The sequence below is a fragment of the Citrobacter sp. Cpo061 genome, assembly GCF_030332845.1.
Lineage (GTDB): Bacteria > Pseudomonadota > Gammaproteobacteria > Enterobacterales > Enterobacteriaceae > Citrobacter > Citrobacter portucalensis.
Genome location: NZ_JAOWHB010000050.1, coordinates 57,672 through 173,014, shown reverse-complemented (window position 1 = coordinate 173,014; position 115,343 = coordinate 57,672). Strand labels below are relative to the sequence as shown.

At 51.2% G+C, this 115,343-nt stretch carries 99 protein-coding genes (2 of these 99 cut by a window edge); 44 read left to right on the top strand and 55 right to left on the bottom strand.

Annotated features, from left to right (window positions below; translation table 11 throughout):
• A protein-coding gene (gene sbcC / locus OGX97_RS15745) for an exonuclease subunit SbcC (RefSeq protein ID WP_286592599.1) crosses the window boundary here: on the top strand, positions 1 to 405 show its end. The gene continues 2,739 nt to the left of window position 1, outside the view; 405 of the gene's 3,144 nt are visible here — the last part of the coding sequence; the start codon falls outside the window, past its left edge; it ends in the stop codon at positions 403 to 405.
• Positions 406 to 490: 85 nt separating this feature from the next.
• Here the strand turns inward: sbcC and OGX97_RS15740 are convergent, their stop codons facing one another.
• The 4 genes from OGX97_RS15740 to OGX97_RS15725 form a co-directional block, all read right to left on the bottom strand.
• Entirely contained in the window at positions 491 to 1,489 is a 999-nt protein-coding gene (locus OGX97_RS15740; RefSeq protein WP_235125007.1) for a fimbrial protein, read from the bottom strand.
• Positions 1,490 to 1,504: 15 nt separating this feature from the next.
• Positions 1,505 to 4,030, bottom strand: a complete 2,526-nt coding sequence (locus OGX97_RS15735; RefSeq protein WP_279850382.1) for a fimbria/pilus outer membrane usher protein — start codon at positions 4,028 to 4,030, stop codon at positions 1,505 to 1,507.
• Between the two features lie 26 nt (positions 4,031 to 4,056).
• Positions 4,057 to 4,779, bottom strand: coding sequence for a fimbrial biogenesis chaperone (locus tag OGX97_RS15730; RefSeq protein ID WP_231504625.1), 723 nt, complete (start codon positions 4,777 to 4,779; stop codon positions 4,057 to 4,059).
• A gap of 100 nt (positions 4,780 to 4,879) precedes the next feature.
• Positions 4,880 to 5,437 carry a fimbrial protein gene (locus tag OGX97_RS15725; protein WP_057067587.1) on the bottom strand — a complete coding sequence of 186 codons (558 nt, stop codon included), beginning with the start codon at positions 5,435 to 5,437 and terminating at the stop codon, positions 4,880 to 4,882.
• Between the two features lie 549 nt (positions 5,438 to 5,986).
• On the opposite strand from OGX97_RS15725, the gene araJ reads away from it, so the two are divergent.
• Positions 5,987 to 7,159, top strand: a complete 1,173-nt coding sequence (gene araJ, locus OGX97_RS15720) for an MFS transporter AraJ (RefSeq protein WP_235125018.1) — start codon at positions 5,987 to 5,989, stop codon at positions 7,157 to 7,159.
• A gap of 27 nt (positions 7,160 to 7,186) precedes the next feature.
• On the opposite strand, the gene mak is transcribed toward araJ, so the two are convergent.
• On the bottom strand, positions 7,187 to 8,095 hold the full coding sequence (mak, locus tag OGX97_RS15715; RefSeq protein WP_100272848.1) for a fructokinase: 909 nt from the start codon (positions 8,093 to 8,095) through the stop codon (positions 7,187 to 7,189).
• A 91-nt stretch (positions 8,096 to 8,186) separates the two neighbouring features.
• Between mak and rdgC the strand changes: the two genes are divergently transcribed.
• On the top strand, positions 8,187 to 9,098 hold the full coding sequence (rdgC, locus tag OGX97_RS15710) for a recombination-associated protein RdgC (RefSeq protein ID WP_003021479.1): 912 nt from the start codon (positions 8,187 to 8,189) through the stop codon (positions 9,096 to 9,098).
• 50 nt (positions 9,099 to 9,148) lie between these two features.
• On the opposite strand, the gene ppnP is transcribed toward rdgC, so the two are convergent.
• The 5 genes from ppnP to OGX97_RS15685 all read right to left on the bottom strand — a co-directional run bounded on the left by ppnP (position 9,149) and on the right by OGX97_RS15685 (position 11,834).
• A complete protein-coding gene (gene ppnP, locus OGX97_RS15705; RefSeq protein WP_003021477.1) occupies positions 9,149 to 9,433 on the bottom strand; it encodes a pyrimidine/purine nucleoside phosphorylase in 285 nt (94 codons plus the stop codon).
• A gap of 71 nt (positions 9,434 to 9,504) precedes the next feature.
• Positions 9,505 to 10,182, bottom strand: coding sequence for an AroM family protein (locus OGX97_RS15700; protein WP_003830963.1), 678 nt, complete (start codon positions 10,180 to 10,182; stop codon positions 9,505 to 9,507).
• 246 nt (positions 10,183 to 10,428) lie between these two features.
• Positions 10,429 to 10,620 (bottom strand): protein YaiA, encoded by a 192-nt coding sequence (yaiA, locus tag OGX97_RS15695; protein WP_003021472.1) that lies wholly within the window; start codon positions 10,618 to 10,620, stop codon positions 10,429 to 10,431.
• A 26-nt stretch (positions 10,621 to 10,646) separates the two neighbouring features.
• Positions 10,647 to 11,192, bottom strand: a complete 546-nt coding sequence (gene aroL / locus OGX97_RS15690) for a shikimate kinase AroL (RefSeq protein WP_008783910.1) — start codon at positions 11,190 to 11,192, stop codon at positions 10,647 to 10,649.
• Between the two features lie 186 nt (positions 11,193 to 11,378).
• A complete protein-coding gene (locus OGX97_RS15685; protein ID WP_008783909.1) occupies positions 11,379 to 11,834 on the bottom strand; it encodes a YaiI/YqxD family protein in 456 nt (151 codons plus the stop codon).
• A gap of 273 nt (positions 11,835 to 12,107) precedes the next feature.
• Between OGX97_RS15685 and proC the strand changes: the two genes are divergently transcribed.
• Positions 12,108 to 12,917 (top strand): pyrroline-5-carboxylate reductase, encoded by an 810-nt coding sequence (proC, locus tag OGX97_RS15680; RefSeq protein ID WP_003021462.1) that lies wholly within the window; start codon positions 12,108 to 12,110, stop codon positions 12,915 to 12,917.
• A gap of 17 nt (positions 12,918 to 12,934) precedes the next feature.
• Here proC and adrA read toward each other — a convergent pair whose 3' ends face one another.
• The 5 genes from adrA to OGX97_RS15655 all read right to left on the bottom strand — a co-directional run bounded on the left by adrA (position 12,935) and on the right by OGX97_RS15655 (position 17,767).
• Positions 12,935 to 14,050, bottom strand: a complete 1,116-nt coding sequence (gene adrA, locus OGX97_RS15675; RefSeq protein WP_167820347.1) for a diguanylate cyclase AdrA — start codon at positions 14,048 to 14,050, stop codon at positions 12,935 to 12,937.
• A gap of 91 nt (positions 14,051 to 14,141) precedes the next feature.
• Positions 14,142 to 14,462, bottom strand: a complete 321-nt coding sequence (psiF, locus tag OGX97_RS15670) for a phosphate starvation-inducible protein PsiF (protein ID WP_003830956.1) — start codon at positions 14,460 to 14,462, stop codon at positions 14,142 to 14,144.
• A 97-nt stretch (positions 14,463 to 14,559) separates the two neighbouring features.
• A complete protein-coding gene (gene phoA / locus OGX97_RS15665) occupies positions 14,560 to 15,975 on the bottom strand; it encodes an alkaline phosphatase (RefSeq protein ID WP_008783904.1) in 1,416 nt (471 codons plus the stop codon).
• A 104-nt stretch (positions 15,976 to 16,079) separates the two neighbouring features.
• On the bottom strand, positions 16,080 to 16,322 hold the full coding sequence (locus OGX97_RS15660) for a sigma-S stabilization anti-adapter protein IraP (protein WP_057068908.1): 243 nt from the start codon (positions 16,320 to 16,322) through the stop codon (positions 16,080 to 16,082).
• 248 nt (positions 16,323 to 16,570) lie between these two features.
• Positions 16,571 to 17,767, bottom strand: coding sequence for a multidrug efflux MFS transporter (locus tag OGX97_RS15655; RefSeq protein WP_100272851.1), 1,197 nt, complete (start codon positions 17,765 to 17,767; stop codon positions 16,571 to 16,573).
• A 301-nt stretch (positions 17,768 to 18,068) separates the two neighbouring features.
• Here OGX97_RS15655 and ddlA point away from each other — a divergent pair, with 301 nt between their 5' ends.
• Positions 18,069 to 19,163 carry a D-alanine--D-alanine ligase gene (ddlA, locus tag OGX97_RS15650; RefSeq protein WP_100272916.1) on the top strand — a complete coding sequence of 365 codons (1,095 nt, stop codon included), beginning with the start codon at positions 18,069 to 18,071 and terminating at the stop codon, positions 19,161 to 19,163.
• A 23-nt stretch (positions 19,164 to 19,186) separates the two neighbouring features.
• On the opposite strand, the gene OGX97_RS15645 is transcribed toward ddlA, so the two are convergent.
• Entirely contained in the window at positions 19,187 to 19,405 is a 219-nt protein-coding gene (locus tag OGX97_RS15645; protein ID WP_003830949.1) for a DUF2754 domain-containing protein, read from the bottom strand.
• A 264-nt stretch (positions 19,406 to 19,669) separates the two neighbouring features.
• Here OGX97_RS15645 and OGX97_RS15640 point away from each other — a divergent pair, with 264 nt between their 5' ends.
• Positions 19,670 to 19,993 carry a DUF2755 family protein gene (locus OGX97_RS15640; protein ID WP_032942507.1) on the top strand — a complete coding sequence of 108 codons (324 nt, stop codon included), beginning with the start codon at positions 19,670 to 19,672 and terminating at the stop codon, positions 19,991 to 19,993.
• Here the strand turns inward: OGX97_RS15640 and OGX97_RS15635 are convergent.
• A complete protein-coding gene (locus OGX97_RS15635; RefSeq protein ID WP_279850380.1) occupies positions 19,978 to 21,081 on the bottom strand; it encodes a DUF1615 domain-containing protein in 1,104 nt (367 codons plus the stop codon). The two genes, OGX97_RS15640 and OGX97_RS15635, sit on opposite strands and share 16 nt — an antisense overlap.
• Before the next feature lie 15 nt (positions 21,082 to 21,096).
• Entirely contained in the window at positions 21,097 to 22,317 is a 1,221-nt protein-coding gene (gene sbmA / locus OGX97_RS15630; RefSeq protein ID WP_003021430.1) for a peptide antibiotic transporter SbmA, read from the bottom strand.
• A 384-nt stretch (positions 22,318 to 22,701) separates the two neighbouring features.
• Here sbmA and ampH point away from each other — a divergent pair, with 384 nt between their 5' ends.
• Positions 22,702 to 23,859, top strand: coding sequence for a D-alanyl-D-alanine-carboxypeptidase/endopeptidase AmpH (gene ampH, locus OGX97_RS15625; RefSeq protein WP_003830945.1), 1,158 nt, complete (start codon positions 22,702 to 22,704; stop codon positions 23,857 to 23,859).
• A 1-nt stretch (position 23,860) separates the two neighbouring features.
• Here ampH and iprA read toward each other — a convergent pair whose 3' ends face one another.
• Positions 23,861 to 24,484 carry a hydrogen peroxide resistance inhibitor IprA gene (gene iprA / locus OGX97_RS15620; RefSeq protein WP_003830944.1) on the bottom strand — a complete coding sequence of 208 codons (624 nt, stop codon included), beginning with the start codon at positions 24,482 to 24,484 and terminating at the stop codon, positions 23,861 to 23,863.
• An 89-nt stretch (positions 24,485 to 24,573) separates the two neighbouring features.
• Positions 24,574 to 27,567, bottom strand: a complete 2,994-nt coding sequence (gene ehaB / locus OGX97_RS15615; protein WP_279850379.1) for an autotransporter adhesin EhaB — start codon at positions 27,565 to 27,567, stop codon at positions 24,574 to 24,576.
• Between the two features lie 500 nt (positions 27,568 to 28,067).
• Between ehaB and hemB the strand changes: the two genes are divergently transcribed.
• Positions 28,068 to 29,042 carry a porphobilinogen synthase gene (gene hemB / locus OGX97_RS15610; RefSeq protein ID WP_003830941.1) on the top strand — a complete coding sequence of 325 codons (975 nt, stop codon included), beginning with the start codon at positions 28,068 to 28,070 and terminating at the stop codon, positions 29,040 to 29,042.
• A 77-nt stretch (positions 29,043 to 29,119) separates the two neighbouring features.
• Here hemB and tauD read toward each other — a convergent pair whose 3' ends face one another.
• The 4 genes from tauD to tauA are packed head-to-tail and all read right to left on the bottom strand — an operon-like array spanning position 29,120 to position 32,539.
• Positions 29,120 to 29,971, bottom strand: a complete 852-nt coding sequence (tauD, locus tag OGX97_RS15605; protein ID WP_208744630.1) for a taurine dioxygenase — start codon at positions 29,969 to 29,971, stop codon at positions 29,120 to 29,122.
• Entirely contained in the window at positions 29,968 to 30,798 is an 831-nt protein-coding gene (tauC, locus tag OGX97_RS15600; protein ID WP_008783892.1) for a taurine ABC transporter permease TauC, read from the bottom strand. Before tauC ends, tauD begins: the two co-directional genes overlap by 4 nt.
• Positions 30,795 to 31,562 carry a taurine ABC transporter ATP-binding subunit gene (gene tauB, locus OGX97_RS15595; protein WP_048235995.1) on the bottom strand — a complete coding sequence of 256 codons (768 nt, stop codon included), beginning with the start codon at positions 31,560 to 31,562 and terminating at the stop codon, positions 30,795 to 30,797. Before tauB ends, tauC begins: the two co-directional genes overlap by 4 nt.
• Positions 31,563 to 31,576: 14 nt before the next feature.
• Complete coding sequence (gene tauA / locus OGX97_RS15590) at positions 31,577 to 32,539, bottom strand: taurine ABC transporter substrate-binding protein (protein ID WP_111466005.1); 963 nt, start codon at positions 32,537 to 32,539, stop codon at positions 31,577 to 31,579.
• 326 nt (positions 32,540 to 32,865) lie between these two features.
• Here tauA and OGX97_RS15585 point away from each other — a divergent pair, with 326 nt between their 5' ends.
• From OGX97_RS15585 to fbpC, 6 genes are all read left to right on the top strand, one after another.
• The gene (locus tag OGX97_RS15585) at positions 32,866 to 33,495 is read left to right on the top strand and encodes a response regulator transcription factor (protein WP_008783889.1); all 630 of its coding nucleotides are present in this window, start codon (positions 32,866 to 32,868) and stop codon (positions 33,493 to 33,495) included.
• Positions 33,495 to 35,036, top strand: coding sequence for an MASE1 domain-containing sensor histidine kinase (locus OGX97_RS15580; protein ID WP_071444589.1), 1,542 nt, complete (start codon positions 33,495 to 33,497; stop codon positions 35,034 to 35,036). The genes OGX97_RS15585 and OGX97_RS15580 overlap by 1 nt, the downstream gene beginning before the upstream one ends.
• Positions 35,037 to 35,121: 85 nt before the next feature.
• Complete coding sequence (gene uhpC, locus OGX97_RS15575; RefSeq protein ID WP_003830933.1) at positions 35,122 to 36,426, top strand: MFS transporter family glucose-6-phosphate receptor UhpC; 1,305 nt, start codon at positions 35,122 to 35,124, stop codon at positions 36,424 to 36,426.
• Complete coding sequence (locus OGX97_RS15570) at positions 36,423 to 37,454, top strand: ABC transporter substrate-binding protein (RefSeq protein WP_003830932.1); 1,032 nt, start codon at positions 36,423 to 36,425, stop codon at positions 37,452 to 37,454. Before uhpC ends, OGX97_RS15570 begins: the two co-directional genes overlap by 4 nt.
• A 68-nt stretch (positions 37,455 to 37,522) precedes the next feature.
• Complete coding sequence (locus OGX97_RS15565; protein WP_008783887.1) at positions 37,523 to 39,601, top strand: ABC transporter permease; 2,079 nt, start codon at positions 37,523 to 37,525, stop codon at positions 39,599 to 39,601.
• An 11-nt stretch (positions 39,602 to 39,612) separates the two neighbouring features.
• Positions 39,613 to 40,659, top strand: coding sequence for a ferric ABC transporter ATP-binding protein (gene fbpC, locus OGX97_RS15560; protein ID WP_000192349.1), 1,047 nt, complete (start codon positions 39,613 to 39,615; stop codon positions 40,657 to 40,659).
• A gap of 186 nt (positions 40,660 to 40,845) precedes the next feature.
• Here fbpC and mmuM read toward each other — a convergent pair whose 3' ends face one another.
• The 9 genes from mmuM to OGX97_RS15515 form a co-directional block, all read right to left on the bottom strand.
• Positions 40,846 to 41,778, bottom strand: coding sequence for a homocysteine S-methyltransferase (gene mmuM, locus OGX97_RS15555; RefSeq protein WP_204191554.1), 933 nt, complete (start codon positions 41,776 to 41,778; stop codon positions 40,846 to 40,848).
• Entirely contained in the window at positions 41,765 to 43,168 is a 1,404-nt protein-coding gene (mmuP, locus tag OGX97_RS15550) for an S-methylmethionine permease (RefSeq protein WP_001373486.1), read from the bottom strand. Before mmuP ends, mmuM begins: the two co-directional genes overlap by 14 nt.
• Positions 43,169 to 43,442: 274 nt before the next feature.
• Entirely contained in the window at positions 43,443 to 44,654 is a 1,212-nt protein-coding gene (mhpT, locus tag OGX97_RS15545) for a 3-(3-hydroxy-phenyl)propionate transporter MhpT (protein WP_020996588.1), read from the bottom strand.
• A 68-nt stretch (positions 44,655 to 44,722) separates the two neighbouring features.
• A complete protein-coding gene (gene mhpE / locus OGX97_RS15540; protein ID WP_032942491.1) occupies positions 44,723 to 45,736 on the bottom strand; it encodes a 4-hydroxy-2-oxovalerate aldolase in 1,014 nt (337 codons plus the stop codon).
• Positions 45,733 to 46,683, bottom strand: a complete 951-nt coding sequence (mhpF, locus tag OGX97_RS15535; protein ID WP_003830924.1) for an acetaldehyde dehydrogenase — start codon at positions 46,681 to 46,683, stop codon at positions 45,733 to 45,735. The genes mhpE and mhpF overlap by 4 nt, the downstream gene beginning before the upstream one ends.
• Positions 46,680 to 47,489 (bottom strand): 2-keto-4-pentenoate hydratase, encoded by an 810-nt coding sequence (gene mhpD / locus OGX97_RS15530; RefSeq protein WP_000184938.1) that lies wholly within the window; start codon positions 47,487 to 47,489, stop codon positions 46,680 to 46,682. Before mhpD ends, mhpF begins: the two co-directional genes overlap by 4 nt.
• A 9-nt stretch (positions 47,490 to 47,498) precedes the next feature.
• The gene (gene mhpC, locus OGX97_RS15525; protein WP_103015003.1) at positions 47,499 to 48,365 is read right to left on the bottom strand and encodes a 2-hydroxy-6-oxonona-2,4-dienedioate hydrolase; all 867 of its coding nucleotides are present in this window, start codon (positions 48,363 to 48,365) and stop codon (positions 47,499 to 47,501) included.
• 28 nt (positions 48,366 to 48,393) lie between these two features.
• A complete protein-coding gene (gene mhpB / locus OGX97_RS15520) occupies positions 48,394 to 49,338 on the bottom strand; it encodes a 2,3-dihydroxyphenylpropionate/2,3-dihydroxicinnamic acid 1,2-dioxygenase (protein WP_048236000.1) in 945 nt (314 codons plus the stop codon).
• A gap of 1 nt (position 49,339) precedes the next feature.
• Entirely contained in the window at positions 49,340 to 51,004 is a 1,665-nt protein-coding gene (locus OGX97_RS15515) for a bifunctional 3-(3-hydroxy-phenyl)propionate/3-hydroxycinnamic acid hydroxylase (RefSeq protein WP_279850378.1), read from the bottom strand.
• A 191-nt stretch (positions 51,005 to 51,195) separates the two neighbouring features.
• Between OGX97_RS15515 and OGX97_RS15510 the strand changes: the two genes are divergently transcribed.
• Positions 51,196 to 52,008, top strand: coding sequence for a DNA-binding transcriptional regulator (locus OGX97_RS15510; protein ID WP_048226474.1), 813 nt, complete (start codon positions 51,196 to 51,198; stop codon positions 52,006 to 52,008).
• Between the two features lie 428 nt (positions 52,009 to 52,436).
• Here the strand turns inward: OGX97_RS15510 and OGX97_RS15505 are convergent, their stop codons facing one another.
• The 4 genes from OGX97_RS15505 to OGX97_RS15490 all read right to left on the bottom strand — a co-directional run bounded on the left by OGX97_RS15505 (position 52,437) and on the right by OGX97_RS15490 (position 58,545).
• Positions 52,437 to 54,272, bottom strand: a complete 1,836-nt coding sequence (locus tag OGX97_RS15505) for a hypothetical protein (protein WP_279850377.1) — start codon at positions 54,270 to 54,272, stop codon at positions 52,437 to 52,439.
• Positions 54,269 to 56,785, bottom strand: coding sequence for an AAA family ATPase (locus OGX97_RS15500; RefSeq protein WP_279850376.1), 2,517 nt, complete (start codon positions 56,783 to 56,785; stop codon positions 54,269 to 54,271). Before OGX97_RS15500 ends, OGX97_RS15505 begins: the two co-directional genes overlap by 4 nt.
• A gap of 951 nt (positions 56,786 to 57,736) precedes the next feature.
• Positions 57,737 to 58,213 (bottom strand): cold-shock protein, encoded by a 477-nt coding sequence (locus OGX97_RS15495; protein ID WP_003830914.1) that lies wholly within the window; start codon positions 58,211 to 58,213, stop codon positions 57,737 to 57,739.
• An 86-nt stretch (positions 58,214 to 58,299) separates the two neighbouring features.
• Entirely contained in the window at positions 58,300 to 58,545 is a 246-nt protein-coding gene (locus OGX97_RS15490; protein WP_003021350.1) for a YmjA family protein, read from the bottom strand.
• Between the two features lie 377 nt (positions 58,546 to 58,922).
• On the opposite strand from OGX97_RS15490, the gene OGX97_RS15485 reads away from it, so the two are divergent.
• Together OGX97_RS15485 and OGX97_RS15480 are read left to right on the top strand one after the other, a co-directional pair.
• Positions 58,923 to 59,699: an MBL fold metallo-hydrolase gene (locus OGX97_RS15485; RefSeq protein WP_032942484.1), complete on the top strand. Its 777-nt coding sequence runs from the start codon at positions 58,923 to 58,925 to the stop codon at positions 59,697 to 59,699.
• A gap of 18 nt (positions 59,700 to 59,717) precedes the next feature.
• A complete protein-coding gene (locus tag OGX97_RS15480; protein ID WP_137377064.1) occupies positions 59,718 to 60,668 on the top strand; it encodes a GlxA family transcriptional regulator in 951 nt (316 codons plus the stop codon).
• Here OGX97_RS15480 and OGX97_RS15475 read toward each other — a convergent pair.
• Positions 60,665 to 61,273: a class I SAM-dependent DNA methyltransferase gene (locus OGX97_RS15475; RefSeq protein WP_369702198.1), complete on the bottom strand. Its 609-nt coding sequence runs from the start codon at positions 61,271 to 61,273 to the stop codon at positions 60,665 to 60,667. The two genes, OGX97_RS15480 and OGX97_RS15475, sit on opposite strands and share 4 nt — an antisense overlap.
• A 165-nt stretch (positions 61,274 to 61,438) precedes the next feature.
• On the opposite strand from OGX97_RS15475, the gene OGX97_RS15470 reads away from it, so the two are divergent.
• The 3 genes from OGX97_RS15470 to OGX97_RS15460 all read left to right on the top strand — a co-directional run bounded on the left by OGX97_RS15470 (position 61,439) and on the right by OGX97_RS15460 (position 67,031).
• Entirely contained in the window at positions 61,439 to 62,521 is a 1,083-nt protein-coding gene (locus tag OGX97_RS15470) for a LacI family DNA-binding transcriptional regulator (RefSeq protein WP_279850375.1), read from the top strand.
• 121 nt (positions 62,522 to 62,642) lie between these two features.
• On the top strand, positions 62,643 to 65,726 hold the full coding sequence (locus OGX97_RS15465; protein WP_279850374.1) for a beta-galactosidase: 3,084 nt from the start codon (positions 62,643 to 62,645) through the stop codon (positions 65,724 to 65,726).
• 51 nt (positions 65,727 to 65,777) lie between these two features.
• Positions 65,778 to 67,031, top strand: coding sequence for an MFS transporter (locus OGX97_RS15460; protein WP_153686868.1), 1,254 nt, complete (start codon positions 65,778 to 65,780; stop codon positions 67,029 to 67,031).
• Between the two features lie 94 nt (positions 67,032 to 67,125).
• Here OGX97_RS15460 and prpE read toward each other — a convergent pair whose 3' ends face one another.
• The 4 genes from prpE to prpB all read right to left on the bottom strand — a co-directional run bounded on the left by prpE (position 67,126) and on the right by prpB (position 72,675).
• Positions 67,126 to 69,012: a propionate--CoA ligase gene (gene prpE, locus OGX97_RS15455; protein WP_057067078.1), complete on the bottom strand. Its 1,887-nt coding sequence runs from the start codon at positions 69,010 to 69,012 to the stop codon at positions 67,126 to 67,128.
• A 40-nt stretch (positions 69,013 to 69,052) separates the two neighbouring features.
• Positions 69,053 to 70,504 (bottom strand): bifunctional 2-methylcitrate dehydratase/aconitate hydratase, encoded by a 1,452-nt coding sequence (locus OGX97_RS15450; RefSeq protein WP_032942477.1) that lies wholly within the window; start codon positions 70,502 to 70,504, stop codon positions 69,053 to 69,055.
• Positions 70,505 to 70,543: 39 nt separating this feature from the next.
• Positions 70,544 to 71,713, bottom strand: a complete 1,170-nt coding sequence (prpC, locus tag OGX97_RS15445; RefSeq protein ID WP_057067076.1) for a bifunctional 2-methylcitrate synthase/citrate synthase — start codon at positions 71,711 to 71,713, stop codon at positions 70,544 to 70,546.
• A gap of 80 nt (positions 71,714 to 71,793) precedes the next feature.
• Entirely contained in the window at positions 71,794 to 72,675 is an 882-nt protein-coding gene (gene prpB, locus OGX97_RS15440; protein WP_003830903.1) for a methylisocitrate lyase, read from the bottom strand.
• Positions 72,676 to 72,927: 252 nt separating this feature from the next.
• On the opposite strand from prpB, the gene prpR reads away from it, so the two are divergent.
• Positions 72,928 to 74,538, top strand: coding sequence for a propionate catabolism operon regulatory protein PrpR (gene prpR, locus OGX97_RS15435; protein ID WP_235125087.1), 1,611 nt, complete (start codon positions 72,928 to 72,930; stop codon positions 74,536 to 74,538).
• Between the two features lie 32 nt (positions 74,539 to 74,570).
• Here the strand turns inward: prpR and yahO are convergent, their stop codons facing one another.
• Entirely contained in the window at positions 74,571 to 74,846 is a 276-nt protein-coding gene (gene yahO, locus OGX97_RS15430; protein WP_032942474.1) for a DUF1471 family periplasmic protein YahO, read from the bottom strand.
• A gap of 325 nt (positions 74,847 to 75,171) precedes the next feature.
• Here yahO and OGX97_RS15425 point away from each other — a divergent pair, with 325 nt between their 5' ends.
• From OGX97_RS15425 to OGX97_RS15410, 4 genes are all read left to right on the top strand, one after another.
• A complete protein-coding gene (locus tag OGX97_RS15425) occupies positions 75,172 to 75,804 on the top strand; it encodes a LysE family transporter (RefSeq protein WP_008783857.1) in 633 nt (210 codons plus the stop codon).
• Between the two features lie 79 nt (positions 75,805 to 75,883).
• Positions 75,884 to 77,272, top strand: a complete 1,389-nt coding sequence (locus OGX97_RS15420; RefSeq protein ID WP_235125105.1) for a diguanylate cyclase — start codon at positions 75,884 to 75,886, stop codon at positions 77,270 to 77,272.
• 220 nt (positions 77,273 to 77,492) lie between these two features.
• The gene (locus OGX97_RS15415) at positions 77,493 to 78,587 is read left to right on the top strand and encodes a 4Fe-4S binding protein (protein WP_235125107.1); all 1,095 of its coding nucleotides are present in this window, start codon (positions 77,493 to 77,495) and stop codon (positions 78,585 to 78,587) included.
• 183 nt (positions 78,588 to 78,770) lie between these two features.
• Positions 78,771 to 79,280 carry a hypothetical protein gene (locus OGX97_RS15410; RefSeq protein WP_270561952.1) on the top strand — a complete coding sequence of 170 codons (510 nt, stop codon included), beginning with the start codon at positions 78,771 to 78,773 and terminating at the stop codon, positions 79,278 to 79,280.
• Between the two features lie 560 nt (positions 79,281 to 79,840).
• On the opposite strand, the gene foxA is transcribed toward OGX97_RS15410, so the two are convergent.
• The 3 genes from foxA to OGX97_RS15395 form a co-directional block, all read right to left on the bottom strand.
• Positions 79,841 to 81,949 carry a ferrioxamine B receptor FoxA gene (gene foxA / locus OGX97_RS15405; RefSeq protein ID WP_267454854.1) on the bottom strand — a complete coding sequence of 703 codons (2,109 nt, stop codon included), beginning with the start codon at positions 81,947 to 81,949 and terminating at the stop codon, positions 79,841 to 79,843.
• A 121-nt stretch (positions 81,950 to 82,070) separates the two neighbouring features.
• Positions 82,071 to 83,054: a helix-turn-helix transcriptional regulator gene (locus OGX97_RS15400; RefSeq protein ID WP_191215127.1), complete on the bottom strand. Its 984-nt coding sequence runs from the start codon at positions 83,052 to 83,054 to the stop codon at positions 82,071 to 82,073.
• Positions 83,055 to 83,177: 123 nt separating this feature from the next.
• Positions 83,178 to 84,083: a LysR substrate-binding domain-containing protein gene (locus OGX97_RS15395; protein WP_235125115.1), complete on the bottom strand. Its 906-nt coding sequence runs from the start codon at positions 84,081 to 84,083 to the stop codon at positions 83,178 to 83,180.
• Positions 84,084 to 84,192: 109 nt separating this feature from the next.
• Here OGX97_RS15395 and OGX97_RS15390 point away from each other — a divergent pair, with 109 nt between their 5' ends.
• Entirely contained in the window at positions 84,193 to 84,822 is a 630-nt protein-coding gene (locus tag OGX97_RS15390; protein ID WP_008783850.1) for a LysE family translocator, read from the top strand.
• A 101-nt stretch (positions 84,823 to 84,923) separates the two neighbouring features.
• Here OGX97_RS15390 and OGX97_RS15385 read toward each other — a convergent pair whose 3' ends face one another.
• The 4 genes from OGX97_RS15385 to pepT form a co-directional block, all read right to left on the bottom strand.
• Complete coding sequence (locus tag OGX97_RS15385; protein ID WP_020996594.1) at positions 84,924 to 85,160, bottom strand: hypothetical protein; 237 nt, start codon at positions 85,158 to 85,160, stop codon at positions 84,924 to 84,926.
• 98 nt (positions 85,161 to 85,258) lie between these two features.
• Positions 85,259 to 85,888: a DUF2913 family protein gene (locus tag OGX97_RS15380; protein WP_020996595.1), complete on the bottom strand. Its 630-nt coding sequence runs from the start codon at positions 85,886 to 85,888 to the stop codon at positions 85,259 to 85,261.
• Positions 85,889 to 86,210: 322 nt separating this feature from the next.
• On the bottom strand, positions 86,211 to 87,572 hold the full coding sequence (gene dcuC / locus OGX97_RS15375) for a C4-dicarboxylate transporter DcuC (RefSeq protein ID WP_235125124.1): 1,362 nt from the start codon (positions 87,570 to 87,572) through the stop codon (positions 86,211 to 86,213).
• The gene (gene pepT, locus OGX97_RS15370; RefSeq protein ID WP_071444615.1) at positions 87,569 to 88,825 is read right to left on the bottom strand and encodes a peptidase T; all 1,257 of its coding nucleotides are present in this window, start codon (positions 88,823 to 88,825) and stop codon (positions 87,569 to 87,571) included. The genes dcuC and pepT overlap by 4 nt, the downstream gene beginning before the upstream one ends.
• Before the next feature lie 1,322 nt (positions 88,826 to 90,147).
• Between pepT and OGX97_RS15365 the strand changes: the two genes are divergently transcribed.
• Both OGX97_RS15365 and OGX97_RS15360 read left to right on the top strand, forming a co-directional pair.
• Positions 90,148 to 90,405, top strand: a complete 258-nt coding sequence (locus OGX97_RS15365; protein ID WP_008783846.1) for a YjhX family toxin — start codon at positions 90,148 to 90,150, stop codon at positions 90,403 to 90,405.
• 10 nt (positions 90,406 to 90,415) lie between these two features.
• Positions 90,416 to 91,162: an SAM-dependent methyltransferase gene (locus OGX97_RS15360; RefSeq protein WP_008783845.1), complete on the top strand. Its 747-nt coding sequence runs from the start codon at positions 90,416 to 90,418 to the stop codon at positions 91,160 to 91,162.
• 56 nt (positions 91,163 to 91,218) lie between these two features.
• Here the strand turns inward: OGX97_RS15360 and OGX97_RS15355 are convergent, their stop codons facing one another.
• Positions 91,219 to 91,782, bottom strand: coding sequence for a DJ-1/PfpI family protein (locus OGX97_RS15355; RefSeq protein ID WP_003830885.1), 564 nt, complete (start codon positions 91,780 to 91,782; stop codon positions 91,219 to 91,221).
• Between the two features lie 403 nt (positions 91,783 to 92,185).
• Between OGX97_RS15355 and OGX97_RS15350 the strand changes: the two genes are divergently transcribed.
• Positions 92,186 to 93,298: an agmatine deiminase family protein gene (locus tag OGX97_RS15350; RefSeq protein WP_279850373.1), complete on the top strand. Its 1,113-nt coding sequence runs from the start codon at positions 92,186 to 92,188 to the stop codon at positions 93,296 to 93,298.
• A gap of 504 nt (positions 93,299 to 93,802) precedes the next feature.
• Positions 93,803 to 96,025 carry an EAL domain-containing protein gene (locus OGX97_RS15345; RefSeq protein WP_235125129.1) on the top strand — a complete coding sequence of 741 codons (2,223 nt, stop codon included), beginning with the start codon at positions 93,803 to 93,805 and terminating at the stop codon, positions 96,023 to 96,025.
• A 186-nt stretch (positions 96,026 to 96,211) separates the two neighbouring features.
• Here OGX97_RS15345 and OGX97_RS15340 read toward each other — a convergent pair whose 3' ends face one another.
• Entirely contained in the window at positions 96,212 to 97,600 is a 1,389-nt protein-coding gene (locus OGX97_RS15340) for an APC family permease (protein WP_071444618.1), read from the bottom strand.
• A 343-nt stretch (positions 97,601 to 97,943) separates the two neighbouring features.
• Positions 97,944 to 99,362, bottom strand: coding sequence for a glutamine synthetase family protein (locus OGX97_RS15335; protein WP_003830879.1), 1,419 nt, complete (start codon positions 99,360 to 99,362; stop codon positions 97,944 to 97,946).
• A 212-nt stretch (positions 99,363 to 99,574) separates the two neighbouring features.
• On the opposite strand from OGX97_RS15335, the gene puuD reads away from it, so the two are divergent.
• The 13 genes from puuD (at position 99,575) to cbdX (ending at position 112,437) form a co-directional block, all read left to right on the top strand.
• Complete coding sequence (puuD, locus tag OGX97_RS15330; protein ID WP_279850372.1) at positions 99,575 to 100,339, top strand: gamma-glutamyl-gamma-aminobutyrate hydrolase; 765 nt, start codon at positions 99,575 to 99,577, stop codon at positions 100,337 to 100,339.
• Between the two features lie 25 nt (positions 100,340 to 100,364).
• Positions 100,365 to 100,922: an HTH-type transcriptional regulator PuuR gene (gene puuR, locus OGX97_RS15325; protein ID WP_003830877.1), complete on the top strand. Its 558-nt coding sequence runs from the start codon at positions 100,365 to 100,367 to the stop codon at positions 100,920 to 100,922.
• 138 nt (positions 100,923 to 101,060) lie between these two features.
• Entirely contained in the window at positions 101,061 to 102,548 is a 1,488-nt protein-coding gene (puuC, locus tag OGX97_RS15320) for an aldehyde dehydrogenase PuuC (RefSeq protein WP_279850371.1), read from the top strand.
• 2 nt (positions 102,549 to 102,550) lie between these two features.
• Positions 102,551 to 103,831, top strand: a complete 1,281-nt coding sequence (locus OGX97_RS15315) for an NAD(P)/FAD-dependent oxidoreductase (RefSeq protein ID WP_137377054.1) — start codon at positions 102,551 to 102,553, stop codon at positions 103,829 to 103,831.
• Between the two features lie 208 nt (positions 103,832 to 104,039).
• Positions 104,040 to 105,167, top strand: a complete 1,128-nt coding sequence (gene hyaA, locus OGX97_RS15310) for a hydrogenase 1 small subunit (RefSeq protein WP_095533162.1) — start codon at positions 104,040 to 104,042, stop codon at positions 105,165 to 105,167.
• A complete protein-coding gene (gene hyaB / locus OGX97_RS15305) occupies positions 105,164 to 106,957 on the top strand; it encodes a Ni/Fe-hydrogenase large subunit (RefSeq protein WP_279850370.1) in 1,794 nt (597 codons plus the stop codon). The genes hyaA and hyaB overlap by 4 nt, the downstream gene beginning before the upstream one ends.
• Before the next feature lie 18 nt (positions 106,958 to 106,975).
• Complete coding sequence (hyaC, locus tag OGX97_RS15300) at positions 106,976 to 107,710, top strand: Ni/Fe-hydrogenase b-type cytochrome subunit (protein WP_279850369.1); 735 nt, start codon at positions 106,976 to 106,978, stop codon at positions 107,708 to 107,710.
• Entirely contained in the window at positions 107,707 to 108,288 is a 582-nt protein-coding gene (gene hyaD / locus OGX97_RS15295) for a hydrogenase 1 maturation protease (protein WP_048214857.1), read from the top strand. Before hyaC ends, hyaD begins: the two co-directional genes overlap by 4 nt.
• Before the next feature lie 5 nt (positions 108,289 to 108,293).
• On the top strand, positions 108,294 to 108,695 hold the full coding sequence (gene hyaE / locus OGX97_RS15290; protein ID WP_279850368.1) for a hydrogenase-1 operon protein HyaE: 402 nt from the start codon (positions 108,294 to 108,296) through the stop codon (positions 108,693 to 108,695).
• Positions 108,695 to 109,552, top strand: coding sequence for a hydrogenase expression/formation protein (locus OGX97_RS15285; protein WP_279850367.1), 858 nt, complete (start codon positions 108,695 to 108,697; stop codon positions 109,550 to 109,552). Before hyaE ends, OGX97_RS15285 begins: the two co-directional genes overlap by 1 nt.
• A gap of 89 nt (positions 109,553 to 109,641) precedes the next feature.
• On the top strand, positions 109,642 to 111,186 hold the full coding sequence (gene appC / locus OGX97_RS15280) for a cytochrome bd-II oxidase subunit 1 (protein ID WP_267449286.1): 1,545 nt from the start codon (positions 109,642 to 109,644) through the stop codon (positions 111,184 to 111,186).
• A gap of 11 nt (positions 111,187 to 111,197) precedes the next feature.
• Entirely contained in the window at positions 111,198 to 112,334 is a 1,137-nt protein-coding gene (appB, locus tag OGX97_RS15275; protein ID WP_008783832.1) for a cytochrome d ubiquinol oxidase subunit II, read from the top strand.
• Between the two features lie 13 nt (positions 112,335 to 112,347).
• Complete coding sequence (cbdX, locus tag OGX97_RS15270; RefSeq protein WP_003830863.1) at positions 112,348 to 112,437, top strand: cytochrome bd-II oxidase subunit CbdX; 90 nt, start codon at positions 112,348 to 112,350, stop codon at positions 112,435 to 112,437.
• 52 nt (positions 112,438 to 112,489) lie between these two features.
• On the opposite strand, the gene OGX97_RS15265 is transcribed toward cbdX, so the two are convergent.
• Positions 112,490 to 113,203, bottom strand: a complete 714-nt coding sequence (locus OGX97_RS15265; RefSeq protein ID WP_032942443.1) for a GNAT family N-acetyltransferase — start codon at positions 113,201 to 113,203, stop codon at positions 112,490 to 112,492.
• Positions 113,204 to 113,395: 192 nt separating this feature from the next.
• Positions 113,396 to 114,865: a MocR-like pyridoxine biosynthesis transcription factor PdxR gene (gene pdxR / locus OGX97_RS15260; protein ID WP_279850366.1), complete on the bottom strand. Its 1,470-nt coding sequence runs from the start codon at positions 114,863 to 114,865 to the stop codon at positions 113,396 to 113,398.
• Positions 114,866 to 114,989: 124 nt separating this feature from the next.
• Here pdxR and OGX97_RS15255 point away from each other — a divergent pair, with 124 nt between their 5' ends.
• Positions 114,990 to 115,343 carry the 5' portion of a GNAT family N-acetyltransferase gene (locus OGX97_RS15255; RefSeq protein WP_279850365.1) on the top strand. Its footprint extends 96 nt past the window's final position, so 354 of the gene's 450 nt are visible here — the first part of the coding sequence; its start codon is at positions 114,990 to 114,992; its stop codon lies off the right edge, out of view.

Genomic DNA, 115,343 nt, shown 5'->3' with positions numbered 1-115,343 from the left:
TTAACCCGTCTGCACGGTCGCTATTTGTTGCAGCGCAAAGCTAGCGAAGCGCTGGAGCTGGAAGTGGTCGATACCTGGCAAGCCGATGCGGTGCGTGACACGCGTACGCTCTCCGGCGGCGAGAGCTTCCTGGTGAGTCTGGCGCTGGCGCTGGCATTGTCCGATCTGGTCAGCCACAAAACGCGAATTGACTCCCTGTTCCTCGACGAAGGCTTCGGTACGCTGGACAGCGAAACGCTGGATACCGCGCTGGACGCACTGGATGCACTCAACGCTAGCGGTAAAACCATTGGCGTGATCAGCCACGTCGAAGCAATGAAAGAACGCATTCCGGTGCAAATCAAAGTGAAAAAAATCAACGGGCTGGGCTACAGCAAACTCGACAACACTTTCAGAGTGGAATGACGCTGATTTTTCGACGTATTGATATTGCCGACAAGATCGGCAATATCATTCCCTGCATATTATTCTTACGCTTAAAAAATAACCGCTAGCGGTAAATCATATCAAAGGTCGCCGTGGCGTTGATTTCGCCGGCCCGCAAGTTCTCATTTAAACGTATGACGTGAGCTTTAAACGGCAGAGCGATGCTCCCTTCTGCACCATTTTTTATCGTGGACAGGAGCTCGCCAAAATTCACTAACCGATCGTTATATAAAATTTGCACACCGACACCTTGCGCAGACGTCGGAGAATCAAGATCATTTAATGTCAGAATAGTGCTATCGCCTGCTGCCGTTGTACCAGAAAATAATACATTGACATTGGTATCCTGATCGCACGTCAAATCAATTTTAAAATCAACCGCATCACCAGTATCACCCGGGTTATTCAGACTGACAGTTTTAAAGTAACGACCCAAATTAACAGAAATATTCTTACTATTAAGCACACAACTGGCACTGTTAACTACCACATCTGCATCGGTAAAGTTAATATGAAGTTGGGCGGCGGATTCATATATTCGGGAAGCACTAAATCGTGATAATTGCAAGGGAGTATCTGTAATAGGTTGCCCGGTTGAGATTAATCGCACCTCAAACATTGCCGATACATTTGTGTATTCACACCCCTTACATGTTTTATTACCCTCGGCCTTTGCCGGAGAATAAAAAATACGGGCATCACTTGGTGAGTAGCTTTTGCCACTATCAACAGACAACCACCAAATTTTAATCCCAATGCCTGGGTTATTCGTCTGATAAACATATTCTTCAACACCATTTACCAGCGTCAATGATGAGTCATCATATCCGCGATAGATTGGGTGCACCCCATTACAAAATATATCCGATTGATTTGGAGCACTAAGATAACCGCTATCCCATAGGACAGTTCCTGTAGGGACATCGCGCTGAGCGTTAATAGTCGGAACGGTGACCGTATAGGTTGCGGCTGTCGTATCATTTTTATAATAACATGAAGCATAACTTACCACTGACCAGTTTAGTACAAAAAATACAATCACATACCTAATGAAGGATATCATTATCACTTTTCACCTTTATTTACACTCTGCCGCTAATATAGCAACGGCTTTGTTGGTAAGTTCATCGGCAGGAATAGCAATCTGCGCGGTACACTGCTGTGTCGCTTTCTCACCCCACTTCACCATAACGCGATCGCCTGCCGATACACCGGTTAAATAAACCTGTCCATTATCACCCACGATACTGGCATAATTTTTTTCGTTTTCCCCTGCCAATGCCGCAAGCGCGCCGAAAGGAACGTTATTTCCATTATGTTGTAGCGTTAACAAAACACGTATACCGGTGCGTGCAGAAAATGTTGCCAGTGTGACCGCACCACGCGAAGGAATCACCTGTTTGACGGGCTCCTCAATATCAACCTGCGGGTTACTTGCCGTATTCAATATAATGTTATTCGTTCGATAGGGTGAGGCATATGGAATAACAGCGTAGCCATAGGAATCAGTATATACGCCGGTACTGTTTTCTACTTTAATATCAGGCCCATCGTCGGCATCGACTAAGGTCACCGTTTCAGGTAGCGACTGTGCTAAAGTAAACCCGCCAGCATGGCCGATAATCCCACCTTGTAACTTATAATTCACTTGCCGGCTGTTGTTGTCATAATTGTACCCACCAGAAACAGAGCCAAATGAGCCTTGCCAGGTGGCATTCATACTTCCATTCTCCCCCATTCCATTATTCCCCCAGGACTGCTGGAGATTATAATTGAGGTTATCATCCTGCAATGCAGTACCACTGATCCCAATCAGATGTTGCTGACTACGATGACGGTTATCTGTATAAGTATAATTCGCCCAGGCACTGGGTAACCATTTATCTAAGGGAATACTGACAGTAAATGAAACCTGCTCATCTCGATGTGAGGTTGGCGTTTGCGTCAACGAATAGTTGAGCATAAATCGGATCCGTTCCCAGTTCTGGTTATAACCGACAGATACCGTGCGCTCATATCCCGCCAGTCCCCAGTAATCTTGCTGATAACCGGAGATATAGAAAGAACCTAGCTCATTCAAGCTCTGGCTGATATTTACCTGAAAGCGGCTACGACGGTTATTGGTATTGCGATAAGCATAAAAACTGTCGTCATCAATATCGTTAGTTCGGTTATTTAACGTTTCCGTAAACGTATAAAAATTACGGGTAGAGTAACGATAACTCGCAAGCGTAAGATTGGTGTTGGTCGTATCGATATTCTTCGCATACTGGGCACGATAAGACATCCCCTGCCAGACGTTATCAGCCACTTCGCTTCTGGCCGTTGTGGCATCAAACGAAAACGCGCCAAAATCATGAAGATCGATACCAAAACCTAATGCCGCGGAACGATAAAAATCACTGCCCAACACGCCGCTATACACGGTAAAACCATAAGGCAACCCATAGATAAGTTGCGCTTCGACCAGATTAGGATCCTCTGATGTATCATTATTTTGGTAATGCCCGGCGGCAACGCTATATTGCAATGCCCCCTGTCGCTGCATGATAGGTAAAGAAGACGACGTCTGAACGAAGCTACGCTCGCTCCCATCAGCCTCCGTGATTGTTATATCGAAATCACTGCCGGAAGATACCTGCGGTACATCCGTAATTTCAAACGCCCCTGCGCTGACATAGGTTTGATAGAGGGTGTAGCCATTTTGCTTAATGGTCACCTTAGCATCGCTTTTCGCAATCCCCCGGATCACCGGCGCAAACCCTTGTTGGCTATAGGGCAGCATAGCGGTATCTGTTTGCAGACGAATACCACGAATCGGAAGGCTGTCAAAAATATCTCCCGCAGTAGAGCTATCGCCGAGCGTCAGTTGGCTACGCAGGCGCTTTATATCCCGCTGAATATACGTCGAAATGTTTTCCCAACCATCTCCGCTTTGGTAATTTCCATTGTTTCGTATGCGCCACGGCCCTACATTCAGTCCACTGTTTAAACTCAGGTAATTTTGTGTCGACGAGCCCTGAGAGCTGTAGTGTGTTTTAGAGCCGCTATAGTAATAACCCAACAGTGCAGCAGGTATCCCATCATCCCAATTATCAGGGTCGATATACCCCTGCACTTCCTGATTAACAGCAACTTGCGGAACACGAATATCCAGCCGTTGTTGCTGAGTGGAGAAAGTCCAGGAAGCCTCTTCAATGTAACGTCCGATATCATCAACCGTGGCGTCATCAGACATCGTTTTCATCAATGGCATTTTGCTGACATTGACGCCATAGGCGGCCAGTTCTGATTTTTTTAACACGGGAATGAGTGCGGTATGGGCTTCATTAAGCACATACGTCACATTCTTTTTTTCAACAAAATGATTATTAAAATAAACAGAACTGAGGTAGACGCCTGGTGCAAGTGCATTATCGTCTAAAAAAGTACGGATCGCCTCTGCGCTGTCTATTGGGGAATCAAAACGTAGCGCATCAATATTAAACTCATCATCAGCAACTTGTGATTCAGCGATACAAAACGGACTACACAACATCAACGCGGTGGCAATAGCTGATAATTTCAATGAGAGAATTTCATGATTATTATTGATAGGCCGCATATTGTGGATATCCTTATCCGCCAAATTTAAAGTGACTTTTCCTGTTCGGAAGTGGCATTACCGTAGTCGTCAATTGCGCTCCACCGAACAGACTTAGCGTTCCCACCAGGAAGGGAATAGATCATTTTTGAATAGGGTGAAATCATCATAGACACAGCAGAAAGCGTATCTTTCGGCGGCTTTACCTCTTTGCCGTCAACGGTCATATTATGCAAAGAAATATAGTATGCCGTCGGGTTATCCACAGCCAAACGTCCACCTGAAACAGAAAATATCAGACTTTTGTATGCTTCTTGCGCGTCGTTTTTATTTAATCCTTTTGGTCGCCATATCAGCTTAATACGGCTGCGGGTAGCCAATTGTAGCTTACTTTGTTGTACTAACACTTTAGGCGTCGCTTCGATAGACTTGATATTAGCCCAAAAAATTTGTTCACGATCTTTTTTCAGGATGCCATTTTTATCGACTGAGATAAAATGTAGGATATTCGTCTGTCCGCCAATAAGTTTAAATAACGGAGGAGTAATAATAAGAGGAGGCTTACTTTTATCATTCTTATCGAAGTTATCAACCCATGCCTGAACAAGCTGATTTCCATTACCCGTATTTTTTACTGTTGCCTGAACTTCATCCACATCTCCAGGATAAATAATACGCGTATTACTAATTTGCACCCCCGCCGAAGCAGTGTTTTGAAAAAGAATGAATATTGCTGAAAACAGCAAACCAGAAATGTTGAGATTCATCATTCATCCCTTATGGCTAAATCTCGAAAAGAATTACAGGACATACCCTGATTATCCTATGGCATATCCTGTCTGAACTTACGTCACACCCACTCTACGTCCCTTATGGATAGTAAATGGTATAGGTTGTGGTTGCGGCAAACTCGCCGCCTTTGATACTCGCCGGATCAACGGTTGCCACAACTTTTGATGTGAAGTTAAACGTCAGGTCATTTTCTTCGCTTGCCCCGGTCGTTTGAGCAAAAGCAGAGTTCGCTTCGTCGTTAAAAACGACTTTATCATTGCTGGCATCAGCGCCATAAACCACAATGCCAACACCGGTATCAACGCCGCCAGTAAGCGCTTTCAGCTGCGTATTTTCCGTTGCGGTATCACCTGCAAAGGTCAGGTTTACCACAGTATTTTCCGGGCACTTAGTCAGTTTAATTGCAAACGGCTGAACCTGAGACGCTTCTTCGCCAATACCAGCAAAGGCGTTCGTCCCCAGCGGGGTAAAAGGTACCTGAACATCTTCGCTGTCTGTATCAACCTGGCAAGGCGGGTTAATAATGGTACCAGTAAAAGTGACGGTGCCCTGGTCATCAGTTAAGTCTGCCGCATGCGCAACATTGATAGCTGCAACAAGCAACAAAGAGGCAGAAAGGAGTACTTTCTTTTTCATATGAAATTTCCCTATAATAAATTTTATTATCTTTCGAATGCTGCCTCTGAAATTCCCGCCAAAGACTTTTGCATATAAAAATCCCAAACAGTCCTCAGAAGAGGTCCGAAAGATAGAATCTTATGCGTTCTAACCCAATGGATATTGTGGTCGGCATATATAATATAATATGATTTTTATTTCATCAATAGCACAAAGACAAAAAACAATACCATTATAAAACAGTAAGTTAAAATAAATTAATCACACAAAGAAAAACAATATTTAAATAATTTATAGCTATGCGTTTTATATATAAAAAATAAATCACTATCGATTCATATTCGTTATGAATACAACAACCCATTCCCAACCAGAAACCGCCCATCAATAAAACATTATTTTAGTGTATTTTATATATTGAAAAGACTACAATTCCGAGTCCGTATGTTATCGGCATCTAACATGCAAATAATTGCTTTCAAGAATAATTGCAATCGTTCGTTCAGACTTCACAAATATGATAGCATTAGCCCTACTTAGCTGTTGTTGCTGTGTATGACAGGTGGTATGAAAAAAGTCATTTTCTCTTTAGCCCTGGGGACGTTTGGGCTGGGCATGGCCGAGTTTGGCATCATGGGTGTACTCACCGAATTGGCGCGGGACGTGGGAATCTCCATTCCTGCCGCTGGCCATATGATTTCGTTTTACGCCTTTGGCGTGGTGCTTGGCGCGCCCATTATTGCACTCTTTTCCAGCCGCTTTTCGCTCAAGCATATCCTGCTGTTTCTGGTCACGCTGTGTGTGATTGGCAACGCCATTTTCACCCTCTCCTCCTCGTATTTTATGCTGGCGGTAGGCAGGCTGGTTTCAGGCTTCCCGCACGGCGCATTTTTTGGCGTTGGCGCAATTATCCTGTCGAAGCTCGCCCGCCCGGGAAAAGTCACCGCCGCTGTCGCGGGCATGATTTCGGGGATGACCGTTGCCAATCTGGTTGGCATTCCCGTCGGCACCTGGCTGAGTCAGGAATTTAGCTGGCGCTATACGTTCCTGCTGATTGCCGTCTTTAATATCGCCGTGATGGTCTCGGTCGCTTTTTGGGTGCCCAACATCAGCGATGAAGCAAAAGGAAACCTGCGCGAACAATTTCACTTTTTGAAAAGCCCCGCCCCGTGGCTCATTTTCTCCGCCACCATGTTTGGTAACGCCGGGGTTTTCGCCTGGTTCAGCTATGTCAAACCATACATGATGTTCACCTCCGGCTTTTCCGAAGCGCTGATGACCTTCATCATGATGCTGGTAGGATTAGGAATGGTGTTGGGAAATCTGCTGAGCGGTCGGCTGTCTGGTCGCTATACGCCGCTGCGCATTGCGGTGATAACCGACTTCGTGATTGTGCTGGCTCTGCTGTTGCTCTTTGCCTTTGGCGGGATCAAAGCCGCGTCGCTGACCTTCGCCTTTATTTGCTGCGCGGGCCTGTTTGCCCTGTCGGCACCGCTGCAAATTTTGCTGCTGCAAAATGCTAAAGGAGGGGAGCTGCTGGGTGCGGCTGGCGGGCAAATTGCCTTTAACCTCGGCAGCGCGATTGGCGCCTACAGCGGTGGCATGATGCTGACACTGGGCTTTGCCTACAACTACGTGACGCTGCCGGCGGCACTGCTGTCGTTTTCTGCGATGTCGTCACTGTTGCTGTACGGTCGCCTGAAGCGCGCAGTACCCCAGATGACACACGCTGCCGGATAGCATCTGCGCTACCCGGCTACGCGAACCTTACTCCTGCGGCCACAGCCAGGCCGCACCGCGTACACCGCTGGAATCCCCGTGTAGCGCCTTGCGTAGAGGCGTTTCGCATTCGCCGCCAAAGACAAACTGCTTAATCAACGTCGGAACGTTTTGATACAGTCGATCGACATTGCTCATTCCGCCCCCCAGCACAATGACGTCCGGATCGAGAATATTCACCACATGTGCCAGTGATTTCGCCAGACGACGCTCATAGCGGCTCAACGCCTGCTCCGCAAGAGCATCCTGCGCAGTAACAAGGCTGATAATTTCATTGCCTTTGAGCTGCTTACCGCTCAGACGCTGGTAGTCGGTGGCAAAGCCGGTCCCGGAAATGAAGGTTTCAATGCAGCCTTGTTTACCGCAATAACAGGGGACTTCCTGTCGGAAACGCAGCTCATCTTCGTCCATCCATGGCAGCGGATTATGCCCCCACTCGCCCGCGGTACCGTTACCGCCCGTGTGCGCCCGACCATTCAGTGCCACGCCTGCGCCACATCCAGTGCCGATAATCACCGCAAACACGGTTTGCGCCCCGGCCGCCGCACCATCCACCGCTTCTGAAACCGCCAGACAGTTGGCATCATTTGCCAACCGCACTTCACGATTCAGACGCGAACTCAGGTCTTTGTCAAAAGGTTGTCCGTTAAGCCAGGTCGAGTTGGCATTCTTCACCACCCCGGTGTAGGGCGAGATTGAACCTGGAATGCCCATTCCCACGGTTCCCGTCTGACCGGTGGCGTTTTCCGCCATCTCCACCAGCGTGGCAATGGTTTCTATCGTTTGCCGATAATCATCACGCGGCGTGGGCAGGCGATGGCGAAAAAGCTGTTCGCCCGCATCGCCAAGCGCAATAACTTCCGTTTTCGTACCGCCCAAATCGATACCTATACGCACTGTTTGCTCCTCTTCCCGATTAACAATGCAAGCATAGCGACAATTCGCTATCATGCCCGCTGGATTTAACGACAAGGCCGTGGAAATTATCATGCTGTGGTTCAAAAATTTAATGGTTTACCGTCTTAGCCGCGATGTTTCTTTGCGAGCCGAAGAGATGGAAAAACAGCTGGCATCAATGACGTTCACCCCTTGCGGTAGCCAGGATATGGCAAAAATGGGCTGGGTTCCGCCGATGGGATCGCACAGCGATGCATTAACGCATACCGCCAATGGCCAAATTATTATCTGCGCCCGCAAAGAAGAAAAAATTCTGCCGTCGCCGGTTATCAAACAGGCGCTGGAAGCCAAAATATTCAAACTGGAAGCTGAGCAAGGTCGCAAACTTAAGAAGACCGAAAAAGACTCGCTGAAAGATGAAGTTCTGCACTCATTGCTGCCGCGCGCCTTTAGCCGCTTCAGCCAGACAATGATGTGGATCGATACCGTCAACGATCTGATCATGGTTGATTGTGCGAGCGCGAAAAAAGCCGAAGATACGCTGGCGCTGCTGCGTAAGAGTCTCGGTTCGCTGCCGGTCGTTCCGCTGACGATGGAAAACCCTATTGAGCTGACGCTGACTGAATGGGTTCGCTCCGGCACCACGGCGCAGGGCTTCCAACTGCTGGATGAAGCTGAACTGAAAGCGATCCTTGAAGACGGCGGTGTGATCCGCGCGAAAAAACAGGATCTGGTCTGCGACGAAATCGCCGTGCATATCGAAGCGGGCAAACTGGTCACTAAGCTGGCCCTCGACTGGCAGCAGCGCATTCAGTTCGTTATGTGTGACGACGGCTCCATTAAGCGCCTGAAGTTCAGCGACGAGCTGCGCGATCAAAACGAAGATATCGACCGCGAAGATTATGCTCAGCGTTTTGATGCCGATTTCATCCTGATGACAGGTGAACTGGCGGCGCTGATTAAAAGTCTGGTGGAAGGATTAGGCGGCGAAGCGCAACGTTAAGCCGTGTATAGCGAATGGCGACTCAATATCGCCATTCGTCATTTTTACGCTTACAGGTAACGGCAAAGATAGGATGTTGGCTCTGCTACCTGCAGATGAAACTCGCTGTTGCCCGGTACGTTAAACACGTCTCCTGCGGCATACACTTTCCACTCGGTTTCCCCTGGCAGCAGCACGTTCAGTGCGCCACTAACTACCGTCATCTCTTCAGGCGCCGCAGTACCAAAGGTATATTCACCTTCAGCCATCACGCCTACACTGGCGCGGCCAGTACTGCTGCTGGTAAAACCGATCGATTTTACTTTGCCGGAAAAGTATTCATTACTTTGAAGCATACAACTGGCCCTATCTCGTGATTAAGTTAGGAACCAATATAGGGGGCTGACGTTCCACCTGTCACGCAAAATTACGCCAGCAATTCCGAAGCCAGTCGGGCAATCAACACATTGGACAGCAGAACCGGGACATCCAGCGACTTTTGCAGTAAATCACGATGACGTTGATGAAACCCCAGGCAGTCCAGCATAAGAACATCAGCACCTTGCTCAAGGAGATATTTCCCGGCATCAATCAGCTGTTGTTCAGAACCTTCTACTGGATTCGCCACGGCGTACACTGGCGGAGTTTGTAACACCTGCCACTTTTGTGTCTGGGCTTTGAGCAATTCAGCAACAGGAACAATGACCCCAACCTGATGCCCTTCGACAATCGAAGCCACTAACGGGGGAATAATGCGTATAGGTTCCAACAAGATACTATTGCGGGCGGTCAGACGGGTAATTGAGGCGGTACTCATCAGCAGGATCACATCAAATCCCTGATTATCGAGAACCTCCACAATGCTTTGCAGCGAGCGTTCCACTTTCTGACGTGAGACATGAGCAAGTTGGTGGTCGCTAAGCAGCGTTAATAACAGCTCGTCACCGGGTGAAGCCCCGTACTCGGCCATCACATCTTCTCGCTGCATCTGCCCCAGCAGACTGTGGTGAGTAATGTGCTGTTCATCAATATATTCCGTCAGGAGCGGTAACATCTCACACATCGGCACAACGCCAATCGTGAGGATAGCCAACGACGTACTCATTTGTTGCTCCACCGTCTTCTTACTTTGCTGTGAAATCCCGGATAAGTGCCGGGCGCTGACCTGTGCTACAAATGCTCAAAAGCGTAGCAGTAGATCGGCGGTGTATTGTGTAAAGATTCCAGATCATTCCAGTACTGGATTGTTATTGTTTAATTTTCAATTTTTACTGTATACGGCGAAATTTAAAAAAATGTGATGCGCGCCCGGACTGGCACTTTTAAGACTCGTGCCAGAGCGGTCTTCATATCAGGTTTTATCGGGGTCTTCGTAGCGTTTTTTAGCATCCATCGCTTCCTGAGCTGAAGGATGCTCACTGATCAACGAATTCGGTTTAGGGTGATCGGCACGAAGTTGATACCAGGTTACCGTCTGACCTGGCGTCCCTTTTTCAACCGTAACAATGGTCGCTTGACGTGGATAAGGTGGTTGTGTCGGCATAGTTCTTCCTTTTCACTGGATGAACATTAAGTATAGACACCGCCCTGCAACCGTGGCGCTGCCTGCGCCAGTATCCCAAGAATGTCTTCCACTACCTGCGAAGGTGGATTGGTGGCATCAACGATATAGTGCGCAGCCTCACGATACAAAACATCGCGCTGGGCGAGCACTTCCTGAACCTCTTCGGTCAACGGTTTGCCGGTTAGAGTCGGTCGCAATCCTTCTTCAGGCGTGGCCTCCAGACGATCAACCAGTACCGATACCGGTGCGCTTAGATAGATAACCACGCCGTGGCTGCGCATGTAATGACGATTAAATTCGGTAAGAATGATACCGCCGCCGGTCGCAACAACCGTGGCAGGAGCGGTGACAGCCTGCAGAGCGGTCGTTTCCTGGGCACGAAACCCTTCCCATCCTTCTCTTTCGACGATTTCCGCCACGGTCATTTGCACGTGCGATTGCAACCAGCGATCGGTATCAACGAACTGGAAATCAATAGCCTTTGCCAGCGCCATACCGGTTGTCGTCTTACCACACCCCCGGGGGCCAACAAGAAAAAGAGGTTGCGTCATCACAGAATTTCCCCAGAGAGCCGCCAACAAGCGGGATCTGATGCGGTTAAAAATATAATCATATCATCAAACTAGTACATCGCCAAAACCGTAAAGAAAAAATTACAGAAAGAATGGCAAGATGAGTTAACCCCTACTATAACAAGAATTCACAATGAATAAAGTGTAAATAATAAATTACACACTCTATTTTCTACGCTGAACTTCCAGCCACCACTTATCCAGTTCAGCCGCAAAATGCTGTCTGTCGCGGGGCGAAAGGCTGTCCGGCCCCCCGGTCTGGATACCGCTGGCACGCAGTGTATCCATAAAATCACGCATCATCAGACGCTCGCGGATCGTCGCTTCGGTATAACGTTCGCCGCGCGGGTTAAGCGCCGCCGCACCTTTTTCAATCACTTCAGCCGCCAGCGGAATATCTGCCGTTATCACTAAATCACCGGCGCTGCACTGACGCACAATCTCGTTATCAGCCACGTCAAAGCCCGCAGGCACACGTAATGTGCTGATGAAACGCGAAGGCGGGACGCGCAGGCTTTGGTTGGCCACCAAAACAAGCGGCATTTGCATGCGCTCAGAGGCGCGGTACAAAATGTCTTTAATCACATTCGGACACGCATCGGCATCCACCCATATTGTCATAACTTCTCCCCACTGGTGTGCTGTCGCACATTGTCGCGTGCTTTTACTTTCAGGCAAAGTGCTGTTTCTCCTTCTGAACATATTCATTCCGCGCTAAGCTTAGCTTTCCCAGATTTACCCTAAATAATTCGGGTTGCAGGCAGGCGGCAAGAGAATGAGTCCGGATGAGCTTACTCTGGTAAGTGATTCGGGTGAGCGAACGCAGCCAACGCACATGCAACTTGAAGTATGACGGGTATAAAACAATGAATATCATCCATAGGGAGTGACAAGATGGACAAGAAAATTGGTTTTATCGGCTGCGGTAATATGGGCAAAGCCATTCTTGGCGGCATGATCGCCAGCGGCCAGGTTCTCCCCGGACAAATCTGGGTCTACACCCCTTCCCCCGATAAGGTCGCCGCGCTACACGACCAGTACGGCATTAATGCGGCGCAGTCTGCACAAGAAGTCGCGCAAATCGCTGATATTGTTTTTGGGGCCGTAAAACCAGGCATCATGATTAAGGTGCTGAGTGAAATTACCTCCAGCCTGAACAAAGATTCCCTGGTCGTCTCGATTGCCGCAGGCGTCACTCTCGATCAACTTGCCCGCGCGCTGGGTCATGACCGTAAAATCATTCGCGCGATGCCAAACACGCCATCGCTGGTGAACGCCGGAATGACCTCCGTCACGCCAAACGCCTTAGTCACGCCGGAAGATACGGCCGACGTGCTCAATATCTTCCGCTGCTTTGGCGAAGCTGAAGTCATTGCGGAGGCAATGATTCATCCGGTCGTTGGCGTCAGCGGTTCAGCACCGGCCTATGTATTTATGTTTATCGAAGCGATGGCAGATGCCGCCGTTCAGGGGGGGATGCCCCGCGCACAGGCTTATAAATTTGCAGCACAAGCGGTAATGGGTTCGGCGAAGATGGTTCTGGAAACGGGTAAACATCCTGGCGAATTGAAGGATATGGTGTGCTCGCCGGGTGGAACCACCATTGAGGCGGTACGCGTCCTGGAAGAACGCGGTTTCCGTTCATCGGTGATTGAAGCGATGATTAAGTGCATGGAGCAGTCGGAAAAACTCAGCCGCTCCTGAGTTAACACCGCCGGACGTCAGGCCGCCGCTTCAGTGCGGTTACGTCCGGAATTCTTTGCTTTGTAGAGAGCCATATCTGCTGATTTTAACCATTCTCGATAGTGTTCAGTTTCAGACGTCAGCGGCGCAACGCCCACGCTAATGCGCAGGTCAACCTGCGGCGCGCAGGATAAACGCAGTTGGGTAAGCCGTTCGTGAACACGAGACATCGCTGCAATCGCGCTGCTCGCTGACGTGCCACACATGATTACCGCAAACTCATCACCGCCAAAGCGACCAATCACATCGCTACCGCGTAAGGTCATCTGTAACTGGCGGGTCAGTGCAACAATGGCCTGATCCCCGACGTCATGGCCCCAGGTATCATTGATACTCTTAAAATGGTCGATATCGATGATAAGGAGCGTGGCATCACGCTGATGGCGGCGGCAATTATCAAATTCATTCCGCAGCAACAGTTCCCAATGACGTCGGTTATAAACCCCGGTCATCCCATCTCGCGTACTCATAATCTGTAAGCGACGTTTATGTTCTGCCAGCCTGATGAGCGTCTGGTAACTCACCCAGGCAAACAGCAACGGGTAAACCACTAACACCGGCAGCGACAGCAGCACACTCAGTTGCGTACTGCTAAAAGCCACGGGAATATCCGTTAACTGTAACGTCACCAGGCAGGAAACCACCATCAACACGGCGCCTGCGATGAAGACACGCATACCCCCTGCGCCCATCAGGTTGATACAGATAATCATCAACAGCGCCGTGGATGGCAGCAAGTTTATCCCCATAATCCCCATCCACATCCCGGCGAGAATGGCATCGGCTTTTAAGTTGGTATATTCGCTATGCAGTGGATCGATAGCTTTACTTGCCAATTGCCATGCCAGATGCGGCCAGACAAACGCCCATCCCACCAACAAAAGCCACCAGCCTCCGGTTATTGGCTGAGAAACTAATACCGACGCGATAGGGAAAAACATTCCCCCCAGTCCCACCGCTCGCGGCAGCCTGATTCGTCGGGCAAATCGCAGACCGGAACGTTGGTGGTCATTTTGATGAAGCAATATAAATGCTTCATTCGGGACGACCTTCTTTTGATAAAAGTTTTCATCATTCATCGTATTTGGGAATATTCTGAAACAAATTTCCCAAATTATAGGAAGGGGTCTGGTGGCGGAAGTATGATATTTCGGGTGAGCGATTTTACCTGCTCACCCGGAAGTGCTAAGCAGATTTTTTCAGGCAAGCGCTCATAAACTTATTACGATCATCGCCTTTCAGAGACTGTTCCGTCGCCTTAACGTTGCATTCACGCATTTTCTGCTGCTGCGGCGTCAGGCTTTTTTCCTCAGGCGCAGATTTACTGTTTTTCAGGCAATCACTCATGTAGGTCTTACGCGCATCCCCTTTTAAGGTCTGCGCCGTGGCCTGCTGATTGCAGGTGGTCATACGCTGTTGTTGCGGGGTTAACGTCTTCTCGGCAGCACCGACGGTAGTTAAAAAAATAAGGCCAAAGAGTAACGTCATTAATAATGTAATTTTCATAGCACCATCCTTTTCTGAACGACGACACACAGGTAAGTTTGGCTGCTAACGATAAAAATACCACCCGACGGCAAAAGTATTGCCGTCGGGTGTCAGCTTATTTCAGTCCTAACGCCGCTTTCATAGTGTAAAACAGATCGGTTTGATCGGTCAGGCCAACCACATTCGCCGCATGAGGGCCATAGGCTGCAATACGCAGTTGGCTGCCGGTGTGCTCCTGGGACTCTTCTTCAGAGTTGCCATAGCTGATGACCATCACCGCGCCATCTTTAGTGTTCAGCGCCTGCGTTAAACCGGGTGCTTTAGTATCCGGTGCGACAATCTGGCTGGCATGCGCGTGGTCAGCGGTTACCACAACCAGGGTGTTGCCATCTTTCTTCGCAAAGGCAAGTGCACGCTGCACCGCTTCATCCAGATCGACCGTTTCACCAATTTGTCCACACGGGTTAGCGGCGTGATCTTGTTTATCGATCGACGCGCCTTCTACTTGCAGGAAGAAACCTTTCTCATTTTTGCTTAACAGCTCAATCGCTTTATCCGTCATCTGCGCCAGCGTTGGCACGCTGTCGTTACGTTTTGGATTTGGCGTACAGGTCACTACCGGCTTATCCAGGTTGCCGTGATAAGACGCTTTCGGCCCTTCCCAACGCACTGGCATATTACCGTCTGAGAACAGACCCAACAGCGGTTTATCCTGATTCGCTTCGCTAACAGCCGCCAGCGTCGCGGCATCACTCACCATCTGGTAACCACGGGCCTGGGCTTGTTCTCGCAGCGTTTTACCCTGCCACTCACCTGCCGTAGCGGTTTCAGTAAAAGTCTTTGCTCCGCCGCCTAACGTAACATCCGCACGAGCATTCAATAATTGTTCGGTAATTGACCCTTTACCGCCTTTTTCCAGCGCGTTCGTCGGGCATTTTTCAGCCGTCACGCTCGGACCATAGCATTTACGCGAAGTGACATGGGCAACCAGTGCGGCCGGTGTGGCATCCTGCAATTCAGCCGTGGAAACGTTGCCTGTCGCCAGACCTGCCGCTTTGGCCATTTCCAGAATCGTGGTGTGATCTTTTTCATGAATATCCACACCCAGCGCCCCGTTATAGGTCTTCACGCCGGTTGTCCATGCTGTCGCAGATGCTGCTGAATCTGTCACATAATCGGGCTTGCCCGTTTTCTTATCCAACGCATAATGTGTGTATTGTCCGGTCAACGGTAAAGCATCAATACCTTTAAAAAAGCCGCCCGCGCCTTCAGCATAATTTCGCGCTGCCGTTATTTCGGAGTCGCCCATCCCATCGCCAATCAGTAAAATTATATTTTTGGCCGGTTTATCGTTCAGGGATTCGCGCAGAGCTGCCGTTTGATCGGCAGACAATCGGCGAGCGCCACCCGGCGTGGTGATATCTCCCTGAGCAGCACGATTATCCATAACCGCTACAGTAGATGTTTCTGCATTAATAACCGGGGTAAACAGCAAAGGTAACAGGGCAATAGCCAGAGCGCTTTGTTTCACTTTATATTCTCCATGTATAAATACGGTAAAATTAAAACAAAGCGACTATAAGTATTTGATGTGACACTTTTATGATAATTTGTGGCTACCCCACCACAGATGGATCACAACGCTTTTGGTACGCACTCGCCAGCATTATGTATGTTCGTCAGAAACGCGGGCATGCGGTTTCCGCCAGCCAGCGCCCCCTCAATTTGACGAATAAATATTTGCCGATCGTTCCACGCCATATTGCTCAGCATTTCGATGATTACCCGCTCTAACGTTTCGACCTGTGCCGCCAGATCTTGCGATTCTTCTTCTTTTTGCGCGAGCTTAAGTAACAACTCAGTGACGAGGTTTTTCATTTGCCTATTCCCTTAACAAAATATGGGTCACGTTATCATTAAGGCTCACGACTGCCTAGAGGATGAAAGTTGTATTTTTATAAGAAATAAAACGATTTGCGAAAACAATCACAACACAAAATAAGGGAAAATGAGTCCTGAAGCAGAATGATTCAATATAAAAAGGTAAGAAAATTAATAATCACACAAATATATAATACACAATTATGGATTAACAACGCTGACAAGCAGCGTTGTTAATCAGGACCTCAACGAGCCGCGCGCCGACGTCGCAACGCGATAGCCAGTTGCCAGATATTGATAAGCACAATGCTTGCTGTAGCAATGAACACCCAACGGAACCCCGCCATTGCCGAAACCGTTGCCCCCATCAATGGCCCTGCGACGTTGCCAAGGTACATAAATGACTGGTTATAGCCAAAGATGCGTCCGGTTATCTGGTCGCTGGAGTATTTCACCAACAGCGTCTGCACCGCCGGCAACATCGCACCATCAGCAAAGCCGAGCAGAAAACGTAGAATTCCCAACTGCAACGGCGTGGTAACCCACGACATGGCAAAAAACAGCACCACCGCGAAGATTAACGTCGCCATTAAAATCCGCTCAGTACCAATACGGTCGCCTAATTTACCAAGTCGGGGCGCGGAAATCAGAGCAGAAATGCCCGGTACTGAGGCTATCAGCCCACTGAGAAAAGCAATATTCGAACTGTCCGGGACCATTGATTTAATAAACAGCGCCAGAATAGGCCCAATTGAGCCGTTACACAGTTGAATCACCATGGTGGTAAAAAACAGGCTGATCACCAACGCTGGATGCGAAAGCGAGGCAAACACGGCCTTCCCACTCAGACGTTCGCTTTTTTTAATCGTCGGGCGAACGCCCTCTTTGATCAAGAACAGTGTGACCAGAAAACTCACCACCAGCAAGGCGGCGGTAATACAGAATACCGCTCGTAAGCCAACATGATCGGCGATAAAGCCTCCCATCAGCGGTCCGCCAATGACGCCGCTAATTTGCGCCGTAGAGAGCGTACTCAGCGCCCAGCCGCTGCGCTCGCGTGGAACCTGGGACGCAACCAGCGCCATCGCATTAGGAATATAGCCGGAGGTTAACCCCATCACCCCGCGCAGCAGAAAAAGCTGCCAGACGTTAGTGGCAAATGCCTGTAGCAAAATCGCAATGGCCATCCCCAGTGAGGCCCGCAGCAGCATCAGCTTGCGTCCTTTGCGGTCGGCCAGACTGCCCCACATCGGAGAAACAATGGCTGAAATCAGGAAGGTGACGCTGAACGTTAATCCGGACCACATTGATAGCGCTTCATGCGAGGTCACGCCCAGTTGGGAGATATAGAGTGGTAAAAAAGGCAAGATTTGGCTAATCGCCAGTCCGGTAAAAAAGCATCCGAACCAAACGGAAATAAGGTTTACTCTCCAGGATTCCATAAGGACTCATAACGATAAGTAGCTGAAAACTGCGAGCAGCTTAACAAATTACTTAGCCGAATAAGGATCCACAGGTGCGATAAATCACAGTTTAGGATTTTATCTTCCCGCTCATCATATTTGTGATACAGCTCACATCAAACCCATGTTATAAACAGGGGATTGTGCTTCCCGCGCGATCTGCGTGTATGTCCCCTTCTAATCCCCTGTCATTCGACAAAACAATCTGCCAGAAGCCGAGGAAACCTGCGTTTTGTCGTGGTAATGTATGTGCTTTGCATTCATGGAATGGGTTTTTAAGATGGCAAAGTTGCGGGTAGGAATCGTATTTGGTGGTAAATCAGCGGAACATGAAGTGTCATTGCAATCGGCAAAAAATATTGTCGATGCCATCGACAAGACTCGCTTTGACGTTGTGCTGTTAGGTATTGATAAACAAGGGCAATGGCACGTCAGCGATGCCAGTAACTATCTGCTCAATTCAAACGATCCGGCGCATATTGCGTTGCGACCTTCTGAGACCAGCCTGGCGCAGGTACCCGGTAAACAAGAGCACCAGTTGATCGATGCACAAAACGGTCAACCGCTACCGACGGTCGATGTTATTTTCCCAATCGTACACGGTACTTTGGGTGAAGATGGCTCTCTGCAGGGCATGCTGCGCGTGGCGAACCTGCCGTTTGTCGGTTCTGATGTGCTGGGTTCTGCTGCCTGTATGGATAAAGACGTGACCAAACGTCTGCTGCGTGATGCCGGGTTAAACATCGCGCCATTTATTACACTCACTCGCGCGAATCGCAACAGCATCAGCTTTGCCGAAGTGGAATCCCGCCTGGGTCTGCCGCTGTTTGTAAAACCGGCCAACCAGGGATCGTCCGTTGGCGTCAGTAAAGTAACCAGCGAAGCCCAATACGATCAGGCCGTCGCGCTGGCATTTGAATTCGATCATAAAGTCGTTGTGGAGCAAGGGATCAAAGGCCGCGAGATCGAATGTGCGGTACTGGGCAACGATCATCCGCAGGCCAGTACCTGTGGCGAGATCGTGCTGAACAGCGATTTTTACGCTTACGACACTAAATACATTGACGATAACGGTGCCAAAGTTGTCGTTCCGGCAGCAATTGCGCCAGAGATTAACGATAAGATCCGCGAAATCGCCATTCAGGCCTACCAGACTCTGGGCTGTGCCGGTATGGCGCGCGTGGACGTCTTCTTAACTGCTGAAAACGACGTTGTGATCAATGAGATCAACACGCTGCCTGGCTTTACCAACATCAGTATGTATCCGAAGCTGTGGCAGGCGAGCGGTTTAGGCTATACCGATTTGATCACTCGCCTGATCGAACTGGCGCTGGAACGCCATGCTGCGGATAGCGCGCTGAAAACCACTATGTAAACCCGTCAGGATGCCTGATAGAGCTATTGGGCATCCTTTGCTTCATCATCTTCAACGCGGCGGCGGATGATTAATCCGGCCAGCCAAAAGCTAATCACCCAGGTCACCAGCCCCACCGCATAGGTTTGCCATCCCTGCGCTTCAAAACCTAATAACCCCACCACGCCATTCAGAATAAAGATAAGCCCAATAGCGAAGGCATAGTAGTGCCAGTCTCGGCGGATTTTTACAGGCAGGTTCATAACAGCTCCGGTGGAAATACAACACAGTAAGGCATCCTCGCACATTTCCCCGAGGGCGTCTGTGGCCTGTGCGGAATTTCTTAAATGTAACTCAATTTAACTTAAGGTTACATAATTGTGACCGCCAACAAAAAACCGAAATCCAGGAATAATCTCTACCTGAAATTACCATCATTCTGATATTGACATTGCCGATCACCTGTCAGACTCACTCTCAGTTCCAGGCATTACGTCAAAAAAAGCAGGTTATTTCCGGAGGTCTTTATGGCTGATTTTACGCTCTCAAAATCCCTGTTTAAGGGCAAGCATCGGGATCCCTCCTCCCTGCCCGGCAACATTGCGTATGCCGTATTCGTGCTGTTTTGCTTCTGGGCAGGTGCACAGATTTTAAATCTGTTGGCCCACGCGCCCGGCATCTATGAAGAACTGATGCAGCTACAAATGCAGGAGACAGGACGCCCGCGGGTTGAAATCGGTTTAGGCGTCGGTACCCTCTTTGGACTGATCCCCTTCCTGGCCGGAAGCCTGATTCTTGGCGTCATAGCGGCGGTCATGCGCTGGCGTCACCGTCATCATAAAGATGACTGATTCATACACTTCGCCCGACGGTCATCCACCCGTTTAGCAAACCACGCAGTAGTCAGATTACGCGTGATCTTCGGGCTTTCCAGTTGAATGCCCGGCAGCATTTCACGGGGTAACGTTTTCCCGGTCTTCGCTTCCGCCAGCTTATAAACCTTTTCGTACAATGCGGTTTTTTCAAAGGCCAGGCTGTCACCTTTTTGCAGCTGCTGGCGGATCTCACTCTCGCTCATCCCTAGCTTCCCGGCCAGTTTACGTACCGCCAGCTCCGTTTTGCCCGGCTCACTGCTGCCATAGAGAATCAAATCCCCGTCCATCGCCAGCTTCACTCCGCTGGCTTTACTGACCGCATTCTGGAAAGCTGCATTACGGCTCGCATACCATCCGGCATTAAAATCGGCGAAACGGAAGATTGGCTTACTGTAATTCGCCGGGTAGTTGAGCAGATGATACGTACCGAACCACAACCCACCACGGCGGCTAAACACTTCCTGACGTACCGTCCCCGCCATTTTCCACGGATACCCGCTGGTGTGCTGCTCAGCAAACGCGATACTGACCTGCATTGGACCACCGGTATGTACCGGATTAAGCGATCCGAACAATGTCTGCCCCATCGGTACCATGTTGATGAAATCATCAAAGATGGCACTAAGCTGTTTTTCCGTCTTCACCGTATCCAGACGCTCGCTGTAGCTTTTCCCCGTTGGCGAGTTAATCTTTAGCGCGGTATGAACGACAAACAGCGGGATATGCATGCGTTCTGCGCGGCGATCAATCTCTTTCCAGGCGATTTTGCTTAAACCAGGAACAGCCGGATCGGCCTGGAAGTTTGACTCCTGCTGCGCTACCGCCAGCACCGAACAGATGTTTTCAACCGTCGGTGCCAGCTTCTGGCTTTCAAAGGTCTTTGCCAAATCCTGCGCCCACGCGTCCCGGTCTTTCACGCTGGCGGGCATTTTCTGGCGCACCACGCTCGCCACATCGACGGCTTTCTCCCCCTTTTTTAGCGGCTGCGCAGGTTGGCTACTACATCCCACCAGCACCAGTGCTGCCAGACCAGACAAGGGGTAAAGACGGGAAACCGTCGACATAACATCTCCTTATTATTAACTCAGCGTATGGGTAACTTCCTGAATATCCTGACCATCAAGCTCGCGTTCAAAGCTGCGCAGACGCTTATAAATAGACATCAGTTCTACTAACGTTGTCCAGGAGTTAATCAGATACTGGAACGAGCCGCGCACCTGGCCAAACACGTTAGTGATTTGCGTCATCAGGCCGAGCGTAATCGTACCGGCAACAATCGACGGAAACAGCAGGAACAAGCCGAAAACGTTATCAACCTGCAGGTAAAGAATACGGGCAATATTGAAGTACATATAGTGAAAATAGAGACGGAAGTAGTTTTGCCGTACCGCATGGAACAGTTCACGCACCGTCGGTGGCGTCGCACGGTTGCCATCATCTTCGCCATAGACCAATTCTTTACGATAGGCCGCTTCCACGCGCTGGTTTTTAAACTCCAGCCCGGGAAGTTTTATCCCGACCACGGCCAGTAAACCGGTTCCCATCAGCGACCAGACAATCGCGGCAATCACCAGGCCATAAGGCACATGTCCAACAATCGGCAGGTCAGGAACATGGGCAGAGAGCGTAACCAGTACAGGCAGGAAGGCAATCAGCGTCATAATCGCGTTGATAAAGCTGACGCCCATATCTTCCAGCGTAGAAGCAAAACGCATGGTGTCTTCCTGTACACGCTGTGCTGCGCCTTCGATGTGACGCAAATGCTGCCAGTGCGCCATATAGTGTTCGTTCATCGCGGTACGCCAGCGGAACACATAGTGGCTGACGAAGAAGTTGTTCATCACGCCAATGACTACGGCTATCAGCGCAATACCGAGAAAAATGCCCACTTCATGATAGAACTGCTCAATCTTCACCTTGTGTGGTGCGCTGAGCGCAGTTTGAATCAGGTCATAAAATGGCGCATACCAGGCGTTGACGGCGACGCCGACTTCAACCAGAAACCAGGTCACAAAAATAATCAGCGATGTGCCCAGAATAGACCAGTACTGCCAGCGGTGTGGACTGTAGAGAAACCAGAACAGCGCGAACACCCCGACACAAAGAATGTAGTACGCATAAAAAATCAGGTAATCCAACGACCAAAAACGCGCTGCGCTAATAGGTACGTCTCCCGACGCGCCGGTAATATGTGCAACCCAGGCTCCCCCACCTGCTTGCCAGAATACAACGGCGACCAGTGCCCAAATAAATGCCGAAATAAAGAACGGCCCCGGCTTTGGGAAAAAAGACTTAAACATAGTGCTCTCCTGCTAACTTCTTATCGTTATGACGACTGCTGTGCATTTGCCACCGTAGAGTGCGGAGGCCAGACGGCTTACGCCCAAAAACACAAGCTGAAACCGACAATTGTGACCAAAAACGAGGCACTTAGTTCGCACCTCGGTTATGAAGAATTGTTTCTGTGGTTTTCACACTCGACAACGTTCCAGTATGTGCAGATTATCACAGCGTGAGATCACAAAAGCGAACATCCGCAATCCAGGAAACTCCTGTGTTTACTCATCGTTACGTTTTTCCCACTATCATTGGTTGATAAGCGCTTTGCAATACGCCGATGAGTAGTATAAATACGCATACGCACGACATCCTTTTTCACTTTCTCTAACTCATGGACACCACCGTTGAAACGTAGTCTGCTTTTTTCTGCCGCGCTGTGTGCGGCGTCATTGACATCTGTCCAGGCGGCACAGCCTATAACCGATCCGGTCTTCGCCTCTGATATCGTTGATCGTTATGCCGACCATATATTTTACGGCAGTGGTGCTACGGGGATGGCGCTCGTGGTGATTGATGGTAATCAGCGTGTATTTCGCAGTTTTGGTGAAACACGCCCCGGCAATAATGTTCACCCGCAACTGGATTCCGTAATCCGCATTGCCTCAATTACCAAATTAATGACCAGCGAAATGCTGGTGAAATTACTCGATCAGGGCACGGTCAAACTCAACGATCCATTGAGTAAATATGCACCTCCTGGCGCACGCGTACCCACTTATCAAGGAACACCAATTACGCTGGTGAATCTGGCGACACATACCAGCGCACTGCCGCGCGAACAGCCAGGCGGCGCGGCCAAGCGCCCGGTGTTTGTCTGGCCAACCCGCGAGCAGCGCTGGAGCTATCTCTCAACGGCTACGCTTAAAGCCGCACCAGGATCGCAGGCTTCTTATTCCAACCTGGCGTTTGATCTGCTGGCCGATGCGCTGGGTACCGCGTCAGGTAAGCCTTATCCGCAGCTGTTTGAAGAAAAAATCACCCGTCCGCTGGGGATGAAAGACACCACCTTTACGCCATCTCCCGATCAGTGCCGACGCCTGATGGTCGCGGAAAAAGGTGCCAGTCCTTGTAACAATACGCTGGCAGCGATGGGCAGCGGCGGCGTCTATTCAACGCCTGGCGATATGATGCGCTGGATGCAGCAGTATCTTTCTTCTGACTTTTATCATCGTAGCCAGCAGGCCGACCGGATGCAGACGCTGATTTACCAGCGTACGCAGTTAACTAAAGTGGTGGGAATGGACGTTCCAGGCAGAGCCGATGCGCTTGGTTTGGGCTGGGTCTACATGGCGCCGAAGAATGGCAGACCGGGAATTATTCAAAAAACCGGTGGCGGCGGTGGCTTCATTACCTATATGGCGATGATCCCACAGCAAAACGTTGGGGCATTTGTCGTAGTGACGCGCTCTCCGCTAACCCGTTTTACCAATATGAGCGACGGTATCAACGAACTGGTTGCAGAATTGAGCGGGTACAAGCCACAGGTCATTCCTGCATCCTGATTCAATACTCAAAAGGCAAACGGTTAATGCACACCAGTTTGCCTTTATTCATTTCAATGTAACCGCCTTTACGCAATGCTGCGAGAACCTCAGCGACAACCGAGCGTGAAATTCGTGTGCGTTGATGAATATAGTTCATAACGCCGATGCGTGAACGAAGGGCTTCATCCCATTTCGTCATAGAGATCAATGTCGCGCGGATCTGATCGTAGGAGTTGTTGCCGATCAACTGCAGATCGCGTAATTCAAGCATGGAGTTTTGCCATGCCAACCAACAAAAAGCTTCACGCCAAAGCTGGCACTCTTCAATTATATTAATTGTTTGCGAGGCGGGTAGATGGTATCCCGTACAATCGCTTTCCGTGATTAATCTGTATTGTATATCTGTTTTTATCACACCATCTGAAAGCCCCATAATAAACGGTGCCTGCGCAATACCGACCAGCACATTCTCCCCTCGCCTCAGGGAAATTACACCATTTAAAATGATAAAGGTATCGTCACTGTTTATATCACTGGAATAAATTATTTCTTTATCGTTATCACACTCAAAGTGTTTGCCATATTTTGACAAACATTTATCAAGCTTACCAAATTCCACAAGCGGTTTATTTGCAGACAACATTTGGGCATCCCTTGCAATAAATGCCCGTCAAATCCGTGACGGGCATTTTTCTGAGTTAGATTATCTTTTCTTTAACAACAAGAGATGTCTTACCAGGTATATTTAACACCAACATTTGCAGACCAGTCTTGATCAACATCGCCACCACCGAGGTAGTTAGCATCGGTGTATGCGCTGAAGTTTTTGGTAAAGCTGAACTGAGTACCCAGTCCAACACGTACCGCAGAACCTTCTACACCGTTGTCGATAGAGTCGCCGTTTACGTCAGAATCGTTGTTAGAGTCGTCGTAAACGTAGGCCAGTTTGAAGTACGGGGTCAGCGCCTGGTCGTCGCTATAAGCGAAGGTATAACCTGCATCGACACCGAGTTCATAACGCATGCTGTCATAAGACTGGCTATCAACTTTCATGTCGTTGCTCAGCTTATAGTCATCACCAGACTGGAACAGACCGGATACGCTGCCGTATGGCGTTACGTAACCTGCATCACCCAGCTTCAGGTCATAACCCAGTTTCAAGCCAAAGCCCCAGGCGTCAGATGAGGTGCTGCCATCAACATACTCACCGTTGCTCATGTTGGCAGACAGATCGTTGTTGAAGTGAGAGTAGCTTAAGTTACCGTCAACAAAGATGTTGTTGGCAAAGTGAGCAGAAGAGTAGATATAGGCAGTCTGGCTATCCTGATCCACCTGACCGGTACGGTCGCTCATATCACCTTTCGCGAAGCCTGCTGCAGCACCGACAATCCACTTAGCGTTGTTACCATCAATTTTGGAATCAACACCGACCATGATGCCGTTAACATCCTGATCGTAGTTAATGGTGCCGTTATCTGCATCGAAGCTACCACCGAAGTAGCTTACCCATGCGCCACCGTTATCAACCAGGCCATGACGCGCGTTAGTCAGACGAGTACCAACGGTATCTTGTTCCAGGTTCCAGATATTGGTGTTAGCAGACGGAATGCTCAGCGCCATGTTCGCGTAGTCTGTCAGTTCCATCTGCTGCAGAACAACGGTGTTACCCTGCTGCTGTGCCTGATAGGTGTAAGCACCCAGGTCAGCTTTGTTAGCTGCAGAGAAGGTCGCAGTGCTGTTCGCGTCGTTAACGTAGACCAGCTCGTTACCCTTGTAATCCGCAACAGAACCTGCGCCAGTCGCGTTGTCGATGCGAACTTTATAGTTACCGGTTGCTGCCGCTACGTGGTCACCGTAGTTATCAACTTCAGACTGATCGCCTGAGGTGTCGGAATCGCCGTTACCGTTGATAGTCAGATGACCATCAGAGTTCATCGCGATCACGCCATAACCGTAGTTAGCCTGGGTCGTATCGTTGGTACGATCGTTGGTCAGGTCAGCATTCAGTACATAGTTAGTGCTGTTGATGTCGAAAACACCCGCATTAACATGGTTGTAAGCGTCGGTGTAGCTGGTCAGATTCAGCGTATCAACCTGCAGTGCATCGCCCGTGCTGTTGCCCACATCCAGAACACCGTTGTTGGTAACGTTGATGGTGTTGGCATACAGCGCAGCACTACCGACACCCCAGCCAGCAGCAACATCATCAGCAATCGTGAAGATACTGTTGTCGATAGACAGCGTATCCGTCGCAACATGACCATCTTCGTTGATGTTCAGTGCAGAAGCACCGGTCAGAGAGATAGAGTCAGAAATCAGGGAAGAATCACCCACGTTGACGACGGAACCGCTATTGATGCTCAGGGTGTCGATCAGAGACGTTTTGGTGGTATCCCACTGTGAAGCGCCGTTCAGCGTGACGTTGAACAGACCGCTCTGGTAAACAGCGTTGCCAACTACATGACCATTTTCGTCATAAGAAGTTGTGTCGCTATCAATACCGTAGGTTGAATAAGGCCACAGGCTGTTAGCGGTGATGTCGATCAGCGTAGCGGTGGCTTCAGTACCTACACCGTAAGTAGTGATATCACCAACACCATCACCGTCCAAATCAATGGATCCGGTTTGATGAACTGATTGTGCAGCACCAACCCATTTACTACCATTATTTAAGGTCAAATTCAGACTATCAGTACCATCCCAACCGTTGGTGTCTACATCACTATCAGTGTCACGATAGCTATCCGCTCCATTCGGGAAGAAGTTTTCATCAAAGTTGCTGGAGAAGACGACATCCCCCATCAAAGTTGAGTTGTCAAACGTAGCAGTAGTCTGCATAGCATTATCAGCATTTGGATTCGCAACAACCGCTAATGCAACATCGTCCCATTTGTTTGCAACAGCGGCATCTGCATATCCATCACCATCTGTATCGACAGAAACAAAATTCGCAGTGCCGCTGTAGTCGCTTGCATTGCTGGTGTTACCAAACCAACCGGTGGTGCCTTCGTCAGTCCATGAACCAGAGGTCAGGGTGGAATCGCTGACAGCGATAGTGTTGTTAAATACTTCACTGCTGTTTACGCCAGTGCTGACGGTATTATCGTCAATATCTGCCCACTCGTAACCCTGAGTCAGGGTTATGCCAGCGACATGAGAGTTGGCGGAGATAGACAGATCAACTTCTTGATCCAGCGTGATAGCTGTACCCAGGTTATAAACGTCGACAACGTGTGTGTCAGCTGCGTCATTATACGTACCGTTGTAGGTATAATGTTCGTAGTTGTCATCGATAGTTGAGTTGATGACGCTCATCGCCAGACGATCGTAGTAGTAGTCGGTACCCGTACGGTTAGTACAATCCGCGCTCATGCATTCGGAAGTCACCATACCGTGAATGGTACTATTTTTAATCGTCAGGCTGTTGTTATTGCTGTTAGTTGACAGCCCATCATCCAGATAATAAGTAGAAATAACACCGTTTACCGTAGCGTTATTGATTACCGGATAAATATTACCGTTATAAATACTATCCGTGTCGTAGTTGTTCCAACCTACATACCCACCGTAATACCAGTTGTCAGCATGAGTATCATCATTATAGTGAGAGAACGTATTGTAAGTTGTTCCAGAGATATCAGTAGAAGCATTCGCCTGAGAAGTGATTGCCAAAGTGCAGGCTAATGCTAATTGTGATACTACAAGTTTCTTTTTCCAAGTGTGCATTTGTCATCCCTCCTCAGGGACGTAATATAGTTGATCCATCAATTATCAATGCAAAGAAAACATTTTATGTTTCGCGGGGAAGATTATGCGGTTTCACAAAGGAAAGGTTCAATTATTCTTTGGTTTAAGTCCGATTACGGACAATAGATATGCAAATTATTCGAAACAGCAAATAAACGTAAAAATCATTTTTATTTTAGACAGTTACATGTAAAACCATTGGCGAAACAATATATTGAAATTATGATTAGCTTAAAAATCAAACGTCAGCAAATAAATGCTGTTAAATCTCGTCACTTAATTAAAAATTAAATTAAACTAAATTCACCATAAAACTAATCACTATTTAAAATAGTCATAATTGCAAAAATAGAGATAACACATAATACCATGCATTGGTAACATCAACATAACCTCGGCATAACGCCAACTTTCGTAAACCCCTCGCCCTCAGGTTCGGGTATACTACGGCCTTCGATTCCACAAACATCAGGCATACCATGACAGACCTAATCCAACGCCCTCGTCGCCTGCGCAAATCCCCTGCGCTGCGCGCTATGTTTGAAGAGACAACACTCAGCTTAAATGACCTGGTGTTGCCGATCTTTGTTGAAGAAGAACTCGACGATTACAAAGCTATCGACGCCATGCCCGGCGTGATGCGCATACCAGAGAAACACCTGGCGCGCGAAATCGAACGTATTGCTAATGCAGGCATCCGCTCGGTCATGACCTTCGGGATTTCTCATCACACCGATGAGACCGGCAGCGATGCCTGGAAAGAAGACGGTCTGGTGGCGCGCATGTCGCGTATCTGTAAGCAGACCGTACCGGAAATGATCGTCATGTCCGACACCTGTTTCTGTGAATACACCTCGCACGGTCACTGCGGCGTATTATGCGAACACGGCGTTGATAACGACTTAACCCTTGCTAACCTCGGCAAGCAGGCAGTCGTTGCCGCCGCAGCGGGCGCAGATTTTATCGCCCCTTCCGCCGCAATGGACGGCCAGGTACAGGCGATTCGCCAGGCGCTGGACGCCGCGGGCTTCACCGATACTGCGATCATGTCCTACTCCACCAAGTTTGCCTCTTCTTTCTACGGCCCGTTCCGTGAAGCCGCAGGCACGGCGCTGAAAGGCGATCGTAAAACGTATCAAATGAACCCGATGAATCGCCGTGAAGCGATTCGCGAATCGCTGCTGGATGAAGCCCAGGGCGCAGACTGCCTGATGGTGAAACCGGCTGGCGCGTATCTCGATATTCTGCGTGATATCCGCGAGCGCACCGAGCTGCCGATTGGCGCTTATCAGGTCAGCGGTGAATACGCGATGATCAAATTCGCGGCGATGGCAGGTGCAATAGATGAAGAGAAAGTGGTTCTGGAAAGCTTAGGCTCGATCAAACGCGCTGGCGCGGATCTGATCTTCAGCTACTTCGCACTGGATCTGGCTGAGAAAAAAATCCTGCGCTAACCACTTTGTTGCCGAATGGCGACTTCACCTTATCGGGCCGACAGTTCCAGGCCCGATAAGTAAAACCCCACCAACAATCACCCCGCCCGATAAAAAGGCTGATCCCCGAGGATCGTCGCCCGGTGCATAATACGCCGCTGCGGCAGATAATCCGCATTGGCATAATGTTGCGTGACGCGATTATCCCAAATCGCCACATCGTTGGGCTGCCAGCGCCAGCGCACCTGAAACTCCGGTTTGGTGATATGGGCGAATAAAAAGCTTAGTAACGCTTCGCTCTCTTTTTCCGTCACATCGACAATTCGCGTAGTAAATCCCTCATTCACAAACAGTGCCTGTTTACCGCTTACCGGATGGGTCCGCACCACCGGATGTAGCAACGGTGGATGTTTAGCGACCGCCTCCAGCCAGCGCTGATGCTCTTCTGGTGTCTTGCGGTATTTATACTCCTGGAACGATTTACGGAAATCATGCTCTGCCCGCAGGCCACTCAACAGCTGACGAAACGGCTCAGACAATGCGTCATAAGCGGCAATTCCGCTGGTCCATAGAGTGTCTCCCCCGACCGATGGCAGCTCTTTTGCTGCCAGGATCGCCCCGGCAGGCGGCGTATCGATAAAGGTGACATCGGTGTGCCAGTTGTCGTTATCCGGCGGATTATCGTTATGGGTATCCAGCACGATAATTTCCTCTACCCCTTCGGCATGTGGATAGACAGGGTGAATATGCAGATCGCCGAAACGCAGCGCCAGTGCCCGCTGCTGTTGTGGCGTAATCACCTGCTGCCGCAGAAACACCACCTGGTGGCGCAGTACCGCATGATAAAGCTGTTCAAACTGATTATCGCTCAGCGGACGCGTCAAATCCGCACCAGTGATTTGTGCGCCAATGTACGGCCCCAGCGGGGTAATGCTCAGACGTTCACTCATTGTACTTCTCCATGCCAGGGCGTCAGGCGACGCTGAAGCGCGCGCAGACCCAGTTCTAAAATAAATGCGATAACGGCAATGACCGCGATCCCTGCCAGCACCACATCCGTTGCCAGAAACTCACCGGCTGACTGCACCATAAATCCTAACCCTCGCGTGGCCGCGATCAGTTCAGCTGCCACCAGCGTCGACCAACCCACGCCAAGCCCGATGCGTAACCCGGTGAGGATCTCCGGTAATGCCCCCGGCAAAATAACAAACCACAGCACCTGCGCACGGCTGGCCCCCAGCGACTGCGCGGCGCGCACTCTCACCTGCTGCGCACTTTTCACCCCCGCCAACGCCGACATCGCCACAGGGGCGAAAATCGCCAGATAGATCAGCAGGATCTTGGAGGTTTCACCGATGCCAAACCAAATGACCATCAGCGGTAAATAGGCCAGGGGAGGAACCGGACGATACAGTTCAATGATCGGATCGAGAATGCCGCGCATCGTCGGACTCAGCCCCATCGCGATCCCAACCGGAACGCCCAGCAGCACTGCCGCCAGCAGCGCGATAACAATACGCGTCAGACTCGCCGCCAGATGCTGCCACAGCGTGGCATCCATAAACCCTTGCGGCCCGGCAATGACGATCAGCTTTTGTAAAACCTGTCCCGGCGGCGGTAAAAACAGCGGACTGATTAACTGCAGCGCCGCCACCGTCCACCACACCGCCAGAATGACGGCCAACGTACCAAGGCTTAAGGTAATCTGCCGCGAGAACGGCCAGCGCCAGTTCAGCACCCGCTGGCGACGGGGTTTATCATTAATCACCACGCTCATGAGAATGCCTCCCGTTGTTCAAAGACACGACCTAAAACGTACTCGCGCATGGCGATAAACTGCGGATCGGACTTAATGCTGCGGCTCGACTCTCCGGCCACAAAGCGACGGGCGAAATTGAGCGGCAGACGTTCCAGTACCCGGCCTGGTCCTGGGGACAGCAATACCAGTTCTGTCGCCATAAACACCGCTTCTTCAATATCGTGGGTAATCAGCAGCACCTGTTTGCCAGTCTCATGCCACAGCTTCAGCAGCAGGGTTTGCATCTGCTCGCGGGTAAAGGCGTCGAGCGCACCAAAGGGTTCATCCAGCAGCAACAGCTGCGGGTTGGCCGCCAGCGCCCGGGCAATGCCGACGCGCTGACGTTGTCCACCGGAAAGTTGCCAGATAAAGCGTTTTCCCGCGCCCTCCAGCCCGACTTTCTGCAACATCTCCAGAGCAATACGCTGACGCTGCGGCTTGTCCACGCCCGCCAGCTGCAGCCCAAAAGCCACGTTGTCCTGCACGTTGCGCCAGGGCAGCAGTCCTTCGTTCTGGAACACGACCCCGCGATCTGCCCCCGGACCATCAACCCTGTTACCCGCCAGCGTGATGCTGCCATGCTGATACGGCACAAACCCGGCAATCAGATTTAACAACGTGGTTTTCCCGCAACCGGAAGGCCCGAGTACCACCAGCAGTTCACCGCTATCGAGCGTCAAGTTGATATCCTCCAGCGCCGGTTTTCCACCGTAGCTGGCGGCAAGATGAGAGATTTGCAGCATCATCGCCTCCTTATTTATTGCACGAAGCGATCGGTAACGTACTGGCTGTAATCTGTCGCGACAGCGGGGACTTTGCCCTGCTCTTTAAGGAACTGCGCGGTGTCGATAATCGCTTTGTTCACCGGGCCGGTTAGCTCAGCGGTTTGCTGTTGCGGTGTCAGGTAAGTGTTACCTTTCACCAGCCCCGGTACATCCGCCTCCGGTACGCCGCTCAAACGTGACAGTTTGCTGATATTCTCCGGCTGCTTCAGCCATTCATCAGGATTAGCGATATAAGGCTGCTGGGCATCGATAGCGCTTTTGGCAAAGGCTTTCACCACCTCAGGATGCTTCTCGGCAAAATCTTTGCGCACCACCCACACGTCCAGCGTCGGTGCCCCCCACTCGCCAACCTGCGAGGAGTCGGTTAACACCTTACCGTCTTTTTCCAACGCGTTGACCGCAGGTGCCCAGACATACGCACCATCAATATCTCCGCGCTGCCATGCGGCAATAATCGCCGGTGGTTGCAGGTTCACAATCTCCACCTGGCCGGGTTTAATCCCCCAATGTTTCAACGCCGCCAGCAGGCTGTAATGGGTGGTGGAAATAAACGGCACGGCAATGCGTTTGCCAATCAAATCTTCCGGTTTACTGATGTTTTTCTTCACCACCAGCGCCTCAGAATTGCCAAGCTTTGATGCCAGCAGGAAAACCTCAATAGGCACCTGCTGACTGGCAGCGACCGCCAGCGGGCTGGAGCCAAGATTACCGATCTGCACATCACCGGATGCCAGCGCACGAACGATGCTCGCCCCGCTGTCGAATTTGCGCCAGTCAACGGTCGCCCCGCTCTCTTTGGCAAACGTGTTGTCCGCCTGCGCCACTTTGGCAGGTTCGGCGGAGGTCTGATAAGCAACGGTGACGTTCACCGCCTGCGCCTGAAATGCGATGAATGCCAGTACGGCAAGAAGTGCGTTACGCGATGAAATAGCCATGATTGTCTGCTCCCCTGTCTTGTTATGGAGGCAGTATTTCGTTGCGGCACATTTTGATAAAGGAATTAAAAATTCTGGCTAAGAACAAAGCGTTTTTAGAAAAAAAGCGGCAATAGTTAGCTATTTCGCTCATTACAGAACGTAGGCCGAATAAGGCGCTTGCGCCGCCATCCGCAATCAATGCCTGATGCGCTGCGCTTATCAGGCCTACACTCGCTGTAAATTATTGCGATTTTGTTACATTCGTTACATATCCGCGCCACGATGATTGCCAGCGCGGCGCTGGCAGGCATCATAGAGGCCATTGTCAGCAAGAGAGCAATATCATGATTCATGTTGTGCTGGTGGATGACCATGTGGTGGTGCGTTCCGGCTTTGCGCAATTACTCAGTCTCGAAGACGATCTGAACGTTACCGGTCAGTACAGCAGCGCGGCGGAGGCCTGGCCTGCACTTCTGCATGATGATGTCAGCGTCGCGGTAATGGATATCGCCATGCCGGATGAAAATGGCCTGAGCCTGTTAAAACGACTGCGGGCGCAGAAGCCCGGTTTTCGCGCCATTATTCTCAGCATTTATGACTCGCCCACGTTTGTGCAAAGCGCGCTGGACGCAGGCGCCAGCGGTTACCTGACCAAACGCTGCGGCCCGGAAGAACTGGTGCAGGCTGTACGCTCAGTAGGCATGGGCGGCCATTACCTGTGCGCCGATGCGCTGCGTGCACTACGCGGCGGCGAGCAGCCCGCGCAGGTTCTGGAAGTTCTGACCCCGCGCGAGCGTGAAGTGTTTGATCTGTTGGTTAAAGGTGACAGCGTAAAAGAGATCGCCTTCAAGCTCGACCTCAGCCACAAGACGGTGCACGTTCATCGGGCGAACGTGCTGGGCAAACTGCAATGCCACAGCACCATCGATCTGGTGCATTTTGCCCTCGACCACCAACTATTGACGGGGCATTAATGTCGCGTAGTCTTCGGCATTGGGTTATTTCTCTGTTTATTCTGCTGGCCTGGGGATCGGGCTGGCTGATGCTGTGGACGCTGGGGTTTTATCTGACCCACAACGGCCAGCAGGCGGCATTGTTCCTGCCACATGGCGTCTATCTCGCGCTGTTAATCCTGCTTTCTCGCCGTTACTGGCCCGCGCTGGTGCTGCCGCCGGTGCTGATGTTGTTCTGGCTGCACAGCGAGCAATTACTGAATGGCTATATCCTGCTGGCTGCGCCGTTAATTAGCCTGATTCCAGCGAGCATCGGCCAGTCATACTGGCACCGCTTTCCCCTTTACTGGCAACGCTTAACGCTGCTGCTGGCCGCCGTAACGCTCACCTCATTGCTCAATACAGCCCTGCTTTCACCGTTTATCCAGAGCCCGGCAACGCTGATTGGCCTGGCGTCGTTTACCGGCGGCGTGTTGCTGACGCCGTTTGTTTATCTGATCTATGAATTTCTGCGCCAACAGCACCGCTATCATCTGCTCGGGCTGGATACCACCAATCCCCCGCTGCGCACTTCGCTTATCATCTGGTGTAGCCTGTTTTTTATTATTGGCATCGGTACTCAGATGGTACTGTCGCCGGAGATCGAGCGCCTGTTGCTGATCGTGGTGTTCTTACCGAACGTGGTGATGGCGTGGAAATTTGGCTGGCAGGGCGGCGTGTTGTCCGGATTGCTCGGCAGTATGATGATCACCATCGCCCGGCAAATCGGTGTCGGGTTCAGTAACTTACTGGAGCTGGAGATTTTCCTCGCCACCCAGGCTCTGCTGGGTATAGGGCTGGGGATCGCCATCAGCCGCCAGCAGCATCTGGCGCAAAACCTGCACCATTATCGCCAACGTCTGGAAACCGAACTGGCGGCGCGTCGCGCACTGACCGAACAGCTGATCCGCACCGAAGAAAACACGCGCAAAAGCCTGGCGCGGGAACTGCACGATGAAATTGGTCAGAACATCACCGCCATTCAAATTCAGTCGCAACTGGTCAAACGTGCACCGGGTCGTGAGCAAACGCTCGAGGCTGCGAATCAAATCAACGACCTGGCCCGGCGTATTCATCACTCCACCCGTCAGTTGCTGCGCCAGCTGCGCCCCCCCGCGCTCGATGAACTGTCTTTTAAAGATGCACTACATCATCTGGTGAATGAATTTGCTTTTGCTGAACGGGGTATTCGCTGCCGCTTTGATTATCAGCTAGAAAATACGCCAGAAAACGAAACGGTGCGCTTCACGCTGTATCGCCTGTTGCAGGAGTTACTCAATAACGTCTGCAAACATGCCGATGCCAGCGATGTGTCGATTACGCTGCGCCAGCGGGAACATTGCTTGTTTCTGGACGTCGCTGACAACGGCGTTGGTATTCTGCCAGAAAAAATTCCCGGTTTCGGTATCCAGGGGATGCGTGAGCGGGTGAGCGCCCTTGGCGGTGAACTGACGCTCGAATCAAACAACGGCACGCGAGTAATTGTTAACCTGCCCACAAATTTGCAACAAACCAGCCGCTAACCAGGAAAAAGTCTTAGTCACTGCGGACTTTCTCTCATCCCCTTTTGCTTTCACTTTCCTATAGTCAGCACAAACGGAGACTGCCATGCATACACGCTCAGCCAGCGAAACAGACCAACAATACCGGGCGCTACGCCCCCGGCTGCTGATGTGTATGGTAATTGGTTACGCCGCGTTTTATCTGACGCGCAAAAGCGTTAACTACGTCCTCCCGGCGCTGCAAACGGATCTGGGTCTGGATAAAGGCGATATCGGCCTGCTTGGGTCACTGTTTTATCTGACCTATGGTCTGTCGAAATTCACCGCCGGGCTGTGGCACGACAGCCACGGACAGCGCGCGTTTATGGGTATTGGTCTGTTTGCCACCGGCGTTTTAAACGTGCTGTTCGCCTTTGGTGAATCGCTGACGCTGCTGCTGGTGGTCTGGACGCTGAACGGATTTTTTCAGGGCTGGGGCTGGCCGCCCTGTGCCCGACTGCTGACCCACTGGTACTCGCGCAACGAACGTGGCTTCTGGTGGGGCTGCTGGAATATGTCGATCAACATCGGTGGCGCCATTATCCCGCTGATTAGCGCTTTTGCCGCCCACTGGTGGGGCTGGCAGGCGGCCATGCTGGCACCGGGGATAATCAGTATGGCACTGGGAATCTGGCTCACCCTGCAATTGAAAGGCACGCCCCAGGAAGAAGGATTACCCACGGTTGGGGAATGGCGGCATGACCCGCTGGAGCTGCGTCAGGAACAGCAAAGCCCGCCGATGGGGCTGTGGCAAATGTTGCGCACCACCATGCTGAAAAACCCGATGATCTGGCTGCTCGGCGTGTCGTATGTATTGGTCTATTTGATCCGCATTGCGCTCAACGACTGGGGCAACATCTGGCTGACGGAAAGCCACGGCGTGAATCTGCTCAGCGCCAATGCCACGGTGATGCTGTTTGAAGTTGGCGGCTTGCTGGGGGCGCTGTTTGCCGGATGGGGATCGGATCTGCTGTTCAGCGGTCAGCGTGCGCCGATGATTTTGCTGTTCACGCTGGGGCTGATGGTTTCCGTCGCCGCACTGTGGCTGGCACCAGTGCACCACTACGCGCTACTGGCAGTGTGTTTCTTTACCGTGGGCTTTTTTGTGTTTGGCCCACAAATGCTAATTGGCCTCGCAGCCGTTGAATGCGGACACAAAGCGGCGGCAGGTTCAATTACCGGTTTTCTCGGGCTGTTCGCCTATCTGGGGGCCGCGCTGGCGGGTTGGCCGCTGTCGTTGGTCATAGAACATTACGGCTGGTCGGGAATGTTCAGTTTGCTCTCGGTTGCCGCTGTCTTTATGGGTTTATTGCTGATGCCGTTGCTCATTGCGGGCATTACCCCTTCTCTCAGTCAAAGGATAAAACAATGAAACTGACGCTTACCTCTACCCTGATCGCTTCCGCTCTGACGCTGGCAGCCTTCAGCAACGCAGCCCAGGCGCAGGGCCGTCTGGTGGTGTATTGCAGCGCCACCAACGAGATGTGCGAAACCGAAACCAAAGCCTTCGGTGAAAAATATGATGTGAAAACCTCATTCATTCGCAACGGCTCTGGCAGTACGCTGGCGAAAGTGGATGCAGAGAAGAAAAACCCGCAGGCGGATGTGTGGTACGGCGGTACGCTGGATCCGCAATCCCAGGCCGGTGAAATGGGTCTGCTGCAGCCGTATAAATCACCAAACCTCGAACAGATCATGGAGAAATTCCGCGATCCCGCGAAGGTCAAAGGTAATCTCTCTTCGGCGGTTTACGTCGGTATTCTGGGCTTTGGCGTTAATACCCAGCGCCTGAAAGAGAAAAACCTGCCGGTGCCAAAATGCTGGAAGGATCTGACCAAACCGGAATACAAGGGCGAAATCCAGATTGCTGACCCGCAAAGCTCCGGTACCGCCTACACCGCGCTGGCGACCTTTGCTCAACTGTGGGGTGAAGATCAGGCCTTTGATTACCTGAAACAGCTCAACGCCAACGTCTCTCAATACACCAAATCCGGCATTGCCCCGGCGCGTAACGCCGCCCGCGGCGAAACGGCTATCGGCATTGGCTTCCTGCACGACTATTCGCTGGAAAAAGAACAGGGCGCACCGCTGGAGCTGATTTCTCCATGCGAAGGCACCGGTTATGAAATCGGCGGCGTCAGCATCCTGAAAGGCGCTCGCAACGTCGACAACGCCAAACTGTTCGTTGACTGGGTGCTGTCGAAAGACGCGCAGGAGCTGGCGTGGAAGAAAGGCAAATCCTATCAGATCCTGACCAACACCACTGCCGAGACCTCTCCTAACTCGCTGAAGCTCGACGACCTGAAGCTTATCAATTACGACATGGATAAGTACGGTTCGACTGACGTACGTAAGGCGTTGATCAATAAGTGGGTTAGCGAAGTTAAGATGGGTAAATAAGCCCACGTTGCGTTCATTTGCCGGGTGCGGTCTAAACGCCTTACCCGGCCTACATTATCGGAAACGCTATGTCACACACACTTGCACTCCATCCCGTGAAAAAACGGGATGCGATATTTCTTTGGGTTTTGCTCGGCTGGCTGGCGTTTGCCCTGCTGCCGAGCTGGAGCCTGGACTACGGTCTGCTGGAGTCAACGCGGGAAGAAATACTCGCCGCCTACGGCTGGTCGCAGTTCAATATCAGTTGGCTGTGGTATCTGCTGCCAAGCCTGCTGCTGGTGCGCCCATTCCATGAAGCCAGGCGCGAACAGCGCAGCCGCCATTATCTTGACGCGGGTTGGGCATTTTTCTGTATGGCCTTTATTGTCGCCAGCGCCACCCTTGAGGGTCGCGGCTTAGGCTATGCCACCATCGTGCTGTTTGTGGCGCTTGGCGCAATCATGACCCTGGCGCTCACCCGCCTCGAATGGCTGGGCGGTGACCGTTTCGTCATCGGCTCGCTTACCGCGATTGTCGCGCTGATCGGTATTTTTATCGTCTGGCCAAGCATCGCCATTTTCATTCCGATGTTCACCAACGACGCCGGGGAATTTGCCCCGCTGGCGTTTATGAATGTGCTGTCGCAGGCACATATCATTCAGGTGATCCTCAACTCGATTATGCTGTCGATTGCCGTCGGCGTCGGCTGTACCTTCTTTGGTCTGGTACTGGCTATCTACACCACCCGTATCGCCAGACGCAGCGCCATAATCGGACGTATCTTCTCGATTTTGCCGATCGTCACTCCGCCGTTTGTCGTCGGTTTAGGCGTCACGCTGATGATGGGACGCTCCGGTTACATCACCGAGTTTATGGTCGAATGGTTTGGTTTAACCAACACCAACTGGCTGTATGGCTTTACCGGCATCTGGCTGGCGCAGGTTCTGGCCTTTACGCCGATGGCGTTTATGATCCTCGACGGAGCAATCAAAACCATTCATCCGTCGCTGGAAGAAGCGTCATACACCCTGCGTGCCAGCCGCTGGCAGACCTTTAACGGCGTGTTTGTCCCGCTGCTGAAACCCGCACTGGCGAACGCCTTTTTGATTGTGGTCGTGCAGTCGCTGGCCGACTTTAGTAACCCGCTGGTGCTCGGCGGTAACTTCGACGTGCTGGCAACGCAAATCTACTTCTACATCACCGGTTCGCAGCTTGACTACCAGGCCGCCAGTACGCTGGGTGCCTTCCTGCTGCTGTTCTCGCTTCTGGTGTTCTGCGTGCAGTATATGTGGATTGGTAAACGCTCATACGTCACCGTTTCCGGCAAATCCTACCGGGGCGACGTACAGCCGCTGCCGGTAACACTGGTATGGAGCGTGGTCGCGCTGCTGGCAGTGTGGATTGCCTTTAACGCCCTGCTCTACGGCAGCATTTTCTATGGTAGCTTCACCGTCAACTGGGGCGTGGACTACACCCTGACGCTGGCGAACTTTACCAAACTGTTCGGTCAGGGGATGAGCGACGGCGCGTGGCCTTCACTGCTCGACACCCTGCTCTACGCCGGGATTGCCGCGCCGATCACCGCGATCTTCGGCCTGCTGATCGCATGGATCGTGGTGCGCCAGCAGTTTAAAGGCAAGAAGACCATCGAGTTCACCACCATGCTGTGCTTTGCCGTTCCGGGCACCGTCGCGGGCGTATCGTACATTCTGGCCTTTAACAGCGCCCCGGTGTACCTCACTGGTACGGCGGCGATTGTCATTATCTCAATGGTGATGCGTAACGTCCCGGTCGGTATCCGGGCGGGTATCGCGGGCTTAGGCCAAATCGATAAATCACTGGATGAAGCCTCACTCAGCCTGCGCGCCGGTTCTCTGCGTACTATTACGCACATCCTGCTGCCGCTGCTGCGCCCGGCGATCCTCTCGGCGCTGATTTACAGCTTTGTGCGCGCCATTACCACCGTCAGCGCCATTGTGTTCCTCGTCACGCCGGATACCCGCGTAGCGACGGCTTACATCCTCAACCGCGTGGAAGATGGCGAATACGGTGTAGCGATTGCCTACGGTTCCATTCTGATCGTGGTGATGCTGGCGATTATTTTCATCTTTGACTGGCTGATCGGTGAATCACGTACCTCCCGTTCAAAAGCCAAAAACCAGGCGTAATGGAGCGCACTATGACTCAGAAAAATTTCGTTGAACTGCGCAACGTCACTAAACGATTTGGCAGTAATACGGTAATCGACAATATCAACCTCACCATCCCGCAGGGGCAAATGGTGACGCTGCTCGGCCCGTCCGGCTGCGGCAAAACCACTATTTTGCGCCTGGTTGCCGGGCTGGAAAAACCGAGCGAAGGGCAAATTTTCATTGATGGCGAAGACGTCACCCATCGCTCTATTCAGCAGCGCGATATCTGCATGGTGTTTCAGTCCTATGCCCTGTTCCCGCATATGTCGCTGGGAGAGAATGTCGGTTATGGCCTGAAAATGCTCGGTGTACCGCGCGCAGAGCTGAAAGCCCGCGTCAAAGAGGCGCTGGCGATGGTGGATCTGGAAGGATTCGAAGACCGCTTTGTCGATCAGATCTCCGGCGGTCAGCAGCAGCGCGTGGCGCTGGCCCGCGCGCTAATCCTCAAGCCGAAAGTGCTGCTGTTTGATGAGCCGTTGAGTAACCTCGACGCCAACCTGCGTCGCAGCATGCGCGACAAGATCCGCGAGCTGCAAAAGCAGTTTGATATCACCTCGCTGTACGTCACCCACGATCAGAGCGAAGCCTTTGCGGTTTCTGATACCGTGCTGGTGATGAACAAGGGACACATCATGCAGATCGGCTCACCGCAGGATCTTTACCGCCAGCCCGCCTCCCGCTTTATGGCGAGCTTTATGGGCGATGCCAACCTGTTCCCGGCAACCTTCAGCGACGGATACGTTGATATCTACGGCTATCATCTGCCGCGCCCACTGCACTTTGGTACACAGGGCGAAGGGATGGTCGGTGTGCGCCCGGAAGCGATCACGCTCAGCGATCGCGGCGAGGAGAGCCAGCGCTGCGTGATCCGCCATGTCGCCTATATGGGGCCGCAGTATGAAGTGACGGTGGAATGGCACGGGCAGGAGATTTTATTGCAGGTCAACGCTACGCGCCTGCAACCGGACGTCGGCGAACAGTATTATCTCGAAATCCATCCGTACGGCATGTTTGTTCTGGCGGATGCGGCATAACGTTTTGTGGCTTTGTAGGCCGGATAAGGCGCTTGTGCCGCCATCCGGCAATGCCTGATGCGCTGCGCTTATCAAGCCTACAATGAACGATGTAGGCCGGATAAGGCGCTTGCGCCGCCATCCGGCAATGCCTGATGCGCTGCGCTTATCAGGCCTACAATGAACGATGTAGACCCGATAAAACTCTCAGCTTCGCGCTTTTAGCGCGGCGATATCCGCAGGCGTGGTGCGACAGCACCCGCCAATTAACCGTGCGCCAGCGGCCTGCCACTGCGGCAGATAATCCGCCAGCTGCGCGCAATGTTCACCGTGATGATGCCAGGTTTTGCTCACCGCATCGTAATGCTCGCCCGAGTTCGGATACACCACAAGCGGCAGCGCCGTTAAACCGTGTAAATGCTGCAACGCAGCGGTGGTGTTTTCCAGCGCAATACAGTTAATGCCTAGCGCCACCACCTGCGGATAACCCGCCAGCAACGCAACCACGTCACGCAGCGGCGTACCGTCGCTCAGGTGCTCGCTGTCGCGCAGGGTAAATGAGAACCACGCCCGCGCACGCGGATATGCGGTCAACAGCTCAGCCAACGCCTCAATCTCGGCGAAATTCGGCAGGGTTTCGCAGGCCAGCAGATCGGCCCCGGCATCCAACAAGGCTTCCACGCGCGGGCGATGAAACGCCTGAAATGCCTCAACGCTACAATGATAATCGCCACGGTATTCAGAGCCATCCGCCAGATACGCGCCGTAAGGCCCGACGGATCCCGCCACCAGAAGCGTTCCCGCCTGCGGGTTCTCTGCCAGATACGCTTCACGGGCTTTACGCGCCAGCTCCACGCTTTTGCCAATCAGCGCTTTCGACTGCGATTCATCCAGACCTCGCGCGGCGAAGCCCGCCGGCGTCGCCTGATAGCTGGCAGTGATCGCGCATTGCGCCCCCGCCCGGTAGTAATCAAGATGCACTTCGCGGATAAGCTCCGGGTTTTCTACCAGCACTTTGGCTGACCACAGGCTGTCGGCTAAGTTACACCCTCGCGCTTCCAGCTCCGTCGCCATCGCGCCATCCAGCAGCAGGATATCCTGTTTATCAAGGAGAGCGCGTAACGGATTATTCTGCGACATGTTCTGGCTCCTGTTTTGCGTTTCGGGGTTGAGTAAGGAAATAAGCACCATAGCACAACGCAACAAACGGTAACCCGCACCACAACGCAATTCTCTGCGCTGGATCGAATGCCAGCCCCACACAGGCCACCAGGCACAGCACAAAACCTAATACCGGCACCAGCGGATACCACGGCGCGCGATAATGTAATTCACTCAATGCCTTACCTTGTTGCAGATGACGGCGGCGAAAAACAAAATGCGAGGCGCAGATACTCAGCCACACCGCCACCACCGCAAACCCGGAGATTGCCGACAGCGCAACAAATACCGTGTCCGGGGCCACCACGCTGGAAAACAGCGCCAGCACACCACCGAGCATACTGACCGACAGCGCCGTCAGTGGCACGCCGTTTTTCGTTACTCGCGCAAAACAGGCCGGTAGCGTACGTTCATTCGACAACGACCACAGCATGCGCCCGGAGGCATATAACCCGGAGTTCGCTGCAGAAAGAATAGCCGTCAGGATCACGAAGTTAAAAATATCAGCGGCGTACGGGATCCCTACTTTCTCAAACACCAGCACAAACGGGCTTTTCTCCACGCCCGCCTGCTGCATCGGGATCAGCGCTGCCAGCACAAACACGGTGCCGATAAAGAAAATAATCAGTCGCGCGATGGTAGTACGAATCGCTACCGGGATAACTTTGCGCGGGTTTTCCGTTTCACCGGCGGCAATGCCGATAAGCTCGGTACCCGAAAAAGCAAAGTTCACTGCCACCATAGTCATCAAAATCGGTAAGCCACCGTGCGGGAACCAGCCTTCCGCCGTGATATTACTCAGCCCCGGCGCGGGCGAGCCATCCTGCATCGGAATAAAGCCGAAAATCGCCGCCCCACCGAGGATGATAAAGGCGATGATAGTGACCACTTTGACCAGCGAGAACCAGAACTCCCCTTCGGCAAAAAAGCGCGTGGAGATAACATTCAGACCAAAAATAATCGCGCAGAACACCACGCACCAGACCCATACCGGAACCTGTGGAAACCAGTACTGCATACAGAATCCGGCGGCGGTAAAACTCGAACCCAGCGCCACGGTCCAGGTCAGCCAGTAGAGCCAGGCCACGGTATACCCCGTTGCCGGGCCAAGATAGCGCGCGGCATAAACGTGAAACGCCCCGGTCTCCGGCATCGCGACCGACAGCTCGCCCAGACACTGCATAACCAGCCAGACCACCAGCGCACCAATCAGATAGGCCAGCAGCGTTCCCGCCGCTCCGGTGGTGGAGATGATGTACCCGGTATTGAAGAATAATCCTGTGCCAATCACGCCGCCCAGGGAAAGCATAATCAGGTGACGCGTTTTCATTGTGCGCTTCAGTGGCGCATTTTGTTGTGTTGTTTGCATATAACCTTCTAAACGTATGGACATCTAAACATCCAAAGAAGGTTTGTTATACCGCGTTTGTTAACAGAATGCAAAGTCAACCCTGCACCAGACGCAGATGCCCGCGCCGGGCGCTTAATAGCGGGTGGGGATTAATAATCAGATACAAAAAGGGCCGCCAGCTCATAACGCCTCCGTTGCCATGTTTTATCTAAACTTTGGCAACACAGTTGACTGACGGCGTTCACCCGGAAGTGGGAATCAAATCTCCCCACTCCCACAACCGGATGAGTGCTTAAGCACCGCTGGCTGGGATCGGCATCTGTGATTTGCGGCTCATCAGAATAAATACCGCCAGGCCTGCCAGCAAAATGCCCGGCGCAGAAGCCGCCATCACCCCTACCGTTCCGGTACCGAGCGCTAACATTTTCCCTGCCAGCAGCGGGCCGCTCATCGCCCCCAGACGCCCGACTGCGACGGCGGTTCCCACGCCTGTGGCGCGGATCTGCGTGCTGTAAAACAGCGGCGCCAGCGCATACAACACGCTTTGCCCGCCGGTGGCGAACATCCCCGCCACAAATCCCGCCATTAGCATGCCGCTCAATGACGACACCGTACCCAGCGCCAGCAGTGAAGCCAACATCCCGGTGTAGATCAGCAGCGACATCACCACCGGGCGCAGTTTATCCATTAACGCCCCGAGAATTAACGTGCCGCTGGCCGCGCCAATTTGCAGAGCAAACATTACGCCTGCCGCCTGCGATGGCCGAAAGCCCTGCTCCACCAGCAGCATCGGCAGCCAGTTGATCAGCATATACACCACCAGCAGGGTGAAGAAATAGCACAACCACAGCAGCAGCGTGGCACTCGCCGTCGCTGGCGCAAACAGGGCGCGCAACGGTGCGGCGGCCACCTGCGTTTGTTGGGTATAAACCTGAGATTCCGGCAGCCAGCGCATCAACAGCGGCACCAGCAGCAGCGGGATCACCCCGCCTACCCAGAACACCGTTTGCCAGGCGGAGGCCAGGCCGCTAAACCCGAGCGCTGCCGCCAGCGCCGCGCCAATCGGCACGCCGCAGTACATCAGGCTCACTGCCGTACCGCGAAAACGCGGGCCCGCCGCCTCGGAAGTCAACGCGATCAGATTCGGCAACGCCGCGCCCAGCCCGACACCGGTCATCAGACGGGCAAACACCAGCGATGAGAAATCCCAGGAAATCGCCGTCGCCAGCGAGAACAGGCCGAACAGCGCCACAGAGGCAATGAGAATACGCTTGCGGCCATAGCGGTCGGCCAGCATGCCGCCCACCAGCGCGCCGGGCAGCAGCCCGAGAATGCCCGCACTGAAGATCCAGCCCATCTGCATTTTATCCAGCGCAAACGCGTGGGCGATACCGACGGCAGCGATACCGGCGGCCTGTAAATCCAGCCCTTCCATCAGGGCAACTAAAAAGCAAAGCCCAACGGTCAACGTCAGGCGGTAAGATGCGGGGGTACGGGTCGTCATAAGATGTCCCTCTGAGGTCACGATGCAGGTGAATCGCGGCTGATACGTTGCCAGCCGCGTAATCATTTTTATTTGCGGTTGCGCAGGTCCAGCGCTACGTCGACGATCATATCTTCCTGGCCGCCCACCATCCGACGTTTGCCCAGTTCCACCAGAATATCTACTGCGCTCAGGTCATAACGTGCTGCCGCCACTTCGCAATGACGCAGAAAACTGGAGTACACCCCGGCATAGCCCAGCGCCAGCGTTTCACGATCCACCCGCACCGGGCGGTCTTGTAGTGGACGCACTAAATCGTCGGCGGCATCCATCAGTGCATAGAGATCGGTTCCGTGCTGCCAACCAAGCTTATCCGCAGCGGCGATAAATACCTCCAATGGCGCGTTGCCCGCGCCTGCGCCCATCCCGGCCAGGCTGGCGTCGATACGGTCACACCCCTCTTCTACCGCGGCAATGGAGTTCGCCACCCCAAGACTCAGGTTGTGATGCGCATGCATTCCGGTTTCTGTTTCCGGCTTCAGCACCGCTTTCAGTGCGCGGAAGCGGGCGCGAATATCGCTCATGTTCATTGCGCCGCCGGAATCGACCACATAAATACAGGTCGCGCCGTAGTTTTCCATCAGCTTCGCCTGCTGTGCCAGGTTCTCCGGTGTGGTCATATGGCTCATCATCAGAAAGCCGACGGTATCCATGCCAAGCTCACGCGCATACTGAATATGCTGGGCCGACACATCCGCTTCAGTGCAGTGGGTCGCCACGCGCACTACCCGTGCGCCGGCCTGATATGCATTTTTCAGGTCATGAATAGTGCCGATACCCGGCAGCAACAGCGTGGCAATTTTGGCATGCTTCACCACGTCCGCCGCCGCTTCAATCCACTCCAGGTCGCTGTGCGCACCAAAGCCGTAGTTAAAGCTGGAACCTTGTAAACCGTCGCCGTGGGCCACTTCAATAGAATCAACCCGTGCGTCGTCCAGCGCTTTGGCTATCTGGCGCACATTTTCCAGTGAATACTGATGACGAATAGCGTGCATACCGTCGCGCAGGGTCACGTCAGAGATATAAAGTTTTTTACCGTTCATGCTGCTTCTCCTGCCTGACGAGCGAGGGACTGCGCCATCTTCTCAGCGGTCGCCAGCGCGCTGGAGGTCATAATGTCGAGGTTGCCCGCGTAGGCTGGTAAATAGTGCGCCGCGCCTTCCACTTCCAGATACACCGCGGTTTTCAGCCCAGAGAACTGGCCGATACCCGGCAGATTCACCGGTTTATCCTCCGGGATGACTTCAAACTGGACACGCTGTTTCAGGCGATAGCCCGGCACGTAGGCCTGCACCGCCGCCGCCATCTCATTAATCGACGCTTCAACTTCAACCTCAGAGGCCGCTTCGCTCAGCACATACACCGTGTCACGCATCATCAGCGGCGGCTCGGCCGGGTTAAGGACAATAATGGCTTTGCCTTTTGCCGCGCCGCCGACCACTTCAATCGCCTTCGAGGTAGTTTCGGTAAACTCGTCGATATTGGCGCGGGTACCCGGCCCCGCCGATTTACTGGCGATCGAGGCGATAATCTCGGCGTAATGGACTTTTGCCACGCGAGAAACTGCCGCCACCATTGGGATGGTTGCCTGTCCGCCGCAGGTCACCATATTGACGTTCTGCTGATCAACGTTGGCTGCCAGATTCACCACCGGCACGCAGTAAGGACCGATTGCCGCGGGCGTCAGGTCGATCAGGCGGATGCCTGGTTTAACGGCACGTAGCGCGGCGTCGTTCTTCACATGCGCGCCTGCGCTGGTGGCGTCAAACACAATGTCGATATCGGCGAATTCCGGCATGGCGATAAGCCCTGTCACCCCTTCATGGGTGGTGGCAACGCCCATGCGTCGGGCACGCGCCAGGCCATCAGATTCTGGATCGATACCGACCATCACCGCCATTTCCAGATGCACGCCGTGACGCAAAATTTTTATCATCAAATCGGTACCGATGTTGCCGGAGCCGATAATGGCGACTTTACGCTTACTCATGACTGACTTCCTTTTGTAACCGCCGCTGAAAAGGTGGCGGCGACTGAACCAATACCGTCGATATGGGCTTCGAAACGATCGCCCGCATTCACCGCCACCATCGGGCCTAACGCTCCGGTGAGAATAATGTCTCCGGCACGCAGCGGCTCGCCGAGGCTGGCCATTTTGCGCGCCAGCCAGACGGCGGCGTTGATCGGATGTCCCAGGCATTCGCTGCCGCGCCCGCTGGAGACCTCTTCGTTGTTGCGCGTCATTTTCATCGCGCAGTTTTTCAGATCTAATCCTGCCGGACGCTGTGCCGGACCGCCGACCACATACACGCCACAGGAGGCGTTATCCGCCACGGTATCAACAAATTTGATCGACCAGTCGCGGATACGGCTGCCGACCACTTCCAACGCGGGAAGTACCCACTCGATGGCGTTGTAAAGCTCGTCAAAAGTGGTGTCGGTATTGGGCAGATCGCGGTTCAGCACCAGCGCAATTTCGGCTTCAATACGCGGTTGCAGCACACGGGAAAACGGGATGGTTTCGTTATCGCCATAACACATATCAGCAAACAGCGTACCGAAGTCCGGTTGATCGACACCCAGCTGTTGCTGCACTTTCGGGTGCGTCAGCCCCACTTTGCGCCCGACCACGCGACGCCCGCGCGCCACGTCGTACTGCACGTTGATGCGCTGAATGGCGTAGGCTGCTTCGGCGTTATCCACACCAATCAATTCACGCAGTGGGGCGATGGCTTCCCCTTTTTCTTCAGCCTGACGTAAATCGGCGGCTAGCTGCTCAAGATTACGATTCGTCATGTCCGTTCCTTAAGGGCGTGTGAGGAAATTCAGCACCAGCTGGTTAAAGGCATCCGCATGTTCCCACTGCGCCCAGTGTCCGCAGTCGCGGTAGATATGCAGCTCAGAACCGGCAATTCCGGAGAGCAGGCGCAGACCGGCATCCATCGGTACAAAGCGGTCATTGCGTCCCCAGACAATCAGGGTCTGGGCTTTGATTTCACCCAGACGCGGGCTGAAATCCGGGAACTGTTTCGGGTTGGCCTCCAGACTCTGGACAAAGTTTTCCAGGTGATCGCGACGCGACAGCATGTTATTCAGGCGCGCCTCAAACAACGCCTCGGTCAGGTCGCTGGTGTCGAAGACAAAGATCTCCATCATCAGCTTCAGGTTCTCGATGGTCGGCTCGCGATACAGCTGATTCAGGCGCTTGATACCTTCGGTTGGCATCGGGGTAAACAGGCTCATGCCGCCCGTTCCGCCGCCCATTAGCACCAGTTTGCCCACACGCTCCGGCCAGCTCAGGGTAAACGCCACAGCACTGTGACCGCCCATCGAGTTACCCAGCAGGTGGACTGTTTGAATATCCAACTGATCGACCACGCTTTTCAGGATGCGGGCGTTGAGATCGGATCGCGAACCGCGGTTAACGATCCCATCGCTTTTGCCCCAGCCAGGACAATCCAACAGGATCACCCGGTATCCGGCCTGTACCAGCGGATCGATATTGCGGCTGAAGTTTGCCCAGCCCGTCGCGCCAGGACCGGATCCGTGCAGCAGCACGACGGTCTCTTCGCCCTGCCCACAGTCATTGAAATGCACGCGTAGGGTTTCGCCTGCTTCCTGCACCTCCAGAAAACGACTGGTAGCGGCTTCGGTTTGCGGTTGGTAAGTCATGATGTTCTCCTGCATATTCAGTTCTGTTTTAGTTCTGCGTAGTGGCGCTCAGGGAGCCGAATCCGGCGATCCACTCCGGGATCGGGCGGTAATAACGGCCTTCGCTGCGCCAGTTGCCAAAAGCAGAAATGGCGGCAAAGGCGGCAACCCAGGTTTTAACTTCATGCGTTGATTTGCCCGCCATCGCGGACAGCTCTTCGTTACTGACCGCGTCCAGCTCCTGCAAACGCCCCTGCTCAAGCAGGGTCATAAAACGGTTATCCCAGACGGGGTTAAGCGGGTGTAGCGTGTTTTGATCGACCACAAACTTCTCGGCGGCGCTGATCACCCGCTGCTGACGCAGCTCGCGCTCGTTTTCAGGTAACTGTTTGCCGCTGCCGAGCAGGCGGTCACGCATATGGGCATCAGCCTTCGCCAGCTCCGGTACCGGCGGCTGGTGCGATAGCCCGCCGGAGCCTAAAAACAGCACGCGCTTATTCAGCGAGCTGGCGAAACGGCCAATCGCTTCACCGAGCATGCGGGTACGCTGAAAGCCCGGCAGCGGCGTGGCGACGCCGTTAATAAACACTGGCAGCACCGGCACCTTATCCAGGCCGCCGAGCAAAAACTCCAGCGGCTGCGCGAAGCCATGATCGACCTGCATGTTGTAGGACACGGCGAGATCGATACCGCTTTTCATTACCGCGTGGGCGCAGGCTTCAGCCAGATCTGTCGGCACCGGTAATTCCCCCGCCGCGCTACCAAAATCGCCGATCGCCGTAGCGCCAACGCCTAAACAGAACGGCGGCATCACGTCGTAGAAAAATCCGTTGTAGTGATCGGGGGCAAACAGCACGACCAGTTCAGGTTCGAACGCCGCAATACGTGCCCGAGCGCTGGCGATCACGCCGTTAACCTCGTCGAGCACAGCCTGTGCCGGGTCGACATAGCCCACCAGCGGCGAGTGGGAAAGACAGTGAAGATAAGCGTGCATATCAGGCAACCTTTTCAACAGGAATGTCGGCAGTAGCGCGAGTGAGCGTCATCACCGACGCCAGTTTATTCAGGGTGCTGCCCAGGGTTTGCGGAATGGCGATGGCGGCCACGAAGCGGTCCGGGCGCATGACTACCAGCGCGGCGTTGTGCTGGGCAAACCACGCGCGCAGGCGGTTTTGCGTATCGCCTATGCGGGTAACGCCGTCGTGGTTATCCTGATCGGTATGTATCTGCGTATCCGGCACAACCTGGATAAAACGCGTCCCCAGCGCCTGCCACTGTTGGATCTGCGCCTCGCTCATGCCCCATAGTGGGTTACAGCCCCAGCCAATCACCGCGAAATTCGGTCCGATGACGTTGTCGAGCAACGTCACTTCGCCCGATTCCAGCGTCACCTTCGGCTGGATAAACATCTTGCCGACCGGTGAAGTTTTCGCGTCGCCTTCACGCACCAGCGCCCCGGCGTGGTACTGCGGCATCGGCTTAAAGCGCATTTCAAGGAAGTAACGTTTGACCGGCGGAATATAATTCAGCAGCCAGGAAACCCCGTCGCGTACCGCGCCGTGCCAGCGTTTGGGCGGCGCAAGTACGTTGCCAGCGGTCACGGAGAGGTCGATCATCGCTTTGGCGTGGTCGCGGCGTTCCTGCTGGTAGGTATCCAACAGCGCATCGCCGGCTTTACCGTTAATCACCAGCGCCAGTTTCCATGCCAGATTGAAAGCATCGCGCATGCCGCTGTTGTATCCCTGACCCTGCCAGACCGGCATAATGTGCGCCGCATCGCCCGCCAGCAGCACGCGGTCAATACGAAAACGTTCGGCCAGACGAGCATTATGGGTATACACGCGCTGGCGGATCAGCTCGACGTTGTCCGGGTTCGGCAGCACTTTGCTCAGCAACTGGCGCATATTCTGCGGCTCGCTAAGCTGCGCTTCGGTTTCCCCCGGCATAACCATAAACTCAAAACGGCGCACCGCGTGCGGCAGCGCGGCGGAGACATACGGGCGCACCGGATCGCAGCACAGATACACATGCGGCGTGCTGAGCGGATCGTTGGCAATATCCACCACAATCCACTGATTCGGCGCGGTTTTACCTTCAAACGGCACGTTCAGAGAACGTCTGACGTTGCTGCCGCCGCCGTCGCAGGCCACCAGCCACTGAGCCTTCACCGTTTCACGTTGACCGTCTGGCGCTTTCAGATTTAGCGTCACTTCGCCGTTTTGTTGGCTGAAGGCCTCCAGCTCGCGGGAGAACAGGCAGCGCACGTTGGGAAAACGCGACAACCCTTCCAACATCACCGCGTCCACCTGCGGCTGAATAAAAGCATTGCGGCGCGACCAGCCAAATTCGTCGGTCATCGGCTGGATATCAGCAAAACAGCGGCCTTTCGGGGTGAGAAAGCGCATCGCGTGCCACGGCGTGGTGTGCGGCAAAACGTTCTCGACCAGCCCCACAGACTGCATAGTGCGCAGCGCTTCATCGTCAATGCCGATGGCGCGAGGATAGTCGATCAGCGTGTCGAGCTTCTCCACTACCAACACCTCAATGCCCATCTGCCCAAGATAGTTGGCCATCATCAGCCCTACCGGACCAGCACCGGCAATCGCCACCTGCGCGGTATGCTGCAAAGCGGGTTGGATATCCGGGTTTTTTGTTGTCATTTCAGAACCTCACGACTCGGACAAAACGCAATTGCGGACCCTGGTGAGGCGCAATTTGTTTTGTTAAAAATATGTGAATAATTTTTTGTTGTGCGGTCAGTATAGAAGCGAGTTTTTGCGCTACAATCAAAACATGCCAGGATGTGCACTAAGTGCACAACGTTGTTTTATCTGTAGATTTGTCAATGAATATGAAAAATGACGAGAGCACTGAGTACAAAACCGTACGCGGATTAACGCGCGGATTAATGTTATTAAATATGTTAAACCGGCTCGATGGTGGGGCCAGTGTTGGCTTGCTTGCTGAGTTAAGCGGCCTGCATCGCACCACGGTCAGACGGCTGCTGGAAACCCTGCAGGATGAGGGTTACGTCCGGCGCAGCCTGTCCGATGACAGCTTTCGCTTAACCATTAAAGTCCGCCAGCTCAGCGAGGGGTTTCGTGACGAGCAGTGGATTTCTGCACTCGCCGCCCCGCTGCTGGGAGATTTGCTGCGCGAGGTCATCTGGCCGACTGACGTTTCCACGCTGGATGTGGACGCGATGGTGGTACGTGAAACCACCCACCGTTTCAGCCGTCTGTCGTTTCACCGGGCGATGGTAGGGCGTCGTTTGCCACTGCTGAAAACCGCATCCGGCCTGACCTGGCTGGCATTTTGCCCGGAGAATGAACGGCAGGAACTGATTGAAATGCTTGCCTCCCGATCGGGAGAAGAGTTCCAGCTTGCGCGCGAGCCGCTGAAGCTCAATGCCATTTTGACCCGCGCGCGAAAAGACGGTTTTGGGCAGAACTTTCGCGGTTGGGATCAGGAGGAGAAAATCGCTTCTATCGCCGTCCCCATCCGCAGCGAACAGCGGGTGATCGGCTGCCTGAATTTGGTGTATATGGCCAGCGCCATGACCATCGAACAGGCCGCGGAAAAGCATCTTCCGGCCTTACAAAAGGTGGCGAAACAGATAGAGGACGGCGTCGAATCGCAGGAGATTTTGGTTGCCGGGAGGTGAGATGGATCACAATGATGCTGAGATGGGCGATATAAATATCAAATAATACATATAAAGTTATGCTATTGACCTTCAGTGTTAAATATGTCAAACATATCTCATTATCAATGACACAAAAAACTAATATCCCTAAAAGCACAAAATATTTTTTTGAAATTCATGACACCCTGAAATAATTATTTTACAAAAAATCATGATAATATATTTCAGACAATTAATTATCTCTCAGGTCATTCTCCGATAATGACACAATTCAATAATTAATTGTCCTTTAAGGTGCAAATGAAAACTTATAGATTATGATGTAAATACGGCGAAAATATATTTCGCAATAGAAAGAATTTGTAAGCCTCCCTAGTCTCAACAGGTCTACTGAGTTGAGATTAGGGAAATAATCATCTAATCGTAGCTACTAAAAATAAAATATCCTAAGATGTATAGTCACTACCAACGAAACCAGTAACAACTTTTTTTATACTGCTTAGATGTTCATTTAATAATGAAACATCGCTAGTATGAAGAGCAATAGCTGTCGACTGTGGGAATACTGGGTACTGACCAGTTAAGCAATGGCGAGGGGCAACTCGTCGTAAGATAGATCCCATTCTCGCATGTGCAAATAATATTATTAACATATCAACTGATGACATTGTCACCTTCCTATTATTATCGATAGAGTGTATGTTCATCAAATATTTATTTGTAAGAATATCCATATCGTACTCTTTGATAGTGTTAACATCCTTGAACTTAGCATCTAATATTACGGTAAATGATAACCCCTTTTCTTTGGATGTAACTTTCATAACAAAGTCTGGGCAGAAATGATGTTTCCCATATATTGCTGAACGATGAGTATTACTCGTGTCAATCAAATCACCGGGTTTGCTATTAGCGCTATAGGGGTAAATCTTAGCCTCGTAAAGTAGATCAATCAGGAATTCAGAACTAGAAAATACGAAGTGGTTATTTATGCTCCCCTCAGGTCGCTCGGCATCAATGCCTCCAAAAGGGTTTGACTCCGCATGAACACGAAAATTCTGACTCGCAAGTGATGTTTGGAAAACATTTTCGATCTCCCTATGGAGTAATAGCAAAGTTGTTAATTCATAAATAATTGAAAGGTTTTTAAGACCTAAGAGCAATTTATTGTTAGAGAAATCGGGAGCATTAGTTCTATAGCATTTTTCTATCAGAGAAAATGCCTCTTTATAATGCGAATGCCTTATAACATATGATGACATTCTAGGAATTGCAAATTTTTTAATTTTAGATGGTATTATCTTTAAATATACTCCTCGTAATTCACTGGCCTTTGCTAGCAAAATATCAATTTCTTTGATTTTTACATCCAATACCATCTTTGAAAATTTTGCCATCGTATGATCGAATCTCACATAATCGCTATTTAACGGATTTTGAGGAAATTCAATATTAGTACGATATTCATCTTTTAATGAATTTAAAAAATTCACAGAATTTATTAAAAAAGTATTTATAACTCTATTTTCATAGACATCAAAATTTTCCAATGATATTTCTTTTGGTACTTGTTCGTAGTGATAACCGCGATTATTAAAATAAATATTCACACTATCTTGGTTCGCAGGTGAAAGTCGATCAAGGTTTGTTAAAGCCCAATAAACAGAGTCTGGTCCTGTTGGAGCTCCATTCTCTGATAAAATAAGATCAGATTGTACCTGCGATTTTCTTTCCCTCAAAAAAAGATGTACTGCGCGACTTAAATAATCAAAAGTTTGGTTAATTGCATCAATCTTATTAAAATTGTGCTCGTCATCACCTAATAAATCGCCTCCCCGCTTACTTCTTGAAAAACAAATTGTAATGGCATCTTCAAGATGATCTGTTAAGAAACATAACATGTCATTTGCTAAAAGTGCATTTTCTTTTCTTGCTAAAATATCAAAATTAACAGTTACAAGTTCTGCATATGTATTATCAAAATATAAAGTAACCTCACTTTCTCCAAAAAAATTATAGAAATACTTAGATCCATGCGATGTTATTGACTCTTTTGACGTGAAAACATAAAAATCTTGGTGTGTATTCTCCTGTAAAACCATTACTAAAGGAATATCACCGACCACAATGGTCGGTGCTCCATTAATAGACAAATCATCAGTATCCATATGGATCACAAATGAAAGCCTATCGGTCTCTTTTATTTGTATCCTCTCTCCATGCTCCAGGTATACGCAGGAAGGTTCATCAATAGCATTGATATAGAGTTTCCACTTAATCATAAATTATGTCCATAGCTAAACATATTTTGATTACCATGATTTAATAATCTTTTAAGCATTTTTAATGATTTATCCATTTCATCAGGAAGATTCTGTATTAATGCTTCTATTCTTCTCCCGAATCCCTGACCATAACCATTAAGCAAAGGAATTACATGCTGGCATATGGCATAATCTAATCCAAGATATTTGCTCTCCATAGACATGAGAGGGCCAGCAACATTGTAATAAGATCTTATCGCTTTAATTTTTCTGTATGAAATAATTATTGGACTTCCATATTCAGGACGATCATCTCTCAGCGTCATCACAACTGATTGCAATACTTTCTCAATATCAGCAGGCATTTCTAAACTATTAGCTTTAAAAATATCAATAAATGTCTTTCCACCAATAGCTTCCGGAGCAACATCTAGTATATTTTCGGAACCGACAACACTTATTTCATAATTTGGTTCAAAATCATCGAAATTTATTATCGCTGCTCTATCAAGTAACCTTGGCGTCAATGACTGAACTGATTCATCCTGATTTATTGTACCTAAGAAACGTAGATAATTTGGTATATTAAAGTAAGCTTTATCTGGGTTGCCAGTGGCTAAAATTCTTTTCGACTCAGGATCAGCCATTTCCAAAAATGGACTAAAATAATGCTCAGGTTGAGATAAATTAAACTCATCTAACAAAATAATCGAAGCTGCAACTTCTCTGCCATCGTCAATTTCAGAGCTTAATTGTTGGATTAACTCATATAAACCTGTTGAAGCTGGAGAAAATGACTGAGATAATGCGTTATAGAATCCCAAGATATCTCTTGATGACGTCCAACCACGAGCTATAGGTATATTTAGAAATCTATTCCCTAATCCCAAACAATTCCCTAGCATCTTAGCCAGAGATGTTTTTCCAGTTCCGGGTAAACCGCTAAATAAAGTAAATTGGCATTGAGAAATTGTCGTTAGTATATTTGCTGCGGTCGCATAATCAGTTTTCCTACCCTGTTTATTAAGAGAGTCTAAAACTGTATCGATTAAATCCTCACGAATATCCTCAATATCACTCGAGTTGTAATTAGTTTTTACAGGCACACTATAATCGAGTTGTTGAATAGCATTGCGAGGTCTTAATCCACATAGCGCATCAACATCAGGCTTAAGTTTGACTAAACGACTTGTCAAGACCTCATTATTTTCCTTTAGTTTAGCTCTAACTTCATCGACCTGCTCTTCCATTTGTTTCTTTTTATCTCGAGCACGATCCCGATCATCTTCTAGAGTTTGAATCTCTTTATGAAGTTTATCATAGTCTTTAAGCTTACTATATTTTTCCTCAATAGCCTTTACTTCACTGATTAAACTATCAAGTTTGATTTTTTCATTAGATATTTGACTTTCAATCATTTTCCTTTTTTCGTCAGTTAACGAAGATAAGGTTCCTAAATTATTTACCTCAAAATCATTTCTTTCTCTTGTTTTTTTACGAATTTCTGATTCCAAAGCTTCTTTTTTCTCTTTTAACTCTTCAAACGCATCCTTTTGTTTTTTTGTTTCCTCTTCCATTTTTTTTGTATAATTAGCTTTTTCTTCTTTGAAATAGTCATCTCTATTTTTAGATATATAATCAACTAATACCTGTTTTCCCTCTTTAGTACCTAAAAATGCCTGAATCAACTCCGTTTTGGTAGAATCCCAAGCCAAAGAATCTTCTAAACATTGAAATAATCTATTAAAACGTTGTGGAAAAGTTCGGTACTCTGTTGCAGAAGAAAAATGCTTTCTAATTTGAGCTATTGTACCTTTCGTGAATGATCTAAAGTCTGCATTTAATGCTATCTTATTTCCATATATTGACAATATTTGATCGTCAGTAATAAAATCGATCTCTTCATCAAGAATATCCAAAACTTTCTTTATATTTGCCAAGAAAATTGGTTTTCTTTTATCATTCGATAAATAAGCTATGCACTTTTGTATTCCAATTTTCCCAATATGGTATTGAGGTATCTTGCTTATAGGTGTATTGACTGATTTAAGAGAAAGAATATAACATTCTGTTTTTTCTTCGAATTTGCTAGTGTAATCGAATGGCCCATAAATAAAACCATCATCTTTTATTAACAAAGTTCTGGTAAGCGGAATATCATCAACAACTATCAATGGGTCATTTGGAGTTGGCAAACTGACATCGTAAATTTGAGAAACTTGTAACCCTTTAATTTCTTCACATGAATTCGCTCTAGTAACGTACCTACAATTCCCATCCTTTTGTTCAAAATTAGTAGGTATACAAACTGCTTCAAATAAATTATTTTTAAATCTCTCCTTAATATCCGAATATCCACTAGTTACAAAAACTTGTTCTGTATCACAAAAAAATTCCATTTGATTGATAGGGGAAACATCTCCGTTTTCAAAGATCTCAAAATACACTCTTAACTTCCCAATTTGCTCCTCTCTCTCAGAGCTGTATCCCTTTTCGATAGTGCACAATACCTTTCTTTCCTGCTGTGTCATTTCAAAAATTCCATCTAATAATCAAATAGTTACAACGCCACCCGGCAATGTGAAATCGCTTTCAATCATACTTTGAAGTTAGATCAAGCCACAAACCCCTTTCCATTTCAAGTCCATGGGAGAAATTAAGTAATGAAGGAAATATAAAATTTTATATTAAGATATCTATAACATTTCCAAGCAGTTCATCTAGCCACATTTGAAATGCCTGTTTTATTGAATCAAGAACTGCAAATTTATTACCCAAGACTTAGATTTTTATGTTCAGTAGACTAAGCGACTATTCCCCTAGAAAGCATTATTTCTACCCACACAACTATACCACATCAATTCATCTTGTTGAATTTTATGTAAATTATTAAATCCTAGTGACAACGTTCATCGGCTCCTGAGGAGTACTGTAGAAGCTATCTTAACCTCTTACTTTTACCACAATCTTCAAATGAATATGTTCATAATTTGTACGAAAAAATATTACTCAAGTTTGTATAGTGATAAAGAGAATCATAATCAAATACTATCTTTTTTAACACTAATAAATATTTTCAACCTATTCTTCCGAAATTATTTAAATATTTGTAACAATCCAAATGTTTTTCCTACAGCACTAATTATAGCATAGAGCACAAAATTTCTATAAATCACAACAATAATTACAATATGCCAAAATCAGTAATAATTGTCTCTAATTATTACATGTTATTAATAACAGACAGAATCAACAGCCATTAATAATGGGATTATTTTTGAACCAAAGTAATAATTAATGGGTATGTTTTTCGTATTATAAACTATATGGTGGTGAAAACTTGAAATGTTTTTTCTTTTTCAATAAAAATCTAAACTTACAAAGTTCACAAAACAGTTGTTTAATTGTTAGTCATCCCTCCCCCAAAAAAAGCCGAAACCCCGTAATCAGCAGAGTTTCGGCATTTATCACGCCGAAGAGCTTCAGACCTTAAGCAGTTTCACCGTCGCGTCGATGTCGATTTCATCTTCAGAGAAGATCAGCGTCGTGCCCTGGAAGGTGGTGATGGCCAGTTTTTTCAACGTGCGCATCTCGCCAGGTTTGACGTCTGATTTCGGTCGGATGCTGTTCATCAGCACGCCGACAGACAGCACAGCATTTTCTTTGTCGATACGGGTCTCTACAGGGACTTCTTCGCTGTAGACCAGGAATGACTTGATCGAGGTGAGCTTCAGACGCTCGCCTGCAATATAGATGTACTTGCTGTCTGGTATGACTTTTACCGCGTAGGCAGACAAGCCTTTGTTGTTGGTGGTGGGCTCAAAAGTCACCGCCGCGTCTTTCTTGATCAGCTCAGGATTAGCAACCTTAATCACATGAAAATAGCGGTTGTCGCCGTTTTCATCTTTGATAAATCCAAAGCCTTTATCTTTAAACCACGTTGTGATTGTTCCGTTCATTGCTGTTTCCGCCTGATTAAACCTATTACTTGTAGAGTATACCTACTCAATTTGCGCGCAGTGTAAAACACAGGCCATGTCTTTGGCTACTCGTTACCCCAACGATTGAGAAACTCCGCAATATCATCGATACGCTGAGCGTCGACACCTGCCACGGTAGCCATCTCCTGCTGCGCTTCTTCGCTGATCTCTTCGTTGTTCATCAAACGGGTGATCAACTGCTGGAAGTAGTGCGCCAGCGCGTCACGTTCTGTGTCGCTCACCGGCTTTGCGGCCTCGGTCGCGTACTCGTCGGCAATATCATAATATTTTAGCGGAATGTCGTTGTTCATCAGTTGCTCCGGGGTAAATGCATATGCCAGCAGTTGCCTGCCGCGTCTGGTGTGAATGATAGCATTCTTATTTCATGGTTCGCGATCTGTTTTACTGGCTATAATACGTTGCATATATTCAATATATTTTCCAGGGCCGCTTCGCATTATATAAATCTGTCCGTATTTAAATAACAGCATTCTTATTCAGCTCGATAAAAACAACTGCGTATTAAATAACGAGTCACCAAGGAAATATTAAATTACCTTAATTATGTTATCAATATCTGTAATCTGCAGTTGGCCCAATCCCATCGCTAGTCGCCCATTTGCCCACATTCATCTTCTGGACAACACTCTACGATGACACCACTGACCCAACACGTGGAGCAAACACCATGAACATCACGCAAATCCGTAACGCTACGCAGCACATCACTTTTGGTGGCAAAACCTTTCTGATCGACCCTATGCTGGCGGCAAAAGGTACTTATCCGGGCTTTGCCGGTACGGCTCGCGCCGAGATCCGCAACCCGACCGTTGATCTGCCTGTCGATATCGACACCCTGCTCAACGTTGATGCGCTGATCGTGACCCATCTGCATGAAGACCACTGGGATGAATCCGCGGCTCGTGTCGTACCGAAAGACAAACCGATTTATGTGCAAAACGATCGCGATGCGCAGGTACTGCGGGAACAAGGTTTCACGCAACTGACCGTACTGACGCAAAACACTGCGCTTGGTGATATCACCCTGCGTAAAACCGGCGGCCAGCACGGTTCGGATCGCGCTTACGCCATCCCGCAAATGGCTGAGCGTCTGGGTGATGCCTGCGGAGTTATCTTCCAGCATCCGGCGGAAAAAACGCTGTATCTGGTCGGGGACACCATCTGGCGCGACGAGGTGGAAACCAACATGCGGACTTTCCAGCCAGGCGTGGTCATTCTGAACGCAGGCTTTGCTCACGTTATCGGGTTTGGCCCAATTATCATGGGCGCGGAAGATGTGCTAAAAACCCACTTCACGCTGCCCGAAGCACAAATTGTGGCGACCCACATGGAGGCGATTAACCACTGTCTGCTGACCCGCGCAGCCTTGAAAGAGTACGCCTGCGACAACCAGATTGCGCAATTCGTTAACGTGCCGGAAGATGGCGAAACCCTGACGTTTTAAACTCCACAGAGGACTCGTATGCAACCGCTTAACGTCGCCATTGTTGCCGTGGAAGATTTCAGCCCGTTTCACTTCTCGGTGCCGTGCATTATTTTCAGTGACAAAGTGGCGACGAAAAAGCGTTTTGAGGTGCAACTGTGTGCAGAACAGCCGGGCATCGTTTCCTCGCAGGATGGCTTCTCCATTAACGCAGCCTACGGCTATGAAGCGGTGGAGGCCGCCGACATTGTGGTGATCCCCTGGTGGGGTACCACGGCACATCGGCCACCACAAAGCCTGCTTGATGCGCTCAATCGTGCGCGACAAAACGGCGCGCAGATTGTTGGGTTATGCCTGGGTGCGTTTGTCCTCGGCTACGCCGGTCTGCTGGATGGCAAACGGGCGGCTACGCACTGGGAGTTCGAGCAGGATTTTCAGGCCCGCTTTCCGGCAGCTCATCTGGATATCAACGCGCTGTACGTGGATGACGACGGTATTATTACCTCGGCAGGCACCGCCGCTGCGCTGGATTGCTGCCTGTACGTCATCCGCCAGCGTTTTGGCAGCACGGTGGCGAATCAGATTGCCAGACGGATGATTGTGCCGCCACATCGCGAGGGCGGCCAGGCACAGTTTATCGAGCAACCGGTGGCGAAAAATACCAAAGATCAGCGCATCAACGTCCTGCTCGACTATTTGCGCCAGCATCTCCATGAACCGCATAATCTTGACGAGCTGGCGCAACGGGTGATGATGAGCCGTCGCACCCTCACCCGTCATTTTATGAAGGCCACAGGGTCAAGCGTGGCCGAATGGTTGATTGCCGAGCGCCTGCGCCGTAGCCAGACGTTGCTGGAGTCCAGCCAGTTACCCGTTGAACGCATCGCAGAACAGGTTGGTTTTCAGTCGCCTGTCACCTGGCGCCAGCATTTTAAATCCCACTTTGGCGTTAGCCCGGCTGAATGGCGTAAAACCTTTCGCGGTGATTAGCCTCTTTTTTGCGCCAGCCAGATGGTGTGCCCGGTGCAGTGCGGATCTTCCATCACCATCTCGACCACCGCAAAACCGTGTGCTGACAGCAGTGCGCGGTATTCATCCGGCGCGAGGCTGGCGTGAAACAGCGGCTCACCTTCAAATTGCCCCATCGCGATGCCGTTGTCCGTACCGCTGGTAAACATCAGCGCGCTACCGGGATGGCTGAGGCGGTCAAAAATCGGGAACATCTTTTGCTGGTCCTGCTGAGTTAAATGGAAAAAGCTGTCCCAGGCGATCAGTCCATCGAAAGTCTCATTGAGTGCCAACTCGCGCATATCCTGTTCCAGCCAGCGCTGTGCAGGATAAGTGTTTCGGGCCCGCGCCAGCATCGCCGAGGAACCATCAACGCCGGTAAGCTGAAAACCTTGCTGGATAAAATAACCGGCGATCGGCTGACCGTTGCCGCAGCCAATATCCACAATGCTGCCCTGCCCGCCCATCACGGAAATAAATTTATCGAGCCAGCTTTTCTCGAACAAGGTGCGCGAGCGCTGGCTGGCAAAAGCATCCGCATGGCGTCGGTAGATGGACAGAATATTTTTAGCCGCAGAATCGCTCACAATATCCTCACTTTTTTCTTCTGTTAGGTATAACGGCGATAAATCCTTCATCACGCTATCCTCAAACCCTGGAATGCGCCTCGCAGAACCCATGCGCAAATACCCCAAAACCGTCCCGCTGTGGCATCATAGCGCACAGATAACGTCATGACAGGGGTGATAAACGTGAAACCGGTAACGCTATACGATGTGGCAGACCATGCAGGTGTCTCTTACCAGACCGTCTCTCGCGTCGTGAACCAGGCCAGCCACGTTTCCGCAAAAACCCGACAGAAAGTTGAGGCCGCGATGACGGAACTCAATTACATTCCTAACCGCGTTGCACAGCAGCTGGCTGGCAAACAGACGCCACTGATTGGCGTTGTGACGGCAAACCTTGCCCTGCATGCCCCCTCACAAATCGTTGCTGCCATAAAATCCCGCGCCGACCAGTCAGGTGCCAGCGTGGTGATCGCCATGGTCGAGCGCAGCGGCGTTGAGTCCTGTAAAGCCGCGGTCCACAATCTGCTTTCTCAACGCGTAACCGGGCTTATCATCAACTATCCGCTGGATGAAGAAGATGCCATTGCCGTGGCAGCTGCCTGCGGTACAGTGCCGGTGCTGTTTCTCGATGTCTCTGACTTGACGCCAATTAACAGCGTGATTTTCTCTCATGACGACGGCGCGCACCTTGGCGTTGAACATCTGGTGCAGCACGGACATCAACGGATCGCCCTGCTGAGCGGGCCGCACACTTCCGTTTCAGCAAGGCTTCGGCATGCGGGCTGGCACAAGTATCTGGCACATTACCAGCTACAACCCGTTGTGGAGCTGGAAGGCGACTGGAGCGCGATGTCTGGTTTTCAGCAAACGATGCACATGCTGAATAACGGCAACCTCCCTACCGCCATGCTGGTCGCTAACGATCAAATGGCGCTGGGCGCGATGCGGGCAATCAGCGAGTTCGGTCTGCGGGTTGCAGTGGATATATCGGTAATTGGCTACGATGACACCGAAGACAGCGCCTGTTACATCCCACCGCTGACCACCATCAGGCAGGATTTTCCGTTGCTGGGTGAAACCAGCGTCGACAGGCTATTGCAACTCCCCCGTGGCGGCTCCAGCGTAGGTAACCAACTGCTTCCCGTCACCCTGGTCAAGCGCAAAACGGTTCTGCCTCCCGATACGCAACCCACCACTCCCCAGGCGCTGGCTGATTCACTGATCCAGCTGGCGCGGCAAGTTTCTCAGCTCACACCCAAATTGTGAACGCATAACAATTGTGTGAGTCAGTTCACTTATTGAACGCCCCATCCTTTACAGCAAGGAGCGCTTGTTCGTATTTTGATTGAAATTGTGAGCGAGTAACAAATTCAAACAGGATACCGTTATGAACCTGAACACAGATTCACTCTCCGCTGTTCTGGCCCGCCGCGACTGGGAAAATCCCGGCGTCACGCAGCTCAACCGGCTGGAAGCACATCCGCCATTCTGTAGCTGGCGCTCAGCGGATGATGCACGTACCAATCAGCGTTCGAGTCAGTTACGCTCGCTGAATGGCCAGTGGCAATTTGCCTGGTTTGCCGCGCCGGAGGCTGTCCCAGAAAGCTGGCTGACAAGCGATCTGCCACAGGCAGACATCATCAACGTCCCCTCTAACTGGCAGATGGCCGGTTATGATGCGCCAATTTATACCAACGTCACCTACCCAATCCCGGTGAATCCTCCGTACGTTCCGGCACAGAACCCGACAGGATGTTACTCGCTCACATTTAATGTTGAAGACGCGTGGTTAGAGGAAGGCCAGACGCGCATTATTTTTGACGGCGTGAACTCCGCGTTTCATCTGTGGTGCAACGGTCGCTGGGTCGGCTATGGTCAGGATAGCCGTCTGCCGTCTGAGTTTGATCTTAGCGATTATCTGCTGCGCGGCGAAAACCGTCTGGCTGTGATGGTGCTGCGCTGGAGCGACGGCAGCTATCTGGAAGACCAGGACATGTGGCGCATGAGCGGCATTTTTCGCGATGTCTCCCTGCTGCATAAGCCCACTACGCAAATCCGCGACCTGCGCATTAATACCCGTTTTAATGACGACTTCAGCCGCGCCACGCTGAAAGCGGAAGTCAGAGTGGGTGGCAACGAGAACGAAGATTTACGCGTCACCCTGCAATTGTGGGAAAGTGAAACGCTCACCCACGAAACGACCTCACCGCTCGGCAGCGAGATCATTGATGAACGCGGCGCTTATCATGACCGGGTGACTCTGCGTCTGAACGTCGAAAAACCGGCGCTATGGAGTGCCGAAACGCCCAATCTGTACCGCGCCGTTGTGCAGTTACACACCGCAGGCGGAGTACTGATTGAAGCGGAAGCCTGTGACGTTGGTTTTCGTCAGGTTTGTATCGAAAACGGCCTGTTGCTGTTAAACGGCAAGCCGCTGTTGATTCGCGGTACCAACCGCCATGAGCACCATCCGGTCAACGGCCAGGTGATGGATGAGGCGACGATGGTGCAGGACATCATCCTGATGAAGCAGAATAACTTCAACGCCGTGCGCTGTTCCCATTACCCGAACCATCCGCTGTGGTACACCCTGTGCGATCGTTACGGCCTGTATGTAGTCGACGAAGCCAACATTGAAACCCACGGCATGGTGCCGATGAATCGCCTCACCGACGATCCCGCATGGTTGCCTGCCATGAGCCAGCGCGTCACGCGCATGGTGCAGCGCGATCGCAACCACCCGAGCATTATTATCTGGTCACTGGGCAATGAATCCGGCCATGGAGTCAATCACGACGCGCTCTACCGCTGGATAAAATCAGAAGACCCGTCACGTCCGGTGCAGTACGAGGGCGGTGGAGCTGATACTGCCGCCACCGACATTATTTGCCCGATGTACGCCCGCGTCGATCAGGATCAGCCCTTCCCCGCAGTACCCAAATGGTCGATTAAAAAGTGGCTGTCGATGCCCGGCGAACAGCGTCCGCTGATCCTTTGTGAATACGCCCACGCTATGGGCAACAGCTTTGGCGGCTTCGCTAAATACTGGCAAGCGTTCCGTCAGTATCCGCGCCTGCAGGGCGGATTTGTCTGGGACTGGGTGGATCAGTCGCTGACCAAATATGATGAGAACGGCAAAGCATGGTCAGCCTACGGTGGCGATTTTGGCGACACGCCTAACGATCGTCAGTTTTGCATGAACGGGCTGGTGTTCGCCGATCGCACTCCGCATCCGGCGTTATATGAGGCCAAGCATGAACAGCAGTTTTTCCAGTTCACGTTACTGCCGGGCGCTGAACGCCAGATTGAAGTGACCAGCGAATATCTGTTCCGCCGCAGCGATAACGAAGTTCTGCACTGGTCGATTGCCCTTGACGGCAACCCGCTGGCCGCCGGAGAAATCGTTCTGAATATCGCCCCACAGGGCCGCCAGGTGATTACCCTGCCGAACGTTCCGATGCCGGACACCGCAGGCGAACTGTGGTTGACGGTGCGCGTAGAGCAGCCTCAGGCAACCGCATGGTCAGAAGCCGGGCATATCAGCGCCTGGCAACAGTGGAAGCTGGAAGAGAAGCTCAGCCTGGTACGTCCATCACACGCCAGCAGCGCACCACATCTGGATGTTAGTGAGAGCAATTTTACCGTGGTGGCCAACAACACACGCTGGCAATTCGATCGTCAATCCGGCCTGCTAACACAATACTGGATTAGCGATGAAGCCCAGTTGGTAAGCCCGCTTACTGACCAGTTCACCCGCGCGCCGCTGGACAACGACATCGGCGTGAGCGAGTCAACCCGCATCGACCCTAATGCCTGGGTTGAACGCTGGAAGGCCGCCGGTCACTATCAGGCTGAAGCAACGTTACTGTACTGTACTGCCGATACGCTGAGCAGTGCGGTACTGATCACCACCGAACATGCGTGGCAGTATCAGGGTGAAACGCTGTTCATCAGCCGAAAAAGCTACCGTATTGACGGCAATGGTGAAATGCAGGTAACGGTGGATGTCGACGTTGCCAGCGGTACGCCGCATCCGGCCCGCATCGGCCTGAGCTGCCAGCTGGCGCAGGTTGCGGAGCGAGTGAACTGGTTAGGTCTCGGCCCGCATGAGAACTACCCGGACCGTCTGGGCGCCGCCTGTTTCGATCGCTGGGATCTGTCGCTTGATGAGATGTACACCCCGTATGTTTTCCCGAGCGAAAACGGTCTGCGCTGCGGCACGCGCGAACTGTACTACGGTGCGCACCAGTGGCGCGGAGACTTCCTGTTCAACATCAGCCGCTTTAGCCAGCAGCAACTGATGGAAACCAGCCACCGCCATCTGCTGCAACCTGAGGCGGGCACCTGGCTCAATATTGATGGCTTCCATATGGGCGTCGGCGGCGATGATTCGTGGAGTCCTTCCGTGTCGCCGGAATTCCAGCTGAGCGCCGGACGCTACCACTTCCAGTTCGTCTGGGGCCAAAAATAATAATATAAGCAGGGCAGGTTGATACCTGCCCGCATTTATAGGAAGTCTGTTATGTATTATTTAAAAAACACTAACTTTTGGATGTTTGGCTTTTTCTTCTTCTTTTACTTTTTTATTATGGGTGCGTATTTCCCCTTCTTCCCTATCTGGTTACACGATGTAAACCATATCAGCAAAGGCGATACCGGCATCATCTTCGCCTGTATCTCACTGTTTTCCTTGTTATTCCAGCCAATTTTCGGGCTACTGTCCGATAAGCTTGGCCTGCGTAAACATCTGCTGTGGGTAATTACCGGCATGCTGGTAATGTTTGCCCCGTTCTTTATTTACGTATTTGGCCCATTATTGCAGGTTAATATTTTACTGGGTTCAATTGTCGGCGGGATTTACCTTGGCTTTATTTACAATGCCGGTGCCCCAGCGATTGAAGCCTATATTGAAAAAGCCAGCCGCAGAAGCAACTTTGAATTTGGTCGCGCGCGCATGTTTGGCTGCGTGGGCTGGGCGCTGTGCGCCTCGATTGCCGGAATTATGTTCACCATCAATAACCAATTCGTCTTCTGGTTAGGCTCTGGCTGTGCGGTCATTCTGGCATTGCTGCTGTTATTTTCAAAAACAGATGCCCCCTCTTCTGCAAAAGTCGCGGATGCGGTAGGCGCCAATAACTCGGCATTCAGCCTGAAGCTGGCGCTGGAGTTATTTAAACAGCCGAAACTTTGGTTCCTCTCCCTGTATGTGGTCGGCGTTTCCTGTACTTACGATGTGTTTGACCAGCAGTTCGCCAACTTCTTTACCTCATTCTTTGCCACCGGCGAACAGGGTACCCGCGTGTTTGGCTACGTCACGACGATGGGAGAATTACTCAACGCCTCGATCATGTTCTTTGCACCGCTGATTGTGAACCGAATTGGCGGAAAGAACGCCCTGCTGCTGGCCGGTACGATTATGTCGGTAAGGATTATTGGCTCGTCATTCGCCACCACTGCACTGGAGGTCGTTATTCTCAAAACGCTGCATATGTTTGAGATACCGTTCCTGATCGTCGGCTGCTTCAAGTACATCACCAGCCAGTTCGAAGTACGTTTCTCGGCCACGATTTATCTGGTGTGTTTCTGTTTCTTCAAACAGTTAGCCATGATTTTCATGTCAGTTCTGGCCGGGAAAATGTATGAGAGTATTGGTTTCCAGGGAGCTTATCTGGTGCTGGGGATTATTGCGCTGAGCTTCACGCTGATTTCCGTATTTACCCTTAGCGGTCCGGGGCCGTTTTCCCTGCTGCGTCGTCGCGAAAGCGTCGCGCTGTAAAAGCCTCTTTGCCGGATGCACCACTCACGTGGTTTATCCGGCCTACGATACTAAAAGGCCCGGTAAGCATTGCGCCACCGGGCATCACACGATGTTACTCTTCGATCGCCTGACGGATTTGCTGCAACGACGCGGGATCGTCAATGGTCGTTAGATCGCCAGGATCGCGGCCTTCACAGATCGCCTGGATCGTCCGTCTAAGCATTTTGCCAGAGCGCGTTTTCGGCAACTGCGACACAAACCAGACATGCGCCGGACGGCCAAAATTACCAATCTGACTGTCCACCAGCGCCATAATCGCCTTCTCTTCCGAATGTGCGATGTCGCGATCTTCAAGGCTGTCGCTCTGTTTCGGAATGACAAACGCGACCGCTACCTGCCCCTTCAGTGCGTCCTTCACGCCGACCACAGCCACTTCGGCAACGTTCGGATAGCTGGAAATACTCTCCTCTATCTCACGCGTCCCCAACCGATGCCCGGCCACGTTGATGACATCATCCGTACGACCAAGGATAAAGTAATAGCCGTCCGCATCGCGAATACCCCAGTCAAAGGTGGCGTACACCTGACGAGAAAACAGCGACCAGTAGGTATTCACAAACCGCGCGTCATCACCCCAGATAGTCTGGATACAGCCCGGCGGCAGCGGCCCTTCAATCACCAGCATGCCCTTTTCATTCGCTTCGCAGGGCTCGCCGGTCACCTCATTGAGCAACTGCACGTTATATCCGTACATCGGCACGCCTGGGCTACCCAGCCGCGACGGGCGGTCGTCCAGCCCGCGAGCGATCGCCATAATCGGCCAACCGGATTCAGTCTGCCAGTAGTTGTCGATAACCGGGACGCCCAGCGTTTCCGTTACCCAACTGGCGGTCGGTTCATCCAGCGGCTCACCCGCCAGATACAGCACCTCCAGCGAGGAGAGATCGTGATTGCGGATTTGCGCGGTCGGGAATTTCTTCAGCACGCGGATGGCGGTTGGGGCGGAGAACATCCGGCTGACCTGATACTTCTCAACAATTTTCCACCATACGCCACAGTCTGGATACGTTGGCAACCCTTCGTAAACCACTGTCGCCATCCCCGCCAGTAGTGGGGCATACACGATATACGAATGCCCAACTACCCAGCCGATATCCGACGCGCAGAAGAACACGCCGCCTGCCTTGCCGCCGAAAATAGTGTCCATCGAGGTCGCCAGCGCGACCGCGTAACCGCCAACGTCGCGCTGGACGCCTTTCGGTTTACCGGTTGTCCCGGAGGTGTAGAGAATGCAGGACGTTTCGTTCGACTCCAGCCAGGCAACCGGTACCCGCGCGCCGAGATGCTGCTGGCGCAGCGTGGCAAAGTCGAGGTCTCGCCCCTCTACCCGCGCCATTTTCGCCAGACCGCGATCGACTAATACCACATGACGCGGCTGATGCTGCGCCTGATCGATCGCATCATCGAGCAGCTTTTTATACGGCAGGACTTTACCGCCGCGCGCCCCGGCATCCGCCGACACGATAACCACCGGTCGGGCGTCGTCGATACGCGCCGCTACGCTGTGCGAGGCGAAACCACCGAACACCACCGAATGGATCGCCCCTATACGTGCGCAGGCCAGCAGCGTAATGTGCGCCTCGGCGATCATCGGCATATAAACCAGTACCCGATCGCCACGCTGTACGCCCAGCGACAACAACATCGCCGCCGCGACGTTCACTTCGTCATACAGCTGACGAAAGGTAAACGTGCGTTCTTCTTCAGTTTCTGAAGAAACGGCAATCAGCGCCAACGCGTCAGGCTGTTTCTCCAGCCAGCGGTCAATTGCGTTGTGGCACAGATTGGTCGTACCGCCGCAAAACCAGCGGGCAAACGGCGGATTACTGTGGTCCAGCACCTGCGTATACGGCTGCTGCCAGTCAATACGCTGGGCCTGCTCGGCCCAGAACGACTCCGGCTGCGTAATAGAACGTTGATAAAACTCGCTATAAGACATAATGCTCTCCTGTTGAACTTACGCCTTGCCGCACGCAGGTTTAGATTACATAAAGGTCCATATACTCATTGACCGGCATCTGCTCCAGGCGAGTTCTGTCCAGGGAGACATCTAGGATGCGCTGCTGCTGACGGGTCGGGAACTGACGCGCCAGGTTAATTTTGAACTTCTCGACCAGCTTCGGCATACCGTCGTTACGACGGCGCGCGTGGCCGATTGGGTATTCCACTACCACTTCTTCAAAGCGTGAGCCGTCGGTGAATTCAAGCGTGATGGCATTCGCGATGGCGCGTTTTTCAGGGTCGTGGTAATCCGCAGTAAAGGTCGGATCTTCGAAGCAGTTAATCTTTTCACGCAGTGCATCAATGCGTTTGTCCTGCGCCACGCCGTCTTCGTAATCTGCCGCCGTTAAGCGTCCGAACAGTAGCGGGATAGCCACCATGTACTGGATGCAGTGGTCACGATCCGCCGGGTTATTCAACGGGCCTTTTTTATCGATGATGCGGATACAGGCTTCATGCGTACGAATGGTCACTTTTTCGATATCGGCAGCGGTCTTACCTGCGGCCTGTAACTGCTCGTACAGCGTCATCGCCGCTTCTACCGCGGTCTGCGAGTGGAACTCTGCCGGGAAGGAAATTTTAAACAACACGTTTTCCATCACGTACGAACCGTACGGGCGCTGGAAGCGGAAAGATTCGCCTTTGAAAGAGACATCATAGAAGCCCCAGGTTTTCGCCGTCAGTGCAGATGGATATCCCATTTCACCGGTTTTCGCCATCAGCGCCAGACGTACAGCACGTGAGGTGGCATCGCCAGCCGCCCAGGATTTACGCGTGCCGGTATTCGGCGCATGACGATAGGTACGCAGCGACTGACCGTCGACCCACGCCAGCGAGACGGCGTTGAGAATTTCATCCCGGTTCAGGCCAAGCATCTCGGCAACCACCGCCGTGGAGGCGACTTTTACCAGCAGGACGTGATCCAGACCGACGCGGTTGAAGGAGTTTTCCAGCGCGATACAGCCCTGAATTTCATGGGCTTTAATCATTCCGGTTAACACTTTTTTCATGGTTAACGGCGCTTTACCCACCGCCACCGCATTGCGCGACAGCCAGTCAGCCGTCGCCAGAATACCGCCGAGGTTATCGGAAGGATGACCCCATTCTGCGGCCAGCCACGTGTCGTTAAAGTCCAGCCAGCGGATCATCGCACCGATGTTAAACGCCGCCTGCACCGGATCGAGCTGGAACTGGGTACCTGGTACGCGCACACCGTTCGGGACGACGGTACCCGGTACAACCGGCCCCAGCAGTTTTTTACAGGCCGGATATTCCAGCGCTTCCAGGCCACAGCCAAGGGTATCAAGCAGGCAATAATGCGCGGTGTCATACGCCACCTTCGAGGTGATCTCGTAGTTCATGACATAATCAACGATATCAACGATTTCACGGTCAAATTCAGGGCGGACGTTCGAAATATGTGCAGACATAGGGTACATTTCCTGTTTTTTATCTTTAGAGGTTTTGCATTAGCAACGTTTTTCAATCGAGACAAATACGCGATCTTCCGGGCCGGTATAGTTGGCGGAAGGACGGATAATTTTGTTGTCCTGACGCTGTTCGATGATGTGCGCCGCCCAGCCAGTGACGCGGGCGATAACGAACAGCGGTGTGAACATTTCCGTGGGGACGCCCATCATGTTGTAAGAGACTGCCGAGAACCAGTCGAGGTTAGGGAACATCTTTTTCGTTTCCCACATCACCTCTTCCAGACGGTCGGCAATGTTGTACATTTTCAGCGAACCGCCCTCCTGAGAAAGCTGTTTCGCCACACGCTTGATCACCTGATGGCGCGGGTCGGCGATGGTGTAAACCGGGTGACCAAAGCCAATCACCACTTCTTTATTTTCAACGCGTTTACGGATATCTGCTTCGGCTTCATCCGGCGTTTCATAGCGTTGCTGGATCTCCAGCGATACTTCATTCGCTCCGCCGTGTTTCGGCCCACGCAGTGCGCCAATCGCACCGATAATCGCGGAGTACATATCAGAGCCAGTTCCCGCAATCACACGCCCCGTGAAGGTAGAAGCGTTAAACTCGTGCTCGGCGTACAGCACCAGCGAAATGTGCATCGCCTTTTCCCAGCTTTGTGATGGCTTTTCACCATGCAGCAAATGCAGGAAGTGACCGCCAATAGAATCATCGTCGGTCTCCGGCTGAATGCGCTCGCCGTTATGGCTGTAGTGATACCAGTACAGGAGGATAGAACTGAGCGAAGCCAGCAGTTTGTCGGCAATATCGCGTGCGCCGGAGACGGTATGTCCTTCTTTTTCCGGCAGCGTACAACCCAGCGCGGAAACACCAGTGCGCATCACGTCCATCGGATGCGAGGCGGCAGGCAGCGCTTCCAGTACGGTACGCACGTTAGCGGGCAATCCGCGCAGCGCTTTCAGTTTGCTTTTATAGGCGGTGAGCTCATCGCGGGTGGGTAATTTCCCGTGAATCAGCAGATGCGCAACTTCTTCAAATTCGCACTGTTGTGCCAGATCAAGAATATCGTAGCCACGATAGTGCAGATCGTTACCGCTTTTACCCACGGTACATAAGGCAGTATTTCCGGCAGCGACGCCTGACAGCGCAACCGATTTTTTGGGTTTAATGACATGGGTACTATTTTGCAGGATCGTTGTGTCGCTCATGTTGTCCTCGTCATTATTGTAATATGTAGGGTACTAATTTATTGCCGGATGGCGGCTACGCCTTATCCGGCCTACGACGGTTACTTTTTTGTGTACAACGCGTCGAGTTTCTCTTCGAACTGGTAGTAATTGATGCTTTCGTACAGCTCGTTGCGCGTCTGCATAATGTCGATAACGTTCTTTTGCGTACCTTCCTGACGCAGCACGTTGTAAACCTTCTCCGCCGCGCGGTTCATGGCGCGGAAAGCTGACAGCGGGTATAGCGCCATCGCAACGTTCGCGCTGCGCAGTTCATCGGTGGTAAACAGCGGTGTGGCGCCAAATTCAGTAATGTTGGCGAGAATTGGTACCTGTACCGCATCGGCAAACTGGCGGTACATCGCAAGTTCGGTAATGGCTTCCGGGAATAGCATGTCAGCGCCCGCTTCGACATACGCCTGGGCACGATCGATGGCAGCCTCTAATCCTTCCACCGCCAGCGCATCGGTCCGCGCCATAATCACAAAGTTGGGATCGGTGCGCGCATCAACGGCTGCGCGGATCCTGTCGACCATCTCTTCTTTCGAGACGATCGCCTTGTTCGGACGATGACCGCAGCGCTTAGCGCCAATCTGATCTTCAATATGCAGCGCAGCAGCACCCGCTTTGGAAATCGACTTGACGGTACGCGCCACGTTGAATGCAGACGATCCAAAACCGATATCCGCATCCACCAGCAATGGCAGCGGGCAAACATCCGTAATGCGACGAATATCAGTCAGCACATCATCAAGGGTAGAAATGCCGAGATCCGGCAGCCCCAGCGACCCCGCAGCGACACCGCCGCCGGAGAGATAAATCGCTTGATACCCGGCACGTTGAGCCAGCAGAGCGTGATTGGCGTTGATGGTGCCAACGATTTGTAATGGGTTTTCTTTAGTGAGCGCAGCGCGAAACGCCAGCCCTGGGGAGTGTAGAGACATATCCCGTCCTCTTGTTATCAACTTGTTATCGTTCGTTGATATTTCTAAAGCAAGGGGTATGCCAGGGAGCTTATTTTCTCTTCAATTTAATTTTTATCTTTTAAAACAACAGATTAAATCAAATTTTTCTATTTTTGTTGCACAAAAGCGTGTCAGCTATCGTTTCATGAAACGTTCCTTCACGTTTCATTGCAACATTTATGAAACACAACTAAACCCTACTACTCGGTTCCTTAATTTTTGGGGTTAGTTATGGCAGATACGCATCTACCGCCGCGTGTGAACGACGACAAACCGGTTATCTGGACAGTCTCGGTCACCCGCCTGTTTGAACTGTTTCGCGACATCAGTCTGGAGTTCGACCATCTGGCGACCATCACCCCCATTCAGCTTGGTTTCGAAAAAGCGGTGGCCTATATCCGTAAGAAGCTGGCCACCGAGCGTTGCGATGCCATCATTGCGGCAGGCTCCAACGGCGCATATCTGAAAAGCCGTTTGTCTATTCCGGTGATCCTGATTAAACCCAGCGGATTCGACGTGCTACAGGCACTGGCAAAAGCGGGAAAACTCACCTCGTCAATTGGCATCATTACCTATCAGGAACCCCTCCCGGCGCTTCTCGCGTTTCAAAAAACTTTCAATTTGCAGCTTGAACAGCGTAGCTATATCACCGAGGAAGATGCTCGTGGGCAAATCAACGAGCTGAAGGCTGGCGGTACACAAGCGGTAGTTGGTGCGGGGTTGATTACCGATCTGGCAGAAGAAGCAGGCATGACCGGCATCTTTATCTATTCGGCGGCCACCGTGCGCCAGGCCTTTGTCGATGCGTTGGATATGACCCGCCTGACATTACGCAGAAACGGTCAGTACGTCTCTGGCGATACGTTGCGCACTCGCTACGCGCTCGGAGATATGCGCGGTCACTCTGCGCAGATGGAACAGGTACGGCACACCATTATGCTGTACGCCCGTTCGCGTGCGCCGGTCCTCATTCAGGGCGAAACAGGAACGGGTAAAGAGCTGGCCGCACAGGCCATTCACCGTGAGTTTTTCACTCGTCAGGAGAATCGGCGCGGTAAACCCTCACCGCCGTTTGTTGCCGTCAACTGCGGGGCAATCACCGAGTCATTGCTGGAAGCGGAGCTGTTTGGCTATGAGGATGGCGCCTTTACCGGCTCTCGCCGAGGGGGACGCGCGGGCCTGTTTGAAATCGCTCACGGCGGAACCCTGTTTCTTGACGAGATAGGCGAGATGCCGCTGCCGTTACAAACCCGACTGCTGCGTGTGCTGGAAGAAAAAGAGGTTACCCGGGTCGGTGGACATCAGCCGATACCGGTCGATGTCCGGGTGATTAGCGCCACACACTGTAATCTGGAGCAGGAGATGAAACAGGGGGAATTTCGTACCGATCTGTTTTATCGCCTGAGCATTTTACGCCTCAAGCTGCCGCCGCTGCGCGAGCGGTTGCCCGATATCCTGCCACTGGCGGAAGGCTTTTTAAAACAATCGCTGGCGGAACTGGACGTGCCGTTTTCTGAGCCTGTACGCAAGGGGTTGGGATTAAGTCAGCCGACGCTGCTGAATTATGGCTGGCCGGGGAATATCCGCGAACTGCGTAATATGATGGAACGTCTGGCACTGTTTTTAAGCGTCGAGCCGCAGCCAGAGCTGAATGTGGATTTTTTACAACAGCTGTTACCGGAACTGGCCATTGTTGCAGACTCACCGCAAGCATCGTCATTGCTGACGCCACAACAGGTGTTGGCACAATTCAATGGTGATAAAACCGCGGCTGCACGCTATCTCGGAATTAGCAGAACCACGTTCTGGCGCAGATTAAAAGAAAACCCGCCGGTACAATGACCGACGGGTGTCGTATTTTTTACAGCTGCACGTTATTTTTTCTTGTAAATATTCGCTGTGCCATGGATTTTGTTATCCGTTTGGCCGGAGGTTAATACCACCACGTCAGCGCCTTTCTCTTCAGCTTTCTTCAGAAGGTCTTCTTTAGCATCCGAAGTAGAGACTTCATTACTCGTTGAAATATCACCGATTTTTGTATACTGAGACTCAACCTTTTCAAACTCAACCTTCGTCATAAATTCCGCGGCGTACGCGTTGGTCACAACAAAAGCTAACGCACCAATAAGTACTTTAATTCCAGTTTTCATATAAAAGCTCCAGATTTTGTTATATATGCCATCATCGACCCCTGAACATTCGACATGCGAGTCAAGGATGATTAATAAGTAGTTCAGCCTGGCAAAAAGATCCAGAGCAGGCGGAAATATAAAGAGATTTTGCGAATCGTTGATAACAGAAAACCTGTGCCGTCGCGTTATCTGACGCGCCAGGTTTGCACAAAATAATCTATGAAGTCATTTGCAAATCTCAGCGCGTTTCACTGCGCAGTGTGAGTGAATACGCAGAATGATGAACACACTAAAATTATAGTGTTAGCTGTCACTTAAGCGCTTACTAATGGAAATGTTGTCTATGGAACCTCTGCACGCCGTCGTTCTCACCATCAGCCTCTTTGTTTTAACCTTTTTTAACCCCGGCGCAAACCTGTTCGTGGTAGTACAAACTAGCCTGGCATCCGGACGACGCGCAGGTGTGATGACCGGTCTGGGTGTTGCCTTAGGTGATGCGTTTTACTCCGGCCTTGGGCTCTTTGGTATGGCAACGCTAATCACCCAGTGTGAAGAGATATTTTCATTGATTAAGATTGTCGGCGGCGCCTATCTGCTGTGGTTTGCCTGGAACAGCATCCGCCATCAGGCCACGCCGCAAATGCCCACGCTACAGCAACCGCTTTCCGCCCCCTGGTATGTGTTTTTCCGCCGTGGATTACTAACGGATTTATCAAACCCGCAAACCGTGCTGTTTTTTATTAGTATCTTCTCGGTCACCTTAAGCGCAGACACGCCTACGTGGGCCAGACTGATGGCCTGGGCAGGCATTGTGTTGTCTTCCGTTATCTGGCGTATTTTTCTCAGCCAGGCATTTTCTTTGCCTGCCGTGCGACGGGCGTATGGTCGCATCCAACGCGTTGCCAGCCGGGTGATTGGCGCAATAATAGGTGTTTTCGCGCTAAGACTTATTTATGAAGGTATTAGCCATCGATAAGAGAGTTTAACTTGACCATTGTGAGGTAATTGTCCGTAATACCGCCTGAATTTTTAATCGCAGGTTGAGTGGCAGTGAGATGGAACAGGTTGAACCGCTAAACGACACATTACTCCTTACAGAATGGCAGGCGCTGATACGACAAACATCGCCTGAAGTTCACACGCTCCTGACATCGTTAAGCGATGAAGAGATCCGCCATTTAGTGACCGTTTTTTATGACTATATGCTCTCCCACGCCCAGAGCGCATTATTCCTCAATACAGAACAGGTCAGTACCCGCCTCAGCGGCAGCATGTTTGACTGGCTGCGCAGCGTCCTTGGCAGCGCGCATGAAGATCTACCGCAGTTGCTGGCCAAACAACGCAAAATTGGCGTGGTGCATGCCCGTATCGGCCTGCCCATCGATCTGGTAAACCGCGGCGCGCGTAAGCTCAAGGATGAGCTGTATCGGGTATTGAAAACCAAAGCTGACGACTCGTCTTCCCTGTTGAGCAATGCTATCTGTTTCAGCAGCCTGGCAATGGATACTGCGCTGGAGGCCATGACCGTCTCCTATTCCCCAAGCCACCAAAACTCTCTGCATACGCAGGAGCAGTATCGCCTGCAGACCATTTACGATGATGTTAACGTCGAGCGCGAACGGCAAATTCGCTCATTTACCGACTGGGAAAATCAGTTTATCTATAACATCGCCATCGGTATGCCTTTCGGTGAGATGGTATTTCTGGCGAATTCTGATTTTGGTATGTGGTTCTCACATAAAGGAAAACACATTCTCGGCAACAGCAATCTGTTGAAAGAAATGGAATCGCTGATAGCAGAGATCGACAACCGCATGACGACCACCTTTTCGCATCAGCATCAGCCAACAGAACCTGAGAGGATGAGCCTGTTGCAGGATGTCCGCCAGCTATCGGCAAAAATCCATTTCCTGCTCGCCTCAATGTTTGACGCACTGGTTAAACAGGAAAATGGTAAAGACTCGCTGACCCAGTTACTTAACCGCCGCTTTATTCCAACCATCATGCGGCGTGAGATTTCGTTAGCGTTACATGCGCGGAAGCCCTTCACCCTGGCGATGCTGGATATCGACTACTTCAAGCAAATTAACGACAACTATGGGCATAATACTGGTGATATGACGCTCAAAAACGTCGCAGCGGTCATTTATGATCATATCCGTAGCAGCGATTACGTGTTCCGCTACGGTGGTGAAGAATTTATGATCCTGCTCGTCGAGTCAGATGAATCGCAGGCCAGTATTATTCTGGAAACGCTGCGTATGAAAATTGCCGGGATGCGCATGGCAGCCTCTGCGACAGAAACGTTTTCTATTACCGTCAGTATCGGTATTGCCGAATATGATTATCATCCCGACTACAAACAGCTGGTTGATAAAGCCGATCGAGCGCTTTATCAGGCAAAAAGTAATGGTCGCGACCGCGTTGAGGTTTATCAGGAATAACCTTCTCCGCCACAGAGAAATAAATACCCCGTTCAGGGTATTTATCTGATCGGCGATAAATACCGAGCTGTTATTTTTATTCAGGCCTATTTGCGTGATGAAAATAACAGCCACGTAATAAGATGTAAATCAAATACACCAAATCTGAATAGCGCTAGCATATCCCGGTGATGACGCCTTCTGAATGCAGAAGGGGAAATATGAGGGATAGTATAAAACCATGAACGGGAAGAAAAGAACGCGCTGGCAGCGCCGTCCAGGCACGATCGGAGGCAAACTGCCGTGGAATGACTGGCGCAACGCCAGCAGCTGGCGAAAAGCCACACAGTTTCTCCTGCTGGCTATTAATATTTATATTGGCGTAACGTTCTATTACTGGGTCCGCTATTTCGAAACCGCCGGCACCAGCGTCTATATTCCAAGGCCAGGTGGTATTGAGGGATGGCTACCAATCGCGGGTTTGATGAATATCCGCTATACGCTGGAGACTGGTTTTCTTCCACCTATCCATGCCGCCTCCATGCTGCTGTTAGTTGCGTTTATCCTGATTAGTCTGTTGTTAAAAAAAGCCTTCTGTTCGTGGTTATGCCCGGTGGGCACGCTGTCCGAACTGCTCGGCAATCTGGGGAAAAAAGTATTTGGTCGCAACTTCACGCTGCCGCGCTGGCTGGATATCCCGCTGCTCAGCCTGAAGTATCTGTTGCTGAGTTTCTTTTTGTATATCGCCCTGTCGATGCCTGCGCAGGGGATTCAGTATTTTCTAATGTCGGCCTATGGCATGATTATCGACGTGAAGATGCTCGATTTCTTTCGCCATATTGGCTCCGCTACGCTCATCTTTGTTGTCGTTATCAGTGTCCTGAGCCTGTTTATTCGCAATGCCTGGTGCCGCTATCTGTGCCCTTATGGTGCGCTGCTCGGCCTGTTCTCGCTGCTCTCGCCGTTTAAAATCCGCCGTAACGCACACAGCTGCATCGACTGCGGAAAATGCGCGAAAAACTGCCCGTCGAATATCCCGGTCGACAAACTGATTCAGGTGCGTACCGTGGAATGCACTGGCTGCATGACCTGCGTTGAATCCTGCCCGGTGGCCTCAACGCTGAGCTTCTCACTGCAAACACCGCCGGGGGCGCAAGACAACGGTAAACCGTTATGGCGACAGAGGACGCTATCAGGTGTTGCCATGACGCTACTGGTGCTTGGCATTCTGTTTGCCACCATTGGTTATGCCGTTTATGCCAATGTCTGGGATACGCCAGTGCCCGATCATATGTATTTCCAGCTGATCCCGAAGGCAAAGATGATCGGCCATTAATTTTTTTATCAGTATGTTCAAAACCCTGCCAATTCTGGCAGGGTTTCCCGCCTGTCCTGCCATTTTAAGACAATTGAACTTGTGCCATCGCGCTCTCGTTTATACAACCTTAAATATCATCTGTAATAATTTTTCTATTTTGTTATGGGCGACTGGGATCAAAATAATGAACGGGATAACATCATGACTAAAATAAAACTGGCACTGCTATTACCTCTGTTTCTGGCAGGTTGTACGATGAATGACGGGGAATTAAGAAACGCTTACGCTCGGCATTATCAGCAACCTACCGCTTATGTAGATGCTTATAAACAGAAAATAGCCAGTATGGATATTCATGCGCTGGCCCAATATGCCGCCGCGGAAGATAAGAAAAAAATGCGTGGGCAGCCAAGACTGAAAATCGACGAATTCATTACCATTGAGAACGTGCAGGCGAAAGGAAATCGTGTGGTCTACGATTACTCACTGTCCGAAAGCTGGCTGGCGCTGTCCGCAGATAAACAGCGCGAGAAGCAGACCAATATGAATAAAGACCTGATCTACCGTACCTGCTCGCTGGAAACGGTACGTCTGGCGCAGGCAAAAGGGCTGGAAGAAGAGCATAACTATTACAGCCAGTACCCAGACAAAGTCGCCTTTACGCTGAGAACCAGCGCGCAGATTTGTCTGCAAAACGGTTTTACACAATAGCCGCAATCACAATGCCTGATGCGCTGCGCTTATCAGGCCTACGATTTGCACGCTGCCGTAGGCCGGATAAGGCGCCAGCGCGCAGATTTGTCTGCAGAACGGTTTCACACAATGACCGCAACCCACTATGCCTGATGCGCTGCGCTTATCAGGCCTACGGTTTGCACGCTGCTGTAGGCCGGATAAGGCACCAGCGCGCAGATTTGTCTGTAAAACGGTTTTACACAATAGCCGCAATCACAAAGCCTGATGCGCTGCGCTTATCAGACCTACGATTTACACGCTGCCGTAGGCCGGATAAGGCGCCAGCGCGCAGACTTGTATGCAAAACGGTTTTACAAAATAACCTCAATCCACTATGCCTGATGCGCTGCGCTTATCAGGCCTACGATTTACACGCTGCTGTAGGCCGGATAAGGCGCCAGCGCGCAGATTTGTCTGCAAAACGGTTTTACACAATAGCCGCAATCACAATGCCTGATGCGCTGCGCTTATCAGGCCTACGATTTGCACGCTGCTGTAGGCCGGATAAGGCGCCAGCGCCGCATCCGGCTAAAACATCAGAATTTCCAGGACACACTGCCGACAATGCTGCGCTCGGCGCCGAAGTAGCAGTATGAGAGCGAGTTACAGGCTGCAACGTAGCGCTTGTCGGTCAGGTTGTTAACGTTCAACTGCGCGCTCAACCCTTTAATGCCGATATTCGTTAAGTCGTAACCAATCACCATATCCACCAGTGTGTAGGACGGCAGGGTGTGAGTATTCAGGCGATCGCTGGTAATACCGTTAACGTAGCGCACGCCTGAACCCAACGTCAGGCCGTCCAGCGGACCGCTTTTCACATCGTAGCTCAGCCAGGTACTGGCCTGGTTACGCGGGGCGTACACTGCGCGCTTGCCCTGTTCTTCCGGGCTGCTTTTCTTATAGCGAATGTCGGTATAGGTATACGCCGCCTGCAAACGGAAGCTATCTGTCAGTTGGCTAATTGCCTCCAGCTCCACCCCTTCAGATTCAATTTCCCCAATCGAGCGGTACGGATCGGTCGGCTCTTCTTTGGTGGCTATATTCGTCTGATTGATACGGAATACCGATGCGCTGAACTGGCTGTTGAGTCCTTCCGGCTCATATTTCAGCCCGGCTTCCCACTGCTTGCCTTTCATCGGATCCAGCAGATTGCCGTTCTCATCGGCAAAGCTGGTTGGCGTAAAGGCGGTGGAATAACTCACGTACGGCGCAAAGCCATTATCGAACAAGTAGAGCAATGCGGCGCGAGTACTAAAGTTGTTTTTATCCAGATCGCTGCGAGTATCCTTGATCTTATCAATGTTAGAAACGCTGACCTGATCGTAGCGACCACCGAGCGTAATACGCCAGCGATCCCATGACATCTGATCCTGCAAATAGTAACCCGTCTGGCGCAGCTTGTGTTTCTCACGCGCATACATGTCGATGTAATCAGGCTTCGCGCCGTACACCGGGTTAAAAGCGTCAATCGGCGGGAAAGCGCCGTAGTAACCGGTAGTATTGTTGCTGCGATCCTGATAGTCGATCCCCACCAGCAGACGGTGGTTTACCTGCCAGGTATCAAAGCTGCCGTCGAGCTGGTTATCCAGTGTAATCGCCGACATTTTTTCATCAGAGCCGGAGTAACCGCGATTAAGCTCGGTTTCATTCAGCCAGCCCGCCGCATACACCTGATTCAGCTCAACGTCGGTATGCAGATAGCGCAGCTTTTGCCGCACCGACCAACCGCTATCAAACATATGCTCAATGTTGTAGCCCACCATGTTTTCACGGCGATCGTATTTGTCGTAATCATCCTCGCCTTCGTAAAAGGTGTTGGAGATCTTTTGCCCGTAATGCGGAACCACGGTGCCGTCATACGGCAGACCGGAGTGGCTACCGCCTTCCGGGTCACGGTGCAGATAGGCCATCAGATCCAGACGCGTCTGGTCGGTGATACGCCATGTCAGGCTGGGCATCAGCGCGTAACGCTCTTCCTTCAATGGACCAAACTGCGAGTCCGCGTAACGCGCCATCCCGCTCAGTCGCGCCGCCACGCGATCGTTATCATCCAGTGCCCCGGTGACGTCAAACGCCGCGCCGCGCTGGTTATTGTTGCCGGCAAACAGCTTCACTTCGCCGCCCGCATCAAACGATGGCTTACGTGAGGTCAGCGCCACAATGCCACCCGGAGAGGAACGACCATACAGTACGGAAGCCGGACCGCGTACGACTTCGATATCTTCGAGGAACCACGGATCGACCACCAGCGAGCTGTGTGAGTTGGTGTCGCCCATCATCTTCAGACCATCGAGATAGACGTTATCCAGGCTACCGTCAGAAAAGCCACGCAGCACGATGTAGTCAAAGCGGTTGGAGGCGCCAATCTGATTGCTGTACACACCCGGCGTATAGCTGACGGCCTGGCGCACGCTGGTTGCGCCCTGCTCTTCAAACTGTTCACGGGTTACGATCGATACCGACTGCGGCGTTTCAATATCCGGCGTGGCAAGCTTCGTGGCCCCGCTCTGCATCTGCGAGGTGACAACCACCGTATCGTTTTTTGTTGTTTCCTGCGCCAGCAGAGGAAAAGCCACGCTGCCGGTAACCCATCCCACCAGCAGCGCCAAGCGAGTCTTCGCGAACATGAATATCTCCAAAGGCATGTCTAATTGTAAGTGAGAATTATTACCTTTTTGCTGGCGGAGATAGCTATGCCGGATGCCAGGTTGCCTATGCGCAGTGCCAAATTGTCAGGAAATCACGTGCGTAAAACGCAAATATGGATTAGCAAAGTTTGAGCAAATCACCGGGTGAAAAGCCGTAACGGCGACGAAAAGCGGTAGAAAAGTTGGTGGCGTGCTGATAACCCGACATCCAGGCCGCCTGCTGTACGCTATATCCTTCCAGTAGATAGCTGCGTGCACGTTCCAGACGGCAATCGCGCAGGTAGTCGAATACCGAACAGCCATAGGCTGCGCGAAACTTACTACGCAGGCTGCTGGGACTCATCGCTGCGCGTTGGGCCAGTTCATTAAGGGTGTAGTCATTTTCGGGACTCTGCTCTAGCAGTCGGCGAACGACCTCCAGCCGCTGCTGCTCCCCGCTCGCCGCAAGACGTTTACCGCTCTCGACCTGACACACGCTGAGGCCATGACCGAACAATTGTAATATCAGCCCTTCCAGCATCAGCTGACGAGAAACATGGCTAATCGTACTCTGCTGCGCGTACTGCAGTCCGCTGAGTAAAAACCCCGGCACCTGCCAGATAAGCGTTGGCGTCTGGCATCTTTCCCACTCACGCATCAACGATTCGAGCAACCCCGTGCGACACGCGCCGTCGGGATACAAACCGAGCGATAATGTCCGCAGTTTACAATCAGCATGATGACGGGCACGCATCGTCTGGTGCTCACTCAGGCGTGAGCTAAACGCCATGCCGGAGCGCACCACGTGCTCCTGTCCGTTAAGCGTCAGGATCACGCAGCCTTCCAGTACCACCAGCATATACAGAGGGCTGTCGTGACGAGAGGTGGTTTCGTAGGGTTGCAATACCTGTACGTCGGAGTGCGTCACGCACATCCCACATGGGAGAGTCATCTCCTCAATTTCACCTTGCAGAACAGGGCTGCCAGACGGTAAATCCGGCCTTTGTGCCAACTGGGGAAAGCGGTAATCGATCCCGTAGCGCTCACCAAAATCCATAAACTCGCTGACGGAGAAAGTGCGAGCGACGCGTCCGGAGGCATTCAGGGCGGTGGTATTGTTCATGCTGTCTTCTGCACAGGAAATGGGATTAACGGTTTATAACTGAAGCAACATTACCATTACCTGCGCAATACGACAATAATAATGAGAACCATTATCAATATGATGATTAGCAGAATAAACAGCTTAATCCAGCCAGTTTAGATCTGCCGAGGAGACACACGGCGCAGCCTCTTTTAACCAGCGATACAGCAGCTCAATATTTCTGAGCCGTGTTGAAGCCTTTGGCCAGACAAGGTAATACCCCTCGCCAGTCGCCACCGCATCTTTAAACGGTAACGCCAACATCCCTGCCTGAATGGCCGCCAGGCTTAACAGCAGGTCGGCAACGGACACGCCATGACCGCTCATCGCGGCAAGACTGCCCTGCTCCAGGGTGTCGAACACTTTGCCTCGCGCAAGATTCAACGCCGTAAACTTCCCGGTGCGTTGCAGCCACCGACGCCAGTCACGGCGATCCGCTGAGGGATGAATCAGTTCACAGGCAGAAAGATCGCGCTGCGCCTGCACCAGCAGTGCGGGTGAGCACACCGGGATAAGCCACTCCTGAAACAGCAACCGGCTGTCGGTATCGTCACCAAAATGGCCATTCCCTAACAGGATCGCACAGTCATACGGTTCACGACCGAAGGATACCGAATCGGTATCCATCCAGACGCTGGAAATTTCGACAACCGGGGTCGGATGCGCTTCACGGAAATGACGCAGCACGTCCAGAAGCCAGCGCATCGTCAACGTAGACGGCGCTTTCAGCCGTAGCTCATGACTGCTGCTGCGAAAGGCATGACACGCATGTTCCAGACTCTGAAACCCAGCCGTCAACTGCTGCGCCAACCCTTGGCCAGAAGGCGTTATCTCGATACGCGGGCCGCTGCGGACAAATAGCTCACAACCAAACCATGCCTCCAGCGTGCGAATATGACGGCTTACCGCGCCCGGCGTCACGTTAAGTTGAATAGCAGCTTTACTGAACGATCCCAGACGGGCTGCGGCTTCAAAAGCCCTCAGGGCATACAACGGAGGTAGCGTCATTCTCAGCTTCTATGTTGAGTTTTACTCACAGTAGAGCGCAGTTTTATTCGTTTTTCAATGCGCCACGCAGGCGGAATACTGATGGAAAATATCATCAGGATAATCAGGTATGAATTTCACTTTACTGGCTACCTATAGCCTCAGCGTAGTAACCCTGCTGTTAACTCCGGGTCCTGTCGTGGCGCTGATTACCACCACCGCGTCGCAGCACGGCTATCGCCGGGCCTTTATCACGCTGATTGGCACTAACGGCGCTTCTTTAGTATTGATTGCTCTGGCTGCACTGATGCTAGCTGGCGTGGTTTCAATCTCTGCGATATGGCTTGGCGTACTGGGTCTTGTGGGATCGTTGTATATCGGTGTGATGGCGATTAACGGCCTGCGGGCCAGGGACTCAAACCCCGGACTGTGCGCGCCAAAACGCGATAACAGCGGGCTTATCCATGGATTTCTGACAGGGGTCGCTAACCCAAAGGACATTTTGTTTTTCGTAGCGTTTTTTCCCCAGTTCATTGCCATTACGCAAGATTTCACCACCAGCATTGTGACGCTAACGCTGGTATGGGTTATTTTTGATGTTACGGTGCTGTCTTTTTACATCATGGTTTTCAAACGCTGGATGCCAGAGCGGTTTGCCAGACGCAGCGTTTTTATCTCCTCCCTGTTTCTGCTCGCGGTGGCGGTGTTTGGCATTATTTATAATGTACACGCGCTACAAATGCTCTCACCCGCGATGTGATCCCCGACAGATTGTTCAGCCAGACATCTCATCTTGCACCGGGAGGAATAAAATAAGAACAAATCGACATTAACATTATTAATGGATTTATAAACCAGGAGTCAGAAAATATAGACGATAACATTTTCCTGGCGTTCAACTGGCACCCTTACCCATGACAATGCATCAACGGCGACAGGTGCCATTTCATTTTCTAAGCGAAGTAAAGGAGTGTTGCCATCTGGTACAACCGTGCTTTCACCGATCTCAAGAACGCCCCGAAAAGAAATGGACACATTGTCTGGCGTATCCGACAACCTTATCCATTCAGTTGTAATCACTAACTTTCGAGTAAACATTCGCTGTCCTTTGCGCGTGGTATATATCCGATAACTTCACAGGTAGATCAATACACTCTTTGAACAAACAGAAATTTGTCCCCCATATCAGTTAAGCATTACTTATCAGAAAGAAAATTGAAGTAATAAAACTCATTCGAAATATGTTTCACAAATTCAACCGGCAGGTTATGTTTGATGAACGTTAACTTTGCAAACTCAATATCGCCGTACACTCGAATACAGAAAGGTTTGACTATCTCGCCCTGCACGCCAAAGCACTCCTGAAGCCGGGTGTCATCCATAAAAATAAAGTCACCTTTTCTGACCTTAATACTTTCATGAAGGCCTTGCCACTTCTTCGGAGTGAGCAGAAAGCTCTCCCATCCATTATTTCTCAACACTTCAATCGTGTGAGTAAATTTAAAATAGTCGTTTTGCATTGTCACATCACCGCTCGATGTGGCGTACAAATATTCTATTTTAAATTTAAGTTGTGCATTGAGGCTTTTTTTCTTCCCCTCATCAATTAACCACTGAAGCTCACTGACAATGCTCTTCGAAAAGATTTTTCTTTTTTTGGCAATAGCCAGCCAATGCATAATGAATAGATGCTCTGACATTTTTGAGTAGATTTTATGATCCTTTATCGCAATACCAATTGCGACTAACGCACTCCAGGTAAAGGCTTCCAGATCATCCTGATAATGATGTCGTAACGTACTAACTCTTCCAGAATCCCTTACCACTTAAACCTGCCCAAATAAATCATCATTGTTATTCCACGTCATTCTTGTATTACTCTATTAAAAAATTACTACAACTAAAATCGCCAAAATATGATCCAGATTAACTTATCTCTATGTAATAAACGTGCAAATATAATACATCATACTTATTAATCATTAATCCGGGGTGGCTCAACAATGACTAATAAGAATAATGCGATAAAGATAAAGGTTAATAATAATCACCAGTAATCAATATCACCTTTTGTGATGAGACCTGTAAACAGAAAAAGCAAACTACCGGGCATTCAGCAACCCGGAAGTTTGCTTATTACAGACGAAGTTAATAGAAAATACCGATGATCAGGGTATGCGTTACAAAGCCCACGATCAGCGGTACGGCGGTACGTTTAACCACATCAAATGGCGTTATTTTCGCCCCACTGGAAACGGCAATCACCACGCCGGAAACCGGTGAAATTGCCCGCCCCATATGTGATGCCTGTTGCATCGGCAGGATCATGGCAACAGCGTTAGCGCCCATACTTGCCGCGATTTGCGGGATCAGCTCAACGAAAGCAAGGAATGGCGCATTACCCGATCCCATAATAATTGCTGCCGCCAGCGTCACCAGCGCAAACACCACCGCCATAGCAAATGGAGGTAATCCCACGTGCTCCGCCATCAGGATTAATTGATCAATGGCACCAATGACTTTAATTCCGTGAGCAAAAACACCTGCCGCAACCAGTAGCCCAACCACCCCGGTAAAGGCAGTGCCCATGCCTTTAAGGAAATGGCTGAATCCTTCGCATACTGACTTTAAATCACGCACCCGCAGCCACTCAATCAACATGCAGACAGCCATTGAAATGAGCACAATGGTGATAATATTCAGGTTAATACCACTGACGAACATTTCCGATGATCCCACCGCCATCAATATCGGAAGCATCGGGAGCAGCGCATAAAAAGCCGGGGCTTTTCCTGAGTCAGTCACCTCAGCGCTACCGATTTCCCGTGGAAGCGTCCCCGCTTTACAGTCGCAATGCCGCTGCCAGAAGAAATGGCAGACACCCACGACCAGCACGGTTGCCAGCGCTGCGGGTCCCTGGTGGTAAACAACGTATTCCACCACATCCATATTGACCGCTTTAGATCCCCTGATAGCATCGATGGCCGTCGGGGTATACGCCACACCAAGCGAGGTGGCAATAACCCCAGCAGCCGAGGCCGCAGAAAGCCCTAACCCCAGCATAATGGGGAACATCGTCCCCATCAGCAACACGGCAAGCCCGGTAGCGGATGGGATGGCCAACTGCAGGAGGCTGGCGAGCAGATAGGAGAAAAATAGAAGCACATAGGGCGAACGCAGCGCGCGCAAAGGCTTCGTCACGACCCGCACAACCGCTTCATTTGCCCCGATATGATCCATGTAATGCGCAAATCCCATGAGCGCCATAATCATCAGGCCGAGATCGGCAGCACGCGTACTAAAGAGATCGCGCATCACCTCGAAAGGATCGAGAAATGAAATCCCCGTACTGGCAACGCCCTTCGGTAATACAGAACCCCATCCGGTTAACGCCGTACAAATCATCAACACCAGGCCCGCAATGAACAGCACCGGTTCAGCGCGATAACCTTTCAGTATCAGACGCGCGACCACCACGATAACCAGTAGGGCAATTAACACCTGAATCATGACTGAGCTCTCCTCTGCGCGAACTCAGCAAAGGTTTCCTCAATGACCGCTACCACCACATCGCTGGCGGCTCGCAGTGAACGCACCGGTAGATATTCATAAATTGAATGAAAGTTATGAGCACCGGTAAAAATATTCGGGCAAGGCAGTCCTTTCTGCGATAGCACTGCGCCATCATACCCACCACGCATGGCGACAGGTTGCGGGGTAATGCCACACTTCTGATACGCGCGTAACGCAATATCAATCGGGTAGTGTGCATCGCCCTGCAAGCTATTGAACACATTGGCATAGCGATCGGTTAAATGACAGACCACGCTGTTTTCTCCCCACAGCGCGCAGGTGCTGACGGCAAGCTGGCGGATATATGCCATACGCGCCTTATACCCTTCTTCGGTAAAATCCCTGATATCCAGCTTAAGTACCGTACGGGCGCTGTTGCCCTGAAGCTGTTTTACCCAGTAATACCCTTCGCGTCCTTCCGTATACTCAGGCGCCTCTCCACCGGGCAGCATCGCAATAAACTTATGCGCCATCAGCAGAGAGTTCTTCAGCTTACCTTTGGCCGACATAGGGTGCGCGGACTGGCCGGTAAAGATGATTTCCGCATCACCCGCGTTCCAGTTCTCATAGACAAACTCTCCAATGCCGCAGCAGTCCAGGGTATAGCCAAAATCAGCGCCAAACGCCGCAACATCAAACGCTTTTGCTCCCCGTAATCCCTGCTCTTCATCAGGAACAAAACCGACTTTCACCGGCCCATGCTTAATCTCCGGATGCGCGACCAGGTACTCCAGGGCATTCATAATCGCGGCGATGGCGGCTTTATCATCAGCCCCTAGCAGACTGGTACCATCCGTCACCAGCAGGTCATCACCGATATAATTTTTCAGTTCCGGGAATTCACTTTCACGCAGATAAATATTCAGCTCCTGGTTCAGACACAAATCCCCACCGCTGTAGTGAAGACGTTGCGCATTTGTGTCCGCGGTCTGTTCTGCGCTGGTATCCAGATGACCAAAAAAGGAAACGACAGGGATGGTGTCATCGGTATTTCCAGGTAAGGTCGCGGTCACAATAGCGGTATCCCTGACCTCAATGTTTTCCATTCCTAATGCTTCAAGTTCTACTGCAAGTAGTTTTGCCAGTTCCATTTGACCAGGTGAAGAAGGCATTATCCCATTAGCACCATTTTCCCTTGAGGTCGTGGTATTGATTTTCGTGTAGTTAATAAAGCGTTCAACAATATCCATTCCAGGAGATCCTTTAATGTATCATTTACGAGGTACTGCAAGAGAAGACCTGCATACAGCGTGGGTTGAATAATCTGAGAACAAAATAAAATCAGCGCTCATCCCAGAACGCTGATTTTATGGGTGTTACGACAACGATTTATATAAAGGAAGTTAAAAATGGCCAGTAATTATACCAGTGATTAAAAACTCCTTTTGATTGATAAAATCATATTCCCTGTCTGTTTTTTTACTACATTTTCCATGGTGTTAAGCTAACAGAAGTCATAAACTGAATTCGTATGTCTAAGGGATAATAAAAATCATTTAGATTCTTGCCCCCGATACCGACACAAGACATACCATCGCTATATTTTTTTAATGAACAAATGCTGTAACAGCAACATGCAACCGTTTGCACCTCTCTACAAATAGCCACTTAACGCACTAAAATCCGTGAACAAAATCACAATTACTTCAAAAGCGAAAATTAACATAACGCTTAAAAACAGACAGTTATAAGAAAAACTATATAATACCCCTATAAATAAAGATGAAATCACACTATTCACCATGAAATAGATTCATAGCGATACTATTTCAACATTACCGTATGGTTCACAGAACAAAACCTGTCGTCATCACTAATGCAAAACAACAAGAACAATAATATTAAATTATCTATATATGACGATTATCAAAATTATACACAGGCAAAAAAAACCTCTCCCCTGAGAAGAGATTCAGGGCAGAGGTAATACGGGTGTTAAGGACATTTTTATAGTTTTGATGATAACAGAAGAGCTTCTTGCTGGATTGAGTATACACACTTCACGACGTTAAGAAAATTCCTAAAAAGAATTAAAAGAAAACACCATTAAAAATCCTTTTTATAATAAAGACATGTTTATCAAATAAAACAAAATTAGGATAGGGAAAAATTAAATATCACTAATCTATAGTATGACGCAAGTGGGACTCACAACGCATCATTACGGCCAATACCGCTACTGACGATGTCTGAATATTCAATAAATTTAATATATCCATACACTGCTCAGCTAACGAGAGTTAAAAAATTATAAAATAAGCTAAACGCAATTTTTCGTCATAGATCACATTTTCCCGACAGAACGATTCCCCTACTCGCCCAGGCTGGTATGATTCAGCAGGTAAATACCTATCAACTCAACCCGAGGCTTTGATGCTGGAGAATGTAATCATCAGATAATCAGCTTACCGACCTTTTCAGGCCGGACTGGTTATCAATGCGCCGAAATCGAATGCGGACACCGCTGTGTGTTTGCACGTTTTGCACATGATGATTAAACAGGTTTTCCAGTATGAATTTATCCCGTCAGGAACAACGTACCTTACACGTTCTCGCCAAAGGTGGCCGTATTGCTCACGTCCGCGATGCATCTGGTCGCGTCATTTCCGTCGAATGCTATAGCCGCGAAGGGTTACTGCTCTGCGACTGCACGCTCGACGTATTCAAAAAACTCAGAACGAAAAAGCTGATCAAATCCGTTAATGGTCAGCCCTACCGCATCAATACCACCGGGCTGAACAACGTTCGAGCCCAACTGGATAATCGCTAAGGAGAGAGAGATGGATATCCCGAAGATTTTTACGATCAGCGAAAGCGCACATCGCATTCATAATCCGTTCACCGCGCAAAAATATGCGACGTTAGGTCAGGTTTTACGGATGCCCCCAGGAACCCGCATCCTGGATCTCGGCAGCGGCTCGGGCGAGATGTTGTGCACCTGGGCACGCGATCATGGAATTTCCGGCGTTGGTATCGATATGAGCCAGTTATTCAGTGAGCAAGCCACCCTGCGGGCAAGTGAATTGGGCGTCACTGAGCACGTGCGTTTTATTCATGCCGATGCAACAGGTTATATCGCCGAAGAAAAATTCGATATTGCCGCCTGCGTTGGTGCAACCTGGATTGCCGGCGGCGTTGCCGGAACGATCAAACAGCTGGAACAAAGTCTCAAACCAGGCGGGATCCTGCTCATCGGCGAACCGTACTGGCGTCAGATGCCCGCAACGGAGGAGATCGCTATGGCTTGCGGCGCGGCTTCAGTAGCCGATTTTCTTTCTCTGCCAGAACTCGTTTCGTCTTTCGACCTGCTCGGTTATGACGTGGTGGAAATGGTACTGGCTGACCAGGAAGGTTGGGACAGATACGAGGCGGCAAAATGGTTGACGATGCGCCGGTGGCTGGAGGCAAATCCGGACGATGAGTTTGCCGCCGAAGTCAGAGAGCAACTGAGAAGTTCACCAGTCCGCCACGTTGCATTCACCCGGGAATATATCGGGTGGGGCGTGTTCGCACTTATGCAGAGGTAATAAATGCAGTCGGTATAGCCTGGCAGGTTATACCGACTTTTTCATCGCATCATCGCTTACTTCATTAATACTTCAACAAATTTAGCTAACCATTGCGGATGCGCGGGCCATGCTGGTGCCGTCACCAGATTGCCATCAACGTGGGCCTGATCAATGCCAATATCGGCATAATGTCCACCGCTCAGACGAACCTCGGGCGCACAGGCCGGATAAGCGCTACAGGTCCGGTTTTCTAACACCCCCGCCGCCGCTAACAGTTGGGGCCCATGACAAACTGCGGCGATAGGCTTACCGGCAGTGTTGAAATCTTGCACCAGCTTAATGACATCCGGATTCAGTCGAAGATATTCCGGAGCACGCCCGCCGGGGATCAACAGTGCGTCGTAATCGGCGGCCCGCGCCTCGGCAAAATTCGCATTTAACGTAAAACGATGCCCCGGCTTTTCACTGTATGTCTGCGCCCCATCAAAATCGTGAATGGCGGTTTGAACGTAGTCACCCTGACTTTTATCCGGACAGACGGCATCCACACGATGCCCAAGCATTTGCAAAGCCTGAAAAGGCACCATCGTTTCATAATCTTCGACATAATCTCCGACCAGCATCAGTATCTTCTTCATTCACATCCCCCACTCACGGTTATTAATGATGAGAAATAACGGCCATCTTTACTATAGTCCACACGGTTCATGGCATTAATAAATACAACAGAACAATCGGCCAGATCACAATCCACGGCAAGGCCCGCCAGACGAGGGCTCAGAGCCAACGGCGTGACATATGTTCATGCTGATAAATATAAATTATATATAAATATATAGTTGAGAAATTTTAATAGTCGCCAGTTTCACTCATTATATAAAACTAAGAGATTGCAACGTATATCTCCTGTGCTATATTTCGCGTGAAATTTACCCGCGATCACTTTATTTATTATTCAATATTTAAAATACGCAGAATATTTATTATCTATTATTATTTTATTCACCTGATATCAGGTAAAAATACGCAAAGGTTAATCCTATGATGACAAGACGTTCATTCGTCAGACAAGGCCTGGTGACTTCAACGAGTATGCTACTCGCCGGTATGACGGGCTTCAGCTTTAGCCAATTTGCCCGCGCAACAGAGAACCGCCGCTGGCAAATGCCTGATGAAGGCGCACCGCATGCGGCAACCTGGATGGCGTTTGGTGCTAGTGCGGAGATCTGGGAGCCTCATCTGCTACCGGTGGTGCAGGAAAACCTGGCGTTAGTTGCCAAAACCATCGCCGCATTTGAACCCGTGAATATGTTAGTACGCGAAGAAGACAGCGAGCTCGCCGCGCGTCTGTGCGGACCGTCAGTCAATCTTCTGGTTCACCCAATAGACGATCTGTGGATCCGCGACACCGGGCCGGTGTTTGTGAAAAGCGCCAGCGGCACGCTCGGCGGAGTGGGATTTAATTTCAACGGCTGGGGCAATAAGCAAGAGCACGAACGAGATGCCGATGTGGCTGAATTTGTTACTGATTACGTTCATGCTGAGTTTATCCGCTCGGTGCTGACTCTGGAAGGTGGCGGTATTGAGGTAGATGGTGAAGGTACAGCAATCATCACCGAGAGCTGCGTGCTTAACTCCAACCGTAATCCTGGCGTCAGCAAAGCCGAATGCGAAGAAGAACTTAAGCGACTGCTAGGTCTGGAGAAAATCATCTGGTTGCCGGGTATTGCCGGCAAGGATATTACCGACGGCCATACAGATTTTTACGCCCGATTCACGCATCCGGGTACGGTGGTGGCGGGTCTTGAGCAGGATCCGTCATCCTTTGATTACGCGATCACCCGACGTCATCTGGACATATTACGGGCCGCCACGGATGCCAAAGGCCGACGGTTGGAGGTAGTCACGCTGGAAGGACCTTCTACCATCCGCCAGACTTATGCGAGCGATGATTTCGCCGCGGGGTATATCAATTTTTATCTGTGTAATGATGCCGTCATTGCACCGCAATTTGGCGATAAGCGCACCGATCGTAATACCCATACTATTTTGCAGGAGCTGTTTGCCGATCGTGAAATTATTCAGTTGAATATCGACGGTATCGCTGCCGGTGGCGGCGGTATTCACTGCGCGACACAGCAGCAGCCTCGTTAATGATTAACAATTGAGTGTGTTGTGGGAAGGTGGGGAAACTCACTTTCCTGGCAATAAAAAAATGATTCCCTTAGAAAGATGCCTCCGTAGGTTAAATTTTAATAAACAAAGCACCTAATTAACATTTATGAAATAAATACCATTAAAAGATAACACTTTAATAGCTTTCATCGATCTTTCATGGTATTTATGATCTGCTAAACCTATCGATAAAATCTATCAAAAGATTTATATTGATCGTTATTATCGATCGTATATTCTGTCTTAAATAATGACTTCTGACGCAACTTTTATTATCAGTACAGCCACAAAGATTGTTCTCCCCTGCGTTGTGAAACACAGTGAAATTATCGAGGGTCACATTTAAAAAATCCATATAACATATTTTAGAATAGTTTTCAATTAGCGAAAACATCCAAAAATACACATTTCAAACCTCTAGTCTAACCTGTTTTAAGTAGATGACTTAAATCGAGAACGGTGATAACTCACTGAGAATTGCGAATGATGATATTGCTAAGAAAAACGGAAAGTATAAATTTCATTAATACATTTAGAGACTATTTTTGTGTCGGCATCGCGTTTTTTGCATTACAGCTGGTCGCAGGTCATCTCAGTAAGCAAGAGGATGTTGCGGGTATAACACTGCATTTTTACGATCTCACTTTACCTCTCATTTCTGCACTGCTGGTTTTATACCGGCAAAAGGCGCTGCCAATTTTGGCTGCCTTTTTCTTGTATGCGCTTTACTCTTACTCTTTATCTTCGGTATTCACACTAACGGCTCAGCTACTGGCTGCTCTCATTAGCCAGACACTCTACTTTTTCTCGACAGGCAAACGAGGCGCGGTTAGCTTTGGTCGTAGCCAGCTTACAACCCTGCGTATTGTCTGGCTCGTGTGTTGCAACGCCTTACTATTCATCTCAATTGATCACTGGTTCCAATCGAACACAGCCTCTGCACCGATCGCAAACCTTTTTACACTACAAACATTAATTAACTTACAGTGGCTGATGAACTCTTGCCTGACTGGCATCCCTTTTTGTTATCTGTTGCTTAGAAGCGTTCAAAATCCTGCATGGTGCATTCTATACATTAGACAAGTAAAGGCGCTGATAAAATCCGGCCCTCCTATTCTGTATCAAGTATTATGGCTGGTGTTGTTACTCTGCATTATGTCCGCTTTGATCGTCATCAGAGAGGATATTCTTATATTTACAGACTATTCATTACTGTGGTTACTTCCAGTAATGCTATGGGGAGTGATCTGTATTGGCCATGCTTTTATATCTCCTGTATGGGTAACAATGCTTATCCTGTTGGGATATTATATAAACAGTTATATTCCACCTGCTAACTATAATAATTATTTACATAGTCTCGTGATTTCCTCCACGATAGTGTTTGTCTTTTCTATTACGATTGTTGTTACCGGTGTACTTGTGGTTCATAACCGAAAATATCTCCGCCGCCTCAAACAACTTTTTAGATCAGAGCCTAACACCGGACTGCCTAACTTTCAGGCCCTGCAAATGGACATCCGTAAACACGCAACAGAGTGCTTGTGTTACATCCGTTGTACAGAGTTGAATACGCTGGAGCAAACTCACGGAATAGAATTCCGTTTTGAATTTGTAAAAGCGCTAAGTGCATATGTACGTAAATTGATTAAGGGTACAGGTGACATTTATTACGCACCAGGTCATGGAATAATTCTTCGCCTTAATGCTGTCCCTGATATTCCTGATCTCTACAAGGACCTAAACTCTTTTCGTTTTATCTGGAAGGACTACCAATTAGGGCTATCTTGTGGTGTGGCATATACCACCGAGAAAAACCTGATTAAAAATTTATCTCAAGCAATTAAGCATCTTAATACCCAAAGCTACATCTCGTTAATGCAGGGGCAACCGTTGTTACTCAGCCCGCAAGTGCCAGGTGATAAAATTGTCAGCCAGGCTGTCATTCGTCATATGTTGCAAAAGGCAATTGACAGAAAGTCGTTTGAGCTTATGGCTCAACCCATCGTATCAACGATGCTGGTTGTTCAGCCGATCGTTTCAACCACGGGACTGACACGTTATCACGAGATACTTATTCGGATCAAAATGGTTGATGGTAAGTTAATCTTTCCAGACACCATCCTACCGGTTGCTCGCGAGGCAGGATTACTTCCTGCGCTGGATATCACTGTTATAGAGCAAACATTTCGTTTTATACAGTCACGGCAGAAATCTGACCCTAATAGTCACTTCTCCATTAATCTGACGCCTGACTCGCTTAATAAAATTGATTTTCTTGATAATGTTTTTACATTGTTTAGAAAATACTCAATAGCACCTGAACGTATAATATTTGAAGTTATTGAATCAGATATCATTGACAACGCTAATGTCACTGATGTTCTGAGAGCACTACGTAAAGCCGGTTCTAAAATTGCTATTGATGATTTTGGCACAGGAGCATCAAGCTATTCACGACTACGAACGTTAGACGCAGATATTCTGAAAATTGATGGTTCCTTCATCCGTAATATATTGACCGATGAATTTAGTCGATGCGCCGTCAGATCCTTCTGCGAAGTAGCAAAACTCAAAAACATGGAAGTAGTCGCTGAGTTTGTTGAAAATGAGGAAATTGAAAAGATGCTAATTACGATGGGTATTGGTTGGTTACAGGGATACCATATAGGGAAACCCGTTCCTATTGAGTTGGCTGAATTATAATTCAGTAATTATAATAATAATTATATTCCTACATTGATTTACTTACCGGCTCCCGTGCCGGTTTTTTTATTCCCTAAAACAAGCAGGACTTTAATTAAAGCAGGTATGCCGCGACCGTTTGCCGCGACATACCGTGTTTCATTTTTACCTCAACTCAGCCGAATGCTACGGCCTATTCAGCTTCCATCACTCCCAGGCGCGCTCAGATTTCGCGGCGTCAAACTGCGGCGGCGGTTTGCGAAAACGTCCGGTCAGCCAGGCAAGATACACCAGCCCAACGCCGGCCCATACCAGACCCAGCGTCAGCGATGTCACCTCAAGATTCACCCACAGTACGGCAACCGTGGCGGCACCGACCATTGGCAATACCAGATAGTGCAGCTTCTCCTGCCAGGTATGCTTGCGTCCTTCACGACGCCAGAAGTGGTTAAACACGGAGAGATTAACGAACGTAAAGGCCACCAGCGCACCAAAGTTAATCAACGCCGTGGCAGTCACCAGGTCAAAAAACAGGGCCGACAGCGCCACAATCCCGACCATGATGACGTTCAACGCGGGAGTACGCCATTTGGGATGGACATAACCAAAGTACTTCTCCGGGAAGACGTTATCGCGGCCCATCACGTACAGCAGACGCGAAACGCTGGCATGCGACGCCAGACCTGAAGCCAGCGTATTCACAAAGGTGGTACACAGGAAAATAGACTGGAACAGCTTGCCGCCGACGTACAGCGCAATCTCCGGTAGCGCCGCATCCGGGTCTTTGAATCGGCTAATGTCCGGGAAGAACAGTTGCATAAAGAACGAGGCGGCAATGAAGATCAGCCCACCGTACAGCGCGGTAAGAAAAATAGCTTTCGGGATGGTGCGCGCAGCATCCGGCGTCTCTTCAGATAGAGTCGTCACCGCGTCAAAGCCGAGAAACGAGAAGCAGACAATGGTCGCCCCGGTGATAATCGGGATCAAATGCGCATTCTGGCTGATAAACGGTTGCAGCGACCAGACAGTCCCAACCCCTTCCCCTTTGTGCAGCCCCTGCACCACGAGGAAAATGAACACCACGATGATCGCCACCTGCACCAGTACAAAAAGCGCATTGAAGTTCGCTACCAGATTAACGCTTTTCAGATTGGCCGCGGTGAGGATCGCGACGAACATCACCACCCAAATCCATGGCGCAACCCCCGGGAACAGCGCGGAAAGGTAAATTTTCGCCAATAGTACGTTAATCATCGGCAGGAAAAGGTAGTCAAGCAGTGACGACCAGCCGACCATAAACCCGACATGCGGGTTGATCGCTTTTTGCGCATAGGTATAGGCCGAACCGGCCTGTGGAAACTGGCGCACCAGCTTTCCATAACTGATGGCGGTAAACAGTACTCCCGCCAGGGCCAGCAGGTAGGAGGCCGGAACATGGCCATTGCTGATACCCGAAACAATGCCAAAGGTGTCAAACACCGTCATCGGCGTGAGATAGGCAAGCCCCATCACCACCACCTGCCACAGCTTCAGGGATTTACGCAGCTGTGCTTTGCCCGGCTGGGCAGAACGATCAGCAGAAGAGTTAGTCGACATAGTTTTCCTCCCCGCTACGAGTCCAGATCTGCGTTCGAAACGTGGGTACAGCAGACCTGGGTCGTGTCGGGGAGGAATGGCATAAAAAAGGCGTCAATGGGGTACGGCACAGATGCGGTCCGTATTTACTGCGGGAGCCATGAATACTCACGCGGGGCGGGTTTTTAAACATTGGCATCATCACATTTCCTCGTCACAAACTCTGTCGGTTATCTGAAGACCCGTTGTCGCCCGCGCTCCATTACGCGACATCCGGGAAATGGCAGGTATTCCTGCAATTTTTACGGGCTGGCTCCGCTCAGCCCGCATGATGCGACTTCTTTTTCAATGACCTGTACAACGGTCAGGCGTTTTTCAGCATCCACTCAATTTCAGTGTCGGTAATCAGACGTTCAAACTGGATAAGTTCATCGTTTTTACAGGCGTGATACACATGGCTAAACCGCTCACCCAATAGTTCACGCAGACTGTCATTTTGCATAAACTCCCACAGCGCATCGCTCTGGCGAATCGGGAACGGCAGCCCTTCCTGCTCCAGACCGTTACCCTCCACTTCTTCTTGTAACGGCAGTTCGTTATCCAGACCGTGAAGGATCCCCGCCAGAATGGTCGACATCACCAGATACGGGTTGGCATCAGCCCCCGCTACGCGATATTCAACCCGATGGTTATCACGGTCGCCGCAGGGAATACGCAGCGCCACCGTCCGGTTGTTATGCCCCCAGGACGCCTGGGTCGGAACATACATCCCCGGCTGGAAGCGGCGATAGGAGTTCACATTCGGCGCCAGCAGCGCCATTGATGCGGGCATCAGATCAATCATCCCAGCGAGCGCACGCTTTAATAACGCGGAATCATCGCCATTCGCATCAGCCAGCACGTTCTCACCTTTGTTATTCATTACGCTGATGTGGATATGCATCCCGCTACCGGCATGCTCCTCATAAGGTTTTGCCATAAAAGTGGCATGCATCTTATGTTTCTCCGCCACCAGCCGTACCAGACGTTTCAGCGCCAGCGCGTCATCGCAGGCGTCGAGCACGTTGTCGGTATGGTAGAGGTTGATTTCAAACTGCCCAGGAGAGGCTTCAGCCACCGCGCCGTCAGCCGGGATCAGCTGTAAACGGGCCAGTTCATCGATATCGTTCAGCACATCCGCAAAGTGGTTCAGGTTATCAACCGAATAAACCTGACTTTGGGTATTACGATCGTCCGTTCCCGGCGCGCATGGCGGCTGCAGATAACCTTCGGGGTCACGCTTACGATCGAGTAAATAGAACTCCAGCTCTACCGCTACGACGGGGAACAGACCGCGCTGGCGAAGTTTCTGCCAGAGTCGGTTTAGTACGTTCCGCGGCTCAACGTCAAAGGGAGCGCCATCTTCATCCAGCATCGTCAGCATCATCTGCGCAATAAATTCCGGATCGGCAGCCGAAGGGGTTAACGTACCTGCCACGGGTACACAGGTCCGATCGGGTTCGCCAAGCTCCTGGCCTAATCCCGCCTCTTCGACCACATTGCCCAGAATATCCATCGCGAAAACGGATGCCGGGAAATAGCAGCCTTTCTCTAACTTATGCAATCCCGCAACGGGAAGGCGCTTACCGCGAAAACAGCCATTAAGGTCGGTTAACAACACATCCACATACTGCGTATTAGGATAGCGTTCCAGATATTGCTTAACTTCGCGCGCAAACGCGCTACTTCGTCTCTCTTCAGAATGCTGAACAAAATTCTCAACTTCTACGATATTGGTTTCCATGATTCACCGCCGTTGGCCTGGTAAGCTGTTCTGTGATTTGACTGTTAAATATAATGTCCACCCTTCGACTCTGGATGCAAACAAATTGTTTGTCAAATGTTAAATTAAGTTTGCTAGAAGGTTATTCCGCTGCTAGATTGAGAAAATAATGAACGGAATGGCACAACAAGGAACCGTTTGGCAATAATTTATTCCAAAACGTGAGGTCGATCATGGGCAATATATTTGACAAGCCAGTTATTGGTGTAGTGATGTGTAGGAACAGGCTTAAGGGTCACCAGACCCAGACTCTGCAAGAAAAGTACCTGAATGCGGTATTAAATGCCGGTGGATTACCGATAGCGCTTCCCCATGCGCTTGCGGAACCCGAATTGTTGAACGCGCTGTTACCGAAACTGGACGGTATCTTCCTGCCAGGAAGCCCAAGCAATGTGCAGCCGCACCTCTATGGTGAAAATGGCGATGAGTCTGACGCCGATCCCGGGCGTGATCTTCTGAGCATGGCGCTAATTACCGCCGGGCTCGAAAGGCGCATTCCCATTTTCGCCATCTGCCGGGGCTTACAGGAATTAGTTGTCGCCACTGGCGGGACTCTGTATCGTCGCCTGTGCGATCACTCACAGTTCCTGGAACATCGTGAAGATGCGGAACTCCCGGTGGAGCAGCAATATGCACCATCTCATGAAGTCCAGGTTCAACAGGGAGGATTGCTATCTCAGTTAGTACCAGGTTGCAGCACGTTTTGGGTTAACTCCTTGCATGGTCAGGGCGCAAAAACCCTTGGCCCGCAGCTGCGCGTGGAAGCACGCTCGCAGGATGGATTAGTGGAAGCTGCCAGCGTCCATGACCATCCTTTCGCGCTCGGCGTGCAGTGGCACCCGGAATGGAACAGTAGCGAATACGCCCTGTCGCGTTTGTTACTTGAAGGTTTTATCACCGCTTGTCAGAACCACCTCGCTGAAAAACAGCGACTCTGACCACTACAGTTAAGGAAATGCAATTATGAGCGATGACGGCCTGGCGCCGGGTAAACGTTTGTCAGAGATCCGCCAGCAATTGGGTCTTTCGCAGCGTCGTGCCGCCGAACTGTCTGGGTTAACGCATAGCGCCATCAGCACCATAGAGCAGGATAAAGTCAGTCCTGCCATCAGTACGCTGCAAAAGCTATTGAAAGTATATGGGCTGTCGCTCTCCGAGTTCTTCGCGGAACCGGAAAAGCCTGACGAACCGCAGGTGGTTATCAATCAGGATGATTTGATTGAGATCGGGAGTCAGGGAGTATCCATGAAGCTGGTACACAACGGAAATCCGAATCGTACGCTGGCAATGATGTTTGAAACCTATCAGCCAGGCACGACAACCGGGGAGAGAATTAAACACCAGGGTGAAGAGATTGGCACAATACTGGAAGGTGAAGTGATACTGACCATCAATGGTCAAACGTATCCTCTTGTTGCAGGGCAAAGCTATGCCATTAACACCGGCATACCACACAGCTTCAGCAACACCTCGGCAGGGATCTGCCGCATCATTAGTGCCCACACTCCCACCACTTTCTAATAAGTAGCGGCCTGAGTTTCTCAGGCCTTCTTAAATAACGCGCATTAACAGGGTACATCCCTGGGGCATCGTGCAGCCTGATTTTGCCTGAAAAAGATCAGCAACGAACTTTATCTTATTGATATAAAAGGAGTAGCTATGAACTTTCAGAATCTTAAATATTGGCGTGAGAAAGCCAGCCATTATTCACCAGAGACCCGTTTATTTATTAACGGCGAATATTGTGCCGCCGCTGATAACGAAACTTTTATTACGCTGGATCCGGCAGGACAACGTCCTCTGGCTAAAGTCGCCCGCGGTAAAAAAGCGGATGTGGACCGCGCGGTCACCGCAGCCCGTACCGTCTTTGAACGCGGAGACTGGTCGCAAGCATCACCCGCAGAGCGCAAAGCGGTACTGCACAAACTCGCCGATTTAATGGAGCAGCATCACGAGGAGCTGGCGCTACTGGAAACGCTCGATACCGGTAAACCGATTCGCCATAGCCTGCGTGATGATATTCCCGGCGCGGCACGCGCCATCCGCTGGTATGCCGAAGCTATAGATAAAGTCTATGGCGAAGTTGCCACCACCTCGGTGAACGATCTGGCACTGATTGTGCGCGAACCGGTAGGCGTGATTGCCGCCATTGTACCGTGGAATTTTCCTCTGCTGCTGGCCTGCTGGAAACTCGGCCCGGCACTGGCTGCGGGTAACAGCGTGATCCTCAAGCCTTCCGAAAAATCACCGCTGACCGCCATTCGCCTGGCTGCGCTGGCTAAAAAAGCAGGTTTGCCCGATGGCGTTCTCAGCGTTGTTAGCGGGTATGGTCACGAAGCGGGTCAGGCGTTGTCACAACATCCGGATGTTGATGTGATCACCTTTACCGGCTCGACCCGTACCGGCAAGCAACTGCTCAAAGACGCTGGCGACAGCAACATGAAACGCGTCTGGCTGGAGGCCGGAGGTAAAAGCGCCAATATCGTGTTTGCCGACTGCCCGGATCTGCCGAAAGCCGCCGCTAATGCAGCGGCAGGCATTTTCTACAACCAGGGTCAGGTCTGTATCGCCGGTACGCGCCTGCTGCTGGAAGAGAGTATTGCCGACGAATTTATCGCGCTGCTGAAAGAGCAGGCGAAAAACTGGCAGCCTGGCAACCCGCTGGATCCGGAAACCACGATGGGCACGCTTATCGACAATGCGCATGCCGACACCGTAGACACGTTTATTCGCGACGGTGAAGCGCAAGGCACGCTGGCGCTGGATGGCCGCAGCCACGTACATCCCGCCGCTATCGGCCCGACGATTTTTGTCGATACCGCACCGCAGGCCCACGTCAGCCGCGATGAAATCTTCGGCCCGGTACTGGTCATCACCCGTTTTAGCAGCGAAGCCGAAGCTCTGGCGCTGGCTAACGACAGTGACTACGGCCTCGGCGCCGCGGTCTGGACCCGCGATTTGTCGCGCGCCCACCGTATGAGCCGTCGCCTGAAAGCCGGCTCAGTCTTCGTGAATAACTACAACGACGGTGATATGACCGTGCCGTTCGGCGGTTATAAGCAAAGCGGTAACGGACGCGATAAATCCCTGCATGCGCTGGAAAAATTTAGCGAACTGAAAACCATCTGGATCTCCCTGGAGTCTTAATCATGACTGAACATACCAGCAGTTATTACGCCGCAAGCGCCAATCAGTACGAACCGTTTCCGACCCTTAGCGAATCGGTTAGCTGTGATGTTTGTGTCGTGGGCGGTGGTTATACCGGACTCTCCTCCGCCCTGCATTTAGCGGAAATGGGTTACGACGTGGTGCTACTGGAATCCGCGCGTATTGGTTTCGGGGCCAGCGGACGTAACGGCGGTCAGTTGGTGAACTCCTACAGTCGTGATATCGACGTCATCGAACGTACCTATGGCCCGGACACCGCTAAAATGCTCGGTGGAATGATGTTTGAAGGCGGCAATATCATCCGCGAACGCATCAAGCGTTATCAGATCGAATGCGACTATCGTCCCGGCGGGCTGTTTGTAGCGCTGAACCACAAACAGATGGAAACGCTGGAAGAGCAGAAGTCGAACTGGGAACGCTACGGCAACACGCAGCTTGAACTGTTAGACAGCAGTGAAATTCGTCGCGAAGTCAGCAGCGATCGTTATGTCGGCGCGCTGCTCGACCACAGCGGTGGTCATATTCACCCGCTGAACCTGGCGATTGGCGAAGCTAACGCCATTCGTCTGAACGGCGGACGCGTCTACGAACAGTCGCCAGTCACCCGTATTCAGCACACCAGCCCGGCGGTGGTCAGCACTGAAAAAGGCCAGGTGACGGCCCGCTTTGTGATCGTCGCGGGCAACGCCTATCTCGGTGACAAACTGGAACCAGCGCTGGCAAAAAGCAGCATGCCGTGCGGCACGCAGGTGTTAACCACCGAACCGCTGTCGGCGGAGATGGCGCGCTCGCTGATCCCGAAAAACTACTGTGTGGAAGATTGTAACTACCTGCTCGATTACTACCGTCTGACCGGAGATAACCGCCTGCTGTACGGCGGTGGTGTGGTCTACGGCGCTCGCGATCCGGACGATATTGAGCGTCTGGTAATGCCGAAACTGCTGAAGACCTTCCCGCAATTGCAGGGGGTAAAAATTGATTACCGCTGGACCGGTAATTTCCTGTTAACGCTGTCTCGTATGCCGCAGTTCGGCCGTCTTGATACCAACATTTACTATATGCAGGGTTACAGCGGCCACGGCGTGACCTGTACTCACCTGGCAGGACGCCTGATTTCCGAACTGCTGCGCGGGGATGCCGAGCGCTTTGACGCGTTCGCCAAACTGCCGCACTACCCGTTCCCGGGAGGCCGCAGCCTGCGCATTCCGTTTACCGCCATGGGGGCGGCATATTACAGCTTACGCGATCGCCTTGGGGTTTAAGTTCTTCCGCGATAAACCCGACGCACAGGGCGATCCCCCCTGTGCGTTTTTTTATTCCTGGAAAGCGAAAAACAGGTAACAGGCACGAAAATATCGCAATAGGACATAACCACACTCTTTGCATTGTTTCTCCCTTCCGATCGGATACGCTTTTTTAGATATCGCTGGCGGCATGCGCCAGAACTCAACGGGGGAAGAAACGCGTGTTATGAATACGAATAACGAGGAGACCTTTTATCAGGCGATGCGTCGCAAAGGCGTAAGTAGACGCAGTTTTCTCAAATATTGTAGCCTCGCGGCTACATCGCTGGGGTTGGGAGCAGGAATGACGCCCAGAATTGCCTGGGCGCTGGAGAACAAACCCCGAATCCCGGTAGTCTGGATCCACGGGCTGGAATGCACCTGCTGCACCGAATCATTTATCCGCTCCTCTCACCCACTTGCCAAAGACGTCATCCTCTCCCTGATTTCCCTCGATTACGACGACACGCTGATGGCCGCCGCCGGAACGCAGGCCGAAGAGGTATTTGAAGACATTCTGAGCCGCTACCACGGCCGATACATTCTGGCAGTCGAAGGCAACCCTCCGCTGGGCGAGCAAGGAATGTTTTGCATCAGCAGCGGGCGCCCTTTTATTGAAAAGCTAAAAAGAGCCGCAGCAGGTGCCAGCGCGATTATCGCCTGGGGAACCTGCGCCTCTTGGGGCTGCGTGCAGGCTGCCCGGCCTAACCCTACCCAGGCTACGCCGATCGATAAGGTGATCACCGATAAGCCGATCGTGAAAGTGCCCGGCTGCCCGCCGATTCCGGATGTCATGAGCGCCATCATTACCTACATGGTGACATTTGATCGTTTGCCTGAACTCGATCGTCTGGGTCGTCCGCTGATGTTCTATGGTCAGCGTATTCACGATAAATGCTACCGCCGCGCCCACTTTGACGCCGGGGAGTTCGTTGAGAGTTGGGACGATGACGCCGCCCGCAAAGGCTATTGCCTGTACAAAATGGGCTGCAAAGGGCCAACCACCTATAACGCCTGTTCCACCACCCGCTGGAATGGTGGCGTTTCCTTCCCCATCCAGTCCGGCCACGGTTGTCTGGGATGTTCGGAAAACGGCTTCTGGGATCGCGGTTCGTTCTACAGTCGCGTGGTTGATATTCCGCAAATGGGGACGCATTCAACCGCCGATACCGTGGGCCTCACCGCGCTAGGCGTCGTGGCGGCCGGTGTCGGTGTTCACGCAGTCGCCAGCGCCGTCAATCAACACAACCGCCACAAACAGCAACTAGCCGACGCCGGACAACAGTCTCCAGACAATAAGGATAAACAGGCATGAGCAATTCGTATCAAACCCAGGGATATACCTTAAACAATGCCGGTCGCCGTCTGGTTGTCGACCCCATCACGCGCATTGAAGGCCATATGCGTTGTGAAGTGAACATTAATGAGCAGAACATCATCACCAACGCGGTTTCCTGCGGCACTATGTTCCGCGGGCTGGAGATCATTCTACAGGGGCGCGACCCGCGCGATGCCTGGGCATTTGTCGAACGAATCTGCGGAGTGTGCACCGGCGTACATGCGCTCGCCTCGGTCTATGCCATTGAGGACGCTATTGGCATAAAGGTGCCCGACAACGCCAACATCATTCGCAATATTATGCTGGCGACGCTGTGGTGCCACGACCATCTGGTGCACTTTTACCAGTTAGCCGGAATGGACTGGATTGACGTGCTGAATGCCCTAAAAGCAGATCCGCGCGCCACATCGCAGCTGGCACAAAGCCTTTCAGCCTGGCCGATGTCTTCTCCAGGCTACTTCTTTGACGTCCAAAATCGCCTGAAGAAATTTGTCGAAGGCGGTCAGTTGGGGATTTTTCGCAACGGTTACTGGGGACATCCGCAGTACAAGCTGTCGCCAGAGGCCAACCTGATGGGCTTTGCCCACTATCTGGAAGCGCTCGATTTTCAGCGCGAGATCATCAAAATCCATACGGTGTTTGGCGGTAAGAATCCGCATCCGAACTGGATTGTCGGTGGGATGCCGTGCGCTATCAATATCGATCAGAGCGGCGCGGTAGGCGCAGTCGATATGGAACGCCTGAACCTGGTGCAGTCGATCATCACCCGCACCGCTGATTTCATCAACAACGTCATGGTGCCTGACGCGCTGGCTATCGGCCAGTTCAATAAACCCTGGAGCCAGATTGGCACCGGGCTTTCTGATAAGTGCGTCTTAAGCTACGGCGCGTTCCCGGATATCGCCAATGACTTCAGCGCGAAGAGCCTGTTGATGCCTGGCGGCGCGGTGATTAATGGTGATTTTAACAACGTCATGCCGGTGGACATGGACGATCAGCAGCAAATTCAGGAGTTTGTCGATCATGCCTGGTATCGTTATCCGGACGATCAATTAGGTCGCCACCCGTTCGAAGGGATTACTGAACCCTGGTACAACCCGGGCGATGTCAAAGGCAGCGATACCGATATCAAGCAGCTCAACGAACAGGAACGCTACTCGTGGATTAAAGCCCCGCGCTGGCGGGGACACGCTATGGAAGTTGGGCCGTTGGCGCGTACGCTGATTGCCTATCACAAAGGGGATGCCGCCACGATTGAATCCGTGGATCGCATGATGTCCGCCCTCAAGCTGCCGCTGTCGGGTATGCAATCAACGCTGGGACGTATTCTGTGTCGCGCGCACGAAGCGCAGTGGGCCGTGAGCAAGCTGCAATATTTCTTCGACAAGCTGATGACCAACCTGAAAAACGGCAATCTGGCTACCGCAAATACCGAAAAGTGGGAGCCTGAAAGTTGGCCGCAGCACTGTCGCGGGATCGGTTTTACCGAAGCGCCGCGCGGAGCATTAGGCCACTGGGCATCGATTCGCGACCAGAAGATCGACCTGTATCAATGCGTGGTGCCGACCACCTGGAATGCCAGCCCGCGCGATCCAAAGGGACAAATTGGCGCTTACGAGGCGGCGCTGATGGGCACCCAAATGGCGATACCGGATCAACCGTTGGAGATCCTGCGCACCTTGCACAGCTTCGACCCCTGCCTGGCATGTTCAACCCACGTACTCGGCAACGACGGCAGCGAACTTATCGCCGTCCAGGTTCGCTAAGCGTTAAGGAACGGAACGATGACTGGAAAAACATCCCCACGCGTCGGGGAGGCGCGTGATACCGCCACCAGCCACTATGTGTTTGAAGCGCCAGTACGCTTGTGGCACTGGCTGACGGTGGGCTGCATGTTGGTGTTGATGGTGACCGGATACTTCATTGGCCGACCGCTGCCGTCGGTCAGCGGTGAGGCCACTTATCTGTTCTACATGGGCGACATCCGGCTGGTGCATTTCGCCGCCGCCATGGTGTTCACGGTGATACTGTTGATGCGCATTTACTGGGCCTTCGTCGGTAACCGCTATTCACGCGAACTGTTTATCGTGCCGATCTGGCGGCGCAGCTGGTGGCAGGGTGCGTATTCTGTGGTGCGTTGGTATCTGTTTCTGGAAAAAAAACCGGGAGATGATATCGGTCATAACCCCATCGCGCAGGCGGCGATGTGCGGTTATTTCCTGCTTTCCGTTTTTATGATCCTCACCGGTTTTGCCTTATACAGCGAACATAGCCAGTACGCCATTTTTATCCCTTTCCGCTATGTGACGGAGTTTTTCTACTGGACCGGCGGGAACTCTCTCGATATCCACAGCTGGCATCGGTTAGGGATGTGGTTCATCGCCGCCTTCATCGTAGGCCATGTGTATATGGCGATTCGTGAGGACATCATGTCTGACGAGACCGTCATCTCAACCATGATTAACGGCTTTCGTAGTCATAAGTTTCCTAAGGGTCAGCACGATAAGGAGGCGTCATGAGCGAACCTAACGTCATCGTGATGGGCTTAGGCAACCTGCTGTGGGCAGATGAAGGGTTTGGTATTCGCCTCGCTGAGCGCCTGTACGCTCATTATCACTGGCCTGAATCGGTAGAGATTGTTGACGGCGGCACGCAGGGACTGAATCTGCTGGGCTACGTTGAGCAGGCCAGCCATTTGCTGCTGCTTGACGCCATCGACTACGGGCTCGCGCCAGGCACCCTGCAAACTTACGCCGGAGACAAAGTCCCGAGTTACCTCAGCGCCAAAAAAATGAGTCTGCATCAGAACAGCTTCTCTGAAGTGCTGGCTCTGGCGGATATTCGCGGCCATCTCCCCGCGCACATCGCTCTGGTGGGACTACAGCCGGTACAGCTGGACGACTATGGCGGCAGCCTGACCGACATCGCGCGCGCTCAGCTCCCGGCGGCAGAACAGGCCGCGCTTACGCAACTGGCCGCGTGGGGCATTGCGCCACAGATAAGCGATGAAACGCGTTGCCTGAACTATGACTGCCTGTCGATGGAAAACTATGAAGGCGTGCGTATTCGCCAGTATCGCGTAACGCTGGAGAGATAATTAACATGTTGAATGACCAAGCGTTTTCTGCGCTATGGCAGCGAATGCTGGCTAAGGGCTGGCAACCGCTGAGCGCATCTGAACTGGATGACTGGATAACCCGCGTGCGTAATGGCGTGGTCCTGCTCAGTAGCGATCCTCGCCGTACACCGGAAGTCAGCGATAACCCGGTCATGATTGCCGAGTTGCTCCGCGAGTTTCCCCAGTTTGACTGGCACATCGCCATGGCGGATCTTGAACACAGCGAGGCGATCGGCGATCGCTTTGGCGTGTTCCGTTTTCCGGCTACCCTGGTGTTTACCCAAGGTGAGCTGCGCGGCATTCTCAGCGGTATCCACCCGTGGGCCGACTTGCTCAACCTGATGCGTCCCCTCGTTGAAGAACGTATACCGCCGGAGTCTGCATGATGAGCGATTCCTTTTTTCATCTGCTGGGGCCAGGAACGCAGCCAGGTGATGACTGCTTCAGCATGAATCCCTTGCCCCTCACCTGCCAGGTCAACAGCGACCCCAGCATGGCAACACTGGAAAACTGTCCGCACAGTCCGGCGGTGATGGCATTGTTAGCCGATGTGCGCCACCAGCTCACCCAGAGAATTCCCGCCAAACCGGATGTGCTGGGATGGGATTTATCCTCGCTCAATGCAGACGATCTCACCTTTCTGAATACGCTACTCGGCGAAGGCGAAGTTTCCGTGCGCATTCAGCATGCTGACGGCAGGGCGAGCGAGATTCAGGAGTCGATTTTCTGCGGTATCTGGCGGGTGCGTTGTCAGAATGACAAGGGGCAATGGCAGGAACATCTGGAAGTAGGCAGCGCACCACGGGCACTTTGGCAGGCGGCAACAATCAATACGCTGCCGGACGATAGCCTGCTGCCTCCGCCTATAGATGGGTTGATGAATGGCCTGACGCTGGCCCAGGAATTGCTGGCGCACGTGCGCGATCCGGCAGCGCAACCCCATAGCATTAACCTCACCCAACTGCCGATTAGCGACGCGGATCGCCTGTTCCTCGCCCGCCTGTGCGGCGAAGGGCACATTCAAATCCGCACCATCGGCTACGGCGAGAGCCAAATCGACGCCACGGCGCTGCGCCATGTCTGGCATGTTCGCTGTCTGGATACCCTGAAAGGGCTTCTGCTTGAGAGTTATGAGATCTGTCCGTTGCCGGAACTGGTGTTGGCCGCACCGGAAGATCTGCTCGACTCGCTCGAGCGCCTGGATGAAGTCTGCGGCTGGCTGGCATCCGGCCCGCCGGCCTGATCCCCCTCTTTAGACCCGCGTACTTTTCTACTGCGGGTCTGGCGTTTTCTTCCTTACCTATTCACTCTCTAATGCCTGATGGAGTTCGCATGTGGGACGTCATTGACTTATCGCGCTGGCAGTTTGCGCTGACCGCGCTGTACCATTTTCTGTTTGTTCCCCTGACGCTGGGGCTGATTTTTTTGCTAGCCATCATGGAAACCCTGTTCGTGGTGACCGGCAAAACAGTCTACCGCGACATGACGCGTTTCTGGGGAAAGCTATTCGGTATTAACTTTGCGCTCGGCGTGGCAACCGGCCTGACCATGGAGTTTCAGTTCGGTACTAACTGGTCGCTCTATTCCAACTATGTGGGTGATATTTTCGGTGCCCCGCTGGCGATGGAAGCCTTGATGGCCTTCTTTCTTGAATCCACCTTCGTGGGGCTGTTCTTCTTTGGCTGGCAGCGCTTAAACAAGTATCAGCATTTACTGGTGACCTGGCTGGTTGCGTTTGGCTCTAACATTTCGGCCCTGTGGATCCTCAACGCCAACGGCTGGATGCAATATCCAACTGGCGCTCACTTTAATATTGATACCCTGCGCATGGAGATGACCAGCTTTAGCGAGCTGGTCTTTAACCCCGTCAGCCAGGTGAAATTTGTGCATACCGTGATGTCTGGTTATGTCACCGGCGCCATGTTTGTGATGTCCATCAGCGCCTGGTATTTGCTGCGTGGTCGCAATCGCGAGTTCGCCCGGCGCTCCTTCGCGGTGGGTTCCGTCTTTGGCACGCTGGCTATCCTCGGCACGCTACAACTGGGTGATAGCTCAGCCTTTGAGGTCGCCCAGCTCCAGCCAGTAAAACTGGCGGCAATGGAGGGCGAATGGCAAACCGAACCGGCCCCCGCGCCCTTTCATGTCATCGCCTGGCCGCAGCAGGAGCAAGAGCGTAACGCCTTTGCCGTGAAAATACCGGCCCTGCTGGGTATTCTGGCGACCCACTCTTTGGATACGCCGGTTCCGGGGCTGAAAAACCTGATGGCGGACGCGCTCCCACGCCTGCAGCGAGGCCGGGAGGCATGGTTACTGATGCAGGAAATTGCCAAAGGTAACCGAACGCCTCAGGTACTGAACGCTTTTCACGCTGTGGAGAAAGATCTGGGTTACGGCATCCTGCTGGCGAACTACGCGCCTGACATGAACCACGTTACGCCAGCGCAATATCAGGCCGCGCAACGCGGCGCCATTCCGCAAGTGGCCCCCGTGTTCTGGAGCTTTCGCATCATGATTGCTTGCGGTTCGCTGCTGCTACTGGTGATGGCGATTGCGTTGATACAGACCTTACGCTGGCGTATCGACCAGCATCGCTGGGTACTGCGCATGACACTATGGAGCCTGCCGCTCCCGTGGATTGCCATCGAAGCTGGCTGGTTTATGACGGAGTTTGGCCGCCAGCCATGGGCGATTCAGGATATTTTGCCGACATGGTACGCCCACTCCGCGCTGAGCGCAGGCCAACTGGCCTTCTCGATGGGGCTAATTCTCACGCTTTACACCCTGTTTTTAATTGCTGAGGTCTACCTGATGCAGAAATACGCGCGCCTTGGTCCAGATGCAATGCATAACCAGCAACCAGCGCAACAACAGGGATAAAGGAGACAATCATGTTGGATTATGAAACGTTGCGGCTCATTTGGTGGCTGCTGATTGGCATCATTCTGGTGGCCTTTATGGTCACTGACGGGTTTGATATGGGGGTCGGCTGCCTGTTACCGCTGATCGCGCGAAACGATGATGAGCGACGGGTGTTAATCAATAGCGTCGGGGCGCACTGGGAAGGTAACCAGGTGTGGCTCATTCTGGCGGGTGGTGCATTATTCGCGGCCTGGCCGCGGGTCTATGCCGCCGCATTTTCGGGGTTTTATGTGGCAATGATCCTGGTGCTGTGTGCCCTTTTCTTTCGCCCGTTGGCCTTTGATTATCGCGGCAAAATAGCCAATGCACGCTGGCGTGCTATGTGGGACACCGGGTTGGTTATCGGGAGCCTGGTCCCTCCTGTTATCTTCGGCGTCGCGTTCGGCAACCTGTTCCTGGGCGTGCCTTTTATCTTCACACCACAGCTTCATGTGCAATACCTGGGCACTTTCTGGCAGTTACTCTCACCCTTTGCGCTGCTGTGCGGCGCATTAAGCCTGATGCTGGTTATTCTGCAAGGAGGCGTGTGGCTCCAGTTGAAGACCGACGGCATTCTTCACCAACGCGCGCTCTCTGCTACCCGTCGTAGCGCAATGCTGGTCGTGCTCTGCTTTCTGTTAGCCGGTTACTGGCTATGGACGGGGATCGACGGCTATGTGCTACTTAGCCAGGATCCGAATGGTCCTTCCAACCCGCTGTTAAAAATGGTAACGACCTCACCGGGCGCGTGGATGGCGCACTTTTATCAGTCACCACTGCTGTTAATTATTCCGCTGCTTGGCATGATTTTCCCGATGCTCGCGATCTATGCCTGCGGGCAACGTCGGGCCGTATGGGGATTTCTGTGCGCTTCACTGACCCAGGCCTGCGTGATCTTCACCGCCGGAATCACCCTGTTTCCGTTTGTGATGCCTTCAAGCGCGTATCCGCTCTCCAGTCTGACGGTGTGGGACAGCACTTCCAGCCAGATGACGCTCAGTATCATGCTGGTTATTGTGCTGATTTTTCTACCGATCGTTCTGCTTTATACCGTGTGGAGTTATTACAAAATGCTGGGACGAATCAATGTAGAAACGATCCGCCGCCACAATCACGAACTTTACTAGGGAGGACCGTACGATGTGGTATCTGTTTTGGTTTGTCGGCATTCTGCTGATGTGCGCACTCTCCACGCTGGCGCTGGTCTGGCTGGAGTCGCGGCAGAAATAATACTGCGCGTGCGCTACGCTTTCTGGCTCCCCGGTTTATTCGGGGAGCTTTTTTATCCCCTTTCCATCAGTTCGCCAAGGCGCCGAATCTGCCGTCCCTGGCTATCGAAATTACCCTCATCGAGCCACAGATCGTAGGCAGGTCGAAGTGTCGGGTACTCGCCGTCGATGATTGAGTACCATGCGGTATCACGATTTCGTCCACGGGTAACAATAGCCTGCCGAAATATACCTTCAAAACTGAAGCCAAAGCGCTCTGCCGCCCTACGGGAAGGCGCATTGAAGGCATCACATTTCCATTCAAAGCGGCGATAGCCCAGATCCTCAAAAACGTACTTTAAAAGCAATGAGATGACTTCCGTTGAAATTCGCGTGCGTTTCATGCGTACGGAGTAAGAAACATGCCCTACCTCAATCACACCATTTGCGGGATCAATCCGCATAAGAGCAAACGTCCCAACAGGTTTCATACTGGTTAAATCGATCACGGCAAAATGCATCGGATCTGTCTGTTCTTCCATGTTTTTTAAATAAACCAGGAAGGCATCAAAAGTTTCAAAAGGCCCGACCGCCAGATATGTCCAGTCACGACAATCGCTTGCTTCGCAGTACGCTTCATACAACTCTTTTGCATGGCGTTCGGTGTTAATGCGTTCAAGCTTACAATAGCGACCTGTAATTTGCTGAGCCTGTGGAAAGGGTGCGCCTTTCCAGTCAGACAAAGTCATACCTACGGGTTGTTGGAATTGATTAAAGACGCCCGGCATATCTGTACCTCTTACAAAACAGAACTAAACCAGCGCAGGGTATGATCAAACTGAGCGGCCCAAAAGAACCACAATGCGTGTTTTTAACGGATCCACACTCTTTAATTATACAAAAAACAGGCGCTATATTTTTGCCCGTAGCGAAAGAAACGTATTTACTGCATTAATGCTAAGAGCGGAATAAATTTTAATTTAAATAACCTGAGCCAAACGGCGAATCCCATCAACAATTGCCTCTACCGGATGATTTGCAAAACCAATCAAAATCCCCTGTCGTGAGATATCGCTCTGGTAATAACGACTTAGTGATAGTATTCCCATCCCTAGTAATCTGGCTTGCTCCTCAACTTCATTTCCGGTTAATCCGTTTTTTAGCCAGCACACAATATGGACGCCAGAGTCAGAAGGCTGCACAATCATTTTATCAGCCAGGTATTCTTGAATAGCATTGACCAGCGCAGTTCTTCTTTCATAGCATGCCTTACGAATTCGGCGCACATGACTGGCATAGTGACCATCCTCAATAAAATTCGCCATCACAGCCTGTTCAAGATAACTGGTGCCAAGATCGGAAAAATATTTCGTCACCATAATTTGCTCTTGTAAACCCGGCGGGACAACTAAAAAACCTAAACGGAATTCCGGGTACATCATTTTAGAAAATGTTCCGGCGTAGATTACGCGTTGATTCTGATCTAATCCTTGCAGAGCTTGTAAAGAACGGTCGGCATAACGGAACTCGCTATTATAGTCATCTTCAAATATCCATGCCTGATTCGACTTCGCCCATTCCAGCAACTCAAAACGCCGGGATAAACTTAACGTTCCACTTAATGGATATTGATCCGACGGGACGACATAGGCCAGCTTAGCGTCAGGAAAATGATCAATACCATAGCGGACGTTCATTCCCTCGCTATCTACCGGTACCGGCCTCACCATCGCGCCAACTGACATGAAGGCTCCGCGAGCGCCTTTGTAACCCGGGTCGTCCAGCCAAACGTCACTTCCTGCCGACAGCAATGCTCGTGCAGTAATGTTCAATGCCTGTTGAATACCATTTACGATGACTATCTGATCTTCGTTACAGTTCACTCCACGCGTTGTTTTAATGTAGCGGCAAACCGCTTTTCTCAAAGGAAGGTACCCGCAAGGATGAGTGTGAGCGCCCAGTTGATGCCGGGATTGTCTCCAGACACGTTGCAGTAGCTTTCCCCATAACGCATGCGGGAAGAGATCCGTACACCCGACACCAACCGCAAATAGGCGGTTCATGCCGCGCCCTTCATACTCATTTGACCACAAATCGCGAACAGGATTATTTCGGCTGTGAACCTGTTCATCAGGCGAGACGGCGTCCCCCGACGCCATCTTTGGATAGCTATTGCTGATACTCCGATCCGGAATATTATGTGAGACATATGTTCCAGACCCTTTACGGGTCAGGATATACCCTTCATCTAAAAGCCTGTCATAACCGGCGATCGCTGAGTTTCGTGAAATTGACATCATCTCGGACAATGCCCTGGTTGATGGCAATTTTGTTCCTGGCGGCAATCGCCCTTCGAGGATGTGATCGCGGAGGATGTGGTAAACCTGCTCCTTAACCGCGCCTTTTCCTAAAACAAATCCTTGAAATAAAGGCGCATTGTTTTTCTTCATTGTATTAACCTTTATACTAAAAGTGGATCCTATCAATATATCGAAAGTGTCTCTTTACGAGAAATTATAAAGTTCTTAGTATCATCATACTAACACATTACTCGTATAAAATATCAGGATATATATGACTAACATGAATACCGTTACTATTGAAAGTGCAGAACAAAAAGACTACGCCAGTTGGCTTCCTTTATGGATAAACTATCAAACATTTTATCGCACTAAAATTTCAGATGAAGTAACAAAATTAACGTGGGAGCGTTTCCTTACCCTGAACGAACCTGTTTATTGTGCTGTTGCCAAATATGATGGAAAAATAGTGGGGCTGGTGCATTATCTCTTTCACCGTTCAACATGGGCAGAATCCAACTATTGCTATCTCGAAGATTTATTTGTTAGCGAAGAGGTACGTGGCCAACATATCGGTAAACAGCTTATCGAGTATGTCCAACAACAAGCCAAAAAACACCACGCGTCA

Bases quoted from the DNA above. Each gene is read 5' to 3' on its own strand.
- OGX97_RS15740 (WP_235125007.1), bottom strand. From the start codon at position 1,489: ATGATATCCTTCATTAGGTATGTGATTGTATTTTTTGTACTAAACTGG.
- OGX97_RS15735 (WP_279850382.1), bottom strand. From the start codon at position 4,030: ATGCGGCCTATCAATAATAATCATGAAATTCTCTCATTGAAATTATCA.
- OGX97_RS15730 (WP_231504625.1), bottom strand. From the start codon at position 4,779: ATGATGAATCTCAACATTTCTGGTTTGCTGTTTTCAGCAATATTCATT.
- OGX97_RS15725 (WP_057067587.1), bottom strand. From the start codon at position 5,437: ATGAAAAAGAAAGTACTCCTTTCTGCCTCTTTGTTGCTTGTTGCAGCT.
- araJ (WP_235125018.1), top strand. From the start codon at position 5,987: ATGAAAAAAGTCATTTTCTCTTTAGCCCTGGGGACGTTTGGGCTGGGC.
- rdgC (WP_003021479.1), top strand. From the start codon at position 8,187: ATGCTGTGGTTCAAAAATTTAATGGTTTACCGTCTTAGCCGCGATGTT.
- ppnP (WP_003021477.1), bottom strand. From the start codon at position 9,433: ATGCTTCAAAGTAATGAATACTTTTCCGGCAAAGTAAAATCGATCGGT.
- OGX97_RS15700 (WP_003830963.1), bottom strand. From the start codon at position 10,182: ATGAGTACGTCGTTGGCTATCCTCACGATTGGCGTTGTGCCGATGTGT.
- yaiA (WP_003021472.1), bottom strand. From the start codon at position 10,620: ATGCCGACACAACCACCTTATCCACGTCAAGCGACCATTGTTACGGTT.
- aroL (WP_008783910.1), bottom strand. From the start codon at position 11,192: ATGACGCAACCTCTTTTTCTTGTTGGCCCCCGGGGGTGTGGTAAGACG.
- OGX97_RS15685 (WP_008783909.1), bottom strand. From the start codon at position 11,834: ATGACAATATGGGTGGATGCCGATGCGTGTCCGAATGTGATTAAAGAC.
- proC (WP_003021462.1), top strand. From the start codon at position 12,108: ATGGACAAGAAAATTGGTTTTATCGGCTGCGGTAATATGGGCAAAGCC.
- psiF (WP_003830956.1), bottom strand. From the start codon at position 14,462: ATGAAAATTACATTATTAATGACGTTACTCTTTGGCCTTATTTTTTTA.
- OGX97_RS15660 (WP_057068908.1), bottom strand. From the start codon at position 16,322: ATGAAAAACCTCGTCACTGAGTTGTTACTTAAGCTCGCGCAAAAAGAA.
- OGX97_RS15655 (WP_100272851.1), bottom strand. From the start codon at position 17,767: ATGGAATCCTGGAGAGTAAACCTTATTTCCGTTTGGTTCGGATGCTTT.
- ddlA (WP_100272916.1), top strand. From the start codon at position 18,069: ATGGCAAAGTTGCGGGTAGGAATCGTATTTGGTGGTAAATCAGCGGAA.
- OGX97_RS15645 (WP_003830949.1), bottom strand. From the start codon at position 19,405: ATGAACCTGCCTGTAAAAATCCGCCGAGACTGGCACTACTATGCCTTC.
- OGX97_RS15640 (WP_032942507.1), top strand. From the start codon at position 19,670: ATGGCTGATTTTACGCTCTCAAAATCCCTGTTTAAGGGCAAGCATCGG.
- OGX97_RS15635 (WP_279850380.1), bottom strand. From the start codon at position 21,081: ATGTCGACGGTTTCCCGTCTTTACCCCTTGTCTGGTCTGGCAGCACTG.
- sbmA (WP_003021430.1), bottom strand. From the start codon at position 22,317: ATGTTTAAGTCTTTTTTCCCAAAGCCGGGGCCGTTCTTTATTTCGGCA.
- iprA (WP_003830944.1), bottom strand. From the start codon at position 24,484: ATGTTGTCTGCAAATAAACCGCTTGTGGAATTTGGTAAGCTTGATAAA.
- ehaB (WP_279850379.1), bottom strand. From the start codon at position 27,567: ATGCACACTTGGAAAAAGAAACTTGTAGTATCACAATTAGCATTAGCC.
- hemB (WP_003830941.1), top strand. From the start codon at position 28,068: ATGACAGACCTAATCCAACGCCCTCGTCGCCTGCGCAAATCCCCTGCG.
- tauD (WP_208744630.1), bottom strand. From the start codon at position 29,971: ATGAGTGAACGTCTGAGCATTACCCCGCTGGGGCCGTACATTGGCGCA.
- tauC (WP_008783892.1), bottom strand. From the start codon at position 30,798: ATGAGCGTGGTGATTAATGATAAACCCCGTCGCCAGCGGGTGCTGAAC.
- tauB (WP_048235995.1), bottom strand. From the start codon at position 31,562: ATGCTGCAAATCTCTCATCTTGCCGCCAGCTACGGTGGAAAACCGGCG.
- tauA (WP_111466005.1), bottom strand. From the start codon at position 32,539: ATGGCTATTTCATCGCGTAACGCACTTCTTGCCGTACTGGCATTCATC.
- OGX97_RS15585 (WP_008783889.1), top strand. From the start codon at position 32,866: ATGATTCATGTTGTGCTGGTGGATGACCATGTGGTGGTGCGTTCCGGC.
- OGX97_RS15580 (WP_071444589.1), top strand. From the start codon at position 33,495: ATGTCGCGTAGTCTTCGGCATTGGGTTATTTCTCTGTTTATTCTGCTG.
- uhpC (WP_003830933.1), top strand. From the start codon at position 35,122: ATGCATACACGCTCAGCCAGCGAAACAGACCAACAATACCGGGCGCTA.
- OGX97_RS15570 (WP_003830932.1), top strand. From the start codon at position 36,423: ATGAAACTGACGCTTACCTCTACCCTGATCGCTTCCGCTCTGACGCTG.
- OGX97_RS15565 (WP_008783887.1), top strand. From the start codon at position 37,523: ATGTCACACACACTTGCACTCCATCCCGTGAAAAAACGGGATGCGATA.
- fbpC (WP_000192349.1), top strand. From the start codon at position 39,613: ATGACTCAGAAAAATTTCGTTGAACTGCGCAACGTCACTAAACGATTT.
- mmuM (WP_204191554.1), bottom strand. From the start codon at position 41,778: ATGTCGCAGAATAATCCGTTACGCGCTCTCCTTGATAAACAGGATATC.
- mmuP (WP_001373486.1), bottom strand. From the start codon at position 43,168: ATGCAAACAACACAACAAAATGCGCCACTGAAGCGCACAATGAAAACG.
- mhpT (WP_020996588.1), bottom strand. From the start codon at position 44,654: ATGACGACCCGTACCCCCGCATCTTACCGCCTGACGTTGACCGTTGGG.
- mhpE (WP_032942491.1), bottom strand. From the start codon at position 45,736: ATGAACGGTAAAAAACTTTATATCTCTGACGTGACCCTGCGCGACGGT.
- mhpF (WP_003830924.1), bottom strand. From the start codon at position 46,683: ATGAGTAAGCGTAAAGTCGCCATTATCGGCTCCGGCAACATCGGTACC.
- mhpD (WP_000184938.1), bottom strand. From the start codon at position 47,489: ATGACGAATCGTAATCTTGAGCAGCTAGCCGCCGATTTACGTCAGGCT.
- mhpC (WP_103015003.1), bottom strand. From the start codon at position 48,365: ATGACTTACCAACCGCAAACCGAAGCCGCTACCAGTCGTTTTCTGGAG.
- mhpB (WP_048236000.1), bottom strand. From the start codon at position 49,338: ATGCACGCTTATCTTCACTGTCTTTCCCACTCGCCGCTGGTGGGCTAT.
- OGX97_RS15515 (WP_279850378.1), bottom strand. From the start codon at position 51,004: ATGACAACAAAAAACCCGGATATCCAACCCGCTTTGCAGCATACCGCG.
- OGX97_RS15510 (WP_048226474.1), top strand. From the start codon at position 51,196: ATGAAAAATGACGAGAGCACTGAGTACAAAACCGTACGCGGATTAACG.
- OGX97_RS15505 (WP_279850377.1), bottom strand. From the start codon at position 54,272: ATGATTAAGTGGAAACTCTATATCAATGCTATTGATGAACCTTCCTGC.
- OGX97_RS15500 (WP_279850376.1), bottom strand. From the start codon at position 56,785: ATGACACAGCAGGAAAGAAAGGTATTGTGCACTATCGAAAAGGGATAC.
- OGX97_RS15495 (WP_003830914.1), bottom strand. From the start codon at position 58,213: ATGAACGGAACAATCACAACGTGGTTTAAAGATAAAGGCTTTGGATTT.
- OGX97_RS15490 (WP_003021350.1), bottom strand. From the start codon at position 58,545: ATGAACAACGACATTCCGCTAAAATATTATGATATTGCCGACGAGTAC.
- OGX97_RS15485 (WP_032942484.1), top strand. From the start codon at position 58,923: ATGAACATCACGCAAATCCGTAACGCTACGCAGCACATCACTTTTGGT.
- OGX97_RS15480 (WP_137377064.1), top strand. From the start codon at position 59,718: ATGCAACCGCTTAACGTCGCCATTGTTGCCGTGGAAGATTTCAGCCCG.
- OGX97_RS15465 (WP_279850374.1), top strand. From the start codon at position 62,643: ATGAACCTGAACACAGATTCACTCTCCGCTGTTCTGGCCCGCCGCGAC.
- OGX97_RS15460 (WP_153686868.1), top strand. From the start codon at position 65,778: ATGTATTATTTAAAAAACACTAACTTTTGGATGTTTGGCTTTTTCTTC.
- prpE (WP_057067078.1), bottom strand. From the start codon at position 69,012: ATGTCTTATAGCGAGTTTTATCAACGTTCTATTACGCAGCCGGAGTCG.
- OGX97_RS15450 (WP_032942477.1), bottom strand. From the start codon at position 70,504: ATGTCTGCACATATTTCGAACGTCCGCCCTGAATTTGACCGTGAAATC.
- prpC (WP_057067076.1), bottom strand. From the start codon at position 71,713: ATGAGCGACACAACGATCCTGCAAAATAGTACCCATGTCATTAAACCC.
- prpB (WP_003830903.1), bottom strand. From the start codon at position 72,675: ATGTCTCTACACTCCCCAGGGCTGGCGTTTCGCGCTGCGCTCACTAAA.
- prpR (WP_235125087.1), top strand. From the start codon at position 72,928: ATGGCAGATACGCATCTACCGCCGCGTGTGAACGACGACAAACCGGTT.
- yahO (WP_032942474.1), bottom strand. From the start codon at position 74,846: ATGAAAACTGGAATTAAAGTACTTATTGGTGCGTTAGCTTTTGTTGTG.
- OGX97_RS15425 (WP_008783857.1), top strand. From the start codon at position 75,172: ATGGAACCTCTGCACGCCGTCGTTCTCACCATCAGCCTCTTTGTTTTA.
- OGX97_RS15420 (WP_235125105.1), top strand. From the start codon at position 75,884: ATGGAACAGGTTGAACCGCTAAACGACACATTACTCCTTACAGAATGG.
- OGX97_RS15415 (WP_235125107.1), top strand. From the start codon at position 77,493: ATGAACGGGAAGAAAAGAACGCGCTGGCAGCGCCGTCCAGGCACGATC.
- OGX97_RS15410 (WP_270561952.1), top strand. From the start codon at position 78,771: ATGACTAAAATAAAACTGGCACTGCTATTACCTCTGTTTCTGGCAGGT.
- foxA (WP_267454854.1), bottom strand. From the start codon at position 81,949: ATGCCTTTGGAGATATTCATGTTCGCGAAGACTCGCTTGGCGCTGCTG.
- OGX97_RS15400 (WP_191215127.1), bottom strand. From the start codon at position 83,054: ATGAACAATACCACCGCCCTGAATGCCTCCGGACGCGTCGCTCGCACT.
- OGX97_RS15395 (WP_235125115.1), bottom strand. From the start codon at position 84,083: ATGACGCTACCTCCGTTGTATGCCCTGAGGGCTTTTGAAGCCGCAGCC.
- OGX97_RS15390 (WP_008783850.1), top strand. From the start codon at position 84,193: ATGAATTTCACTTTACTGGCTACCTATAGCCTCAGCGTAGTAACCCTG.
- OGX97_RS15385 (WP_020996594.1), bottom strand. From the start codon at position 85,160: ATGTTTACTCGAAAGTTAGTGATTACAACTGAATGGATAAGGTTGTCG.
- dcuC (WP_235125124.1), bottom strand. From the start codon at position 87,572: ATGATTCAGGTGTTAATTGCCCTACTGGTTATCGTGGTGGTCGCGCGT.
- pepT (WP_071444615.1), bottom strand. From the start codon at position 88,825: ATGGATATTGTTGAACGCTTTATTAACTACACGAAAATCAATACCACG.
- OGX97_RS15365 (WP_008783846.1), top strand. From the start codon at position 90,148: ATGAATTTATCCCGTCAGGAACAACGTACCTTACACGTTCTCGCCAAA.
- OGX97_RS15360 (WP_008783845.1), top strand. From the start codon at position 90,416: ATGGATATCCCGAAGATTTTTACGATCAGCGAAAGCGCACATCGCATT.
- OGX97_RS15355 (WP_003830885.1), bottom strand. From the start codon at position 91,782: ATGAAGAAGATACTGATGCTGGTCGGAGATTATGTCGAAGATTATGAA.
- OGX97_RS15350 (WP_279850373.1), top strand. From the start codon at position 92,186: ATGATGACAAGACGTTCATTCGTCAGACAAGGCCTGGTGACTTCAACG.
- OGX97_RS15345 (WP_235125129.1), top strand. From the start codon at position 93,803: ATGATGATATTGCTAAGAAAAACGGAAAGTATAAATTTCATTAATACA.
- OGX97_RS15340 (WP_071444618.1), bottom strand. From the start codon at position 97,600: ATGTCGACTAACTCTTCTGCTGATCGTTCTGCCCAGCCGGGCAAAGCA.
- OGX97_RS15335 (WP_003830879.1), bottom strand. From the start codon at position 99,362: ATGGAAACCAATATCGTAGAAGTTGAGAATTTTGTTCAGCATTCTGAA.
- puuD (WP_279850372.1), top strand. From the start codon at position 99,575: ATGGGCAATATATTTGACAAGCCAGTTATTGGTGTAGTGATGTGTAGG.
- puuR (WP_003830877.1), top strand. From the start codon at position 100,365: ATGAGCGATGACGGCCTGGCGCCGGGTAAACGTTTGTCAGAGATCCGC.
- puuC (WP_279850371.1), top strand. From the start codon at position 101,061: ATGAACTTTCAGAATCTTAAATATTGGCGTGAGAAAGCCAGCCATTAT.
- OGX97_RS15315 (WP_137377054.1), top strand. From the start codon at position 102,551: ATGACTGAACATACCAGCAGTTATTACGCCGCAAGCGCCAATCAGTAC.
- hyaA (WP_095533162.1), top strand. From the start codon at position 104,040: ATGAATACGAATAACGAGGAGACCTTTTATCAGGCGATGCGTCGCAAA.
- hyaB (WP_279850370.1), top strand. From the start codon at position 105,164: ATGAGCAATTCGTATCAAACCCAGGGATATACCTTAAACAATGCCGGT.
- hyaC (WP_279850369.1), top strand. From the start codon at position 106,976: ATGACTGGAAAAACATCCCCACGCGTCGGGGAGGCGCGTGATACCGCC.
- hyaD (WP_048214857.1), top strand. From the start codon at position 107,707: ATGAGCGAACCTAACGTCATCGTGATGGGCTTAGGCAACCTGCTGTGG.
- hyaE (WP_279850368.1), top strand. From the start codon at position 108,294: ATGTTGAATGACCAAGCGTTTTCTGCGCTATGGCAGCGAATGCTGGCT.
- OGX97_RS15285 (WP_279850367.1), top strand. From the start codon at position 108,695: ATGAGCGATTCCTTTTTTCATCTGCTGGGGCCAGGAACGCAGCCAGGT.
- appC (WP_267449286.1), top strand. From the start codon at position 109,642: ATGTGGGACGTCATTGACTTATCGCGCTGGCAGTTTGCGCTGACCGCG.
- appB (WP_008783832.1), top strand. From the start codon at position 111,198: ATGTTGGATTATGAAACGTTGCGGCTCATTTGGTGGCTGCTGATTGGC.
- cbdX (WP_003830863.1), top strand. From the start codon at position 112,348: ATGTGGTATCTGTTTTGGTTTGTCGGCATTCTGCTGATGTGCGCACTC.
- OGX97_RS15265 (WP_032942443.1), bottom strand. From the start codon at position 113,203: ATGCCGGGCGTCTTTAATCAATTCCAACAACCCGTAGGTATGACTTTG.
- pdxR (WP_279850366.1), bottom strand. From the start codon at position 114,865: ATGAAGAAAAACAATGCGCCTTTATTTCAAGGATTTGTTTTAGGAAAA.